This is a genomic window from Burkholderia diffusa, from assembly GCF_902499115.1.
GTDB lineage: Bacteria > Pseudomonadota > Gammaproteobacteria > Burkholderiales > Burkholderiaceae > Burkholderia > Burkholderia diffusa.
The window spans coordinates 54,670-136,460 of sequence record NZ_CABVPN010000023.1; the positions used below are offsets into that span (position 1 = coordinate 54,670).

Genomic DNA, 81,791 nt, shown 5'->3' on the forward strand with positions numbered 1-81,791 from the left:
GGTGGTCGTCGGGATCGCGGTCGCGAACGGCGCGGCCGGCACGTCGCAGGTCATCAGGTTCGCCACCGCCTCGAAGTCGGCCTGCGGGACGTCGTCGTACAGCGCGCGCTTCGCGAGCGCGCGATACGCGGCATCGCCGCTGCGCGGATCGATCCGCAGCGCGCCCGCGACGCGTGGGCTCGCGAGCATCAGCGGGCCCAGCATTTCGCCCTTGTTTTCGGGCGCACGCACGTAGTCGAGGCCCGGCACGCCCGACGCGGGCATGAACGCCGCGAGATAGACGATCTTCGCGATTTTCTCCGGCGCGCGCTCCGCCGCGGCCGTGATCGCGAGGCCGCCCATGCTGTGGCCGACGAGCACGACCTTGCCGTGCCCGAGCGCGTATGCGTCGTCGACCGCCTGCATCACCTGTGTCGCGTAATCGTCGAGCGTGGTATTCGCCACCGGCGACGGCTCGGCGCCGAATGCGTCCTCGTCGAGCGGCCGTTCGAGATACGACGCGGGAAAGCGGGCGTTGACGCCGTGCGCGGGCAGGTCGCGCGCGATCGACAGGTAGCCGCGCGCGGCCAGCGCGGCCGCGACGTGCGCGTAGCACCACGCACCATGCCACGCGCCGTGCACAAGCACGAAAACGGGATGGCCGGATTGCGCGGCAGCGGTTACATTCGTCTCCATGGTGTCCGTGTCTTTTTCGAGAGAGGTGTTCATCTTAGACGAAGCCGCGCGCGTCCAAGCATGAACGCGCGGCCCGACCGTGCGCGTGCGCGTGCCCGGATCGGCTGCCGCGATGCGGCCCTTTTGTCTCGTTCAGGCCACAATTCGTCCTGATCTGATTTGAATTTGCGCCGAAGCGCGCTAATTTGACGCTTTGCTTCCGATTGCGCCCCATGAACGTCGACTACCTCTTCTACCGGCGGCCGGACAAGCCTGGCCCCTATTCGCTCGACGACCTGGGCGAGATCGCGCCGCCGATCGGCCCTGGCGACGTGGTGCGCGCGGGGATCGCGCGCGTGTTCGAGCAGATCGACTGGCAGGAGTCGCCCGACGTGCCGGGCGCGTGGTTCGGCACCGGCGGCCCGTCGTTCCAGTTTACGGCGGACCCCGACGGGCGCGTGACGAGCTTCATGGGCTCGCGCCTCGAACGCCGCTCGATGCTGCAGCTGACCCGTGAAATGGGGCTCATTGCGCTCGATCTGCAGCGCGACATCGTCTACGGCTGACGGGCGGCGCGACGCCGCTCTCGGGCGCGCCCGGCCACGCAGGCCCGAGCCCCCTGACGGCCTGCCGGGCGCGGCGCGTCTCCGCCCTTCGAACTTCAAAGATTGCTATACTTTCGCCCAATTCCGGCATCCGGCCGGTAATTTGTGCCTGTCTGCGTCGATCGTTCGCATATCTCGCACGCATTTGACGCCCTGACCAACCCAGCCGGGCATGGCTTCTTCAATCGCCCCGCGTGGGTGTCTCCGTGGAGCTCGTCTTGGCCGTTTCCAATCTCGTCGTGGACGAACAAGAAACCGACGCCGCTGCCGTCACATCGGGCAGTTCTTTCTATCTGGCGATGCGCATCCTGCCGGCGGTGCAGCGCGACGCGATGTTCCAGGTCTACGCGTTCTGCCGCGCGGTCGACGACATCGCCGACAGCGACTTGCCGCGCGCCGAGCGCAACGCGGGCCTCGATCGCTGGCGCGCGGACATCGACGCGTGCTTCGCCGGCCAGCCGCCGCGCCATCTGGTCGCGCTCGAGCGCGAGATCCGCGCATTCGACCTGAAGCGCGAGGACTTCCACGCGATGATCGACGGGATGGCGATGGACGCCGCCGAGGACATCTGCGCACCGGACGAATCGACGCTCGACCTGTTCTGCGATCGCGTGGCGAGTGCGGCCGGCCGTCTGTCGGTGAGGATTTTCGGGATCCCGGAGGCGGAAGGCATCGAGCTGTCGCACCACCTCGGCCGCGCGCTGCAGCTGACGAACATCCTGCGCGACATCGACGACGACGCGGCGATCAACCGCTGCTACCTGCCGCGCGAGCTGCTCGCGCGCGAAGGCATCGCGATCACCGATCCGGCGACGATCGTGCGCGACCCGGCGCTGCCGCGCGTGTGCGCAACGCTCGTCGAGCGTGCGCTCGAGCATTTCCGCGCGGCGGACGCCGTGATGGATCGCTGCACGCGCGCGCAGGTCAAGGCGCCGCGCATCATGTCAGGCGCGTACCGCTGCATTCTGGAAGCCGCGATCGCGCGTGGCTTCGCCGCCCCGCGCGTGCCGCTGCGCAAGCCGAAGGCGCGCATGCTGATGATCGCCGCGCGCTACGCGCTGTTCTGAGCCAATGCCCAGAACCGTCCACGTGATCGGTGCAGGACTCGCGGGCCTGTCGGCCGCCGTCGAGCTGCAACGCCGCGGGCGGCGCATCGTGCTGCACGACGCGCATGCGCATGCTGGCGGCCGCTGCCGCTCGTGGTTCGACGAGACGCTGAACACGACGCTCGACGGCGGGCTGCACCAGGTCTTCGCGGGGCAGTCCGCGACGCAGCGCTACCTGCGCGCGATCGGCGCGGCCGATCAGCTCACGGGGCCCGCACTGCCTGAATATCCGGTGATCGACGTCGCGTCGCAGCAGCGCTGGACGCTGCGCTTCGGCAACGGGCGCTGGCCGTCGTGGCTGTTCGATGCCGCGTCGCGTGCGCCGGGCACCACGCCGGTCGACTACCTCGCGCTGGCGTCGCTCGCGTTCGCGCGCACCGGGCGCTCACTCGCACAGACGATGCGATGCGACGGCGTGCTGTGGGATCGTTGGCTGCGGCCGTATTTCCTCGGGGTGCTGAACGTCGAACCGCGCCACGCGAGCGCCGAGCTCGCGCGCGCGGCACTGTGCGGCATGTTTGCCGCGGGCGGCCCCGGTTGGCGCCCGCTCGTCGCGCGCCACGGCCTCGGCAGCGCATTCGTCGAACCGGCGCTGCGGATGCTGCAGCACGGCGGCGCGCAGATCCGCCTGAACTCGCGGCTCGATGCGTTCGAATTCGGCGCGCACGGCAACGCGGTCGATGCGGTCGCGATCGGCGGCGAGCGTGTCGATCTCGCGCCGGGCGACGCGGTCGTGCTGGCTGTGCCGCCCGAGGTCGCGCAGCCGCTCGTCCCGGATCTCACCGCGCCCGACACGTTCAGCGCGGTCGTGACCGCGTATTTCGCGGTTGATACACCGGCGGGCAGCCCGCTGCAGACGGCCGTCGTCAACGGCATCGTCGACGCGGTGCGCGCAGGCGATGGTCCGCTCGCGGCGACGATCCGCGACGCGGGCCGTTGGCTCGACATGCCGCGCGATGCGCTCGCGCGGCGCATCTGGGAAGACGTCGCGCGCGTGACCGGCGCGAACCCGGAAACCCTCCCCGCGTGGCAGCTCGTCGTCGAGCCGCGCGCGGGGTTTGCGGCGGTGCCGTCGCAGGAAATGAAACGTCCGGCCGTGCGTACGCGCTGGACCAATCTCGTGCTGGCGGGTGACTGGATTGCCACCGGCTTGCCCGCCACGATCGAGGGCGCGATCCGTTCCGGCCAACTGGCCGCGGACGTGCTCCAGACACAATAAGAGAGGGACCGATGAACGATCTCACCGATATGGCTAACCTGTCCGCCGGCACCGTGCCGGCCGGACTCGACGCGGCTGTCGCCAGCGCGACCGACGCGCTGCTGGCCGCGCAGAACGCGGACGGACACTGGGTCTACGAACTCGAAGCCGATTCGACGATTCCCGCCGAATACATACTGCTCGTCCACTATCTCGGCGAGACGCCGAACCTCGAGCTCGAACAGAAGATCGGCCGCTATCTGCGTCGCATCCAGCAGGCCGACGGCGGCTGGCCGCTGTTCACCGACGGCGCGCCGAACATCAGCGCGAGCGTGAAGGCGTATTTCGCGCTGAAGGTGATTGGCGACGACGAGAACGCCGAGCACATGCAGCGTGCGCGCCGCGCGATCCACGCGATGGGCGGCGCCGAGATGTCGAACGTGTTCACGCGGATCCAGCTCGCGCTGTACGGTGCGATTCCGTGGCGCGCGGTGCCGATGATGCCGGTCGAAATCATGCTGCTGCCGCAATGGTTCCCGTTCCACCTGTCGAAGGTGTCGTACTGGGCACGGACCGTGATCGTGCCGCTGCTGGTGCTGAACGCGAAGCGTCCGATCGCGAAGAACCCGCGCGGCGTGCGCATCGACGAGTTGTTCATCGACCCGCCCGTCAACGCCGGCCTGCTGCCGCGCCAGGGCCACCAGAGCCCTGGCTGGTTCGCGTTCTTCCGCGTGGTCGACCACGCGCTGCGCGCGGTCGACGGCCTGTTCCCGAGCTACACGCGCGAACGCGCGATCCGCCAGGCCGTGTCGTTCGTCGACGAGCGCCTGAACGGCGAGGACGGCCTTGGCGCGATCTATCCGGCGATGGCCAACGCGGTGATGATGTACGACGTGCTCGGCTATGCGGAAGATCATCCGAACCGCGCGATCGCGCGCAAGTCGATCGAGAAGCTGCTCGTCGTGCACGAGGACGAAGCGTATTGCCAGCCGTGCCTGTCGCCGGTGTGGGACACGTCGCTTGTCGCGCATGCGCTGCTCGAAACCGGTGACGCGCGTGCCGAGGAGGCCGTGCTGCGCGGCCTCGACTGGCTGCGCCCGCTGCAGATCCTCGACGTGCGCGGCGACTGGATCTCGCGCCGACCGAACGTGCGGCCGGGCGGCTGGGCGTTCCAGTATGCGAACGCGCACTATCCGGACGTCGACGACACGGCGGTGGTCGTGATGGCGATGGACCGTGCGCAGAAGCTCAAGCAGACGGATACGTATCGCGAATCGATGGCGCGCGCGCGCGAATGGGTCGTCGGCATGCAGAGCAGCGACGGCGGCTGGGGCGCGTTCGAACCGGAAAACACGCAGTACTACCTGAACAACATCCCGTTCTCGGATCACGGCGCGCTGCTCGATCCGCCGACCTCGGACGTATCGGGCCGCTGCCTGTCGATGCTGTCGCAACTTGGCGAGAGTGCGCTGAACAGCGAGCCGGCCCGTCGCGCGCTCGACTACATGCTGAAGGAGCAGGAACCGGACGGCAGCTGGTACGGCCGCTGGGGGATGAACTACGTGTACGGCACGTGGACGGCCCTGTGCTCGCTGAACGCGGCCGGCCTGACGCCGGACGATCCGCGCGTGAAGCGCGGCGCGCAGTGGCTGCTGTCGATCCAGAACAAGGACGGCGGCTGGGGCGAGGACGGTGACAGCTACAAGCTGAATTACCGCGGCTTCGAGCAGGCGCCGAGCACCGCGTCGCAGACGGCCTGGGCGCTGCTCGGCCTGATGGCGGCGGGCGAGGTGAACAACCCGGCCGTTGCACGCGGCGTCGACTACCTGATCGCGCAGCAGAACGAAGAAGGCCTGTGGGACGAGACGCGCTTCACGGCGACCGGCTTCCCGCGCGTGTTCTACCTGCGCTATCACGGGTATCGCAAGTTCTTCCCGCTGTGGGCGCTCGCGCGCTATCGCAACCTGAAGCGCGCCAATGCGACGCGCGTGACGGTCGGGATGTAACGCGTGGCACCGGCGCAGCACAACGGCACGTTGCCCGTCATCGCAGTCACGGGGATGGCATTCGAGGCACGCATCGCGCGCGGTCACGGCGTCGAGGCCGTGTTCGCGGCGCGGGCCGACCGGCTCGAGCGCGCGCTGGCAGAGGCGACCGCGCGCGGTTGCGCGGGCATCGTGAGCTTCGGCACGGCGGGCGGGCTCGCACCCGATCTCGCGCCGGGCGCGCTCGTGATCGCGGACGCGATCGACGGGCCGTTCGGCCGCGTGCAGACCGATCCGGGCTGGAGCGCGCGGCTCGTCGCCGCGCTGCACGACACGCCGGTGTGGGCGCGCGTCACGCGCGGCACGATGGCGGCAGTCGGCGCGCCGGTGGTCAGCGAGCAGGAAAAGGCGTCGCTGCATCGCACGAAGGGCACGCTTGCCGTCGACATGGAATCGCATATCGCCGCGGCCTTCGCGGCGTCGCGCGGCGTGCCGTTCGCGGTGTGCCGCGCGATCGTCGACCCTGCGTGGCGCACGCTGCCGCGCGCGGCGACGGCCGGCCTGCGCGACGACGGCAGCACGGCCATTCTGCCGATCCTGAGCGAGCTGCTGAAGCAGCCGTCGCAGCTTGGCCCGTTGCTGCAGGTCGCGGGCGATGCGCGCGCGGCGCGCACGACGCTGATCCAGGCGCGGCACGCGTTCGAACGTGCGGGCGCGATGCGGATCGTCTGACCGGCGCTCGCCGCGTTCGGCTTCTCCTCTCCCCCTTCCCTTTTTCGTTTTCCGGACACGCAAAAAAAAGAGCGCTGCATGATGCAGCGCTCTTCGGCTTGCGGGCGGATGCCGTGCGCGTTACTGCGCGGCCGGACCGCTCGCGGGCACCGTCGGCATCGCCGGCGCGATCGGCGCGCCGTTGGCGGCCGGCGCGGTCGTCGCCCCGACCGACGCAGCCGCAGGCGCCGCTGCAGGCGCACTCGAAGGCGCGCTCGCAGGCATACTCGCAGGCGTACTCGCAGGCGTACTCGCAGGCGTCGCGCCGTCCGCACCCGGATCGTCATACTTCGGCAACCCCGGCGCAGCCGGCGCGTTGTTCGGTGCGGCACCCTCGCCCGGATCCTCGTAGTTCGGCAACCCCGGCACGGCCGGCGTGGCCGCCGGCACGGCGCCCGATTCACCCGGCTCGGTGTAGGTCGGCAGCGTGCCCGACGACGACTGGCTGCGATACGTCAGCGACTTGCGCTGCTGCAGGTATGCGTCGCGCACGAACGAATACGGATCGAGCGCGGCCTGCTTCAGCAGGTCGGTTGCGCCGAGCAGGTCCGAACGCGCGCTGATGAACTGCGCGATGTACATCGGATTGCGCACGGCCGGCTCGATGTAGTTGAGCAGGTTGAAGCGAACGTCCACCGCGCGGCCGACGCCATCGCGGATCGTGCTCGGCCCGAACACGGGCAGCACGAGGTACGGGCCGGACGGCACGCCCCAGCGCGCCATCGTCAGCCCGAAATCCTGATGATGCTTCGGCAGCCCGGCCGGTGTCGCGATGTCGATCAGGCCGCCGACGCCGAACACCGAGTTCATCGCCACGCGCATCAGATCCTCGGTTGCATCGGTGATGCGGAGCTGCAGCAGGTTGTTCGCGATGTTGCCGAGATCGCCGAGGTTCGAGAAGAAGTTGCTGATCGCGGTGCGCACGGGCGTCGGCGTGACCTTCTGGTACCCCTTCGCGATCGGCTGGGCGATGTTCGTGTCGACGGTGTCGTTGAACTTGTACATCGCCCGGTTCATCGGCTCGAGCGGGTCATTGGGGTTGCGGTTCGGTCCCGTCGCGCAGCCGGACAGCACTGCGGTGGCGGCAACGGTCGCCGCAATGATTCGCACCTTATTCATTGATTCCTTGCGATTGGTTCTTGGCGCGTTTGACGCGCGGTTTGCCCATCAGGACGGGCTGGAACACCACGGCGCCGATCAGCGTGCAGGTCAACGCCAGCGCGAGCAGCTTGCCCATGCTCGACGTGCCCGGATGATGCGACAGCCACAGGCTGCCAAAGGCGGTTGCCGTCGTCGCGGCGCTGAACAGCACCGCGTGCGTGAGGCTCGAATGCAGCAGGCCCGTCTGGCCCCCGCGCCATGCCATCACGAAGTACACCTTGAACGCGACGCCGACGCCGAGCATCAGCGGCAGCGCGATGATGTTCGCGAAGTTCAGCGACATGCCGAGCACGACGCACATCTCGAGCGTGACGAGCCCCGACACGAGCAGCGGCACCAGCGTGCGCAGCACGTCGCCGAAGCGTCGCAGCGTGATCCACAGCAGGATCGTGATCGACAGGATCGACCACAGCGCCGCATGCAGGAACGCGTTGATGATCGTGTCGGCCGAATGCAGGATCGAGATCGGGCCGCCGATCGCGCCCGGCTCGGCGGCCTTCACCGCCTTCGCGAAGCGGCGCAGCATCGTGTCGTCGTTCGGATCGACGCCCGTCGGCACCTTCGGCGAAATCTGCACGAGCGCGTGGCCATCCGGCGCGATCCAGTCGCGCACGAGCTGCGGCGGCAGCGATTCGCGCGTGATGTCCTGCGGTTGCAGCAGCGTCGCGAGCTGATTGAGCGCGATGCGCAGCGTGTCGGAGAACGCGCGTTCGGCGCGGTCGCGCGTCGCGGCATCCGCGGCGGCGAGCTTCGCGAGCGATGCCGACAGATGCTGCGCGGCGGCCGCGCCCGGGCCCGGGTGATCTTCGGCCGCGTAGCTCAGCAGGTCCGACACGCGCTTGAGCGCGGCGACGCGCTGCGCGTCGGTCGCGGGCGGCGCGGCCGGCTGCGTCAGCGCGGGCAGCAGGTCGCTCGCGGCGGCGGCGATCGCCGCACGCTTGGCCGGCTGGTCGGCCGGCACGAAGGTCGACAGCGTCGTCGTGCGGCCCACTTCCGGCAGCGCGTCGAGGCGCTTCGCGGCCGCGTCGGCCTCGGCGAGCGACGGCGCGAGCAGCGTGACGTCGTTGACGGCCGCTTCCGGCGAATCCTTCAGCGCGAGCAATGTCGCCATCGATTCGCTGTTCGGATCCTTCAGATGCAGCGGATTGAAGTCGAAGTGCAGGAACGCGAGCAGCGGCAGCGCGCCGATCACGACCACGAGCGTGCCGATCAGGATCGGCTTGCGATGGCGATCGAGGTAGTCGTCGACCGGCGCGAGCCACGGGAAGCCCGGCGTCTTCGATTCGCCCGGCGGCGCGAACAGGCGCAGCAGCGCCGGCAGCAGCGTGAGCGTGGTGAGCAGCGCGACGAACATCCCGACGCCTGCGATCAGGCCGAGTTCGGACACGCCGCGATAGGCGGTGGGGATGAACGAGAAGAAGCTCGCCGCGACGGCCGCGGTGGCCAGCGCGAGCGGCATGCCCATCGAGTGCGCGGCGCCGATCAGCGCGTGATCGATGCGCGGATCGCGGAAGCGTTCCTCGCGGTACTTCACACCGTACTGGATCGAGAAATCGACGCCGAGGCCGACGAACAGCACCATGAACGCGACCGAGATCATGTTCAGCGAACCGACCATCGCAAGGCCGAGCGCCGCGGTCACGACGAGGCCGACGAACAGCGTGACGAGCACCGAGCCGATCATCCGCTTCGAGCGCAGCGCGAGCCACAGGATCACGAGCACGGCGAGGAGCGTGAGCGCGCCGTTGAGCGCGGCGCCGTCTTCGACCGACGCGAATTCGTCGTCGGCGAGCGGTTGTTCGCCGGTCAGCCGCACGACCGCGCCGTAGCGTTGCTCGAGGCCGAGCGCTTTCGCCGTGTCGCGGATCACCTGGGTCGTCTCGGCACCGGCCTTCAGCGCACCGTAGTTGACGACCGGCTGCACCGTGACGAACGCGCGGGCCGGCTGGCGCGCGGCATCGCTGTCGACCAGCCCGCGCCACGAGAACGCGGCGGGCTTGCCGGCCAGCACGTCGTCGACCGTCGCGGCGCTGCGCGCGAGCAGCTTCGCCATCGCGGGCAGCTTCACCTGGCCGGTCAGGAGCGGCTGGCCGAGCGTGGTGGACAGCGTGGTCGCGAGCCCGGTCAGGCTCGGGTTCTTCGCGAGTTCGTTGACGAGCGGCCGCGCGCTCGCGAGCTGTGTCGTCGTGTCCGACACTTCCTGCGGCGACAGGAACAGCAGCCCGTTGTGCTCGAAGAACGGGCCGCCACCGGGTTCGGCGACCTGGCCGATGCGGCCGGCGTCGGCCTGCTTCTGCAGGGCTTCGGTGAGCGTATGCGCGGCGGCGGTTGCGAATTCGGGTGCCGGGGCCTCGACCACCGCGAGGATCGTGCCGTTGCGTTGCGGGAAGGCCTTGTCGACGGCCTGGCCGAGCGCGGCCCACTGGGGTTCGGCATCGACGAGCTTGCTGATGTCCGTGTTGATCTTGAAGTGCTGCGCGACGTAGACGCCGCTGAAGACGGCGACGACGAGCGACAGCACGACGACCCAGACGGGGCGGCGTACCGACCATGCGACGAGTCGGACAATGAGAGATGTCACCATGTGGCGGCGGGGAGGGGCTGGCAAGGACAAAACAACGAGTATACCGGCGCAACGTGGCGTCGGTCGCGACGTTGGAGCGTAAAGGGGCGGGAAGGATATTTGCTCCGCAGCGCAGGAATCGGCGCGCGGGGCCCGGCGATTTGTATGGGGATGCTTACATAATCGACTGGCGTCGCGCCGCGACGGGGCCTGTGACAAAAGGGGTTGAAAGGTAACAGTCGGTCACCGCGCGGCAGGCCGGCCGCCAGGCCGCTATACTTCGACCCACCGGCCAATGCCACCGATGCAATTCGCCGGCTGTTTTTTCTCATCGAGTGCGATATCCGTATGAAACGTCATCTCTTTGCTTTCGTCGCGGCGGCCGCCGTGTCGGTTTCCGCTTTCGCGCAGAGCGCGCCCGTCGACATCGTCCGTAATGCGGTCGAAGGCACCGTCAACGCGATGAAGGCCGATCCGGGCGCGCGCGGCGGCGACATGGCGAAAGTCACGCAAGTCGTCGAGCAGCGCTTCCTGCCCGCGACGAACTTCGAACGCACGACCCGCATCGCGGTCGGCGATGCCTGGAAGCAGGCGACGCCGCAACAGCAGCAGGAGCTGTACAAGCAGTTCAAGCTGCTGATGACGCGCACCTATGCCGCGTCGCTCGCGCAGCTCGGCGGCCAGGACGCGAAGTTCTCGTTCAAGGCCGGCGGCGCGTCGGGCGCCGATGCGCTGGTGCAGTCGACGGTCACGACGCCGGGCGACAGCCAGTCGGTCGGCTACCGCCTCGGCAAGGTCGGTAGCGACTGGAAAATCTACGACATCGACATGTCGGGCGCGTGGCTGATCCAGGTCTACCAGGGCCAGTTCAAGAGCCAGCTCGCGTCGGGCGGCATCGACGGCCTGATCGCGTATCTGCAGAAGCACAACTCGCGGACGAACTGATCGCCGCCAGTCGGCCGGCTGTTCAGCATGTCGGCATGCATCAAGGGCGCCCTCGGGCGCCCTTTTCGTTGCGGGTTCGCGGTGGCGGCGTCATGTTCGGCACGACGCAACGCCGGTGTCGGGGGGGCTACCGCCGCCGATGCTCGACCGCGAACTTGATCAGCTCCGCCTGCCCCTCGATCTCGAGCTTGCGCTTCAGATTGAGCCGGTGCGTTTCCACCGTGCGCACCGAGAGCCCCGTCTGCTGCGCGATCTGCTTGCTCGACAGCCCCTCGGCCAGCGCATCGAGGATGTCGCGTTCGCGCGGCGTCAGGCGGTCGAGCGGCGACGCGGTCGCGCTCGCCTGGATCATCCGCGCGGCGAGCCCTTCGCTGAAGAACGTCTGCCCCGTGAGCACCGCGCCGATCGCGCGCACGATCTCGCTCGCGGGTGAATCCTTCAGCAGATAGCCGCTCGCGCCGGCGCGCACGGCCTGCGTCACATATTCGACGTTGTCGTGCATCGACAGCATCAGCACGCGAATCCCCGGAAAGCGCTCGTGAAAGACGCCGGCGAGTGTGATGCCGTTCATCCCGTTCATGCCGACGTCCATCAGCGCGAGATCGGGCTCGAGCGACGCGGCGAGCGCGAGCGCCTCGTCCGCGTTGCCGGCTTCGCCGACCACGGACAGGTCGGCCGCCTCGAGCCGCATCCGCAGGCCGTCGCGCACCAGCGGGTGATCGTCGACAAGCAGCAGTCGGGCGGCGGGCCGGGCGATGTCGGGGGCGCTCATGGGCAAAGGTCTCCGGTTACGGGGCGCGTGGTCAGGCGGCGCGCAGCGGCACGCGCGCGGCCACGACGGTGTGGCCGACCTGCGACGTGATCGTCAATGTGCCGCCGAGCGCGTCGAGGCGCTCGCGCATGTTGCGCAGCCCGATGCCGCGGCGCGCGTCGGTCTGCGACCGCTCGGCATCGAAGCCGCAGCCGTTGTCGGCGATGGTCAGCGTGGCGGAATGCGCGCCGACGTCGAGCGTGACGGCCGCGCGCGACGCCTGAGCATGATGCACGATGTTGCTGAGCGCTTCCTGCGCGATCCGGAACAGCGCCGTATTGACCGGCGCGGGCAACGGCCGCGCGCCGCTGTGCGCCACCTGCGTATAGCCGATGTCGATGCCGCTTTCCGCGCCGAGTTCGCGCACGAGCTGCTCGAGCGCGGCCGCGAGGCCGAGATCGTCGAGCATCGCCGGGCGCAGCGCATGCGAGATGCGCCGCACTTCGCGCAGCGTGTCGCCGAGACGTCCGACGCCCGACGCGAGCGCCTGCTCGGCTTCGGGCATGCGCGTCGCACCGCGCTCGAAGCGCGCGAGCGCGGATTCGAGCATCAGCTTCGCGGACACCATCATCTGGCTGATCCCGTCATGCAGTTCGCGCGACAGCCGCTCGCGCTCCTGTTCCTGCGATTCGACGACACGCTGCGCGAGCTGCTTGAGCTTCGCGTCGGCGCTGCGCGACTCGCTGACGTTCAGCACCAGCGCGCAGACGGCGATCGCCGCCGCGCCGGTCAGCGCGATCGCGGTGAGCCAGCTCATCGTCCGCTCGATGTTCGCGGACGCGCGCGCGTCGATGCGTTGCAACGCGTTGTCGACGTCGTCGAGATAGATGCCGGTGCCGACCATCCAGCCCCAGCGTTCGAGCGCGACGACGTAGCCGAGCTTTGGCGCGAGCTTGCCCGTCGACGGCCGCTGCCACGTGTAGCGCACGTAGCCGCCGCCGTGCGACGCGGCGCCGATCAGCTGCTGGATCGTCAGCGCGCCCTGCGGGTCGCGCATCGACCAGTAGTTGTGGCCGACGCGCTCGGGCTCGCGCGGATGCATCAGCGCATTGCCGTGCAGGTCATATACGAAGAAATAGCCGTCGGGGCCGAAATCCATCTTCTGCAGCATCGCGAGCGCCTGGGTGCGCAGCAGCGCGTCGTCGCGCGCATTGCGGCCGCTCGCGTCGTACAGCGGCATGATCGCGCTCGTCGCGAGCTCGACGTAATGCTTCAGCTCGACTTCCTTGCTCGACAGGTAGGCGGTCTGGATCGTCGCATGCTGCGTGCGCGCGAGCGACGTCGCCTGCTGGCGCACGCCGAAGCCGATGCCGGCGATCGCGAGCAGGAATGGCACGATGGCCAGGAGGAAAATCTTTGCCTTGAGTCTCATGGTGGTGTGAAGCGGGCGCGGGCCGGCCGGCACATGTGTCGCGCGGCGGCGAGCCGACATTGTCGGCGATTTCGCCCGGGGTCGGCGGGGCGGCGGCCTGCCGTGGCTCAGGCGCGCCGCGGCGTGCGATCCAGGCTCTCGGCCGTCTGCACGACGACCCGGTTGCGCCCGCGTTCCTTGGCCCGGTACAGCGCGTCGTCGGCGAGCTTCAGCGCGGCCTGGATGCTGTCGTCGCGTTCCGGGTAGCAGGTCGTCACGCCGATGCTCGCGGTCAGGCGGTCGGACGAGCCCGTGGCGTGCCGGATGCCGAGATCGAGGATGCCGGTGCGGATCGCTTCGGCGATCGTCACGGCGCCGGGCGTGTCGACGTCGGGCAGCACGACGACGAATTCCTCGCCGCCGTAGCGGGCCGCATAGTCTGCCGGGCGCCGCAGGCAGCCCGCGATGCAGCGGCCGACCGCGGCGAGCGCGTCGTCGCCGGCCTGGTGGCCTTGCGTGTCGTTGTAGCGCTTGAAGTGATCGACGTCGACGAACAGCAGCGACAGCGCGTGTTGCGAGCGTGCCGCGCGGCGCCATTCGCGCGCGAGCGTGACGTCGAGCATCCGGCGGTTGTCGAGGCCGGTGAGGCCGTCGGTGCGCGCGAGCGCCTGCAGTTCGGTTTCCGCACGGTGCCGCTTGCGCAGCTGCACGTCGAGCAGCAGCGACAAGCTGGCGAAGCCGAGCGCGAGCATGACCATCGCCGAACCGATCGGGATCGCACGGTCGTACCACGCTGCGTAAGTGTCGGCTTCCGAGCGCGCGACCATGATGATCAGCGGCACGTTTTCGAGATGCCGGAACACGTACAGGCGCCGCACGCCGTCGATCGACGCGGTATCGGCGAAGCTGCCCTCGTTCGCGGTCATGAAGTGCCGGAACGTGCTGGCCTTGCTGATGTCGCGGCCGACGATCGCCGGATCGTACGGCTTGCGCGCGACCATCCGGCCGTCGGTGTTGATCAGCGCGACGGAGCCGCGATCGCCGAGCGCCAGGCGCGAGAACAGGTTCTGGAAATATTCGAGCCGGATCGACATCACGGCGACGCCGCCGAATGACCCGTCGGGCCGCGTGATACGCCGGCTGAGCGCGATGCTCAGCGAGCCGCCGCGCAGTCGGGAATGGTACGGATCGCTGATGTACAGGCCGACGTCCGGGTGGTCGCGGTGCACCGTGAAATACGGTTCGTTGGCGAAGTTGGCCTTGCGAGGCACATCGCTCATGCCGTCGACCGCGATGTCACCGTTCGCGTCGAGCACGTAGATGCCGCCGAGATATTTGGCCGTCGTCGCGCGGTCGAACAGCACCTGGCGGCGCAGCGACAGCGGCAGCCTGGCGACTTCGGGATCGTTCGAGCCGTCGACGACCGCCTGTAGCGACAGCGAATAGATCTCGATGTTGCGCTCGATGTCCCACGACGCCATCAGCGCGATGTTCTGCTGGGTGGTGCGCGCGATATCGCGTGCGTCGATACGGCCTTCGTACAGCACGATGGCGCACAGCAGCAACAGGAGCAGCGCGATCAGCAGCCCTGAATAGAAGATCAGGTGCGGCAGCAGGAACCGGCGAAATTGCGCGGCGATGCGGCCCGTCAGACCGGATTCGCTGGGCATTGCGTAGTCGGTTTCTGCCATGGTCCGTGGATCGATGGGCATCTGCGCCAGGCGGCGGGCCGATGCGATTGTTCGTATGATTTGCCGGCGGCGATCCGGTATGCGGTCTCCGATGCGCATGCCGCCCGATCGACCGGAGAACGGGAGCCGATCATCGATGATTGCGGCCAGATAAACCGCAAAAATCACTCCGTTCACCGGAAGATTTGGCCGCGATCCGACGATCCGACGATCCGACGAATCGGGCGGCGCGGATTGATCCGAGTATAACGCGCGTATTCGTATGCGCGGAGAATGTTGCGGACCGTTGATCCGGATCAACTTATCGCCGTGGCCGACACTTGCCAATCGCGCGTGGAGCGTTGCGGCGCAAGGCTTTGCGCCAGGGGCAGGAGCGGCGCGAATTCCACGCTGGCCGGTTTTACTGCTTTAACGGCCGGTGAAGCAGGAACTTGAGGTCATGCGATACGGACCGATTATCCATTTCGGTATCCGCATGAATTCGCAGATGAAAAACGGGCGGCCACGATGGCCGCCCGTTTCGCGAAACCGCATGCGGGAAAGCCCGCATGCCAAGGGTTTACGCGCCGTGCTGCTGCGCCTTGTACGCGAGCCGGAACCGATGCAGCAGCGGCTCGGTATAGCCGCTCGGCTGCGACGTGCCCTGCAGGGCCAGCGCGCACGCGGCCTTGAATGCCGTCGACTGGTCATAGCCGGGCGCCATGGGGCGATAGTTCGGGTCGCCGGCATTCTGCTGATCGACGACGCGCGCCATCCGCTTGAACACGTCGAGCACGAACGCCTCGGTGATCACGCCGTGGCGCAGCCAGTTCGCGATGTGCTGGCTCGAGATGCGCAGCGTCGCGCGGTCTTCCATCAGGCCGACGTCGTGAATGTCCGGTACCTTCGAGCAACCGACGCCCTGTTCGACCCAGCGCACGACGTAGCCGAGGATGCCCTGCGCGTTGTTCTCGACTTCGCTCAGGATCTCGGCCTCGCTCCACTCGGCGCGTTCGACGACCGGCACGGTCAGCAGGCCTTCGAGCAGCGCGTCGCGTTCGCTGGCGTACGGCGTCTTCTCGAGTTCCTGCTGGACAGCCTGCACGTCGACGAGGTGGTAGTGCAGCGCGTGCAGCGTCGCGGCGGTCGGGGACGGCACCCACGCGGTGTTCGCGCCGGCGCGCGGATGCGCGATCTTCTGCTCGAGCATCGCATGCATCAGGTCCGGCATCGCCCACATGCCCTTGCCGATCTGCGCGCGGCCGCGCAGGCCGGCCGACAGGCCCGCGAGCACGTTGTTGCGCTCGTACGACTGGATCCATGCCGACGACTTCATGTCGCCCTTGCGGATCATCGGGCCGGCTTCCATCGCGGTGTGCATCTCGTCGCCGGTGCGATCGAGGAAGCCGGTGTTGATGAACGCGACGCGCGCGGCGGCGGCGGCGATACAGGCGGCGAGGTTCACGCTCGTGCGGCGCTCCTCGTCCATGATGCCCATCTTCAGCGTGTTGCGCGGCAGGCCGTACAGGTCCTCGATGCGCGCGAACAGCGTGTCGGCGAACGCGACTTCGACCGGGCCGTGCATCTTCGGCTTCACGATGTAGATCGAGCCCGTGCGCGAGTTGCGCTTCGCCTTCAGGTCATGCAGCGAGCACAGCACCGTGACGACGCCGTCGAGGATGCCTTCCGGAATCTCGTTGCCGTCGCGGTCGAGCACCGCGCCGTTGGTCATCAGGTGGCCCACGTTGCGCACGAACAGCAGCGAGCGGCCGTGCAGCGTCAGCGTGCCGCCGGCCGGCGTCGTGTATTCGCGATCGGCGTTCAGGCGGCGCGTGAAGGTCTTGCCGCCCTTCGCGACTTCCTCGACCAGCGTGCCCTGCATCAGGCCGAGCCAGTTGCGATACAGCTGGACCTTGTCGTCGGCGTCGACCGCCGCGACCGAATCCTCGCAGTCGATGATCGTGCTGACCGCGGCTTCGAGCACGACGTCCTTCACGTTCGCGAGATCGGCGCGGCCGATGGGGGTCGACGCATCGATCTGGATCTCGAGGTGCAGGCCGTTGTGCTTCAGCAGGATCGCGGACGGTGCGCCTGCCGCGCCTTGATAGCCGACGAACTGCGCCGGCTGCGCGAGATGCACGACACCCTTGCCGGTTTCGACGGCGAGCTGGCCGTCCTCCACGCGATAGCGCAGTGCGTCGCGGTGCGAGCCGCTCGCGAGCGGCGCCGCGTTGTCGAGCACTTCACGCGCGTAGTCGATCACGCGCTGGCCGCGCGTCGGGTTGTAGGCCGTGGTGCGTTCGGCGCCGCCGTCCTCCGGCAGCGCGTCGGTGCCGTACAGCGCGTCGTACAGGCTGCCCCAGCGTGCGTTCGCGGCGTTCAGCGCATAGCGCGCGTTCGACAGCGGCACGACGAGCTGCGGGCCGGCCTGCGTCGCGATCTCGCTGTCGACGTGCGCGGTGGCTGCCGCGACGTTCGACGGGACCGGCACGAGATAGCCGATCTGTTCGAGGAACGCGCGATACGCGGCATGGTCGCGCACCGGGCCGGGGTGCGCGCGATGCCACGCGTCGAGTTCCTGCTGCAGGCGGTCGCGTTCCGCGAGCAGTTCGCGGTTGCGCGGCGCGAGGTCGTGCACCAGGGCCGAGAAACCGCTCCAGAATGCGGTCTTGTCGATACCGGTGCCCGGCAGTGCTTCGTTTTCAATGAACTGGCTCAGCGCTGGCGCGACTTGCAGTCCTGCTTGGTCGATCATCGTGATTCCTCCCGGGGAATGAAAAACGCGCGCGGATCAGGCCGCGACGCTTTGTGTGCCGGCGCGGGCGATCTGCGCATCCTGTTCGGAATTTACGCCAGACACACCGATCGCGCCCGCAATGCGGCCTTCCACCGTCACCGGCACGCCGCCTTCGAGCAACCCCGTCAGCGGCACGCTCAGAAACGCCGTGCGGCCACCGTTGATCATATCCTCATACGCCTTCGTCTCGCGACGGCCGAGCGCCGCCGCGCGCGCCTTGTCCTGCGCGATGCAGGCGCTGGCCGCCGATGCACCGTCGAGGCGTGCGAACGCGAGCAGGTGCCCGCCGTCGTCGACGATGGCGATCGACACGGCCCAGCCGTGACGCTCGGCTTCCGCGCGGGCGGCGGCGAGCATGCGGTCGACGTCGGCGAGTTCGAGTTCGGGCTTCGTTTTCATGGCGTTCCTCCGGAATCAGCGGTCAGTTGACGAGTCGGTTGTCGACGAGCTCTATCCAGTGGCGCACGCGCGTGCGGCCCGCGCCGTTCAGGTGAGTCTGGCAGCCGATGTTGGCCGTGACAATCAGGTCCGGCCGTGCGGCTTCGAGCGCGTCGAGCTTGTTGTCGCGCAGTTTGGTGGCGAGTTCGGGCTGCGTCAGCGCATAGGTGCCGGCGGAGCCGCAGCACAGGTGGCCGTCGGCGACATTCGTCAGATCGAAGCCGAGCCGCGTCAGGATGCTCTCCACCGCGCCGCCGAGCCGCTGCGCATGCTGCAGCGTGCACGGGCAATGAACCGCGACGCGACGCTGCGTCGCATCGGCCAGCGCGTCGAGCGGCTCGGCCGCGATCACTTCCGCGAGGTCGCGCGCGAGCGCGCTGACGCGCCGCGCCTTGTCGGCATAGACGGGGTCGGAGCGCAGCAGGTCGCCGTATTCCTTCACGAACGCGCCGCAGCCGCTCGCCGTCAGCACGATCGCTTCCGCGCCGGCCGCGATCGCGGGCCACCATGCATCGATGTTGCGGCGTGCGCGTGCGAGCCCGGCATCCTGCGCGTTCAGGTGATATTCGGTCGCGCCGCAGCAGCCGGCCTCGCGCGCGGGCGTCACGCTGATGCCGAGCCGGTCGAGCACGCGCGCGGCGGCCGCGTTCGTGTTCGGCGACAGCGAAGGCTGCACGCAGCCTTCCAGCATCAGCACGCGCCGGGCGTGGCGCACGGGCGGGCGCGGCATGGCGGCGGGCACGGTGGCCGGGATCTTGTCCTGCAGCGTGCCGGGCAGCAGCGGGCGCAGCGCGCGGCCGGCCTTCAGCAGCGCGGCGAAGGTCGCCGGCCGCGGCACGACGTGACGCAGGCCGGCGCGCAGCAGGCGCTCGCGCGCCGGACGCCGCGCGCGTTTCTCGGCTTCCGCGCGGCCGATGTCGAGCAGCGTGTGATAGCGCACGCCGGACGGACAGGTCGTTTCGCAGTTGCGGCAGGTCAGGCAGCGGTCGAGATGCTGCTGCGTGCGCTCGCCGCACGGTTCGCCTTCGAGCATTTGCTTGATCAGGTAGATGCGTCCGCGCGGCCCGTCGAGCTCGTTGCCGAGCACCTGGTAGGTCGGGCAGGTCGCATTGCAGAAGCCGCAGTGCACGCACGCGCGCAGGATCGCTTCCGCTTCGTCGGCCCGGTCGAGGGCCTTGCTGGCTTCGCTGAGATTGGTTTGCATCGGCGGTTCGAAGTCGGGTTGGCGTCAGACGTCCGCGTACAGGCGGCCGGGATTGAAAATCGCATGCGGATCGAGCTGCGCCTTCAGCTGGCGATGCACGCGCAGCAGCGCGGGCGGCAACGGCTGGAACGGCTCGGACGTCGTGCCGGCCGTGAAGCAGGTCGCGTGGCCGCCCCACTGCGCGGCGAACCGCTGCACGTCGGCCGGTGCGGCGTCGGTTTTCAGCCAGCGCTGCGCGCCGCCCCAGTCGACGAGCACCGCGTCGGCGAGCGGGTCGAGCGGCGCGGCGGCCGGCACCGACACGCGCCACAGCGGGCGGGGATCGTCGAAGAACGGCAGCGACAGGTCGCGCAGCCGCGCCCAGAACCCGTCGTCGCGATCGTCCATGCGCTCGCCGCCGATCGTGTCGCGCGCGGCCTTCACCGAGCCCTCGCCGCCTTCGAGGCGCACGCGCAGCACGCCGTCCGCGTGGCAGGCGCCCGCGAGCGGCAGCCCCGCGCGCCGCCACCCGGCGACGCGTTGCACGGCTTCGCCCGCAGTGAGCGGCAACGCGAGATCGCCGGTCGCGCGCGGCTTCGGCAGCACCTTCAGCGACACCTCCGTCACGACGCCGAGGCAGCCGAAGCTGCCCGCGAGCAGCCGCGACACGTCGTAGCCCGCGACGTTCTTCATCACCTCGCCGCCGAAACGCAGATGTTTCGCGTGGCCGGTGATCACGCGGCAGCCGAGCACAAAGTCGCGCACCGCGCCGGCCCACGGGCGGCGCGGCCCCGATAGCGCGGCCGCGAACATCCCGCCGACGGTGGCCGCGCCGCCGAACGTCGGCGGCTCGCACGGCAGCATCTGGCCCGCCGCGTCGAGCATCGCGTCGAGTTCGGCGAGCGGCGTGCCCGCGCGCGCGGTGATGACGAGTTCGGTCGGGTCGTACGCGACGATGCCGCGATGCGTGCGCACGTCGAGCGTGCGGCCTTCGACGGCGCGGCCGACGAACGCCTTCGTGCCCGCGCCGCGAATGTGCAGCGGCTGGCGATCGTGGATCGCGGCGTCGACCTGGGCGACGAGCGCCGCGCTGTCGTCGATCGATTCGGGTTCGCGTTCGCGTCGCATCAGAAGCGCTCCAGTTCGGGAAACGGCAGCTTGCCGTGATGGACGTGCATCGCGCCGAACTCCGCGCAGCGATGCAGCGTCGGGATGTTCTTGCCGGGATTGAGCAGGCGCCGCGGATCGAACGCGGCCTTCACCGCGTGGAAGAACGTGATTTCGTCGGCGTTGAACTGCACGCACATCTGGTTGATCTTCTCGCGCCCGACGCCGTGTTCGCCGGTGATGCTGCCGCCCACGGCGACGCACAGCTCCAGGATCTTGCCGCCGAGCGCCTCCGCGCGGTCGAGCTCGCCGGGACGGTTCGCGTCGAACAGGATCAGCGGATGCATGTTGCCGTCGCCCGCATGGAACACGTTCGCGACCGGCAGCGCGTATTCGGCCGAGAGCGCGGCGATCCCTTCGAGCACGCGCGGCAGTTCGCGGCGCGGGATCGTGCCGTCCATGCAGTAGTAGTCGGGCGACATGCGGCCGACCGCCGGGAACGCGTTCTTGCGGCCGGCCCAGAAACGCTGACGCTCCGCTTCGTCGCGCGCGACGCGGATTTCCGACGCGCCGGCCTCACGCAGCAGCGCGGCGACGCGTTCGGCGTCTTCGTCGACATCGGTCGCCGCGCCGTCGAGTTCGCACAGCAGGATCGCCTGCGCGTCGACCGGATAGCCCGCGTGGATGAAGTCTTCGGCCGCACGGATCGCGAGGTTGTCCATCATCTCGAGCCCGCCGGGGATCACGCCCGCGCCGATGATCCGCGCGACCGCCGCACCGGCTTCGGCGACGTCGTCGAAGCTCGCCATCAACACCTTCACGCTCGGCGGCTTCGGCAGCAGCTTGACCGTCACCTCGGTGACGATGCCCAGCATCCCCTCCGAGCCGGTGAACAGCGCGAGCAGGTCGAAGCCGGGGGCGTCGAGCGCGTCGGCGCCGAACGTGAGCGTGTCGCCGTCGATCGTCAGGATCTCGACCTTCAGGATGTTGTGCACCGTCAGCCCGTATTTGAGGCAATGCACGCCGCCCGCGTTTTCGGCGACGTTGCCGCCGATCGAGCACGCGATCTGCGACGACGGATCGGGCGCGTAGTAGAGGCCGTGCGGCGCGGCCGCTTGCGAGATCGCGAGGTTGCGCACGCCGGGCTGCACGCGCGCGATGCCGGCATCGGGGTCGATGTCGAGAATCTTGTTGAACTTCGACATGACGAGCAGGAGGCCCTTTTCGAGCGGCATCGCGCCGCCCGACAGGCCCGTGCCCGCGCCCCGCGCGACCACCGGCACGCTGTGCGCGGCCGCGACGCGCAGCACCGCGCGCACCTGCTCGACCGTGTCGGGCAGCACGACCGCGAGCGGCACCGTGCGGTATGCGGCGAGGCCGTCGCATTCGAACGGCTTGAGCGCCTCGCGCTCGTGCAGCACGTCGAGGCCGGGCGCAGCCGCGTGCAGTGCGGCAACGAGTGTGTCGCGGTCGACGGTCGCCAGCGGGCCGTCGATCCGTTCGTCGTAGGTGAAACTCATCGTGTGTCTCCGTCTCCACCCTCTTCATCATGCAGGCGGCCGCGGCATGCGCGGCGCACCGGATGGACGGCATTCTTGGCGGGCGGAGGGGGTATGTCCAGACGTCGCCAGCGTGGTCATACCAGTTTTTCGAGACGTGCCTGTCGAGGGGCATCGATCGAGGGGAAAAACCCAATTCAAACAAGGGATTGTGAGAAAATCAACGACATTCGCCCAAAGTGGTCATACCAGTATGGAAAAGCAGGATCGACAAGCGCCGGCGCGCAATGTCGCCGACGTCGTTGCCGAGCGGATCGAGCAACTGATCGTCGACGGCGTGCTCAAGGCCGGGCAGGCGCTGCCGTCCGAGCGGCGGCTCACCGAGAAGCTCGGCGTGTCGCGCACGGCCGTGCGCGAAGGGATGAAGCTGCTGCGCGCGCGCGGGATCATCGACACGACGCACGGCAAGGGCTCGTTCGTCGCGAGCCTGACCCCGCAGCGCGAGGTTTCGCCGATGATGCATCTGCTCGGCTCGCAGCCGCGCACGCTGTACGACCTGTTCGAAGTGCGCGGGATGCTCGAGACCGAAGCCGCGCGGCTCGCCGCGCTGCGCGGCACGCCCGCCGACTTCATCCTGATCAAGCGCCGATACGAGGAAATGACCGCGGCCGACGCGCAGGATCTCGACCCGGCCGCGCGCGCGAAGCTCGACCATGCGTTCCATCTCGCGATCTGCGAGGCGTCGCACAATCCGGTGCTCGTCAACACGCTGCAGTCGCTGACGGATCTGCTGCTCAGTTCCGTGTTCGCGTCGGTGAACAATCTCTATCACCGCGAGCCGCTGAAAAAGCAGATCGATCGGCAGCATGCGCGGCTCTACAACGCGGTGACCGGGCGGTTGCCCGACCAGGCGCGCAAGGCCGCAAGCGAGCATATCCGGCAGTGCGTCGATTATCTGCGCGAGATCGAAGCGGAGGAGCAGCGGCTCGTGCGCTCGACGCTGCGCCTCGAAGGATGGACCTGAGCCGCTTGAACCGGCGTGGCCGCTGGCGCCGTGACGTGCATCAGGCATATTGCGCTGGTCGCGCGGTCTCATGGATCAATATGTCACAATGTGACCCATTTGATGCGTGGCCCGACACGACCCGTTTCGCCCTTGCGCGACACGCGCCTTCGCGGTTGACCGTGACGCGCCGCCAATCCTTGAAGGAGGACGCTGCATGTCGATTCCGACGCGTGGCGACGGGCCGGAGGCCCGCGCCGTCCAGATCCTGCATCGCCCCGTCTGCGACCTGCTCGGCTGTGCATGGCCGATCGTGCTCGCGGGCATGGGCGGCGTCGCGCGAGCGGAACTCGCGAGTGCGGTGAGCGCCGCCGGCGGGTTCGGTTTTCTCGGGATGGTGCGCGAGCCGGTCGCGCTGATCCGGCGCGAGGTCGAACGGGTGCGCGCGGCCACCGAGCGGCCATTCGGCGTCAACCTGATTCCCGCGTCGACGCCGACCGAATTGCTCAATGCGCAGATCGATGCGTGTATCGAGTTGCGTGTGCCCGTGGTTGCGTTGTTCTGGGATGTGATGCCGGGCGTCGTGCAGCGTCTGCGCGATGCGGGCGTGCGGGTGGTTCATCAGGTGGGCTCGCTCGACGATGCGCGCGCGGCCGAGGCGGCCGGGGCGCAGGCGCTGATCGCTCAGGGGCGCGAGGCTGGCGGCCACGTGCGTGGTGATCGGCCGTTGGCCGAGTTGTTGCCTGAAGTGATTCGCGCGACGCGGTTGCCGGTGCTCGCGGCGGGCGGGATCGTCGACGGCGCCGACGTGGCCGCCGCGATGGCGCTCGGTGCGCAGGGGGCGGTGATGGGTACGGCGTTCATCGCGACGCACGAATCGTTCGCGCATGCGTATCACCAGCAGCGGATCGTCGATGCGCGTGAAGGCGACACGCTGTTGACCGATATCTTTCACATCAACTGGCCGCGCGGCGCGCGGGTGCGCGTGCTGCCGTCGAGTGTCACGCGTGGCGAGCGCGGTGATCCGTTCAGTGATGCGCGCGTGGTGATCGGCGACGAGGAAGGGCGGCCCATTTATCTGTTCAGCACCGACTCGCCGTTGCGTACGATGACCGGTGATTTCGAGGCGATGGCGTTGTATGCGGGCACGGGGGCCGGGCGAATTCGAGCGATCGAGTCGGCCGGCGAGGTGCTGCACCGGATCGTGTGCGATGCGGCGGCGATCGTCGAGACAAGCGCGGCTTCATCGGCTGTTGAGGTGGATGAGGCGCGTGCGGCGTTGCTCACGGCGCTCGATGAATTGCTGGAGGCGGAGCGGGCGGGGGCGCGCGTTGCATCCGAGACTGCGGCAGCGGTTACTGAGGATGCCGAACTCCACCGGCTGATCGCGCATATTCGGCAGGACGAGGCGCACTGGTGCAGCGTGCTGGTCGACGCGATTCGGACGCTCGGTGCAATGCCGACGCGTGCGACCGGTTCATTCTATGAAAAGGCGATGGCGATCGATGATCTGGCCGAGCGGATGGCGTTTCTGAACCGCGGGCAACGCTGGGTCGTGCGCAAACTGCAGACGCTGCTGCCGACGCTGGCCGATCCGGATATTCATCACGCGCTGTCGTTGATGCTGGTCGCGCACGAGAAGAATATCGGCGCGGTGGATGCGCGGTTGAGGGAGAAGGGGGCGGGGAGCGTGTAGGGGAGGGGCAATGAATCGGCCCGCGTCGCTCTGACGCGCGCCGCTGTGGGCAAGCGATGCTGGCGTCAACGACGTTTTTCCCTCGTTTCAGGCGGGATGACGCTATTCGAGGGTTCTCAGTCAAATGCGCCTTCCGGGATCTCAGTCATTGCTTCGTCATACCGAAGCCGCCGAGCTTCTCTTTTACCTCGGCGGCAATTGCGCATAAAAAAGGTTCATCGCGGAATTTCGGGGAACGCCGGGGAGGAACGTCGGTGTTCGGCCACCAAGGGACTGTCGCGACTGCCGTCCCATGACATTCGAACGGCGACTGGTCTCCGCTAAGCGTCATTAAGGCTCGAAAAGATCTGTCTGACCGGCAGGGTCCGGCTGCCCGCAGAGATTAGGCTGGCTTTCGGCGAGCCGAATTAGCGTTGCTGCGTGCCGGACTGATTCGCAGCCTGGCGCTGCGAGGCCATTTGTTCCGCTTGCAATCGGGCTTCAGCCTTCTGCAGCCGCGCCGGGTACTCTACATCGTCAGGGATGGGGTTGTAGCCGGCGCGTTCAAGGTTGGTGAGTTCGGCACGCACTTGTGCGCGCGTGAGCGGCGCGACAGTCTGGGCGAACGAAGCAACGGAAATGAGGCAAGCAAGGCAAGTGCAGCCGCCACGAAAATCTGTTTCATCACATACCTATTTTTTTGGCGTCGGTTCATCTGAAGTACTGCTAGAAGCGTCAAAGTATATGCGCCAAAATCTAAGTATTTACCCGTATTCTAACAACAGTACATTGCGAAGCGCACAATTCTCGCGCCTGACAGTCCTCAAATGGAGCGCAGGAAGGCAGCAGACACGCCCAGCCGAAGGTCCGAAGAAAGGTTGCGCGACCGCGCGATCTCCTTGGTGAGCTGCATCACCGTGCGGCACGCCAGCGTCAGTTCGCCGTGGGGCGACATGGCCAGCGCAATGAAGCGCGACACGGTCGGCTCAACCACCATTGACGCCTGCAACCGACATTCCTTTTCAAGATTGGCAATCGCGTAAGGTCCGAGCAATGCGTAGATGCCGCCGTCTGCCACGATGTGTCCCTGCAGACTCAACGAGTCGGCTTCTGCCGCGAAATTCAGGCAGACCCGGTGTTCCCCCGCGATTTGTTCGAGCCGATCGCGCCAGCTATTGGGGCGACAGAAAAAGACGAGGGGAATTCCGTCGAGCCTGGAAAAAGCAACCGTGGAGTCTTTGGTCAAAGGATCGCCTTCCGCGCCGACCAGGTAGGTCGCCGCCTCGACCAGATACTCGTCCCCGTTTTTCGGCGTCGGGCTATTTCGGAAAAGGATCGCAAGGTCAACACTTCCGTTTTCCAACCACGTATCCAACACCGCCCCTTGGCCCTCTCGCACCTGCAACTGCACCAAGGGAAAGCGCTCTCGAAGACGATGGTACAAGGTGCTGACCAGCGGATGAGCGGTGGACGGCAAGATTCCGAGTCTGACCACGCCGATTGGCTCACTCGCCGAACTGCGGATGTCGTTGGACAACTGCTCCGTGCTGGCAAGCCACGTCCTGACGCGCGGCGCAATCCGCGCTCCCAAATCGGTCAACACCACGCCGCGCCCTGTGCGTTGAAACAAACGACCGCCGCAGTACTGCTCAAGCTCGACGATCTGACGACTGATATGCGGCTGGCTGGTCCCGTATGCCACGGCCGCCTTGCTCAAGCTGCCGAGTTCCGCCGCGTCGATAAACAGCTTCCAAGCCGCGTAGTCCACTGCCAAGCCTCAATAAGATATGTCAAATAAGTATAGCTGAAATGTGCGATTAGGCAGTTCCCGCATAAATCGGTCATCCCTACACTGCAACGCATGCACCGTTGTTCCAGCTTGATGCGAAACGAGCAGCGGGCTCTCCTCTCGGAAAGAGGAGTGGAAAAGCTCACATTTGGAGACGTTATGAAAGCGATCGATCTGCGCGGTTTGGTCCCGGCACCCGTTACCCCCTTCACCCGCGATGGAGCGGTGGACCACGCAGCAATTCAACGACTGGGTTCCTGGCTCGGCAGCATCGAAGGCGTTAAAGGTCTGACGGTGCTCGGCCACGCTGGCGAAGGCACGTTCATGACGCAGAAAGAACAGGCCCAAGTCATTGAAAGCTTCGTGAAGTCCGTCGATGGCAAGATCCCGGTCATCGCCGGTATCACGCTCGAAGGTACGCAAGTCGCCGTGGACGAAGCGAAGCGCGCTGTCGAGGCGGGCGCGTCGGCCGGTCTGGTGTATCCGTCGCACGGCTGGCTGCGCTTCGGCTACCAGAAGGGTGCACCGCAAGACCGCTACCGTGCGATCTACGAAGGCAGCGGCCTGCCGCTCATCCTGTTCCAGTACCCGGATGCCACCAAGGCGACCTACAACCTCGAAACGCAGCTGGAAATCGCCGCACAACCGGGCGTCTTTGCGATGAAAAACGGCGTGCGCAATATGCGTCGCTGGGACGTTGAGATCCCCATCATCCGCCGCGAGCGCCCGGACCTGCAAATCCTGACCTGCCACGACGAGTATCTGCTCCACACGATGTTCGACGTCGACGGCGCGCTCGTCGGCTACGGCGGACTGGCTCCCGAGCCGCTCATCGAACTGATCAAGGCAGGCAAGGCGAAAGACTATCAGGCCGCGCGCGCGATCCATGATCGCCTGTTGCCGGTGACGCGCAACGTGTACCACCGTGGCTCGCACATGGAAGGCACCGTGGCACTCAAGCACGGTCTCGTGGCGCGCGGCATCCTCGAGCACGCCACGGTGCGTTCGCCGTTGCTGCCGCTCGCAGAAGGCGCGGACGTTGAAATCGCAGACGCGCTTCGTTCGGCAGGCCTCGTTGACTGACGCAGGCGCGGCGCATTCATAGCCGTTATGACGCTAGCGAAGCGCCGCCCCGCTTCGCTATCAGCGCTGAGCACCAACAGCGACCCGCGAGACTCATTTCGCTCGTCGCCATAACAGGATCGGGAAACGACCGCAAAAAGCACCGACTTCGCGAAAAAACACGAAAGGAACGCGAACGGTGCTTCAAAACAAGAAGAAAACCGAAGGCCCATAAAATGCAGCTATTCAGGAGACAGCATGAATACCCCTTCGACCGCCTACGGCGTCGGCCCTGGTCAATCCCTGAGCGAAACGCGTCCCGTGAGCGAGCAACTGCGTGCTGCGAACCTGCTGTTCCGCATCGAAAACGTGCCGTTCTGCAAGTGGCACACCAAAGCACGTATCGTCATGGGCAGCGCGACGCTCTTTGACGCATTCGACGCACTTTCGCTTGCTTTTGTCCTGCCTGTACTGCTGGGGCTTTGGCATCTTTCTCCGGGCCAGATCGGCGTGCTGATCGCCTCCGGCTATCTTGGCCAGGTCGTAGGCGCGTTGGTCTTCGGTTGGCTTGCCGAGCGCTTGGGGCGTGTGCCGAGCGCCACAATCACTGTGGGCGTCATGTCAGCCATGAGCGTGGTATGCGCCTTCGCCGGCAGCTTCCATATGCTGTTTCTGATGCGCTTCCTGCAGGGCATCGGCGTGGGAGGAGAAGTGCCCGTGGCCGCCACGTACATCAACGAGCTGTCTCAAGCGCATGGCCGGGGGCGTTTCTTCATTCTGTACGAACTCATTTTCCCGTTGGGTCTGCTCGCGGCAGCGCAGCTCGGTGCGTTCATTGTCCCCACCTTCGGTTGGGAATATATGTTCCTGATCGGGGGGATTCCTGGCATCGTCGTAGCGATCCTGATCGCACGCCTTCCGGAATCGCCGCGGTGGCTCATATCACGTGGTCGTTTCGATAAAGCTGAACGCATCATCGAGCGGCTAGAGTCAAGCACGACGAAGCGCAACCTTGATACGCAGACGCAGAAGGCCGAGGTCGACGAGCGCGTGGTGGGCCTGCTGAACGGTCTCCAGTCCAGGCAGAAAGGAACTTGGAAAGAACTCTTCTCGCCGTTTTACCGAGGACGCACCATCGTCGTGTGGTTACTTTGGGCGAGTTCCTATTTCGTGGCCAATGGCATCAACAACTGGCTGCCAAGCCTCTACAAGACGGTCTACCATCTGTCGCTGCAAGAGTCGCTTCATATGGCGTCCATCTCGAACGTCCTGAGCACATGCGGGGTGCTTGCTTGCGCGTTGCTGATTGATCGGGTAGGGCGCCGCCGCTGGGCCATGGCCTGCTTCATCGTCAGTGGAATCCTGCTCGCCACTCTGGGCATTCATGGCGCAGGCAGCGCATGGTCCGTGATGTTCCTGGGTTCGTCGGCCTACGCTGTGATGGCGACCACGACTGTACTTCTGTACCTGTACACCCCTGAAATCTATCCGACCCGCATGCGTGCGATCGGTACTGGTCTCGCAACGTCCTGGCTGCGAGCCGCTTCTGCTGCCGCGCCCGCGATCGTCGGCGTCGTATTGACCGGGAAAGGCATCGCTGCGGTATTCATCATGTTTGCCGTGGTCAGTGTTGTGGGCTTCTTCGTCGCCACACGAATGGTGGAGACGACCAATCGCGCGCTCGAAGAGATTTCCCCGTAACCACTTGCATCATGACGGCTCCTTCTCCTGGGATGACTCAGGGGAAGGAGCCCCCTCACTCGTCACACCGTTAGCTTCAGCGACATGCTAGCAAGAAGCGTCATTGCTTCAAAGGCTATCCATCAGTACTACTACGGGATGCCACAAGAAGAAGTCGTTCACAAGAATATGAATGGAGACAACCGAAATGGAAAAGACAAATCGGGTCAAGGTCCGGCTTCGTGCGCGGAAAGTTGTAGGTACGCTTGGGATGACGGCAATTTTCGGTTCAGCTCTGGCATTGACGCCTGACGATGCACACGCAGATAGCGGCTCGCAGGTCCAGCTTTATGGGCTCGTTGGTACCTACGTCGGGAGTGTCAAACGTAGCGACACGCCTCAGTCTGCGGTACTGATGGGGAGCGGAGGACTGACCACTTCGTTCTGGGGCGTCCGCGGCAAGGAAGACCTCGGCGGCGGCCTCAGCGCCATCTTTGCCCTTGAGAGCTTTTTCCAGCCGCAAAACGGCGCGCAGGGCCGCAACGCGACAGACCCGTTCTGGTCGCGCAATGCCTACGTGGGCTTTAACGGGGATTTCGGCCAGGTGACCTTCGGGCGGCAGCGGAACCCGACCTATACAGCAGAATCCCTCGTCAATCCATTCGGATCATCAGTCGTCTTTTCACCGCTCGTCGTCCAGACGTTCGTGGCCAATTATGGCGGCACGATCATCGGCGACACGGTGTGGAATAACACCGCCAAATACACGACCCCAAACTTCAAGGGTTTCGGCGCGACAGTCATCTACGGCCTTGGCGGCGTTGCGGGTTCGCCTGGCATCGGTAACCTCGGGGTTCACTTGACTTATCAAGGGCACGGTCTCACGGCCGTGCTGTCCGGCCAGCGCGTGCGGTATACCGCAGCAGGGCCGCTCGGCGCGCAGTACGCATATCTCGCGGGTGCAGCCTACGACTTCAAGCTCGTGACGCTCTACGGGGCCTGGGCGATGACAAGTGACGTGAGTACGCCGACAGGCAGCCACACGTACGAAGCAGGGTTGTCGATCCCTTTCTCACCGGCCGACTTCCTGCTTGCAGAGTGGGCACGTACGCAACGGTCCGGACCTACTCATGCGACCAACAGCTTTCGCAACACCGCCTCTCTCGGTTACGACCACCTGCTCTCCAAACGGACGGACATTTACGCGATTTACACTTACGACAAGCTGAGCGCCCGTCCCACCGGCAATACGTTTGCGGTCGGCGTTCGTCATACGTTCTAACTCCGAACCCAGTCTGCATTACCCGCAAGATTGGACTCAGCGCACCATTCCACCCGGTCCGTGAGACGTTCGGGAGGAGAGAGCCGCTTTGATGAGCCTGCTCTGGGATGCGGTGTGCTTGGTGCGCACCAACTCTGCCGGCCAATGCCGCTTGTACTCTCGAAAGCGGCCGTTTTCATTACGTGAGCCTGAACGGCAACTCCGGGTCGGCAAGCGACGTCCACGGAAATCCACGAAGAACCATAAAAAAGCCCGCCGAAGCGGGCAATCCTCTCGATGAAGAGGGGGAGATCCGAATCCGCGATCGGCGGTCAGGGCGCGTTCACCCTTTGGTCGCCCCGAACGTCAGCCCCGCGACGAAATGCTTCTGCATCGCGAAGAACATCGCGACCGACGGCAACGCAGCGAGAATCGACCCGGCCGAGACAAGGTTCCACGACGTCGTCCATTGCCCCTTCAGCGCCGCGACCCCCGCCGTGATCGGCGCGGCCTCGTCGCCTTGCGTGAGACACAGCGCCCAGAAGTAATCGTTCCACACGAACGTGAACACGAGAATCGCAAGCGCGGCCAACGCCGGCCGGATCAACGGCAACACGATCCGCCAGAACACCGTCCACTCGCCGGCCCCTTCGATCCGTGCCGCCTCGATCAGCTCGAACGGCAACTGCTTGATGAAATTCCGCAGAAACAGCGTGCAGAACCCCGTCTGAAACGCGACGTGAAAGAGAATCAACGCCTCGACCGTATTGAATACTCCAAGCCTGAGCGACAAATCACGCACGGGAATCATCAACACCTGCACGGGCACGAAATTCCCCGCGACGAACGTCCCGAACAACGCGGTATTCCCGCGAAACCGGTAAGTCGCCAGCGCGAACCCGGCCATCGCGGCAAGCGCGATCGACCCGAGCACCGACGGCACCGTGATCTGCACGCTGTTCCAGAAGTAATGCAGCATCGGCGACGTGGTCAGCGCGTCGCGATAGTTCTCGATCATCGAGAAGTGCCGCGGCCAGCCCCAGTAGTGACCTTCGACCAGTTCCTCGGTCGAGCGCACCGACGTGACGAACACCGCGATCATCGGCAGCAGCCAGATCAGCAGCGCAACGGGCAGCGACAACTTGTACAGCCTGCGCGAGACAGGCTTCCATTGAGCAACGGGAGTCGGAAACATGATGGCCACCGGTCAGGTTATTGCTCGTTGCGCAGCATGCGGCGCAACTGGAACACGATGTAGACGAGCATGATCGCGAACAGCACGACCGCGATCGACGCGGAATAGCCGAGCCGGTAGTACTTGATCGCCTGGTCGTACATGTAATACGCGAGCACGGTCGAGCTCTCGAACGGGCCGCCGCTCGTCATCACCGAGATCAGGTCGAAGCTGCGCAACGCGCCGATCACCGTGACGACGATCGCCATGAACGTGGTCGGCCGCAACTGCGGCAGCACCACGTGCCACAACAGCGCGAAGCCGCGCGCGCCTTCCATCCGCGCGGCTTCGATCTGCTCCGGGTTCACCGACGTGAGGCCGGTGAGGTACAGGATCATGCAGTACGCGGTTTGCGGCCACAGCGCGGCGAACACGATGCCGAACGTCGCATAGCGCGCATCGCCGAGCACCGGGATGCCGTGTCCGGCGATCAGCGCGAGCAGCCCGAAGGTCGGATCGTAGAACCACGAGAAGATCAGGCCGACGACCACGCCGGACAACACGAACGGTGCGAAGAACAGCGACTTCACGAGCCGGATGCCGGCGACCGCCTGGTTCAGGTACAGCGCGAGCGCGAGGCCGAGCGGCGGCGCGAGCATGAACAGCGCGAGCCAGATCACGTTGTTGCGCAGCGCGGTGTAGAACGTCGGCGCGTGCAGCAGCTCGGCGTAGTTCGCGAGACCAACGAACGTGCGCTCGGTCATCCCGTCCCAGTTGCAGAGGCTCAGCCACAGCGTGGACAGGATCGGCCAGACCACATAGACGGCAACCATTGCGCACGCGGGCGCCAGAAAGAACCACGCGGCGCGCCGTTGCCGCCGCGCGGTTGGCGACGGCCGGCGCGCGCGCAGTGCGGCGGGCGACCTGCCGGCCGGCGGCGCGGCAGGCGTTTCGACGGGTCTGGACGTGATCGGACTGGACACGGCAAGCCTCCTGGGCGGACGCGGCGGCACTGTGCCGCCGCAGGGGTCACGCGGTTACTTCTTGTAGATCCGCTTGCGGGTCTGCTCGAGCTGCGCGAGCACGGTATCGAGCTGCGCGGGATTGGCAAGGAACTGCTGCATCCCCTTCATCCCTTCGTCGGCCATTTCCTTCGTCATGTCGCGGTCGTAGAACTGCGCGACGCCGCCCCGCGTGTCGGCGAGGATCCGGAAGCCGATCCGCGAGATCGGATCGGCCGGCTCCGGCGACTTGCTGTTGGCCGACAGCGAGCCGAGCCCTTCCGCGAGCTTCGCGCCCATTTCAGGCGTTTCGACGAACGCGAGGAACGTGTGCGCGTCGGCCTTGTTCTTCGCCTTGGTCGGGATGTGCAGCGATTCGACCGGGCCATCCTCGGCGGTCGGCACCTTCGGGTCGATGATCGGGAAGCGGTAATAGCCCATTTCCTGCTTCACGTTCGGCGGAAAGCCCGCGGCGATGAAGGTGCCCATCAGCATCATCGCGGCCTTGCCCTGGAACAGGAACGGCTGCGCGCCGTCGAGATCGTAGGACAGCGCGTTGTCGATGAAATAACCCGAATCGATCAGCGATTTCCACGTCGTGTAGACCTTCTTCACGCGCGGGTCGGTGTACGGCACGTCGCCGGCCATCAACTGCTGGTGGAACGCATTGCCGTTCAGGCGCAGGTCGAGATAGTCGAACCAGCCGGCGAGGGTCCATGCGTCGCGGCCGCCGACCGCGATCGGCGTGATGCCGGCCGCCTTCAGCTTCTTGCACGCATCGAGAAACTGGTCCCACGTCTTCGGCTCGTCGGCGATGCCGACCTTGCGGAACAGGTCCTTGCGGTAGAACAGCCCCCACGAGTAATAGACGGTCGGCGCCGCGTACTGCTTGCCGTTGTACGACGATGCGTCGCGCGTCGACGCGTACATCGCGCCCCAGCCGTTCTTCGCCCAGTCGCCGCTCAGGTCCTCGAACAGCCCGCGCTTCGCGTAGTACGCCATCCGCTCGCCCGCGTGCCAGTTCACGACGTCGGGTGCGACGGTCGTGAGCCACGCGGGAAGCTGCACCTTGTACGCTTCCTCGTCGACGAAGGTGGGCTTCACCTCGATGTCAGGATGGGCCTTGTGGAACGCCTCGAGCGTCGACTGCCAGACCGCACGCTGGCTGGCGCCCTTGAACGCGATGTTGATCGTCAGCGTGCCGGCATCGGCGGGCGCCGTCGTGCCGAGCGATGCCAGTGCGACAGCGGCGGCCGTGGCGAGCCGGGTGGCGACGCGAAGGGGGCGATGTGTCATACGTGTCTCCTGTTCTGGGTGTCGTTGTGCGTCACCGGCGCATCGTGACGCCGGTGACGGTTGTTACGAACGGCTTCGATACGCGGCCACGTCCTGCGGCCCAACGTGCGCCGTGCCGAGCACGAACGCGGACGGCGGCACCGCGTCGATCGTGTGCGGCGCGTCGCCATAGTTGAAAACGTAGGTCAGGCCGCCGCGCCGGCTCACGCGCACGCCGTCGCCGAGCGGCGTCGGTGTCAGGCCGGCTTCGGCCGCGACATCGGCGAACAGCCGGACGGTGGTCGCATCGTCGAACAGCGCGGCCCAGTAGTGCAGCGTGCCGTGCGACACGCAGGCCGGATGGCCGTCGGCGAAGCGCGCACGCACGACGCTGCGTGCGTCGTCGTGAAGCTCGACGAAGTCACGCCAGTGGCGTGCCTCGCCAGCGAGCGGCGAGCCGTCGCGCAGCGTGCCGTCGATCCGCTCGGTCACGTTCGGCCGCAGCGATTCGACGCGCCATACGCGCATTGGCAGGATCGAGGCGAGCGGGCCGGGCGGCAGCGTCGGCGGAATCTGCAGGTCGATGGTCTTCGAACCGGTGCGCGGGCCGAACACCGCGTGCGCGCCCGACGCGGCGAGCCGCGCCGCGAAGTCGTCCGGCACGATCGGCAGCGGCGGCACGACGACAAGCCGGTAGCCGTCGAGCGGGGCGTGTGCCGACACGATGTCGACATCGAGGCCGAGCGAGCGCAGCGCCGAGTAGTACTCGAATGCGAAACGCGGGTAGTGGAAATCGGCGCCTTGCGGCTGCACTTCGAGCAGCCACTTCGCTTCGTAGTCGAACACGAGCGCGACGGGCGCACGCACGGCCCCGTTCGCATCGGCATCCGCGCCGGCGCCGAGCACCGCGGCGATTTCATGCGCGACCCGTTGCGCCTCGCGGCCGCCTTCGTCGAGCTTGTCGTCGGGCGTGTGCAGGCCCGCGTGCATCTGCTCCTGCGCGAACGGCGCCTGGCGCCAGCGGAAGTACGACACGCAGCCGGCGCCGTGCGCGAACGCCTCCCAGCTCCACAGGCGCACCATGCCCGGCAGCGGCGCGGGGTTCCAATGCGCCCAGTTCACGGGCCCCGGTTGCTGCTCCATCACCCAGAACGGCAGCTTCGACATGCCGCGATAGAGGTCGTGATTGAACGACGCGAAATCCGGGTGGCCGGTGCGCAGCCAGCGCGCCTTCACGTCGGGCGCGAACCATTGCTCCTCGAGCGCGCCGAGCGGGTAGCTGTCCCACGTCGCGACGTCGAGGTCGCGCGCGACTTCGTAGTGGTCGAACTCGGTGAAGAGCTGCATGAAGTTGTGCGCGACGGCGCGGCCCGGCGAATGCGCGCGGATCACGTCGACCTGCATCCGGTGATAGCGTGCGACTTCGTCCGACGCGAAGCGCCGGTAGTCGAGGCGGTGCGACGGATGCGCTTCGGTCACGGTGCCGACCGGCGCGTCGACTTCGTCGAAGTGGCGATACTCCATGCTCCAGAACACGGTGCCCCACGCGCGGTTCAGCGCGTCGATCGTCCCGTAGCGCGCCTTCAGCCATTCGCGGAAGCGCAGGAGCGCGGCCGGCGAGTAGCTGACGACCGTCTGGTGGCAGCCGAGTTCGTTGTCGGTCTGCCAGTAGCGCACGGCCGGATGGCGGCCGTAGCGTTCGGCCACCGCGGTGCAGATCCGGCGCGACGCTTCCAGATAGGTCGGCGACGAGAAGTCGTAATGGCGGCGCGAGCCGAACTTGCGCGGCAGGCCGTCCGCGCCGATCGCGAGGATCTCGGGATGACGGTCGACGAGCCACTTCGGCGGCGTCGCGGTGGGCGTGCACATCACGATCTCGAGCCCGGCCGCGCCGAGCACGTCGACCGCGCGATCGAGCCAGCCCCAGTCGAATTCGCCGGGCGACGGCTCGATGCGGCTCCACGCGAATTCGGCGATCCGCACCTGCGCGATGCCGAGTGCCTTCATCCGGCGGGCGTCGCCGTCCCACATCGATTCCGGCCAGTGTTCCGGGTAGTAACAGACTCCGAGGCGCATGCCCGATCCTTATGCGTAGTGGTGGACGGGAAGTTCGGCGCACGCGGGCACCGCGCGGCCGTCTTCGGTGAAGAGATGGCAGGCCGCGGCCGGCGCATGCGCGTGCACGCGCTCGCCGCTGCGCACGGCCGCGTCGCCGGGCACTTTCGCGATCAGCGGCGTGCCGCCGGGCTGATCGAGGTGCACGTAGGTCTGCTCGCCGAGACGTTCGACGAGCACGACGTCGCGCGCGAGCGTCGTCGCGTCGAGCGCGGCGCCGAGCGTCAGATGTTCGGGGCGGATGCCGAGCGTGACGGCGGCACCGGGCGCGAGCGCGGCGCCGTCGCGCGGCAGCGTGAAGGTTTCGCCGGACGGCACGACGGTGACGGTCGTGCGCCGCGCGTCGCATGCGGCGACGACGGCCGGCAGGAAGTTCATTCGCGGCGAGCCGATGAAGCCGGCGACGAAGCGGCTCACCGGATGGTGATAGAGCTCGAGCGGCGCGCCGACCTGGGCGATGCTGCCGTGCCGCGCGGTGTCCGCGCCGGCATGCAGCAGCACGATCTTGTCGGCGAGCGTCATCGCTTCGGTCTGGTCGTGCGTCACGTACACGACGCTCGCGTGCTCGAACTGCCGGTGCAGTTTCGCGATCTCGACGCGGGTCTGACCGCGCAGCGCCGCGTCGAGGTTCGACAGCGGCTCGTCGAACAGGAACACGCCGGGCTCGCGCACGATTGCACGGCCGATCGCGACGCGCTGCCGCTGCCCGCCCGACAGCGCCTTCGGCTTGCGCTCGAGCAGCGTATCGAGCTGCAGGATCCGCGCGGCGTCGCGCACCTTCCGGTCGATCTCGGTCTTCGGCACGCGCGCGAGCTTCAGCCCGAATGCCATGTTCTCGTAGACCGTCATGTGCGGAAACAGCGCGTAGCTCTGGAACACCATCGCGACGCCGCGTTCGGCGGCCGGCACGTCGTCGACGCGGCGGCCGTCGATCGAGAGCTCGCCGTCGCTCAGGTCCTCGAGGCCCGCGATCATCCGCAGCAGGGTCGACTTGCCGCAGCCAGACGGACCGAGGAACACGCAGAACTCGTGCGCGCCGATCTCCAGATCGACGTCGCGAATGACCGGCGCGTGCTCGCCATAGGCTTTCTGCACGCGCCGCATCGAGATGCTCGCCATTGTCTCCGCTCCATGTTTTAATGCGCTTTCATCGATGCTTAAGCGCTTAATCATCGCGATCAAAAAAAGAGCCGATAGCGATCGCGGCCGAGTCGCGCCCGTTACGGGGGCGGCAAGGTGTGCGGCGATGATGCGCCGCTTCGATGAGCGAAGCAAATACTGGATCAACGTCTCATATAGTGAGCAATGGATGGCGACACTCGATGAAGTGGCCCGCCGCGCCGGCGTGACGGCCGCGACGGTGTCGAACGTGCTGCGCAATCGCGGCCGGGTTGGCGATGAGACCCGCGCGCGGGTGCTCGAAGCGGTGCAGGCGCTCGGCTACCGGCCGCATTTGGCCGCGCGGGCGCTGGCGGAAGGGCGCGCGCCGACGGTCGCGCTGATGGTGTCGAGCATCGCGAACCCGTTTTATCCGGAGTTCGCGCTCGCGGTCGAGCGCGCGGTGCGCCGCAACGGGCAGTTCCTGATCGTCTGCAATACGAATGAAGACCCGCTGCAGGGGCGCGCGTATCTCGACCAGATCGCCGGTACGATCTCCGAAGGCATCCTCGTGACGAACGCGAACCTGCACCTGCCGGATCTCGCCGATGTTGCGCGGCGCGGCGTGCCGGTCGTGCTGTGTCTGTGGGAGCGGCCCGATGCGCCGCCGGAAGGGTTGCCGTGCGTCGCGGTGGATTTCCGCGAGGCGGGGCGGATCGCGACGCGGCATCTGGTCGAACTCGGGCATCGCGAGATCGGCGTGATCGTCGGCGGGTCGGCAAACGGCGTGCAGGCCGCGCGCTACGACGGCTTCGTCGATGTGATGCGCGAAGCCGGGCTGGACGCGTCACGCGTCGGCGCCGGGCACGATTCGATCGAAGGCGGCGTGCACGCGGCGGGGCAGTTGCTGGACGTGCATCCCGGGCTGACCGCGCTGGTCGCGACCAACGATCTCCCCGCGATCGGCGCGCTGCACGCAGCGGCCGATCGCGGCAGGCGCGTGCCCGACGACCTGTCGATCGTCGGCATTACCGATATTCATCTGGCGAGCGATACGCGGCCTACGTTGACGACGGTCGCGATCCCGACTGGCGAGGCGGCGGGGCTCGCGGTCGAGCTGCTCAATGCATTGCGCGAGGCGGGCGGGCAGATCGACGATGCGTCGCGCGTGCGAACGGCGTCGGCCCCGCGGCTGGTGGTGCGCGGTACGACAGGCCGTGTATCGAGTGAGAGCGCGACGCGGTAGATGTCGCGCGGGGCGGCGTGGAGCACTTCGAGGTTCCCGCCGCAACCGGCGCGGCCCGGCGCGCAGCCGCGTGCGGTGTGGAACACGGCAGACGCGGCGCCGGCCTCAACCGCCTTCGACGAGCCGCATCACGATGCTTCTGGCCGATTCGAGGTGCGCGACCGTCATCGAACGGGCGGCGCGCGCATTGCGCGCGCGGCACGCCTGCAGGATCTCCTCGTGCTCGACCTGGAACGACGGCGTATCCGCGAGCAGCGTGGTCTGCAAGCGCTCGTAGCGTTCGACCTGGCTGCGCAGCTCCCCGATCGACTTCAACTGCCGCGCGTTGCCGCAGCACGAATACAGCAACGCGTGGAATTCGCGGTTCAGTTCTCCCTGCCGGCGCGGCACGGTCGCGTCGCCGAGCAGGCGATGAACGAGTTCGGCGCGCGCGAGCGTCTCGTCGTCGAGCCGTTTTACGCTCCGGTAGATCGCATCGCCTTCGAGCAGCGCGCGCAGATCGTAGATTTCCTGCACGTCCGACGGGCTCAGCATGCGCACGACGGCGCCGCGATTCCTGAAGATATCCAGCAATCCTTCGCGTTCCAGACGCTGGATGGCCTCGCGCATCGGAATCCGGCTGATGCCGAACCGGTCGGCCAGGTCGCGTTCGACGAGCCGTTCGCCGGCTTCCAGCTCGCCGTTGACGATCATGTCCCGCAGCGATGCGGCCACCGCGTCCGCCGTGGAGTCGAGTTTGGCTTCCATGCCTGCGTGTTCCTCATTTCATTTTGGAATAATGGTATACCAAATGGAATTCCGGTGCCAAAATGGCGGCCATTGGCGGGCTTCATGAAATGAAATCGGGCCTGGTCCAAACAACCGACATCACTGGAGAGCGAGATGGCGTCTGGCGAACACAAGTATCGAGTTGCAGTGCAGTGGACGGGCAACCGCGGCACCGGCACGTCGGGGTATCGCGAGTATGGCCGCGATCATGTGATCCGCGCCGGTTCGAAGCCCGACATTCCCGGTTCGTCGGATGCAGCCTTCCGCGGCGACGCGTCGCGCTGGAACCCGGAAGACCTGCTGCTGGCGTCGGCATCGGCGTGCCACAAGCTCTGGTATCTGCATCTGTGCGCCGAGGCCGGCATCCGCGTGCTCGCGTATGTCGACAACGCGGAAGGGACGATGCTCGATAGCCCCGAGCAGGGGCGCTTCACCGAAATCGTGCTGCGCCCGCACGTGACCATCCAGGCCGGTGACGATCGCGAGCGGGCGGAACACCTGCATCACGATGCGCACGCGAAGTGCTATATCGCGAATTCGGTCAACTTCCCGATCCGCTGCGAACCGGTGATCGAGTTTGCAGCCGCGTGACGCGTTGGCGATGGAAAGCACGATGAAGCTTTTCTACGACTCAAGCAATGACCGCATGGCGCAGCACTTCGTGCTCGAAGAAGTCAACGCGGGCGGGCCACACACCCCGTCGCCGCGTCACAGCGCGACGCCGTAAACCTCCCGCGCAGCCACCCGAATCGCGTCGGCCATCACCTCGACGGCCGGCGAATGCAGCCGGTCGGTGCGCGTGATGATTCCGAAATCGTCCATCCGGCAGTCCATCTCCAGCGGCAGCACCGTGACGATCCCGTGTCGCGCGTAGTACCGCGCGACATCCTCCGCGAGCACCGCGATCATGTCGCTCTGCTCGATCAATTGCGTGATGAACAGCAGCGCGGCCGTCTCGACGACGTTCGCCGGCGGCGCGAGGCTCGCGCGCTGGAACACGAGCTCGAACCGATGGCGCAGCACGCTGCCGGCCGGCGGCATCACCCACGCGGCGCGCTGCACGTCGGCGAGCGACAGCGGCGCCTGCGCGAGCAGCGGATGGCCGGGCCGCACCACCGCAGCGACCGGCTCGCCGGTCAGCGGCTCGTAGCGCAGGTGCAGCTTGTCGTGTTCGGCGGACAGCCGGCCGAGCACGATGTCGAGCTTGTCCTGCGCGAGGTGTTCGAGCAGCGCGTTGCTCGTGTCGATCGCGACGGACACCCGCACGTTCGCATGCGTCCCCTTCACGGCTGCGACGGCTGGCGGCACGAGCCGCAATCCCGGCGACGTGATCGCGCCCACCGCCACGTGCCCGAGATGGCCGGCCTTCAGCGCGGCCAGTTCCTCGCGCGCCTGGTCGAGGCTGCCGAGCGCCGCGCGCGCGTGGCGGATCAGCGCGTCGCCGTACAGCGTCGGCCGCATCCCGCGCGGCAGCCGCTCGAACAGCACGGCGCCGATCGACTCCTCGAGCTCGCGCAGCAGCTTCGACGCGGCCGGCTGCGTCATGTTCAGCGCGGCCGCCGCGCGGTGAATGCTGCCTTCGTCGGCGAGCGCGACGACCAGCAGCAACTGGCGCGTCTTCAGGCGATTGCGGTTTCCCCACGGGCTGGCTTCGGTCATCGTACGGGTTTATATCGATATCGGAATCGATATCGTAATCGCCTAAAACGTCATTAGCGAGTTATCAAAATTCTGCCTAGACTGCGCCGGTATCCCGTCACCACAGGACTGACGATGTCGGCAACAAAACCCAGGCTGCGCTCCACCCAATGGTTCGGCACGAACGACAAGAACGGCTTCATGTACCGGAGCTGGATGAAGAACCAGGGCATTCCCGATCACGAATTCGACGGCCGGCCGATCATCGGCATCTGCAACACGTGGTCCGAACTGACGCCGTGCAACGCACACTTTCGCAAGCTCGCCGAGCACGTGAAGCGCGGGATCTCGGAAGCCGGTGGCTTCCCGGTCGAGTTCCCGGTGTTCTCGAACGGCGAATCGAACCTGCGGCCGTCCGCGATGCTCACGCGCAATCTTGCCTCGATGGACGTCGAGGAAGCGATCCGCGGCAACCCGATCGACGCAGTCGTGCTGCTCGCCGGCTGCGACAAGACGACACCGGCGCTGCTGATGGGCGCGGCGAGCTGCGACGTGCCGGCGATCGTCGTATCGGGCGGCCCGATGCTGAACGGCAAGCTCGAAGGCAAGAACATCGGCTCGGGCACGGCCGTGTGGCAGCTGCATGAAGCGCTGAAGGCCGGCGAGATCGACCTGCATCACTTCCTGTCGGCCGAAGCCGGCATGTCGCGCTCGGCCGGCACCTGCAACACGATGGGCACCGCGTCGACGATGGCGTGCATGGCCGAGGCGCTCGGCGTCGCGCTGCCGCACAACGCGGCGATTCCGGCCGTCGATTCGCGCCGCTACGTGCTCGCGCACATGTCCGGCATTCGCATCGTCGAGATGGCCCTCGAAGGGCTCGTGCTGTCGAAGGTGCTGACGCGCGCCGCGTTCGAGAACGCGATCCGCGCGAACGCGGCGATCGGCGGCTCGACCAACGCGGTGATCCACCTGAAGGCGATCGCGGGCCGCATCGGCGTGCCGCTGGAACTGGAAGACTGGATGCGCATCGGCCGCGGCACGCCGACGATCGTCGACCTGATGCCGTCGGGACGCTTCCTGATGGAGGAGTTCTATTACGCGGGCGGGCTGCCGGCCGTGCTGCGCCGGCTCGGCGAAGGCGGGCTGCTGCCGCATCCGGACGCGCTGACGGTCAACGGCAAGTCGCTGTGGGACAACGTGCGCGAAGCGCCGAACTACGACGACGAAGTGATCCGCCCGCTCGACCGGCCGCTGATCGCAGACGGCGGAATCTGCATCCTGCGCGGCAATCTCGCGCCGCGCGGTGCGGTGCTGAAGCCGTCGGCGGCGAGCCCCGAGCTGCTGAAGCATCGCGGCCGCGCGGTGGTGTTCGAGAACCTCGAGCACTACAAGGCGACGATCAACGACGAAGCGCTCGACATCGATGCGAGCTCGGTGATGGTGCTGAAGAACTGCGGACCGCGCGGGTATCCGGGGATGGCCGAGGTCGGCAACATGGGGCTGCCGCCGAAGCTGCTGCGCCAGGGCGTGAAGGACATGGTGCGGATCTCGGATGCGCGGATGAGCGGCACCGCGTATGGCACGGTCGTGCTGCACGTGGCGCCGGAAGCGGCTGCCGGCGGGCCGCTCGCCGCCGTGCGCAACGGCGACTGGATCGAGCTAGATTGCGAAGCCGGCACGCTGCACCTGGATATTACGGATGACGAACTGCAGCGCCGCCTGTCGGACGTCGATCCGACCGCGGCACCGGGCGTGGCCGGGCAGCTCGGCAAGGGCGGTTACGCACGGCTGTATATCGATCACGTGCTGCAGGCCGACGAGGGGTGCGACCTCGACTTCCTGGTCGGTACGCGCGGCGCGGACGTGCCGAGCCATTCGCATTGAGCGGCGGGCAGGTGCAAATCGACAAGGGCGGCGGCGGGGCCTGAGGGAAGCAGGGTGATGCGCTGGATGTGGTCGAGCGCTCAGGAAGGCGCAGCGTAAGGGCTAAGGCGCAAACGCAGACCGACCGCGATGCATGGGACGTACGCAAGCGCCAGAGCGCTAACGCAGACCGACAGGAGACAAGATGACGACGCAGTACACGCCCGCGCACATCGCGGCGGAACAGTCCGATTCGCCGGCAGCCGTCGACGAACGGCAACTGACGCGGCTGCTCACGCGCAAGCTGGTGCCGTTCCTCGCGCTGATTTACGTGGTCGCCTACGTCGACCGTACCGTCGTCGGCTTCGCGAAGCTGCACATGAACGCGGCGATCGGCCTCGGCGATGCCGCGTACGGACTCGGTGCCGGCCTGTTCTTCATCGGCTACTTCCTGTGCGAGGTGCCGAGCAACCTCGCGCTCGGACGCTTCGGCGCGCGCGTGTGGTTCGCGCGCATCCTCGCGACGTGGGGCGTGATCACGATGGCGATGGCGCTCGTGCAGGGGCCGACCAGCTTCTACGTGCTGCGCTTTCTGCTTGGTGCTGCCGAAGCCGGCCTCTATCCCGGCATCCTGTACTTCCTCACGCAATGGTTCCCGATGCGCGACCGTGCCCGCGTGATCGGCCTGCTCGTGCTCGCGCAGCCGCTCGCCGGCATCGTGACGGGCCCGCTCGCCGGCTGGCTGCTGTCCACGCACGGGCTGTTCGGCCTGTCGGACTGGCAGACGCTGTTCGTCGTGAGCGGCCTGCCGGCCGTGCTGCTCGCATGGCCCACGCTGCGGCTGCTTCCGGAGTCGCCCGCGCATGCGCGCTGGCTGGACGACGACGAACGCCGCTGGATCGCACGGCAGCTCGCCGCCGACCGCGACACGTATCGCCCCGATTCGCACGGCAATCCGCTCGCCGCATTGCGCGACCGCCGCGTGCTGCTGCTCGCCGCGCTGTTCCTGCCGTTTCCGCTGTGCATCTACGGGCTTTCGCTGTGGCTGCCGACGATCATCCACGCATTCGGCACCGGCGATGCGGCGACCGGGCTGCTGTCCGCGGTGCCGTACCTGTTCGCGGTGGTCGGCCTGCTCGTCGTGCCGCGCCATTCGGATCGCAAGCGCGAGCGCTACTGGCACATCGTCGTCGTGTCGGCCGCCGCCGCGGTGACGATGGCCGCGAGCGCGTGGGTGCGGCAACCGGCGCTGCAGTTCATGTTCATCTGCCTGACCGCGTTCTCGCTCTATTCGATCCAGGCCGTCGTGTGGGCGCTGCCCGGCGAATTCCTGACCGGCACGAGCGCGGCGGTCGGTATCGCGGCGATCAATTCGCTCGCGAATCTCGGCGGCTACTTCGGACCTTACGGGATCGGGCTGATCAAGGCATCGACCGGCAGCCTCGCGGCCGGCCTGTATTTTCTCGCGGCCACGCTGCTGTTCGCGGTGCTGATGACGTTCGTGGTCCGCGCCGCGCTGCGCACGCCCGAGCCGGCCGCGGGCGCGTTCGCCGGCGAATCCTGAACGCATTGTTTTCCGGCTGAACGCCGTTTCGACTGACGCAGGACCGAACCATGACATCGAGCAGCACACCGCGCTATCGCGGCATCTTCCCCGTCGTCCCGACGACGTTTACCGACACCGGCGAGCTCGACCTCGCGAGCCAGAAGCGCGCGGTCGATTTCATGATCGACGCCGGCTCGGACGGCCTGTGCATTCTCGCGAACTTCTCCGAGCAATTCGCGGTCACCGACGACGAGCGCGACGTGCTCACGCGCACGATCCTCGAGCACGTCGCCGGCCGCGTGCCGGTGATCGTCACGACATCGCATTACAGCACGCAGGTCTGCGCGGCGCGCAGCCTGCGCGCACAGCAGCTCGGCGCGGCGATGGTGATGGCGATGCCGCCGTACCACGGCGCGACGTTCCGCGTGCCCGAAGCGCAGATCTTCGATTTCTATGCGCGCGTGTCGGATGCGATCGACATCCCGATCATGATCCAGGACGCGCCCGCGAGCGGCACCGCGCTGTCCGCGCCGTTCCTTGCGCGGATGGCGCGCGAGATCGAGCAGGTCGCGTACTTCAAGATCGAGACGCCCGGTGCGGCGAACAAGCTGCGCGAGCTGATCCGGCTCGGCGGCGACGCGATCGAAGGGCCGTGGGACGGCGAGGAAGCGATCACGCTGCTCGCCGACCTGCATGCGGGCGCGACCGGCGCAATGACGGGCGGCGGGTTTCCGGACGGCATCCGGCCGATCCTCGAAGCGTTCCGCGAAGGGCGACACGACGATGCGTTCGCGCGCTACCAGGCGTGGCTGCCGCTGATCAATCACGAGAACCGCCAGTCCGGGATCCTGACCGCGAAGGCGCTGATGCGCGAAGGCGGAGTGATCGCGTGCGAGCGGCCGCGGCATCCGATGCCGGAACTGCACCCTGACACGCGTGCGGAGCTGATCGCGATCGCACGCCGGCTCGATCCGCTCGTGCTGCGCTGGGCGCGCTGAGCGAATGGCGAAGGAGAAACGCAAATGAGCAAGGTGATTTCGCTGGGCGTGATAGGGATCGGCAAGATCGCGCGCGACCAGCATCTGCCGGCGATCGCCGCCGAGCCGGGCTTCGTGTTGACCGCCTGCGCGAGCCGTCACGCGGAGGTCAACGGGGTACGCAATTATCCGGATCTGACCGCGCTGCTGGCCGCCGAGCGCGAGCTCGACGCCGTGTCGCTGTGCGCGCCGCCACAGGTGCGCTACGCGCAGGCACGCGCCGCGCTCGAAGCCGGCAAGCACGTGATGCTCGAGAAGCCGCCGGGCGCGACGCTCGGCGAAGTGGCTGCGCTGGACGCGCTCGCGCGCGAACGCGGCCTCACGCTGTTCGCGACCTGGCATTCGCGCTGCGCGAGCGCGGTCGAACCGGCGCGGGCATGGCTCGCGACGCGCACGATCCGCGCGGTGCAGGTGCGCTGGAAGGAAGACGTGCGACGCTGGCATCCGGGGCAGCAGTGGATCTGGGAGCCGGGCGGCCTCGGTGTGTTCGATCCAGGCATCAACGCGCTGTCGATCGTCACGCGGATCCTGCCGCGCGAACTCGTGCTGCGCGAAGCGACGCTCTATGTGCCGAGCGACGCGCAGATGCCGATCGCGGCCGAACTCGATTGCGCGGATACGGACGGCGTGCCGGTGCGTGCGGAATTCGACTGGCGCCACGGCCCGGTCGAGCAGTGGGAGATCGCGGTCGACACGTCGGACGGCGTGCTCGCGATCAGCCGCGGCGGCGCGCAGTTGTCGATCGACGGCGCGCCGGTCGAGATCGGGCCGGAGCGCGAGTATCCGGCGCTGTATGCGCATTTCCGCGCGCTGATCGCGCGCGGCGAAAGCGACGTCGACGTACGGCCGTTGCGGCTCGTCGCCGACGCGTTTCTGTTCGGGCGGCGCGTCGGGACCGACGCGTTCGGCCGCTGACACCGTGCCGGCGCACGCCACAGCGAGCGCGACCCGGCGCGATGAGTATTGAAGACCCCAGCCAATAGACAAGGAGACACCGCATGAACCGAACCAACCGAACGATTCGCCGGCACACCCTGCGCGCGCTGCTGGCCGCGCTTTGCATCGCGCCGCTCGGCATGCACGGCGCCGCGCATGCCGACGCGCCGCTGAAGATCGGCTTCCTGGTGAAGATGCCCGAGCAGGCATGGTTCATCAACGAGCAGAACGCGGCGTCCGCACTGGGCCAGAAGGAAAACTTCTCGGTCGTGAAGATCGGCACGCCGGATGGCGAGAAGGTGCTGGCCGCGATCGACAACCTAAACTCGCAAGGCGCGCAGGGTTTCGTGATCTGTGCACCCGACGTGCGCCTCGGGCCGGCGATCGCCGCGCGCGCGAAGCGCTACAACATGAAGTTCGTGACGGTTGACGACCAGCTCGTCGACTCGACCGGCAAGCCGCTCACGAACGTGCCGCACCTGGGGATGTCGGCGACCAAGATCGGCAACCAGGTCGGCCAGGCGATCGCCGACGAGATGAAGCGACGCGGCTGGAAGCCTGAGGAAGTCGGCGCGTTGCGCATCACCAATTACGAGTTGCCGACGGCGAAGCTGCGCACCGACGGTGCGACGCAGGCGTTGCTCGCGAACGGCTTCCGCAAGGAGAACATCTTCGACGCGCCGCAGAAGACGACCGATGACAGCGGTGGCCTGGAGGCGGCCTTCCCGGTGCTCTCACGCCATCCGAACGTGAAGAAATGGGTGGTCTTCGCGCTGAACGAGGAAACCGTGCTCGGCGCGGTGCGCGCGACCGAACAGCTGCACATCCCGGCGGCCGACGTGATCGGCGTCGGCATCAACGGCGCGGGCGAGGCATTCGCCGAATTCCAGAAGAAGGAACCGACCGGCTTCTACGGGACGATCGCGGTCAGCTCGACGAACCACGGCAAGGACAGCACGCAGAACCTCGTCGACTGGATCCGTAACGGCAAGACGCCGCCCGCCGACACGCAGACGAGCGGCAAGCTGATGACGCGCGCGAACTGGAAGGCCGTGCGCGCCGAGCTCGGCATCTGAGCGTGCGGGGCGACGACGCGATGACGATGCAGACGATGACGGCCGTGTCCGACAACGACGACGCGGCCACCTCCGGCGGCGCGCTGCTCGCGCTCGACGGCATCACGGTGACGTTCCCGGGCGTGCGCGCGCTCGATGGCGTGTCGCTGTCGGTGCGCGCGGGCGAAGTGCACGGGCTGATGGGCGAGAACGGCGCGGGCAAGTCGACGCTGCTGAAGGTGCTGTCCGGCGTGAACCAGCCGCAGGCCGGCACGCTGACGCTGAACGGCACGGTGCAGCACTTCGCGTCGACGCGCGCGGCGCTCGAGGCCGGCATCGCGATCATCTACCAGGAGCTGCATCTGGTGCCCGAGCTGACGGTCGCGGAGAACCTGATGCTCGGTCAGTTGCCGAGCCGGCTCGGCGTGGTCGACGAACGTGCGCTTGCCGTGCGCGCGCTCGATGCGCTGGAGCGGCTCGGCGAGCACATCGATCCGGGCATTCCGGTGAAGTATCTGTCGATCGGCCAGCGCCAGATGATCGAGATCGGCAAGGCGCTGATGCGCGACGCGCGCGTGATCGCGTTCGACGAACCGACCAGCTCGCTGTCCGCGCGCGAAACCAAGCAGCTGTTCCGCATCATCCGCGCGCTGCGCGCGGAAGGCCGCGCGATCATCTACGTCACGCACCGGATGGAGGAAGTGTATGAACTGTGCGACCGCGTGACCGTGTTTCGCGACGGCCGCCGCATCGACACGTTCGAATCCGTCGCCGATCTCGATCGCGACCGGCTGATCGGCTGCATGGTCGGCCGTTCGATCGAGGACGTGTACGGCTACCGGCCGCGCACGGCCGGCGACGTGCTGATCGAGGCGAAAGGGCTGGCGGGGCCCGGGTTATCCGAGCCCGTGTCGTTCGCCGCGCGGCGCGGCGAGATCGTCGGCTTCTTCGGGCTCGTCGGCGCGGGCCGTTCGGAGCTGATGAAGCTGCTGTACGGCGCCGCGCGCCCGAGTGCGGGGCACGTCGAGCTGAACGGGCGTCGCGTCGCGTTCGCAAGCCCGCGCGACGCGGTGCGTGCCGGCATCGCGCTGTGCCCGGAAGACCGCAAGCAGGAGGGCATCGTCGCGATCGCGTCGGTGGCCGACAACCTGAACATCAGCGCGCGCCGGCATTTCAGCCCGGCGCGCGTGCTGCTCGACGCACGGCGTGAACGCGAGCTCGCGCAACGCTACATCGAGCGGCTGGCGATCAAGACCCGCGACGGCGAGACGCCGATCGGCGCGCTGTCGGGCGGCAACCAGCAGAAAGTCGTCCTCGCGCGCTGGCTGGCCGAGCGCATCGACGTGTTCCTGATGGACGAGCCGACGCGCGGCATCGATGTCGGCGCGCGCGCGGAAATCTACAACCTGTTCTACGAGCTCGCGGAAGCGGGCCGCACGGTGATCATCGTGTCGAGCGACCTGGCCGAGGTGATCGGCGTGTCGGACCGGATCGTCGTGATGAAGGAAGGACGGATCGCGGGCGAGGTCGCGAAGGCGCAGGCGACGCCCGACGCGCTGATCAAGCTCGCGCTGCCGCGCTAGCGCCCCGCAACGATCAACCGGATGCAAATGAAATGAGCCAGGCAATGCAACCCCAACGCACTTCCCCGTCCCCCGATGCCGCCGCCGTGCCCGCACGCGCGCGCGGCGGCGTGTGGCAGCTGATCAACCGTTCCGGCATCGTGATGGTGTTTTTCGTGCTGTTCGCGACGCTGTCGCTGACCGTGCCGGACTTCTTCACGCCGCGCAACATCCAGGGCCTGCTGCTGTCGGTCACGCTGATCGGCTCGATCGCGGTGACGATGATGTTCGTGCTCGCGCTCGGCGAGGTCGACCTGTCGGTCGCGTCGATCGTCGCGTTCTCGGGCGTCGTCGCGTCGACGCTGATCACCGCGACGCACAGCGTCGTGCTCGGCATCGCGGCCGGCGTGCTCGCGGGCGGTGCGGTCGGGCTCGTCAACGGCGTGCTGATCGCGCGCTGGCGGATCAATTCCCTGATCGTCACGCTCGCGATGATGGAAGTCGTGCGCGGGCTCGCGTTCATCACGTCGAACGGCGACGCGGTGATGATTTCGGAGGAGCGCTTCTTCGAGCTCGGCGGCGGGTCGTTCCTCGGCATCTCGTATCCGATCTGGAGCAACATCGTCGGCTTCGTCGTGTTCGGCTTCCTCTTGCGCAAGACGGTGTTCGGCAAGAACGTGCTGGCCGTCGGCGGCAACGGCGAGGCCGCGCTGCTCGCGGGGCTGCCGGTGATGCGCATCAAGATCGCGGTGTTCGTGCTGCAGGGGCTCGTGACCGGCTTCGCCGGCGTGATGCTTGCGTCGCGGATGAGCCTCGGCGATCCGAAAACGTCCGTCGGCCTCGAGCTCGGCGTGATCTCCGCGTGCGTGCTCGGCGGCGTGTCGCTGACGGGCGGCGTCGCGACGATTTCCGGCGTGCTGGTCGGCGTGCTGATCATGGGTTCCGTGCAGGACGCGATGAGCCTGCTGAACGTGCCGACCTTTTACCAATATCTGATACGCGGCGGAATTCTGTTGCTCGCGGTGCTGTTCGACCAGTATCGTCGCAACCAGCGGCGCGCGATGAAGATCTGACCCTGACGAACGCGCGGCCGCCCGCGAAGGCGACAGACATCGGGAGACGGCATGCAACAGATTCATCCGGGCGCGGCGGCGCTGCTGGTCGACAGCCGCAATACGCTCGGCGAAGGCGCGACGTGGTGCGACGCGACGCACGCGCTGTACTGGACGGACATCGAAGGCGCGCGGCTGTGGCGCTGCCGCGCGGACGGCTCGGACCTCGCGCAGTGGCCGATGCCTGAACGGCTCGCGTGCTTCGCGCTGACGAACGAGCCGAATGTGCTGCTCGTCGGGCTCGCGACGCATCTTGCGTTCTTCGATCTGCGCAGCGGCGAATTCACGCGGATCGTCGACGTCGAACCCGATCTGCCGACGCGCCTGAACGACGGCCGCTGCGATCCGTTCGGCGCGTTCGTGTTCGGGATGAAGGACGAAGGCGGCGACCCGCCGCGCGCGGTCGGCGGCTTCTACCGGCTCAATCCGGACCTCACGCTCGACCGGCTTGCGTTGCCGGCGGCGGCGATCGCGAACAGCATCGCGTTCTCGCCGGACGGCACGAAGATGACCTTCTGCGATTCGATGGTGCGCGAGATTCGCGTCTGCGATTACGGCGCGGGCGGCGACGTGGCCAATGTGCGGCCGTTCGCGCGACTGACCGATGCGGACGGCGACCCGGACGGCTCGACGATGGATCGCGACGGCGGCCTGTGGAACGCGCAGTGGGGCGGCCGGCGGGTGGTGCGCTACGGGCCGGACGGCGTCGAGACGGACCGCGTTACCGTGCCGACAGCGCAGCCGAGCTGCGTGACGCTCGACGCCGAAGGCCGGCTTTATGTGACGAGCGCCCATGTCGGGTTGAGCGATGACGCGCTGGCGAGCGATGCGCACGCCGGCGGCGTATTCGTCGCCCGGACGCGCTACATGGGGCTGCCGACGGCGCGATTCGCGGGGGCGCCGCGCGGCTGACCGCGTATCGGATCCCGTTCATGGGATGCGTCTGACGCGGCGAGCCAGGCGATCAGGCGCGCGGTCTGCCGCGCATGCGCGAGCGCACGGTGGCAGTCCGGCTTGCCGGAGCACGCCGTTCGCGCCCCGACGTGCTGGTAAGATGGCCCGCAATTCCATCCCGCCCGCACCATGAGTTCCGCACCGACCAAGCCCGCGAACCCGAAAAACGCCGCGAAGAACGCCGCCCGTGCGACGGGCGACAAGCCGAAGGCCCGCGTGCCGCAGCGCCTGACCTACGTGGTCGGCAGTCTCGAACGGCTGCTGCGCCGCCACATGACCGACGCGCTCGCGCCGCTCGGCATCACGCTCGCGCAATACACGGCGCTGTCGGTGCTCGAGGCGCGCGGTGCGTCGTCGAACGCGCAGCTGGCGGAGCGCTCGTTCATCACGCCGCAATCGGCGAACGAGGTCATGAGCGTGATGGCCGCCCGCGGTTTCGTCACGCGCGAAGCCGACCCGTCGCATGGCCGCATCATCCTGCTGACGCTGACCGACGAAGGCGCGGCGATGCTGCGCGAATGCGAAGCCGTGCTGCGTCCGCTCGAGACGCGAATGCTCGGCGACGTCTCCATCGACGACGCCACGCACGTGCAGCGCGCGCTCGAACTGTTCGTACGCAACCTGCGCGGCTGACCCTTTCCCCGAACTTCCACGACACGGGCCCGTGCGGCCCGTGTTCGCTTTCCCGCCTGCTCGCCGGTCGCCTGACCGTTCCCCGATTCCATCGTTGCCGCCACTTTCCGCTCCGGGTTTACACCGGCGCTCGTGCCGCTTGCAATATCAGGTAGCCTGATATTAAATGAAGCCGTCCGCAGCAGGAATGCTGCGCACCGAATCGCACAGGAACGAACGACAGGAACCGACATGAGCAAGTACGACAACCGCTGGCAGACCGTTGAAGTGAAGGTGGAGGCCGGCATCGCGTGGGTCACGCTGAACCGCCCCGAGAAGCGCAACGCAATGAGCCCGACGCTGAACCGGGAGATGCTGGAAGTCCTCGACGCGGTCGAATTCGACGACGAGGCAAAGGTGCTGGTGCTGACCGGCGCGGGCGCCGCGTGGACGGCCGGCATGGATCTGAAGGAATATTTCCGCGAGATCGACGGCGGCTCCGACGCGCTGCAGGAAAAGGTGCGGCGCGACGCGTCGGAGTGGCAGTGGCGCCGCCTGCGGATGTACAACAAGCCGACCATCGCGATGGTGAACGGCTGGTGCTTCGGCGGCGGATTCTCGCCGCTCGTCGCGTGCGACCTTGCGATCGCGGCGGACGAAGCGGTGTTCGGCCTGTCGGAAATCAACTGGGGCATCCCGCCGGGCAACCTCGTCAGCAAGGCGATGGCGGACACGGTCGGGCATCGCCGCGCGCTGCACTACATCATGACCGGCGACACGTTCACCGGTGCGGAGGCCGCCGAAATGGGCCTCGTGAACAGCAGCGTGCCGCTGGCCGGCCTGCGCGACGCGACGATCGCGCTCGCCGCGCGGCTGATGGACAAGAACCCGGTCGTGCTGCGCGCGGCGAAGCACGGCTTCAAGCGTTCGCGCGAACTCACGTGGGAGCAGTGCGAGGATTACCTGTATGCGAAGCTCGACCAGGCGCAGCTGCGCGATCCGGAGCGCGGCCGCGAGCAGGGGCTGAAGCAGTTCCTCGACGACAAGACGATCAAGCCGGGCCTGCAGGCATACAAGCGCTGATACAAGCGCCGACGCAATCGACAGAGACAGGCAAGGCAGGAGACGACATGACCGACAGACGGATGCTGATCGCCGGCGAGTGGTGTACCGCCCGCGACGGCCGAACCTTCGACCGATTCAACCCCGCGACGGGCGCGCTCGCGTCGCGCGCGCCGGCGTCCGGCGTGGCCGACGCCGACGCGGCGATCGATGCCGCGCACCGCGCGTTCCCCGCATGGGCGGCGCTCGCGCCGACCGAGCGGCGCCGCCGGCTGCTGAAGGCGGCCGACCTGATGGACGCGCGCATCGACGCGTTCATCGCGACCGGCGTGGCCGAAACCGGCGCGACACCCGGCTGGCTCGGCTTCAACGTGACGCTCGCGGCGAACATGCTGCGCGAGGCCGCGTCGATGACGACGCAGATCGACGGCGACGTGATTCCGTCCGACGTGCCCGGCAATCTCGCGCTCGCGATGCGCGTGCCGTGCGGCGTCGTGCTCGGCATCGCGCCGTGGAACGCGCCGGTGATCCTCGGCACACGCGCGCTGGCGATGCCGCTCGCGTGCGGCAATACGGTCGTGCTGAAGGCGTCCGAAGCGTGCCCGGGCGTGCACGCGCTGATCGGCGCGGTGCTGGATGACGCCGGGCTCGGCGCGGGTGTGGTCAACGTGATCACGCACGCGGCGGCCGACGCACCCGAACTCGTCGAGCGGCTGATCGCGCATCCGCACGTGAAGCGGATCAACTTCACCGGGTCCACGCACGTCGGGCGCATCATCGCGCGCCATGCGGCCGCGCACCTGAAACCCGTGCTGCTGGAACTCGGCGGCAAGGCGCCGGTGCTCGTGCTCGACGATGCCGATCTCGATGCGGCCGTCGACGCGATCGCGTTCGGCGCGTTCTTCAACCAGGGGCAGATCTGCATGTCGACCGAGCGCGTGATCGCCGCGCGGCCGGTCGCCGATGCGCTCGTCGAACGGCTGACCGACAAGGCGCGCACGCTGGTCGCCGGCGATCCGCTGGCGGGCCATGCGCTCGGCGCGATGGTCGATGCGGCCGCGGCCGCGCGTGCCGCGTCGCTCGTCGAGGATGCGCGTGCGCACGGCGCGCGCCTGCCGCTCGGCTGCCGGATCGAGGGTGCGACGATGCAGCCCGCGATCGTCGACGGCGTCACGCGCGACATGCGGCTTTATCGCGAGGAATCGTTCGCGCCGGTGGTGGCGATCCTGCGCGCGGACAGCGACGACGAAGCGGTCGCGCTCGCGAACGACAGCGAGTTCGGGCTGTCGGCGAGCGTGTTCAGCCGCGACATCGCACGCGCGATGACGGTCGCGCGCCGGATCGAATCGGGGATCTGCCACGTCAACGGGCCGACCGTGCACGACGAGGCGCAGATGCCGTTCGGCGGCACGAAGGCGAGCGGCTACGGCCGCTTCGGCAGCCGCGCGTCGATCGCCGAATTCACCGAGCTGCGCTGGATCACCGTGCAGACCACACCGCGTCACTACCCGATATGAGCGAGCCGACGATGAATGTTGCGACGCCCGCGAGCGGGCCGGCGAACGACACGGGCGGCGTGCGCTATCGCGCGGCGGCCGTCGCGGTCGGCTCGGCCGAGATTCGTCGCGCGGAAAACGGCACGTGGTACCTGCGCTCGCGCGAACCGCTCGGCGACTATCCGACGCGCCTGACCGACTGCCTCGTGCGCGGCGCGCACGCGCATCCCGACCGCGTGCTCGCCGCGCGGCGCGGCGCCGACGGCCGCTGGATCGAGATCACTTACGCGCAGATGCTCGAACGCGCCCGCGCGCTCGGCCAGGGCCTCGTCGATCTCGGGCTGTCGGTCGAGCGGCCGCTCGCGGTGCTGTCCGGCAACGATCTCGAGCATCTGCAGCTGATGTTCGCGGCGATGCTGGCCGGCGTGCCCTATGCGCCGATCTCGCCCGCGTATTCGCTGGTGTCGACCGACTACGGCAAGCTGCGTCACACGCTCGGCGTGCTGCGGCCGGGCGCGGTGTTCGTCGCCGAACGCGCGCCGTTTGCGCGTGCCCTCGACGCGACGCTGCCGGCCGATGCGGCGCTGATCGTCGCGAACGATGCGGATGCGGAAACCGACGCGGCGGGCAGCGTCGTGCCGCTGTCGCGCCTGCTCGCGACCGTCCCGCGTACGATCGACGCGATCCATGAAGCAATCGGCCCCGATCATCTCGCGAAGATCCTGTTCACGTCGGGTTCGACGAAGCTGCCGAAGGCGGTGCCGACCACGCACCGGATGCTGTGCAGCAACCAGCAGATGCTGCGCCAGACGATGCCCGAGCTGACGCGCGAACCGCCGGTGCTGGTCGACTGGCTGCCGTGGAATCACACGTTCGGCGGCAGTCACAACCTCGGCATCGCGCTGTACAACGGCGGCACGCTGTACATCGACGACGGCCGCCCGATGCCGGGCCGCTTCGACGAAACCGTGCGCAACCTGCGCGAGATCGCGCCGACGATCTACTTCAACGTGCCGAAGGGCTGGGAAGAGCTGACGGCCGCGCTCGAGCGCGATGCCGTGCTGCGCGACACGTTTTTCTCGCGCGTGAAGCTGTATTTCTTCGGCGGCGCGGGGCTGTCGCAGGCCGCGTGGGACCGGCTCGACCGCGTGACCGACGCGCATTGCGGCGAGCGCATCCGGATCATGGCCGGCCTCGGGATGACGGAGGCGTCGCCGTCGTGCCTGTTCACGACCGGGCCGCTGATGCGCGCCGGCTATATCGGCCTGCCCGCGCCCGGCTGCGACGCGAAGCTCGTGCCGTGCGGCGGCAAGCTCGAACTGCGCTTCAAGGGGCCGAACGTGATGCGCGGCTACTGGCATGCCGACGTCGATCCGCGCGACGTGTTCGACGACGAGGGGTATTACCGCAGCGGCGACGCGGGCGTCTTTGCCGATCCGGCGCGGCCTGAACTCGGGCTGCTGTTCGACGGCCGGCTGACCGAGGATTTCAAGCTGAGCAGCGGCACGTTCGTCAGCGTCGGGCCGTTGCGGGCGAACGCGGTGTCGAGCGGCGCGCCGTACGTGCAGGACGTGGTCGTCACCGGGATCAATCGCGACGACATCGGGCTGCTGGTGTTTCCGCGCATCGACGCGTGCCGTGCGCTGGCGGGGCTCGCAGCCGATGCATCGGTTTCCGACGTGCTGCGCGCGCCGGCCGTGCGCGCGGCGTTCGCAGCATGGCTCACCGGGCTGAACCGGCATGCAAGCGGCGGTTCGACGTTCGTCGCGCGCATCCGGCTGATCGACACGCCGCCGTCGCTCGATCTCGGTGAAGTGACCGACAAGGGTTCGCTGAACCAGGCGGCCGTGCAGAAGCATCGCGCGGCGACGATCGACGCGCTGTACGACCCGGCGCGACGCGATCCCGACGTGATCTACGCGTAAGCAGAAGCAAACCGAAGCAAGCAGGAACAACGACCTGCCGGCCACGATACCGGCAGGCATTCTTGCGGCCAGTGAATCAGGCTGCCTGATAAGGTCGGCCGGTACGGGCCGACCGACTACAAGACATGGGACTGGAGACACGATGAACACTTACGTTGCCGAAAAACCCACGGTCGCGACCACGCTCGCGCTGTGTTTCGCGATCGCACTCCTCGAAGGGCTCGACCTGCAGTCGGTCGGCGTCGCCGCGCCCCGCATGGCGCGCGAATTCGGGCTTTCCGTGTCGGAGATGGGCATCGCGTTCAGCGCGGGCACCTTCGGGCTGCTGCCGGGCGCGATGCTCGGCGGGTGGCTCGCCGACCGGATCGGACGCAAGCGCGTGCTGATCGCGTCGACCGTGCTGTTCGGACTGCTGTCGATCGCCACCGCGCAGGTATCGACCTTCGCGATGCTCGTCGTCGTGCGCGTGCTGACCGGCATCGGCCTTGGCGGCGCGATGCCGAACCTGATCGCGTTGTCGTCCGAGGCGGTCGAGCCGCGCTCGCGCAGCAGCGCGGTGGCGACGATGTACTGCGGCATCCCGTTCGGCGGCGTGATCGCGTCGCTGATCGGCGTGCTGCTCGCCGGCGATACCGAATGGCGGCACATCTTCTACGTCGGCGGCGTGGGGCCGCTGCTGCTCGTGCCGCTGCTGGCGTTGTTCCTGCCGGAATCGCGCGCGTATCTCGACGTCGCCGGCACGCCGGCCGCGCGCACCAGCGTCGCGCGCACGCTGTTCGGCGACGGCCGCACGACATCGACGGTCGCGCTGTGGGTCAGCTACTTCTGCACGCTGATCGTCCTCTACTTCCTGTTGAACTGGCTGCCTTCGCTGATGGCCTCGCGCGGGCTCGATCGCGCGCACGTCGGCCTCGTGCAGATCGCGTTCAACGTCGGCGCGGGGCTCGGCGCGCTCGGCATCGGCGCGGCGCTCGACCGGATGCGCGCGTCGCGCGTGGTTGGCGGCATGTATGTCGGGATCGTGCTGTCGCTCACCGCGCTCGCGGCCGCGCCCGGTTTCGCGTCGCTCGCGGCGGCCGCGTTCGCGGCGGGGATGTTCGTGGTCGGCGGGCAGTCGGTGCTGTATGCGCTCGCGGCGATCTATTACCCGACCGCGATGCGCGGCACCGGCGTCGGCGCGGCGGTGGCAGTCGGCCGGCTCGGTTCCGTCGTCGGGCCGCTCGCGGCCGCGACGCTGCTGGCCGCCGGCCGCAGCGCGCCCGTCGTGATCGGCGCGAGCATCCCCGTCACGCTCGTCGCGGCCGTCGCCGCGCTGGCGCTGATTCGCCGCCCGCAAGCGAGCGACTGACGTTTCGTTTTTATCCATGCGCGCCGTCAGAGCGCGCAATTCATCAAGGTCTGGAGACGCAACGAAATGAAGACGAAGACAAGGAACGGCCTGCTGGCCGCCGGCGCGTGCTGCGCGCTGGCCGCGCCGGTTGCGCACGCGCAGTCGAGCGTGACGCTGTACGGGATCATCGACACCGGCGTCGAGTTCGTGTCGCACGCAAACGCCGCCGGCGACCACGTCGTGCGCATGCCGGGCGTGACGGGCGAGCTGCCGTCGCGCTGGGGCCTGCGCGGCACCGAGGATCTCGGCGGCGGCTACCAGGCGGTATTCACGCTCGAAAGCGGCTTCAACGTGCGCGGCGGCGATCTCGGGCAGGGCGGCAGGCTGTTCGGGCGGCAGGCGTTCGTCGGGCTGAAGAGCGGCTTCGGCACGCTCGCGTTCGGCCGCCAGTACACGATGACCTATCTCGCGCTGCAGGGCGCGGACATCATCGGCCCCGACATCTACGGGCTCGGCTCGTTCGACGCATACGTGCCGAACGGCCGCGCCGACAACGCGGTGACCTACGTCGGCACGTATCGCGGCGTGACGCTCGGCGCCGCGTATTCGTTCGGCCGCGACGGCGCCGGCACCGGCAACTCGCCGGGGCAGGGCACGTGCGCGGGGCAGGTGCCGGGCGATGCCGTCCAGTGCCGCAACTGGTCGGTGATGCTCAAGTACGACAGCGCGTATTTCGGTGCGGCGGCGTCGTACGAGGAGCAGCGCGGCGGCACCGGCGCGGCCGCGAATTTCTTCGACGGCGTCGCGCCCGTCCCCTTCACCAGCAGCGGCGGCAAGGACGCGCGCACGCACGTGAGCGCGTATGCGCAGGCGGCCGGCGCGAAGATCGGCGCGGGCTGGATCGGGCGGCGCGTGTCGACCGGTTCGCCGGCCGCGCCCGGCGCGCATTCGGACCTGTTCTTCGTCGGTGCGTCGTATGCGATCAAGCCCGACTTCGTCGTCGATGGCGAGGGTTACCGGATCGTCAACAGCGCGCACGACACGCGCGCGACGATGGCCACGCTGCGTGCGACCTATCTGCTGACCAAGCGCACGGCTGTCTACGCGCAATCGTCGTATCTGTGGAACAGCGCGCATGCACGCTACGCGGTCAGCGGCGGCGGGCCCGGCACGACGCCCGGCGCGGGGATGGGGCAGCTCGGCGCGATGGTCGGCGTGCGGCACATGTTCTGATCCGGCAGCCTGACGAACGGGAGCTATCTTGAACAGAAAATCTGCATTCCTTTGCATTGCACCGCTGTCGGCGGCGGCCATGCTCGCCGGGTGCGGCGGCGACGATTCGGTCAGCGCCACGCCGACGCACCTGAGCGCCGCGACGCCGGCCGCGATGACGCAGACCTGCGACGCGCTTGCCGCGAAGCTGTCGTATGCGAACACGTCGTTCACGTCGGTGACGACCGCGGCCGCCGGTGCGCTGACGGTGGCCGGCAAGCCGATCGCCGAGCACTGCGTGATCGACGGGAAGATGAATGAGCGCGTGAGCGCGGTCGACGGCAAGACCTATGCGATCGGCTTCGAAATGCGCTTGCCGAAAGCGTGGAACGGCCGCTTCTTCTACCAGGCGAACGGCGGGCTCGACGGCAACGTCGTGACCGCGACCGGCGAGATCGGCGGCGGCGGACCGCTGACCGACGCCCTGAACATGGGCTTCGCGGTGATCAGCTCGGATTCCGGGCACAGCGCCGCGCAGAACCCGCTGTTCGGACTCGACCCGCAGGCGCGCATCGACTACGGCTACGGCGCGGTCGACGCGCTCACGCCGATGGCGAAGCAGGTGATCCGGCTTGCATACGGCAAGGCGCCCGACCGCAGCTATTTCGGCGGCTGCTCGAACGGCGGCCGTCATGCGATGGTCACGGCGGTGCGCAACCCGGCCGACTACGACGGCATCATCGCGGGCGACCCGGGCTTCCATCTGCCGAAGGCGGCGATCGGCGAGATGTACGGCGCGCAGCAGTTCGCGAAGATCGCGTCGGCGACCGGCTCGAACGGGCTGCCGGACATCCGTAGCGGCTTCAACGATGCGGAGCGGCAGTTCGTCGGCGCGAAGATCCTCGAGAAATGCGATGCGCTCGACGGCGCTGCCGACGGGATGGTGCAGGACGTCGCCGCATGCCAGGCGCATTTCAGCGTCGAGACGGACATCCCGACCTGCGCGAACGGAACGCGTACCGGCACCTGCCTGACGATCGCGCAGAAGAGCGCGCTCGAGAACGTGTTCGCGGGCGCGCGCAACAGCGCGGGCACGGCGCTCTATGCGAGCTTTCCGTACGATCCGGGCATTGCCGGCGGCGGCTGGGCCGCGTGGAAGCAGTCGAATTCGATCACGCTCGACCCGGCCGCGATGGCGTTCACGTTCATGACGCCGCCGAAAACCGCCGCGACGCTCGCGAACCTCGCCGGCTTCGCGCTCGGCTTCGACATGGACAACGACGCGCCGGCGATCTTCGCGACGAACGGCCCATACACGCAATCCGCGTGGTCGTTCATGACGCCGCCCGACGAGACCAACCTGTCCGCGCTGAAGTCGCGCGGCGCGAAGCTGCTGGTCTATCACGGCACCGGCGACCCGGTCTTCTCGTACAACGACACGAGCGACTGGTACGGGCGGCTCGCGCAGGTGAACGGCGGCGACGCGTCGGACTTCGCGCGCTTCTATCCCGTGCCGGGCATGAACCACTGCTCCGGCGGGCCGGCAGCCGACCAGTTCGACATGCTGACGCCGCTCGTCGCGTGGGTCGAGCAGGGGCAGGCGCCCAAGGCGATCGTCGCCGCGGCGCGCGACACGACGAACGCGGTGCCGAATGCGGACGTGCCGACGTCGTGGGGAACGGGGCGCACGCGTCCGCTGTGTCCGTATCCGCAGGTCGCGCGCTACAACGGGTCGGGCGACGTGAACTCGGCGGCGAGCTTCAGTTGTCGCTGACGTAGCGGGCGTGTGAATGTACCGCTGCGCGGGTGCATCGGTGCATTCACCGTCGTTTTGCAGGGGACGTGGCGATCGTGCGGGCCTGAACGGAAGCGGCGATGCGCCGCGCGCGACGATGGCGTTTGCCGCCGGACGCCGCATCCGGGGATACTATGGCGCTTTTCCATCGGCGCGACGCGTCCTGATCGACGTTGCCCGCCAGGTATCCTTCCTCTGATTCGACCATGCAAACCGTTGCGGTACTCGACTTCGAAACAACCGGGCTTTCCCCGAACATGGGAGACAGGGCGACCGAGATCGCCGTGATTCTGCTGCGCGACGGCGAGATCGTCGACCGCTACCAGAGCCTGATGAACGCGGGGCGCCGCATTCCGTCCGACGTCGTCGCGCTCACCGGAATCACGAACGAGATGATTGCGTCGGCGCCGCCGGTGTCGAAGGTCATGAAGGAAGCCGCCGCATTCGTCGGAAGCCACCCCGTCGTCGCGCACAACGCCGGCTTCGACAAGCGATTCTGGCAGGCCGAACTGGGCATGCTCGGCATGGCGGCCGAGCATGCGTTCGCGTGCACGATGCTCGTCGCGCGGCGCATCTACCCGCATGCGCAAAGTCACCGGCTGTCGAGCCTCGCCGACATGCTGCGGCTGCCGAAGGCAGGCCGTGCGCACCGCGCGATGGTCGACGCGGAGATCGCGAGCCATCTGTGGTGCCGGATGCAGCGCGACATCGGCGAGACTTACGGGCTGCGACAAGTCGATCACGGGCTCATGTCGCGATTGCAGGCGACGAGCAAGGCCAAGGTCGCGACGTTTTTCGGATCATTGGCCGCCGACCGGCGCTGACGTCGATCGTCACTCGCCGATCTCCACCGGCACCTCGAGCCCGACCTTCACGCGGCTCATGCTCACCAGCGTCTTGAACCGCTTCACGTTGTTGTTCGCGAAGAACAGCTCGCGCGTGAGCGCGTGGTGCTGATGGCCGGTCGGTGCGTGCTATTTCGCGGAAGTGGCGCGGCGCGCGTTAAAGGCGGTGTAACGGCCGTCAGGCCGCCGGAACAGGGCGGCTGTCACGAAGCGGTTACGCTTCGGCCGCCCGCTTGCCCGGCGCGTCGGACGTGCTCGTGCGATCGAGGATCGCCAGCACTTCGCGCGCGGTGTTCTCCGAATGGCTGCGCAGCACCTGCGGCAGCTGCGTGTGGTCGGGATCGGCGAGCGCGGCCATGATGGCTTCGTGCTCGTGCAGCGATTCGGCCCAGCGCAGCGTGTCCGCGTTCGCGGCGCCGCGTGCGCGGTGCACCTTCGACATCAGCGACGCATAAATGCCCGACATCACCGGGTTGCCCGCCGCGTCGACGATCATCTGATGAATCTGCTGGTTCAGCCGGAAATATTCGACACGCTTGCCGGCCTCGTGGCACTCCACCATCCGCCGGTGCTTCGCCTGCAACGCGGTGAGCGTCGACGCGGCGATGCGCTTGCGCAGCAACTCTCCCGCCATCGCCTCGAGCCCGTGCAGCAGCTCGAACGTCGACACGAGATCGTCGACGTCGATCGGTGCGACGCGATAGCCGATGTACTGGCGATGCGTGACGGCGCCTTCCGCGACGAGGACCTTCAGCGCTTCGCGCAGCGGCGTCTTCGACACGTCGAACGCGAGGCTCAGTTCCTTTTCGTCGATCCGAGCGCCGGGCGGCAATTCGCCTTCGTCGATCATCACGCGCAGGCGCGCGGCGATCTCCGCGGCCATGCCGCGGGTGCGCAGAAGCAGGGGATTGCGGGGTGTCTGGCTCATGATGGGGCAAGCTTATCACGATATCGGGGCTTACCCTGCACCATCTTAGTTATACAACAAATTCAATGAAACCAAGTGTTTATGCTAACGGTAATTATAAATTTCTAATCCTATACTCGGCTCCACGTTGCGCGACGTCCTGACCATCCTCGTTCACTCCTGGAGTCCGTCCATGTCTTCAACCTCCGGTGTCGCCGCCATGACGGTCGGCAAATCCGCCGTCCGCTGGAAGATATTCGTCGTCATGCTGAGCCTCATCGCGATCAACTACGTCGATCGCGCGTCGCTGTCCGTCGCCATGCCTTACATCTCGCAAGAGTTCAACATCGGGCCGGCGATGGAGGGTCTGATCCTCAGTTCGTTCTTCTGGACCTATGCGGTGATGCAGATCCCGGGCGGGATGCTGGCCGACCGGTTCAAGCCGCGCATCGTGATCGCGACGGCAACCGTGTTCTGGGGCTTCTTCCAGGCGATCGCCGCGCTGTGCACGAACGCGCCGTCGCTGTTGCTCACGCGCCTCGGCCTCGGCGCGTCCGAAGCGCCGATCTATCCGGCCGGCGGCAAGCTCAACGCGATCTGGATGACGCAGACCGAGCGCGGTCGCGGCGCCACGCTGCTCGACGGCGGCGCGCCGCTCGGCGCGGCCCTGGGCGCGGTGCTGATCGCCGGGCTGATCGCGCTGCTCGGCTCGTGGCGGCTCGCGTTTGCGGTCGCCGGTGTCGGCACCGTGCTGGCCGGTTTCCTCGCGTGGTACTACATCCGCAATACGCCGCGCGAGCATCCGGGCGTCAACGATCTCGAAGCCGACTACATCGAGGCGTCGCACGCGAGTGATCTCGCGGCCGAGCCGGCCAATGCGTCGGGCCGCTCGCGCGACTTCTTCAAGTACCGCTCGGTGTGGTGCATGTTCTTCGGCTGGATGTGCTTCAACAGCGTGTTCTACGGGCTGCTCACGTGGATGCCGAACTACCTGCACAAGGTGCACGGCTTCGACATCAAGCAGATGGGCGGCTCGACCTTCATCATCTTTTTCTGCGGCTTCGTCGGCGAGCTGCTCGGCGGCTGGATCGCCGACAAGTGGAAGGCCGCGGGCGGCCGTCCGAACGTCGTGATGCGCACGCTGTTCGGCATCGCGGCCGTGATCGCGACCGTGTCGATCTTTTCGGTCGCCTACGTGAAGAGCCCGGTCGTGTGCGTCGCGCTGCTGTCGTCGACCCTGTTCTTCCTGCGTTGGTGCGGGCTGTACTGGTGCATTCCGTCGTCGCTCGGCACGCGCAACAAGATCGGCTTCCTCGGCGGCTTCATGAACCTCGGCGGCAACATCGGCGGCATCACCGTGCCGATCGTCGTCGGCACGATCGTGCAGTTCACCGGTTCCTATTTCCTTGCGCTGATGGTGTTCGCGGCGGCCGGCGTCGGCCTGCTCGTGTGCTCCAGCGCGATCGACTACGAAAACAAGCTCCCGGTCTGACCAACCGCTTTCACTGCATCGACTGCATTCACTGGTAGAGAGAAACCCATCATGAAGAAACGTACCCTGCTCGGCATGCTCACCCCGTCGTCCAACACGTCGCTCGAGCCGCTGACGAGCGCGATGGTCGCCGGCCTGCCGGGCGTGTCCGCGCACTTCGCGCGCTTCCCCGTCACCGAGATCTCGCTGACGGGCCAGGCGCTCGGCCAGTTCGACGACGACAATATCATCCAGGCCGCGAGGCTGCTCGCCGACGCGAAGGTCGACGTGATCGCGTGGAACGGCACGTCGTCCGGCTGGCTCGGCTTCGAGGCCGACGAGCGGCTGTGCCAGCGCATCACCGAGGCGACGGGGATTCCCGCCACGACCTCCGTGCTCGCGCTCAACGAGATCCTGAAGAAGACCCACGCGCACGAGTTCGGCCTCGTTACGCCGTACCTCGACGACGTGCAGACGAAGATCGTCGACAACTACCGCCGCTCGGGGCTGAACTGCATCGCCGAGCGCCACCTGAATCTCAAGGTCAATTTCTCGTTCTCCGAAGTGACCGGCGACCAGATCAGCGGGATGGTGCGCGAAGTCGCGAAGGCCGGCCCGCGCGCGATCTCGATCTTCTGCACGAACCTGAACGCCGCGCACCTGGTGCCGGCGCTCGAGGAAGAGACGGGCATTCCGATCTACGACACGATCTCGACCGTCGTGTGGAAGTCGCTGCAGCTCGCCGACTACGACACGCGGCAGGTGAAGGGCTGGGGGCGTCTCTTCAGCGACGTGATCTGAGGCGCGCGCCATGTCGAACGATCTCGATTTCGTGATCCGTCACGCGGACGTCGTGACGGCGGCGGACCGGTTCTCGTGCGACATCGGCATCCGCGCGGGGCGCGTGGCCATGCTCGGCCACGGGCTCCCGCGCGCGCCGCGCGAGCTCGACGCGACCGGGATGCTGGTGATGCCGGGCGGCGTCGATGCGCATTGCCATCTCGACCAGCCGATGCCCGACGGGCTGAAGATGGCCGACGACTTCCTGTCCGGCACGCGCTCCGCGCTGTGCGGCGGCACGACCACCGTGGTGCCGTTCGCCGCGCAGGCGAAGGGGCAGTCGCTGCAGGCGGCCGTCGACGACTATCACCGGCGCGCGCAAGGGCGCGCGCTGATCGACTACGGCTTTCACCTGATCGTCGCCGATCCGACGCCGCACGTGCTGGCCGAGGAACTGCCGCGGCTGATCGCGAACGGCTACACGTCGTTCAAGGTGTACATGACCTACGACGACCTGAAGCTGAACGACCGGCAGATGCTCGACGTGTTGTCGGTCGCGCGCGAGCACGGCGCGCTCGTGATGGTGCATGCGGAGAACTCGGACTGCATCGGCTGGCTGACCGAGCGGCTGCTCGGCGACGGCCACGTCGCGCCGCATTTCCACGCGCATGCGCGGCCGGCGGTGGTCGAGCGCGAGGCGACGCATCGCGCGATCGCGTTCGCGGAACTCGTCGATGTGCCCATCCTGATCGTGCATGTGTCGGGTGCCGAGGCGATCGAGCAGATCCGCTGGGGGCAATCGCGCGGGTTGCCGATCCTGGCCGAAACCTGCCCGCAGTACCTGTACCTGACGGCAGCCGATCTCGGCCATGGCGGTCACGACGGGTACGAAGGCGCGAAGTGCGTGTGCAGCCCGCCGCCGCGCGATCCGGCGAACCAGCAGGCCGTGTGGAAGGCGTTGAAGCAGGGCGTGTTCTCGGTATTCTCGTCCGATCACGCGCCGTTCAACTACGACGATCCGTGCGGCAAGCATCCGGGTGGGCATGCCGTGGCGTTCGACCATATCCCGAACGGAATTCCGGGGCTCGAGACGCGCTTGCCGCTGCTGTTCGACGGCGTGCGCAAGGGTCACTTGTCGCTGCACCAGTTCGTCGAGCTGACGTCGCTGCGGCCCGCGAAGCTGTACGGGCTGTATCCGCGCAAGGGGACGATCGCGGTCGGCGCCGATGCGGATATCGTCGTGTGGGACCCGGACAAGCGCGTGCGGATCGCGAATGCGTCGCTGCATCATGCTGTCGACTACACGCCTTATGAAGGGATCGAGGTGACGGGCTGGCCGCGTCATTGCCTGTCGCGCGGCGAACTGCTCGTCGAGGATGGCCGGCTGCTCGCCGCAGAGCCGGGGCGCGGGCAGTTCCTGCCGGCCGGCAAACCGTGTCTCGACTGACTTCACGGCAATTTGATGTGCAGCTCCGCCGGCAACGGCGGTTGCGCATTTCCACAGGAGCAAGCATGAGCGTTTCCCACGCAATGCGCGGCATCGCGGCCGCCGCGATCGTCGCCGGGTCGTGCGGCGGCCCGGCGCTGGCCGCGGGCGGCGGGCCGCAGGACCTGCCGAGCGTCGTGCCCGAAGCGGTCGGCGTCGATTCCGCGCCGCTCGTGCGGATGTCCGAATGGCTGCGCCGCGACCGGATGGACGTGCGCAGCCTCGTCGTCGTGAAGGACGGCAAGATCGTGTTCGAGCGCTACGGCGACGGCCTCACGCGCGACAACAACTACGAGCTGTATTCGGTGACGAAGACGATCACCGCGCTGCTCGCCGGCATCCTCGACGGCGAGGGCAAGCTCGACCCGTCGACCAAGGTCGCGCCGCTGATCGCGGCCGCGCGGCCCGATCTCGCGAGCGAACTCGCGGACAAGCAGGACATCGAGCTGCGGCATCTGATGTCGATGTCGAGCGGCTTGCGCTACACGACGCGCGAAGGCACCGATCCGCTGTATTACGACGCGCCCGACCGGTTGCGCGTCGCGGTGACGAGCCGGGCCGCGCAGCCGCCCGGCACGCATTTCGACTACATCGACGTGAACCCGGTGCTGGTCGGCACGGCCGTGTCGATCGCCGCGCGGGAGCGCGAGGACGACTTCGCGCGCAAGCGGCTGTTCGAGCCGCTCGGCTTCGCGCATTACCGCTGGAGCGGCGCCGACGGCACCGGCGCGGTGGCGGGCGGCTGGGGCCTGCGGCTGCGCGCCGTCGACATGGCGAAGATCGGCATGCTGCTGCTCGACAACGGCCGCTGGAACGGCAAGCAGATCGTGCCGGCCGGCTGGGTCCGGCAGATGACCACGCCGTCGCCGGCCGCGGCCGACTACGGCTATTACTGCTGGATCAGCCACGTCGTCGAACACGGCACGCCGGAATTCGGTGCGATGGGCTTCAAGGGGCAGTTCATCACGGTGCTGCCCGCGCAGCGTGCGGTCATCGTGATGACGAGCCTGCTGCCGACCGACGGCGGCTTGCGCGACGCGACCTATCTGAACCTGTATCGGCGGATGGTCGGCGACTACATCCTGCCGGCGCTTGCGCCCGCGCAGCCGCCGGTCGAGCGCGCGGAAACCACGCAGGCGCTGCGCGACGAACTCGCGCGCAGCCGTCGCACGAAAGGCGTGCCCGGGACCGCCGCCGCGTTCAACGATGCGCCGGAGATTTGATGAGGATTGCAAATTTCATTGACCGTTTGTCCATGTGGCGTCGCGATGGGCGGCGCCCGGCGGCGCCTTTCATGCGACGGCTGCTCGCGCGGGTTGCGGCGCTGCTGATCGGCGGCGGCGCGCTGGCGTCGGCGCCGGTGCCATCCGTGGCGCACGCGGCCGATGCGCTGCCGCCGCTGCATGAAACCGGCATCGCGGCGGCTGCGCCGGAAGACGTCGGCGTGGATTCGCGCAAGCTCGTCGAGCTGTCGCGCTGGATCCGCGAGCAGAAGCTCGACGTGTACAGCCTGCTCGTCGTGAAGGACGGCAAGCTGATCTTCGAGCGCTACGGTGCGAACGCGTCGCGCGATTCGACCTACGAGCTGTATTCGGTGACGAAGGCCGTGACGTCGCTCGTCGCGGGCATCCTGGTCGATCGCGGTGCCGTGCATCTCGACGAGCCGGTGGCCGCGCGGCTCGCCGCGTGGCGCCCCGATCTCGGCGACGCGCTCGCGGACAAGCGCGGCATCGAGCTGAAGCACGTGCTGTCGATGTCGAGCGGCCTGCATTACGACTTCAGCCCGAAGGACGATCCGATCTACTACACCGCGCCGGACCGGCTGAAGCTCGCCGCGTCGGCCGCGCCGAAGGTGGCGCCCGGCGCCGCGTTCGAGTACACCGACGTGAATCCGATCCTCGCATCGGCGATGTTGAGCGCGTCGGCCGGCGAGCCCGTCGAGCGCTATGCGCAGGCGCACCTGTTCGGCCCGCTCGACATGAAGCGCGCAGCATGGGAGCGCGCGGACCGCACGGGGCTCGTATCGGCCGGCTGGGGGCTGCGGCTGCGCGCGGTCGACATGGCGAAGATCGGCATGCTCGTGCTCGACGGCGGGCGCTGGCAGGGGCGCCAGGTCGTGCCGCAGGCGTGGATCGCGCAGATGACGTCGCCGCGCGTGTCGCCGCATTTCGGCTACTACTGGTGGATCAACAACATCGTCGAGCGCGAGCCCGAATTCGACGCGATGGGCTTCAAGGGGCAATTCATCACGGTGCTGCCGAAGCGCAACACGGTGATCGTGATGACCGGCGTGCTGCCGGTGGACGGCGGCCTGCGCGACGCGGAGAACGTGAAGCTGTTCCGGCGGATGGTGAGCGGCTACATCCTGCCGGCGCTCGATGGCGCCGCCGCGTCGGGGCAGCGGGTCGGCGGCGGCGATCCGCGTGCGGCGCTGCGCGACGAGCTTGCAGCGAGCGCGCGCACCGCAGGCGTGCCCGGCACGCAGGTCGATCCGACGGATTTGCCGAAGTAGCGCCGGGCGCGCGTTCGGCTTGCCGCTGCGGGCGAGCCGAGCGGCCGCCGCATCACGTCACGCCAGTTCGCCCAGGCATGCGTCGAACCGCGCGACGAGCGTATCGACGTCGTCGGTCGTCGTCTGCGGGCACACGAGCATCATGTTGTGGAACGGCGTGATGAGCACGCCGCGGTTCAGCAGGTACAGATGCACGATGTGCTCGAGCTCGCTGTCGAGCTGCTCGCCCGCGATCGTGCCGTTGCGCGGCGGCACGGGCGTGAACTGGAACTCGGTGCGCGCGCCGATGCGCGTCACGCACCATGGCAGCCCGTGTTTCGCGATCGCCCGTTCGAGCCCGGTCGCGAGCCGCGCGGCCAGTTCGAACATGTGCGCATACGCGGCATCGGTCGCGACTTCGGCGAGCGTCGCGCGCATCGCGTGCATGGCCAGCATGTTCGCGGTGAGCGTCGTGCCGATCCCGGAATGGCCGGGCGGCGCGTTCAGCTTCGCCTCTTTCGCGCGCTCCGCGAATTCGGCGCTGAACCCGTAGACCGCGCACGGCACGCCGCCCGCGATCGGCTTGCCGACCACCAGCGCGTCCGGTTCGAGACCGTGCGCGGCCGCGTAGCCGCCGGGGCCGCTGCTGATCGTGTGCGTTTCGTCGATCACGAGCAGCGTGCCGTAGCGGCGCGTCAGTGCGCGTGCGGCTTCCCAGAAGCCCGGATCGGGCAGCACCATCCCGATGTTCGTCATCGCCGGCTCGGCGAGCACGCACGCGACGTCGCCGTTCTTCAGCGCCGCCTCGAGCGCGTCGAGATCGTTGAACTCGACGACGCGCGTGTTCGCGAGCAGATCGTAGGACTGCCCGAGCAGGCTGTCGCGCTGCACCGGGCGGCCGTCCACGAGGTCGACGAACACGTCGTCGACCGTGCCGTGATAGCAGCCGTTGAACACGACGATCGTGTTGCGGCCGGTGGCCGCGCGCGCCCAGCGCAGCACGAAGCGGTTCGCGTCGCTCGCGCTCAACGCGAATTGCCAGACGGGTAGCTTGAAGCGGCGCGCGAGTTCTCGCGAGACCCACGCGGCGTCCTCGCTCGGCAGCATCGTCGTGTAGCCGCGCGTCGCCTGTTCGGCAAGTGCACGCGCGACCGGCTCGGGCGCATGGCCGAACATCGCGCCGGTGTCGCCAAGACAGAAGTCCGCGTAGCGATGACCGTCGACGTCGGTGAACGTCGCGCCGCGCGCTTCCTTCACGACCAGCGAGAACGGCGTCGACCAGTCCTGCATCCAGTGCAACGGCACGCCGAACAGCAAATGCTCGGACGCTTCCGCGGACAACGCGCGGGAGATCGGCATGGCTTCGGTGAATGCACGGCGCTCGCGATCGAACAGCGCGCGGGCGCGGATGAGGTCGACTCCGTGGCGGGTCTGCAATTGAGGCTCCTGTGACGGGTTTGCATGGACGGGTGATGCCTTCGAGAGCTTGTCATATTCCATGCGCGCGGTCGATTCGGGCCTGACCGCGTACCCATCAGACGTCGAGTTTCTGCGCATAAAGATACGACGACATATGTCTTTTCTCTGTCACTGAGAAGTGAGTGTGCGCACACATTCTGGCGAAGGCAGCTTTGAAATGAGGTAAGCGACAGATGCATCCTCGATTTCGATCACGGCGAGGCTTTGCCTTGTGGTGCGACGACGTATGAATGGAGGGCCGCCGCCTGGCGTGTTGATACCCCAACCATTGAAGGAATGCCCACGGCCGCAAACCGCTGCCGTTCGCCTTCGTCCGTCCGATCGCCTTCGCCGCAGCAGAGGTGTCGCGCCGCGATTTCATCGGCTGGACCGGCGCACTCGCAGGCGGTGCTGTGCTCGGCGGACTGTTCGCGGCCACACGAGCATTTGCTGCCGGCACCGTGCCCAACGCGGCGGTTGACCTGACGAACGTGACGATCGCCGGGCAGGCTGTCAACACGGCGATCATCGACAAGCGATGACGTAACGGCGTGGAGAGGCATTCGCGTGCGACCGGCCAAGGGCGCGCGAACGCGACGCGTCATGCCAGCGTTTTGACCATGTGGTGTTCGTCGTAGAAGCGGCCGTCGACGAACAGCGAACGCGGTTCCGTGCCGAACCGGACGAACCCCCGCGACGCGTACACCCGTTCCGCGGCGCCGTTGATTTCATTCACGCACAGGACCAGTTGCATGCACTGCCACGCTTGCGCTGCGTGCGCGGTCGCGTTGTCGAGCAGCGATTGCGCGATGCCGCGCCCGCGATACGCGGGGTCGACGAACACGCCCCAGATCGTCGCCTTGTGCGCGACCTTGGCACGCGCATCGCGGCGCACGCCCGTGATGCCGACGAGCGTTGCGTCGTCGAACGCGCCGAACACGGCGCGCTCGTGGGTTGGGGTGATGCGCGTCGCGAATTCATCGACCGGGACGCGTGCTTCTTCGTCGCGGGTCGGCAGGAACGAGGTCGGCGACGTGTCGACCGCGCGGAGGCGGACGGACTGGAACTGCGCCGCGTCGGCGGCGTCGAGCAGGCGGATCGTGATCATCGGTCGGGATTGTCGTTGGTGTGCCGGGATATCGGAATCTGCGGCGCGATGCGCGGCAGGGTGTCGACAATGCTAAGCGGAAACGCACGCACTCGTTTGCCCGATCGGCACGCGTGATGAAGGGCGCCGATGCGCGAAGGGCGCTGGAGATGACGCGTGGAGAATGAATGAGCGTTCGCGATGCCTGCGGGCAATCGCGCACTCGGCGTCGAAGGGATGCGAGCGGAAACGAACCGGATGCGGACATGTCGGCCGCAGCGTTCGATGCGAGCCCGACCGCGGCCGGTGCGCGACGTGAGGCGCGTGACGGCGCAGTGCCGTACGCGACAAGCGTGCCGCGCTGATGGAAGGAGCGGGGATGAAGCAATGCGCGCCCGTGCGTTGCGCCGAAGCGGCGCACGGCGTCGGACGCGTGAAATGCGGACGCGACGTGAGGTGTCCGCGATGCACCCGATCAGCTCAGGTGCACGCGACCCAGATCAATAACGCGACAGCTGATTGCCGTTGATCTGGACGCGATCGCCCGGGCGCAGGTTGCCTGGCGACTGCACGTCGAACGAGCGCGTCGAGCCGTCGCTGACCTGCACGTCGATCCGGTAGCTGCTCGGCGGTTGGGCCGCGCCCATCTGCTGGCCGATCTGGTTGCCGGCGACGGCGCCGCCGAGCGCGCCGATCACGGTGGCAGCATCGCGGCCGTGGCCGCGGCCGAACTGGTTGCCCACCAGGCCGCCGACCAGCGCACCGACGACGGTGCCGGCGACGCCCGACGTGCCGATCGAGCCGCTGACCGGCTGGATGTTCGTGACGGTGCCGTATTGCGTGCCGTAGCCGTTGCCGTATTGGCCGGCGTAAGGCTGCGGGTTGCCGTATTGGTCGTACTGCGGGGCCTGGCTCGGATATGCCGGCTGCTGCGACTGCACGTAGCCGGGTTGCGAATACGCGGGCTGCGCGTAACCGGGCGTCGCGTACTGTTGCTGCGGATAGCCCGGTTGCGCGCCGTAGTAGCCCGGCGCGACACAGGCGGTCAGCGGAAGCGCCGCCACGGCGACGAGCGAGGCGAACAGAACGGTCTTCGTGGAAGGCATGCGCATCATGATGTTTCCTGCATCGGCAACGTGTTCGCCGACGAATTCCCGGACGGGTGGCGAACTCGGCGTGAGTATAAGGAAAGGGCGGATGCGCGTCCGGTGCGGCCGGGTAACAACGTGTAAAGTCTGTTGCCGCGCAAATCGCGGCCGGGCGAGGCGGCGCGCTACGCCCGGCCGCGACCGTGCCGAGGCACGCTTGTCGGCAATGCGGGCACCGTCCCGGCGATCGCACCCGATCGCCGCGCCAGGCGCGACGGGGCGGCCCGTCCGTATATCGCGAAATCGAATGCGCGGCATCGCGACATTTAATTGGCCACTGGCCATCGCGTCCGATATCGTGACCGCATTCCCTGCCAACGGCCGGGCCGTGCCGGCCGCGGTCCTTTCGGCCATCCGAGCCGGCGTCGCGCAGCGACCGCCCCACACGTTCCGAGTCATGACCGATCGCTTCTTCACCAACGCCGTCGATGCCGGCGGCCAGCCCGTCAACCTCGCCGTCCATGACGGCCGCTTCGTCGCGATCGGGGCCGATTGCACCGCCGCGCCCGGCGCGGAAACGATCGACCTCGGCGGGCGCGTCGTGCTGCCCGGCTTCGTCGACGGCCACATCCATCTCGACAAGAGCTTCGTCGGCGACCGCTGGGTGCCGCACGAACCGGTCGGCTCGCTGCGCGAGCGGCTCGCGGTCGAGAAGCGCCAGCTCGCGGCCGCTCCGCCGATCGTCGAGCGCGCGAATGCGCTGATCGCGCAGGCCGCCGCGTTCGGCACGATCGCGATGCGCAGCCACGTCGACGTCGACGCGACGACCGGCCTGTCGAACCTGCAGGCCGTGATGGCCGCGCGCGAACAATGGCGCGGGGTCGTCGACATCGAACTGGTTGCGTTCCCGCAGGCCGGCGTGGTGACGTGCCCGGGCACCGCCGCGATCCTCGATGCGGCCGTGCGCGAGGGCGCCGACGTGGTCGGCGGGATCGACCCGACGACGCTCGACGGCGACGCGGACGGCCAACTCGACATCGTGTTCGGCATCGCCGAGAAGCGCGGCGCGAAGATCGACATCCACCTGCACGAACCGGGCGAGACCGGCATCGCGCAACTGTTGCGGATCGCGGCGCGCACGCGCGCGGCGGGCCTCGGTGGCCGCGTGAACGTGAGCCACGCGTATGCGCTCGGCCAGGTCGATCATGGCGAGGTCGAGCGTGCGGCCGCGGCACTCGCCGGCGCCGGCGTGTCGATCCTGACCAATGCGCCGGGCGACTGCGCATTCCCGCCGGTGCGGCAGCTGCGCGATGCGGGCGTGCACGTGTTCGCCGGCAACGACAACATTCGCGATGCGTGGTGGCCGTACGGCAACGGCGACATGCTGCAGCGCGCGATGATGGTCGGCTACCGCTCGGGTTTCTACACCGACGACGCGCTCGCCATCGCGCTCGACATGGCGACGCATGCCGGCGCGCGCGCGATCGGCAAGGCCGACTACGGCATCGCGGTTGGCTGCGAAGCGAGCTTCGTCGCGGTGCGCGCGCCGAATGCGGCGGCCGCCGTCGCCGGCGTGCCGGCCGAACGCTGGGTGTTCCGCCGCGGCGAAAGCGATACCGGTGCGCCGTTCGCGCCGGCACAACGTTTCACGCGATAACGACCTGACCGCCGTCGCGGTGCGTGCATCGTGAAGGCCCTGCACTGACCGACCACACAGGAACCGACATGACGAACCTGCTGATCCGCAACGTCCGCATGCATGCAGACGAAGCGCTCGACATCCTGATCGAAGGCGAGCGCATCGCGCGCGTCGGCCCGTCACTCGACGCACCCGCCGGCTGCGCGATCGAGGACGGTGCGCGCGCGCGCGCGCTGCCCGGCCTCGTCGAAGGCCACACGCACCTCGACAAGACCCACTGGGGAATGCCGTGGTATCGCAACGCGGTGGGGCCGCGCCTGGTCGACCGCATCGAGAACGAACGCAACTACCGCGCGACGAGCGGCCACGATGCAGGCGCCGCGTCGCTCGCGCTGTCGCGCGCGTTCCTCGCGGCCGGCACGACGCGCATCCGGACGCACGTGGATGTCGACACCGAGGCCGGGCTGCGGCATCTGCACGGCGTGCTCGCGACGCGCGAGACGCTGCGCGGCCAGGTGGAGATCCAGATCGTCGCATTTCCGCAGTCGGGCGTGCTGAAGCGGCCGGGCACCGATGCGCTGTTGTCCGAAGCCCTCGCCGCCGGTGCCGATCTGCTCGGCGGCCTCGATCCGTGCGCGATCGAAGGCGATCCGGTCGAGGCGGTGGACGTGCTGTTCGGGATCGCCGAGCGTCACGGTCGCGGGCTCGACCTGCACCTGCACGAGCGCGGGTCGATGGGCGCGTACTCGCTCGACCTCATCCTGCAGCGCACTGCCGCGCTTGGCATGCAGGGCAAGGTCACGATCAGTCACGGGTTCTGTCTCGGCGATATCACCGAACGCGAGCGCGACGCGCTGCTCGCGCGGATGGCCGAACTCGGCGTCGCGATCGTCACGACCGCGCCGGCCGCGGTGCCGGTGCCGCCGGTCGCCGCGTGCCGTGCGGCCGGCGTGACCGTGATCGGCGGCAACGACGGCGTGCGCGATACGTGGACGCCGTACGGGTCGCCCGACATGCTCGAACGCGCGATGCTGATCGGCATGCGCAACGATTTCCGCCGTGACGACGCACTCGAAGTCGCGCTCGATTGCGTGACGCACGGCGCGGCACGCGGTTGCGGCTTCGCCGACTACGGTCTGGAGGTGGGCAAGCGTGCGGACGTCGTGCTCGTCGATGCGCTGACGTTCGCCGAGGCCGTCGTCGCGCGGCCGACGCGGCGGCTTGTCGTGTCGTCGGGGAAGATCGTCGCGCGCAACGGCGCCCCGGTATGATCCGGTTTTCAGCCGGATTTCCCGGGAGACGACGATGCGACGCACGACAGCGGCACGGGCCGCACGATGGATGACGGCGGCTCTGGTCGCCGCGAGCGCCGCGCATGCGGTGGCGGCCGGCCCGACCGACGCGCAGCAGGAAGCCAACCGGCGGACGGTGCTCGCCTTCTACGAAAAAGGCCTGAACGAGAAAGATGCGGACGCCGCGCTCGCGTACGTCGGCGATCGTTACGTGCAGCACAACCCGAACGCGGCCGACGGCCGCGACGGCTTTCGCCAATTCATTGCATTCCTGCGTGACAAATATCCGCAGTCGCACAGCGAGATCAAGCGCTCGTTCGTCGACGGCGACTACGTGATCCTGCACGTGCATGCGGTGCGCGAACCCGGCACACGCGGCAGCGCGATCATGGACATCTTCAAGCTCGAGAACGGCAAGATCGTCGAGCACTGGGACGTGAACCAGCCGGTGCCGGAGCAGGCGGCGAACGGGAACACGATGTTCTGACGCGCGTGCCTTCCCCGGTCACGCGGTTGCTCGGCTGATGCCGACCGGCATCGCCGCGCTCATTCCTCCTCCTGCTCCAGCATCGCCGCGAGCGCCTTCGTCAGTTCGCTGACCATCGGATCGGCCGTCGGCCGATGCAGGATCGCGATGTCCATGTTCTCGATCGGCGCGAAGCCGCCGCGTTGCTCGGTCAGCACCACGTGCTCGTCGGTCACCACGCGCGCGGGCAGCACGCTGATGCCGAGCCCGTCCGCGACGGCCGCCTGGATGCCGCTCAGGCTCGACGTCGTGAAGCTGATCCGCCAGCGGCGGCCGCGTTCCTCGATCGCCTTGATCATGTCGTCGCGATAGAGCCCGCGCGGCGGGAACACGACGATCGGCACCGGATCGAGCTCGATCGTCGGATGTTGTGCGCTGTCGATCCAGCGCAGCTTCTCCGGCCAGCGCACCACCGCCTCGCGACTGTCGCGCCGTTGCTTGATCAGCACCAGATCGAGCTCGCCGCGATCGTAGGCCGCGCAGATATCGCGGCTCAACCCGCACATCACCTCAAGCTTCACCTGCGGATGATCGCGCTTGAAGGCGGCGAGCGCATGGGTCGTGCGGCCCGCCGCGAAATCGTCGGGCACGCCGAGCCGGATCGTCAGCGCGACGGTCGCGCCCGACAGCGCTTCCAGCATCTCGTCGTTCAGCGCGATCATGCGCCGGGCGTAGCTGAGCACCGTCACGCCGGCGTCAGTCGGCCGCACGTCGCGCGTGCCGCGGTCGAGCAGGCGATGCCCGGCGATCTCCTCCAGCCGCCGCACCTTCTGGCTGACCGTCGACTGCGTTGAATGCAGGCGCGCGGACGCGGTCGTGAAGCTGCCGCAGTCGGCGACCATCACGAGCGCGCGCAACAGGTCGAGGTCGAACAAAGGTCTATTCATTTCTGCACTTTTCTGGCGTCGAGCATTTCATTTACAAATACATGCGACGACTTTTAACATGGCCCGAGCCCGTGGGCAATCGCGGTTTCGCCGGACCCGGCGCCGGAGGCGCTGCCGCGCGGCGCGGCCGATCGCGGTGCACGGCAATCATGTGGAGGCGGCGCACGCGGACATGAACGCCGATCACATGAATCGGTTCGACCGTAACATCAACGCGGTATAGGTCAGAACCCGGTCCGGGTAAATCGCGAGGGGTGATTCCCGATCGTCCCGGCTTGTGGATATTCAATCAAATGCACTCTCCGCCGACTGTGCGCATTACCGGGTAAACGCGTGAACGCTCGCGAATTTCCGGTAAATTCTTATATTTTGCATGTTACATCGCTCTTTCAGCGCGAATTCTCCATGCAATTCCAGCCCGTGGGCTCCACGTTCATTCGCTCGGCTTGCGCTCGAATATCGTGCAGTCTAGACTGCATCGCAGTTTCATCGAAGTCCCAGTCTTTCGCGCACCGTGCCGGGCCTGCCGGCACGACGCTCCCCAACGGACGCCCGGCGCTCGCCCGCCGCGTCGAGACCACAAGGACACACCATGAACCGCACTGCAAAGCTCGTCGTTTCCGCGCTGGCGTTCGCGCCGCTCGTCGCGTTCGCGCAGGACACGGCGACGATCCGCTGGGGCATCGATCCCACCTACCCGCCGTTCGAGGCGAAGCAGCCCGACGGCTCGCTCGCCGGTTTCGACATCGACCTGCGCAACGCGATCTGCGAGCAGTTGCGCGCGAAATGCGTGTGGGTCGAGCAGGGCTTCGACGGGATGATTCCGGCGCTGCGCGCGCGCAAGTTCGACGTGATCATGTCCGCGATGACGGCCACCGACGAGCGACTCAAGCAAATCGACTTCTCGAACAAGCTGTACGCGTCGCCGGGTGCGCTCGTCGCGCCGGCCGGTTCGAAGCTGCTGCCGACCGCCGCGTCGCTCGCCGGCAAGCGCATCGGGATCGACCAGGGCACGACGCAGGAGGCGTACGCGAAGGCCGAATGGGCGACCAAGGGCGTGACGATCGTGTCGTACCAGAACCAGGACCAGGTGTATCAGGATCTGGTGAACGGCCGCCTCGACGCGACCTTCCAGGACAAGACGCAGGCCGGCTACTCGTTCCTGAAGACGCCGCGCGGCAAGGGCTACGCGTTCGCGGGCCCCGACGTGACCGACGTGCGCATCACCGGCTACGGCGTCGCGATGGGCGTGCGCAAGGGCGACGCCGAGATGAAGAAGCGGCTGAACGACGCGATCGTCGCGATCCGCGCGAACGGCACGTACCAGAAGATCGCCGCGAAATACTTCGACTTCGACATCTACGGCGCGAAGCAGTGAGCGTCGCACCGTGAATCCGTGATTCATTCCATCGACAGGCAAACCATGACGAGTATCCAGGAGCGCGTCGCGCAAGCCGTGACGCCCGAGCTGATCGCCGCCTTCCGTGAGGAAGGCGCGGTCTGCATCAAGGGCATCTTCTCGCCCGACGAAGTGGCCGCGCTGCGTGCCGGCATCGACGCGAACCTCGCGCAGCCCAGCGCGCGCGCGAAGGTCGCGAGCCGGCCCGACGACCCGGGCTGGTTCTTCGAGGACTTCTGCAACTGGCAGCACAACGACGCGTACCGCGACTTCATCGTACGCTCGCCCGCACCGTCGGTGGCCGCCGCGCTGATGGGCACGCAGACGGTGCGGCTGCATCACGACCACCTGCTCGTGAAGGAGCCCGGCACGCGGCAGCGCACGCCGTGGCACCAGGACCAGCCGTACTACAACATCGAAGGCGACGACAACGTCAGCATGTGGATTCCGGTCGATCCGGTGCCGCTCGAATCGACGCTGGAATTCGTCGCGGGTTCGCACCAGGGGCCGTGGCTGATGCCGCGCACGTTCATGGACAAGGAGGCGAAGTGGTTCCCGGAAGGCAGCCTCGCCGACCTGCCCGACATCGAAGCCGACCGCGCGGCGTTCCCGATCCGCCACTGGGCGCTCGAGCCCGGCGACATGGTGTGCTTCCGGATGCTCACGCTGCATGCATCGGGCGGCACGCAGAACCGCCGGCGCGCGTTCTCGATCCGCTTCGTCGGCGACGACATCCGTCACGCGCCGCGCCGCTGGAAGACGTCGCCCGATTTCCCGGGGCTCGCGGACGAACTGCCGGACGGCGCGCCGCTCGAGCATGCGCTGTTTCCGGTCGTGTGGTCGCGTGGCGCGGGGCAGGTCGGGGCGATCTGAGCGTGAGCGACGCAGAGCGACGCCATCGGGTGAGATCACGCGTGCGGCGTCCGTTTTGCGATGAAGCGGCCGCCGCGCGTGGTCGTTTTCGAGTGTCGGGGAAGGTTCAGGTCTGGTGCCGCCCGGCGCCCGGCTTGAAGCGCGAGCCGAGCCGGTAGCGGTTGCCCGGATGCAGGAAGTGCACGAACGTGACTGGCAGTCCGTTCGTCCAGGTGCGGCGCGTGAGCGTGAGGCACGGCTCGTCGGCGCGCATGTCGAGCAGCCGCGCCTGTTCGCCGGTCGGCAGCGACGCGTCGACCACGTGTTCGATCTCCAGTTCGTAGTGCGACACGTTGTTGAACAGGTATTCGGACGGCGGCTCGGCCTGGAAATCCTGGTCGATGAATTCTGGCGCGGCGGCCGGGTTCACGTAGCGATCCTCGAGCTGGATCGGGCGGCCGTTTTCCTCGTGCACGCACACCACGTGAAAGACCGGCGTGTTGACCGCGAGCCCGAACGCGGCCGCGACGTCGAATGATGCAGGCTCGCGCGACTGGCTGAGCACGCGGCAGCGGTACTCGTGGCCGCGCGCGCGGATCTCGTCGCGGATATGCGCGATCATCAGCAAGTTCGACTGCGGCTTCACCTCGGCGACGAAGGTGCCGACGCCCGCGATGCGCTTCAGCACGCCTTCCTCGGTCAGCTCGCGCAGCGCGCGGTTGACCGTCATGCGCGCGACGCCGAACTGCGCGGCAAGATCGAGTTCGGACGGAATGCGGTCCCCCGGGCGCCAGTCGCCCGCATCGACATGCTGGCGGACGAGCGTCTTGATCTGCTGGAACGGTGCGGTGGTCTTCGTGACCATCGGGGGATCCTCGGGGAAAGGCAACCGCGAAATTCTATCCCGGATCAGGTCGCGGACAGTTCGCGAACGTCGGCCGTCGGCGCCGAACCGAACGCGTCGCTCAATGCATGGCCGATCAATTGCCGCGCGGCCGCTTCGGGCGTCGACAGCGCGCCGCTCGACTTCAACTGGTCGAATTTCTCGCGCATCGGGAAGTTCGCTTCGCTGGTGGAGCGGATCGTCGCCTGCATGCCCGTATCGACGACGCCCGGCGCGACGCTGCAGATCCGCAGCGCGCGGTTCGCGTCGAGCGCGACGGCGCGCGCGTGATGATCGAGCGCCGCCTTGGTCGCGCAGTAGACGCTCCAGCCCGCATACGCGTTGCGCGCGGCGCCGCTCGACACGTGCAGGATCCGGCATTCGGTCGGCGCCGCTGCCGCCTGCACGAGCGCGGCCGACAGCATCAGCGGCGCCGCGACGTTCACGCCGACCGCGCGCGCGACGAGCGTCGGATCCTGCGCGTCGAGCGGGCCGATCGGATCGACGATGCCCGCGTTGTTGAAGAGCAGCACGATCGACGCGCCGTCGACGAAGCGGCGCAGCGTGTCGCCGGCGAGCCACGTCGCGATGGCCGACGTGTCCGACAGGTCGAGCTCGATTTCGGCGAAACGGCCGCCGGCCTGCGCGGCGAGCGACGGATGACGGCTGCGCGACACACCGAGCACGGCGATGCCTTCCTGCAGCAATTGTTCGGTGAGCGACGCTCCGAGGCCGCGCGTGTGTCCGGTGACGATGGCGCGCACGGGCGGCGCTGAGATGGATGCAGTCATGGCGGTGAACGAGTGAACGGATGAACCGTGTTGACGCGTGGCGCACATGCGTGGCGGCACGGCGTGCGGGACGGGCGATGCGCGGTGCTGGCGTGGCGCGCGAAGTCGGCCGCGTGCGGCACCGCATCCCCAGGTGAACGCGTATCGTACCGCCGGCCCGCGCGACGCGCAAACGCGGGGCGACGCCGCGCGCAGGCGCGGTGCGTGAATTCGCGACGTCGAACGCATGCGCCGCCGCGCACCGCCGCGTGGCCGATACGTTGGACGAAAGCGGGCTGCGGCAAGTCCGCACGCCATGGCCGCGAGTGGCGCCGGGCGCCACGTCGCGAGCTATCATATGGCTCGCTCGTTCGCGACGCCGGACGGGGCGCGACCGTTTCCCTTCACTTGCTGCACGCTGCGACGCATCCATGAACACCACGCCGGACATGCCCACGCCACGCGCCCTGCGCGAACTTACGCCTCTCGAGGCCCGCATTCTCGGGGTGCTCGTCGAGAAGCAGCACACCGTGCCCGACACCTATCCGCTCTCGCTGAATGCGCTGACCTCGGGCTGCAACCAGAAAACCGCGCGCTCGCCGGTGATGAACGTCAGCGAGGACGAAGTCACGAGCGCGCTCGACGGGCTCAAGCATCTGAGCCTCGTGATGGAAGGGAGCAGCAGCCGCGTGCCGCGTTTCGAGCACAACATGAACCGTGTGCTCGGGATTCCGAGCCAGGCGATCGCGCTGCTGACGATCCTGCTGCTGCGCGGCCCGCAGACGGCCGCCGAACTGCGCCTGAACAGCGCACGCCTGCATGGCTTCGCGGACATCTCGTCGGTCGAGGCGTTCCTCGACGAACTGGCGGCGCGTGCGCAGCCGCTCGTCATCCGGCTGCCGCGCGCGCCCGGTGCGCGCGAGAATCGCTGGATGCACCTGATGTGCGGCGAGGTGAACATCGCCGAATTCGCCGGTTCGGATGCGGGCGCCGGCGCGGACTCCGTTCCGCCGTCCGAGTTCGAGGCGCTGAAGGCCGAACAGAAGCGGCTTGCGGATGAGGTGGCGCGGCTGAACGCGCTCGTTCAGCGCATGGCGACCGAACTCGGGATCGACGTCGACACCCCAGGCGACGCCGGCTGACCGCCCGAGCCAACTCGACACCGGCGCGGCCGAGGGCGCGCCGGGTGACGAACGCGCCTCCCGGCATCGCTCGAATCCGCGCTACCAGCGGCACCCCGTCTTCTCGGACGCATCGACGTCCTGCGCCCACGCGAAGTCGGTCTTCTTGCCGGTGCGCGCATTGGTGTACGTCATCGAATAGACGATCGCACCCTGGCTCATCATTTCGTATTCACCGTTGATCTTGCCGTCGACCATTTCCCACCACGTCGTCGTGAACTGGTACGGGCGGCCTTCCGCGAGTTCTTCCTGATCCACGTGCTTGAACAGCAGCGGAATCGCCGCCTTCGATTTCGCGTAGCGGACGACACCACCTTGCCACTTCGCCACGTCGTCGTAATACGTGCGTGACCCTGAACCAAGAAATAGTTCGGTTCAAAAGTAGAGAAATTCGGCATGATGTGTCCAAGCAGACACGAAGGCCATGCCATGAAGACGAGCAAGTTTACGGAAGAGCAGATCGCATTTGCACTGAAGCAAGCCGAGCTGGGTACGAAGGTCGAAGAGATCTGTCGCAAGCTCGGAATCACCGAGACGACTTTCTACATATATGGACTGCTCCCAATAGCAAACGGAAGTTGACGGACACGGAAGTCGATTGCGTACATATATCCGGCGTC

General features: G+C 67.6%; 69 protein-coding genes and 2 pseudogenes (1 of these 71 running past the window's edge). 42 read left to right on the plus strand and 29 right to left on the minus strand.

Annotation, left to right across the window (positions count from 1 at the left end; genetic code table 11):
- Positions 1 to 675 carry the 5' portion of an alpha/beta fold hydrolase gene (locus BTE28158_RS22750; RefSeq protein WP_151048218.1) on the minus strand. It extends 210 nt beyond the left edge of the window, so the window shows 675 of its 885 coding nt (coding positions 1–675); the start codon lies at positions 673 to 675; the stop codon falls past the left edge of the window.
- Positions 676 to 887: 212 nt separating this feature from the next.
- Here BTE28158_RS22750 and BTE28158_RS22755 point away from each other — a divergent pair, with 212 nt between their 5' ends.
- The 5 genes from BTE28158_RS22755 to BTE28158_RS22775 all read left to right on the plus strand — a co-directional run bounded on the left by BTE28158_RS22755 (position 888) and on the right by BTE28158_RS22775 (position 6,280).
- A complete protein-coding gene (locus BTE28158_RS22755; protein WP_059604635.1) occupies positions 888 to 1,220 on the plus strand; it encodes a hypothetical protein in 333 nt (110 codons plus the stop codon).
- A 257-nt stretch (positions 1,221 to 1,477) separates the two neighbouring features.
- A complete protein-coding gene (hpnD, locus tag BTE28158_RS22760) occupies positions 1,478 to 2,326 on the plus strand; it encodes a presqualene diphosphate synthase HpnD (protein WP_151048219.1) in 849 nt (282 codons plus the stop codon).
- Positions 2,327 to 2,330: 4 nt separating this feature from the next.
- Positions 2,331 to 3,584: a hydroxysqualene dehydroxylase HpnE gene (hpnE, locus tag BTE28158_RS22765; protein ID WP_151048220.1), complete on the plus strand. Its 1,254-nt coding sequence runs from the start codon at positions 2,331 to 2,333 to the stop codon at positions 3,582 to 3,584.
- 11 nt (positions 3,585 to 3,595) lie between these two features.
- On the plus strand, positions 3,596 to 5,569 hold the full coding sequence (gene shc / locus BTE28158_RS22770; protein WP_059604640.1) for a squalene--hopene cyclase: 1,974 nt from the start codon (positions 3,596 to 3,598) through the stop codon (positions 5,567 to 5,569).
- 54 nt (positions 5,570 to 5,623) lie between these two features.
- Positions 5,624 to 6,280: a phosphorylase gene (locus BTE28158_RS22775; RefSeq protein WP_239007429.1), complete on the plus strand. Its 657-nt coding sequence runs from the start codon at positions 5,624 to 5,626 to the stop codon at positions 6,278 to 6,280.
- A 120-nt stretch (positions 6,281 to 6,400) separates the two neighbouring features.
- Here BTE28158_RS22775 and BTE28158_RS22780 read toward each other — a convergent pair whose 3' ends face one another.
- Both BTE28158_RS22780 and hpnN read right to left on the minus strand, forming a co-directional pair.
- Complete coding sequence (locus BTE28158_RS22780; RefSeq protein WP_174920093.1) at positions 6,401 to 7,438, minus strand: MlaA family lipoprotein; 1,038 nt, start codon at positions 7,436 to 7,438, stop codon at positions 6,401 to 6,403.
- The gene (gene hpnN, locus BTE28158_RS22785; protein WP_174920095.1) at positions 7,431 to 10,064 is read right to left on the minus strand and encodes a hopanoid transporter HpnN; all 2,634 of its coding nucleotides are present in this window, start codon (positions 10,062 to 10,064) and stop codon (positions 7,431 to 7,433) included. Before hpnN ends, BTE28158_RS22780 begins: the two co-directional genes overlap by 8 nt.
- A gap of 327 nt (positions 10,065 to 10,391) precedes the next feature.
- On the opposite strand from hpnN, the gene BTE28158_RS22790 reads away from it, so the two are divergent.
- On the plus strand, positions 10,392 to 10,988 hold the full coding sequence (locus BTE28158_RS22790; protein WP_059467381.1) for an MlaC/ttg2D family ABC transporter substrate-binding protein: 597 nt from the start codon (positions 10,392 to 10,394) through the stop codon (positions 10,986 to 10,988).
- A gap of 127 nt (positions 10,989 to 11,115) precedes the next feature.
- Here BTE28158_RS22790 and BTE28158_RS22795 read toward each other — a convergent pair whose 3' ends face one another.
- From BTE28158_RS22795 to glcD, 8 genes are all read right to left on the minus strand, one after another.
- A complete protein-coding gene (locus tag BTE28158_RS22795) occupies positions 11,116 to 11,760 on the minus strand; it encodes a response regulator (RefSeq protein WP_059604649.1) in 645 nt (214 codons plus the stop codon).
- Positions 11,761 to 11,791: 31 nt separating this feature from the next.
- Entirely contained in the window at positions 11,792 to 13,171 is a 1,380-nt protein-coding gene (locus tag BTE28158_RS22800) for a cache domain-containing protein (protein ID WP_151051582.1), read from the minus strand.
- A 107-nt stretch (positions 13,172 to 13,278) separates the two neighbouring features.
- Positions 13,279 to 14,841 (minus strand): sensor domain-containing diguanylate cyclase, encoded by a 1,563-nt coding sequence (locus BTE28158_RS22805; RefSeq protein WP_151051584.1) that lies wholly within the window; start codon positions 14,839 to 14,841, stop codon positions 13,279 to 13,281.
- 559 nt (positions 14,842 to 15,400) lie between these two features.
- Positions 15,401 to 17,575, minus strand: coding sequence for a malate synthase G (locus BTE28158_RS22810; protein ID WP_151051586.1), 2,175 nt, complete (start codon positions 17,573 to 17,575; stop codon positions 15,401 to 15,403).
- A gap of 36 nt (positions 17,576 to 17,611) precedes the next feature.
- A complete protein-coding gene (locus BTE28158_RS22815) occupies positions 17,612 to 18,016 on the minus strand; it encodes a GlcG/HbpS family heme-binding protein (protein ID WP_151051588.1) in 405 nt (134 codons plus the stop codon).
- Positions 18,017 to 18,038: 22 nt separating this feature from the next.
- Positions 18,039 to 19,259, minus strand: a complete 1,221-nt coding sequence (gene glcF / locus BTE28158_RS22820; RefSeq protein WP_124629533.1) for a glycolate oxidase subunit GlcF — start codon at positions 19,257 to 19,259, stop codon at positions 18,039 to 18,041.
- Between the two features lie 24 nt (positions 19,260 to 19,283).
- Positions 19,284 to 20,366 (minus strand): glycolate oxidase subunit GlcE, encoded by a 1,083-nt coding sequence (gene glcE, locus BTE28158_RS22825; protein ID WP_174920097.1) that lies wholly within the window; start codon positions 20,364 to 20,366, stop codon positions 19,284 to 19,286.
- Positions 20,366 to 21,865, minus strand: a complete 1,500-nt coding sequence (glcD, locus tag BTE28158_RS22830) for a glycolate oxidase subunit GlcD (RefSeq protein WP_151049226.1) — start codon at positions 21,863 to 21,865, stop codon at positions 20,366 to 20,368. Before glcD ends, glcE begins: the two co-directional genes overlap by 1 nt.
- 232 nt (positions 21,866 to 22,097) lie before the next feature.
- Here glcD and glcC point away from each other — a divergent pair, with 232 nt between their 5' ends.
- A complete protein-coding gene (glcC, locus tag BTE28158_RS22835) occupies positions 22,098 to 22,868 on the plus strand; it encodes a transcriptional regulator GlcC (RefSeq protein ID WP_059604673.1) in 771 nt (256 codons plus the stop codon).
- Positions 22,869 to 23,064: 196 nt separating this feature from the next.
- Positions 23,065 to 24,543, plus strand: coding sequence for a nitronate monooxygenase (locus BTE28158_RS22840; RefSeq protein WP_151049225.1), 1,479 nt, complete (start codon positions 23,065 to 23,067; stop codon positions 24,541 to 24,543).
- Positions 24,544 to 24,950: 407 nt separating this feature from the next.
- Here BTE28158_RS22840 and BTE28158_RS22845 read toward each other — a convergent pair whose 3' ends face one another.
- Together BTE28158_RS22845 and BTE28158_RS22850 are read right to left on the minus strand one after the other, a co-directional pair.
- Positions 24,951 to 25,112: a hypothetical protein gene (locus tag BTE28158_RS22845; RefSeq protein WP_244108024.1), complete on the minus strand. Its 162-nt coding sequence runs from the start codon at positions 25,110 to 25,112 to the stop codon at positions 24,951 to 24,953.
- A 233-nt stretch (positions 25,113 to 25,345) separates the two neighbouring features.
- Positions 25,346 to 26,290, minus strand: a complete 945-nt coding sequence (locus BTE28158_RS22850) for a LysR family transcriptional regulator (protein WP_151049223.1) — start codon at positions 26,288 to 26,290, stop codon at positions 25,346 to 25,348.
- A gap of 180 nt (positions 26,291 to 26,470) precedes the next feature.
- Here BTE28158_RS22850 and BTE28158_RS22855 point away from each other — a divergent pair, with 180 nt between their 5' ends.
- The 3 genes from BTE28158_RS22855 to BTE28158_RS22865 all read left to right on the plus strand — a co-directional run bounded on the left by BTE28158_RS22855 (position 26,471) and on the right by BTE28158_RS22865 (position 30,335).
- Positions 26,471 to 27,394 carry a dihydrodipicolinate synthase family protein gene (locus BTE28158_RS22855; RefSeq protein WP_151049221.1) on the plus strand — a complete coding sequence of 308 codons (924 nt, stop codon included), beginning with the start codon at positions 26,471 to 26,473 and terminating at the stop codon, positions 27,392 to 27,394.
- A gap of 237 nt (positions 27,395 to 27,631) precedes the next feature.
- Complete coding sequence (locus BTE28158_RS22860) at positions 27,632 to 29,074, plus strand: MFS transporter (protein ID WP_151049219.1); 1,443 nt, start codon at positions 27,632 to 27,634, stop codon at positions 29,072 to 29,074.
- A 187-nt stretch (positions 29,075 to 29,261) separates the two neighbouring features.
- On the plus strand, positions 29,262 to 30,335 hold the full coding sequence (locus BTE28158_RS22865) for a porin (protein ID WP_151049217.1): 1,074 nt from the start codon (positions 29,262 to 29,264) through the stop codon (positions 30,333 to 30,335).
- A gap of 322 nt (positions 30,336 to 30,657) precedes the next feature.
- Here the strand turns inward: BTE28158_RS22865 and BTE28158_RS22870 are convergent, their stop codons facing one another.
- The 5 genes from BTE28158_RS22870 to BTE28158_RS22890 all read right to left on the minus strand — a co-directional run bounded on the left by BTE28158_RS22870 (position 30,658) and on the right by BTE28158_RS22890 (position 36,998).
- Positions 30,658 to 31,509 carry a carbohydrate ABC transporter permease gene (locus BTE28158_RS22870; RefSeq protein ID WP_059604691.1) on the minus strand — a complete coding sequence of 284 codons (852 nt, stop codon included), beginning with the start codon at positions 31,507 to 31,509 and terminating at the stop codon, positions 30,658 to 30,660.
- A gap of 17 nt (positions 31,510 to 31,526) precedes the next feature.
- Complete coding sequence (locus BTE28158_RS22875; protein ID WP_151049215.1) at positions 31,527 to 32,471, minus strand: carbohydrate ABC transporter permease; 945 nt, start codon at positions 32,469 to 32,471, stop codon at positions 31,527 to 31,529.
- Between the two features lie 54 nt (positions 32,472 to 32,525).
- Positions 32,526 to 33,785 carry an ABC transporter substrate-binding protein gene (locus tag BTE28158_RS22880; RefSeq protein ID WP_059604697.1) on the minus strand — a complete coding sequence of 420 codons (1,260 nt, stop codon included), beginning with the start codon at positions 33,783 to 33,785 and terminating at the stop codon, positions 32,526 to 32,528.
- 63 nt (positions 33,786 to 33,848) lie between these two features.
- Complete coding sequence (locus BTE28158_RS22885; protein WP_151049213.1) at positions 33,849 to 35,840, minus strand: beta-galactosidase; 1,992 nt, start codon at positions 35,838 to 35,840, stop codon at positions 33,849 to 33,851.
- A 9-nt stretch (positions 35,841 to 35,849) separates the two neighbouring features.
- Positions 35,850 to 36,998, minus strand: a complete 1,149-nt coding sequence (locus BTE28158_RS22890; RefSeq protein ID WP_151049211.1) for an ABC transporter ATP-binding protein — start codon at positions 36,996 to 36,998, stop codon at positions 35,850 to 35,852.
- Between the two features lie 190 nt (positions 36,999 to 37,188).
- On the opposite strand from BTE28158_RS22890, the gene BTE28158_RS22895 reads away from it, so the two are divergent.
- Complete coding sequence (locus BTE28158_RS22895) at positions 37,189 to 38,223, plus strand: LacI family DNA-binding transcriptional regulator (RefSeq protein ID WP_151049209.1); 1,035 nt, start codon at positions 37,189 to 37,191, stop codon at positions 38,221 to 38,223.
- Between the two features lie 105 nt (positions 38,224 to 38,328).
- On the opposite strand, the gene BTE28158_RS22900 is transcribed toward BTE28158_RS22895, so the two are convergent.
- Complete coding sequence (locus tag BTE28158_RS22900; protein ID WP_151049206.1) at positions 38,329 to 38,970, minus strand: GntR family transcriptional regulator; 642 nt, start codon at positions 38,968 to 38,970, stop codon at positions 38,329 to 38,331.
- 135 nt (positions 38,971 to 39,105) lie between these two features.
- On the opposite strand from BTE28158_RS22900, the gene BTE28158_RS22905 reads away from it, so the two are divergent.
- Entirely contained in the window at positions 39,106 to 39,582 is a 477-nt protein-coding gene (locus tag BTE28158_RS22905; RefSeq protein ID WP_124901771.1) for an OsmC family protein, read from the plus strand.
- A gap of 117 nt (positions 39,583 to 39,699) precedes the next feature.
- Here BTE28158_RS22905 and BTE28158_RS22910 read toward each other — a convergent pair whose 3' ends face one another.
- On the minus strand, positions 39,700 to 40,650 hold the full coding sequence (locus tag BTE28158_RS22910; RefSeq protein WP_059604715.1) for a LysR family transcriptional regulator: 951 nt from the start codon (positions 40,648 to 40,650) through the stop codon (positions 39,700 to 39,702).
- 114 nt (positions 40,651 to 40,764) lie between these two features.
- Here BTE28158_RS22910 and BTE28158_RS22915 point away from each other — a divergent pair, with 114 nt between their 5' ends.
- The 16 genes from BTE28158_RS22915 to BTE28158_RS22990 all read left to right on the plus strand — a co-directional run bounded on the left by BTE28158_RS22915 (position 40,765) and on the right by BTE28158_RS22990 (position 60,953).
- Entirely contained in the window at positions 40,765 to 42,516 is a 1,752-nt protein-coding gene (locus BTE28158_RS22915; protein WP_059604718.1) for an IlvD/Edd family dehydratase, read from the plus strand.
- Positions 42,517 to 42,700: 184 nt separating this feature from the next.
- A complete protein-coding gene (locus BTE28158_RS22920; RefSeq protein ID WP_151049204.1) occupies positions 42,701 to 44,059 on the plus strand; it encodes an MFS transporter in 1,359 nt (452 codons plus the stop codon).
- A 50-nt stretch (positions 44,060 to 44,109) separates the two neighbouring features.
- A complete protein-coding gene (locus BTE28158_RS22925) occupies positions 44,110 to 45,039 on the plus strand; it encodes a dihydrodipicolinate synthase family protein (protein ID WP_059604723.1) in 930 nt (309 codons plus the stop codon).
- Positions 45,040 to 45,063: 24 nt separating this feature from the next.
- Positions 45,064 to 45,993 carry a Gfo/Idh/MocA family protein gene (locus BTE28158_RS22930; RefSeq protein WP_059604726.1) on the plus strand — a complete coding sequence of 310 codons (930 nt, stop codon included), beginning with the start codon at positions 45,064 to 45,066 and terminating at the stop codon, positions 45,991 to 45,993.
- Between the two features lie 83 nt (positions 45,994 to 46,076).
- Entirely contained in the window at positions 46,077 to 47,090 is a 1,014-nt protein-coding gene (locus BTE28158_RS22935) for an arabinose ABC transporter substrate-binding protein (RefSeq protein ID WP_059604729.1), read from the plus strand.
- A 20-nt stretch (positions 47,091 to 47,110) separates the two neighbouring features.
- Positions 47,111 to 48,652: an L-arabinose ABC transporter ATP-binding protein AraG gene (gene araG, locus BTE28158_RS22940; RefSeq protein WP_151049230.1), complete on the plus strand. Its 1,542-nt coding sequence runs from the start codon at positions 47,111 to 47,113 to the stop codon at positions 48,650 to 48,652.
- Positions 48,653 to 48,684: 32 nt separating this feature from the next.
- The gene (araH, locus tag BTE28158_RS22945; protein WP_059604732.1) at positions 48,685 to 49,704 is read left to right on the plus strand and encodes an L-arabinose ABC transporter permease AraH; all 1,020 of its coding nucleotides are present in this window, start codon (positions 48,685 to 48,687) and stop codon (positions 49,702 to 49,704) included.
- A 51-nt stretch (positions 49,705 to 49,755) separates the two neighbouring features.
- Positions 49,756 to 50,655: an SMP-30/gluconolactonase/LRE family protein gene (locus BTE28158_RS22950; protein ID WP_151049202.1), complete on the plus strand. Its 900-nt coding sequence runs from the start codon at positions 49,756 to 49,758 to the stop codon at positions 50,653 to 50,655.
- Positions 50,656 to 50,826: 171 nt separating this feature from the next.
- Complete coding sequence (locus BTE28158_RS22955) at positions 50,827 to 51,330, plus strand: MarR family winged helix-turn-helix transcriptional regulator (protein WP_151049199.1); 504 nt, start codon at positions 50,827 to 50,829, stop codon at positions 51,328 to 51,330.
- Between the two features lie 231 nt (positions 51,331 to 51,561).
- Positions 51,562 to 52,392 carry a p-hydroxycinnamoyl CoA hydratase/lyase gene (locus BTE28158_RS22960; RefSeq protein WP_050013424.1) on the plus strand — a complete coding sequence of 277 codons (831 nt, stop codon included), beginning with the start codon at positions 51,562 to 51,564 and terminating at the stop codon, positions 52,390 to 52,392.
- 47 nt (positions 52,393 to 52,439) lie between these two features.
- Positions 52,440 to 53,888 carry an aldehyde dehydrogenase gene (locus tag BTE28158_RS22965; protein ID WP_174920099.1) on the plus strand — a complete coding sequence of 483 codons (1,449 nt, stop codon included), beginning with the start codon at positions 52,440 to 52,442 and terminating at the stop codon, positions 53,886 to 53,888.
- Positions 53,885 to 55,792, plus strand: a complete 1,908-nt coding sequence (locus BTE28158_RS22970) for a feruloyl-CoA synthase (protein ID WP_151052421.1) — start codon at positions 53,885 to 53,887, stop codon at positions 55,790 to 55,792. Before BTE28158_RS22965 ends, BTE28158_RS22970 begins: the two co-directional genes overlap by 4 nt.
- Before the next feature lie 142 nt (positions 55,793 to 55,934).
- Positions 55,935 to 57,140, plus strand: coding sequence for a 3-(3-hydroxy-phenyl)propionate transporter MhpT (gene mhpT / locus BTE28158_RS22975; RefSeq protein WP_174920101.1), 1,206 nt, complete (start codon positions 55,935 to 55,937; stop codon positions 57,138 to 57,140).
- Between the two features lie 66 nt (positions 57,141 to 57,206).
- On the plus strand, positions 57,207 to 58,355 hold the full coding sequence (locus tag BTE28158_RS22980) for a porin (protein ID WP_059604750.1): 1,149 nt from the start codon (positions 57,207 to 57,209) through the stop codon (positions 58,353 to 58,355).
- Between the two features lie 28 nt (positions 58,356 to 58,383).
- Positions 58,384 to 60,108 carry a tannase/feruloyl esterase family alpha/beta hydrolase gene (locus BTE28158_RS22985; RefSeq protein ID WP_151049864.1) on the plus strand — a complete coding sequence of 575 codons (1,725 nt, stop codon included), beginning with the start codon at positions 58,384 to 58,386 and terminating at the stop codon, positions 60,106 to 60,108.
- 227 nt (positions 60,109 to 60,335) lie between these two features.
- Positions 60,336 to 60,953, plus strand: coding sequence for a 3'-5' exonuclease (locus BTE28158_RS22990; protein ID WP_059604755.1), 618 nt, complete (start codon positions 60,336 to 60,338; stop codon positions 60,951 to 60,953).
- A 9-nt stretch (positions 60,954 to 60,962) separates the two neighbouring features.
- On the opposite strand, the pseudogene BTE28158_RS32570 reads toward BTE28158_RS22990, so the two are convergent.
- Together BTE28158_RS32570 and BTE28158_RS22995 are read right to left on the minus strand one after the other, a co-directional pair.
- Positions 60,963 to 61,085: pseudogene (locus BTE28158_RS32570) on the minus strand (AsnC family transcriptional regulator); the annotation flags it as partial.
- A gap of 103 nt (positions 61,086 to 61,188) precedes the next feature.
- Positions 61,189 to 61,902, minus strand: coding sequence for a GntR family transcriptional regulator (locus BTE28158_RS22995; protein WP_151049866.1), 714 nt, complete (start codon positions 61,900 to 61,902; stop codon positions 61,189 to 61,191).
- Positions 61,903 to 62,074: 172 nt separating this feature from the next.
- On the opposite strand from BTE28158_RS22995, the gene BTE28158_RS23000 reads away from it, so the two are divergent.
- The 5 genes from BTE28158_RS23000 (at position 62,075) to BTE28158_RS23020 (ending at position 68,130) form a co-directional block, all read left to right on the plus strand.
- Positions 62,075 to 63,373: an MFS transporter gene (locus tag BTE28158_RS23000; protein WP_124624587.1), complete on the plus strand. Its 1,299-nt coding sequence runs from the start codon at positions 62,075 to 62,077 to the stop codon at positions 63,371 to 63,373.
- 51 nt (positions 63,374 to 63,424) lie between these two features.
- Positions 63,425 to 64,153, plus strand: coding sequence for a maleate cis-trans isomerase family protein (locus tag BTE28158_RS23005; RefSeq protein ID WP_151049868.1), 729 nt, complete (start codon positions 63,425 to 63,427; stop codon positions 64,151 to 64,153).
- A 10-nt stretch (positions 64,154 to 64,163) separates the two neighbouring features.
- Positions 64,164 to 65,579: a dihydropyrimidinase gene (gene hydA, locus BTE28158_RS23010; RefSeq protein WP_151049870.1), complete on the plus strand. Its 1,416-nt coding sequence runs from the start codon at positions 64,164 to 64,166 to the stop codon at positions 65,577 to 65,579.
- Positions 65,580 to 65,644: 65 nt separating this feature from the next.
- Positions 65,645 to 66,841: a serine hydrolase domain-containing protein gene (locus BTE28158_RS23015; protein ID WP_151049872.1), complete on the plus strand. Its 1,197-nt coding sequence runs from the start codon at positions 65,645 to 65,647 to the stop codon at positions 66,839 to 66,841.
- Positions 66,842 to 66,912: 71 nt separating this feature from the next.
- The gene (locus tag BTE28158_RS23020) at positions 66,913 to 68,130 is read left to right on the plus strand and encodes a serine hydrolase domain-containing protein (RefSeq protein WP_239007427.1); all 1,218 of its coding nucleotides are present in this window, start codon (positions 66,913 to 66,915) and stop codon (positions 68,128 to 68,130) included.
- Between the two features lie 57 nt (positions 68,131 to 68,187).
- Here the strand turns inward: BTE28158_RS23020 and BTE28158_RS23025 are convergent, their stop codons facing one another.
- Positions 68,188 to 69,546 carry an aspartate aminotransferase family protein gene (locus tag BTE28158_RS23025; RefSeq protein WP_151049876.1) on the minus strand — a complete coding sequence of 453 codons (1,359 nt, stop codon included), beginning with the start codon at positions 69,544 to 69,546 and terminating at the stop codon, positions 68,188 to 68,190.
- Between the two features lie 383 nt (positions 69,547 to 69,929).
- Here BTE28158_RS23025 and BTE28158_RS23030 point away from each other — a divergent pair, with 383 nt between their 5' ends.
- On the plus strand, positions 69,930 to 70,109 hold the full coding sequence (locus BTE28158_RS23030) for a twin-arginine translocation signal domain-containing protein (protein WP_279608086.1): 180 nt from the start codon (positions 69,930 to 69,932) through the stop codon (positions 70,107 to 70,109).
- A 59-nt stretch (positions 70,110 to 70,168) separates the two neighbouring features.
- Here the strand turns inward: BTE28158_RS23030 and BTE28158_RS23035 are convergent, their stop codons facing one another.
- Both BTE28158_RS23035 and BTE28158_RS23040 read right to left on the minus strand, forming a co-directional pair.
- Complete coding sequence (locus tag BTE28158_RS23035; RefSeq protein ID WP_059604778.1) at positions 70,169 to 70,675, minus strand: GNAT family N-acetyltransferase; 507 nt, start codon at positions 70,673 to 70,675, stop codon at positions 70,169 to 70,171.
- A 479-nt stretch (positions 70,676 to 71,154) separates the two neighbouring features.
- Complete coding sequence (locus BTE28158_RS23040; RefSeq protein ID WP_059604781.1) at positions 71,155 to 71,769, minus strand: outer membrane lipoprotein; 615 nt, start codon at positions 71,767 to 71,769, stop codon at positions 71,155 to 71,157.
- 430 nt (positions 71,770 to 72,199) lie between these two features.
- Here BTE28158_RS23040 and BTE28158_RS23045 point away from each other — a divergent pair, with 430 nt between their 5' ends.
- The 3 genes from BTE28158_RS23045 to BTE28158_RS23055 all read left to right on the plus strand — a co-directional run bounded on the left by BTE28158_RS23045 (position 72,200) and on the right by BTE28158_RS23055 (position 75,160).
- The gene (locus tag BTE28158_RS23045; protein ID WP_151049878.1) at positions 72,200 to 73,399 is read left to right on the plus strand and encodes an amidohydrolase family protein; all 1,200 of its coding nucleotides are present in this window, start codon (positions 72,200 to 72,202) and stop codon (positions 73,397 to 73,399) included.
- A gap of 68 nt (positions 73,400 to 73,467) precedes the next feature.
- On the plus strand, positions 73,468 to 74,652 hold the full coding sequence (locus BTE28158_RS23050; protein WP_151049880.1) for an amidohydrolase family protein: 1,185 nt from the start codon (positions 73,468 to 73,470) through the stop codon (positions 74,650 to 74,652).
- A 34-nt stretch (positions 74,653 to 74,686) separates the two neighbouring features.
- A complete protein-coding gene (locus tag BTE28158_RS23055) occupies positions 74,687 to 75,160 on the plus strand; it encodes a nuclear transport factor 2 family protein (RefSeq protein WP_151049881.1) in 474 nt (157 codons plus the stop codon).
- A 59-nt stretch (positions 75,161 to 75,219) separates the two neighbouring features.
- Here BTE28158_RS23055 and BTE28158_RS23060 read toward each other — a convergent pair whose 3' ends face one another.
- A complete protein-coding gene (locus tag BTE28158_RS23060) occupies positions 75,220 to 76,086 on the minus strand; it encodes a LysR family transcriptional regulator (RefSeq protein WP_151049883.1) in 867 nt (288 codons plus the stop codon).
- Positions 76,087 to 76,678: 592 nt separating this feature from the next.
- Here BTE28158_RS23060 and BTE28158_RS23065 point away from each other — a divergent pair.
- Both BTE28158_RS23065 and BTE28158_RS23070 read left to right on the plus strand, forming a co-directional pair.
- Positions 76,679 to 77,464: an ABC transporter substrate-binding protein gene (locus BTE28158_RS23065; RefSeq protein ID WP_124901752.1), complete on the plus strand. Its 786-nt coding sequence runs from the start codon at positions 76,679 to 76,681 to the stop codon at positions 77,462 to 77,464.
- Positions 77,465 to 77,509: 45 nt separating this feature from the next.
- On the plus strand, positions 77,510 to 78,358 hold the full coding sequence (locus BTE28158_RS23070; RefSeq protein ID WP_059604797.1) for a phytanoyl-CoA dioxygenase family protein: 849 nt from the start codon (positions 77,510 to 77,512) through the stop codon (positions 78,356 to 78,358).
- Between the two features lie 106 nt (positions 78,359 to 78,464).
- Here BTE28158_RS23070 and hutC read toward each other — a convergent pair whose 3' ends face one another.
- The gene (gene hutC, locus BTE28158_RS23075) at positions 78,465 to 79,202 is read right to left on the minus strand and encodes a histidine utilization transcriptional repressor HutC (RefSeq protein ID WP_059604799.1); all 738 of its coding nucleotides are present in this window, start codon (positions 79,200 to 79,202) and stop codon (positions 78,465 to 78,467) included.
- 44 nt (positions 79,203 to 79,246) lie between these two features.
- The gene (locus BTE28158_RS23080; protein ID WP_151049885.1) at positions 79,247 to 80,011 is read right to left on the minus strand and encodes an SDR family oxidoreductase; all 765 of its coding nucleotides are present in this window, start codon (positions 80,009 to 80,011) and stop codon (positions 79,247 to 79,249) included.
- Between the two features lie 410 nt (positions 80,012 to 80,421).
- Here BTE28158_RS23080 and BTE28158_RS23085 point away from each other — a divergent pair, with 410 nt between their 5' ends.
- Entirely contained in the window at positions 80,422 to 81,132 is a 711-nt protein-coding gene (locus BTE28158_RS23085; protein WP_151049887.1) for a YceH family protein, read from the plus strand.
- An 81-nt stretch (positions 81,133 to 81,213) separates the two neighbouring features.
- Here the strand turns inward: BTE28158_RS23085 and BTE28158_RS23090 are convergent, their stop codons facing one another.
- Positions 81,214 to 81,501 (minus strand): hypothetical protein, encoded by a 288-nt coding sequence (locus BTE28158_RS23090; RefSeq protein ID WP_239007428.1) that lies wholly within the window; start codon positions 81,499 to 81,501, stop codon positions 81,214 to 81,216.
- A 99-nt stretch (positions 81,502 to 81,600) separates the two neighbouring features.
- On the opposite strand from BTE28158_RS23090, the pseudogene BTE28158_RS23095 reads away from it, so the two are divergent.
- A pseudogene (locus tag BTE28158_RS23095) lies at positions 81,601 to 81,717 on the plus strand (transposase); the annotation flags it as partial.
- Positions 81,718 to 81,791 lie beyond the last annotated feature (74 nt).

What these genes read in the sequence shown, in the direction of transcription:
- BTE28158_RS22965 (WP_174920099.1), top strand. Translation starts at nt 52,440, where the DNA reads ATGACCGACAGACGGATGCTGATCGCCGGCGAGTGGTGTACCGCCCGC.
- BTE28158_RS22780 (WP_174920093.1), bottom strand. Translation starts at nt 7,438, where the DNA reads ATGAATAAGGTGCGAATCATTGCGGCGACCGTTGCCGCCACCGCAGTG.
- BTE28158_RS22775 (WP_239007429.1), top strand. Translation starts at nt 5,624, where the DNA reads ATGGCATTCGAGGCACGCATCGCGCGCGGTCACGGCGTCGAGGCCGTG.
- glcE (WP_174920097.1), bottom strand. Translation starts at nt 20,366, where the DNA reads ATGCGACGCGAACGCGAACCCGAATCGATCGACGACAGCGCGGCGCTC.
- BTE28158_RS23055 (WP_151049881.1), top strand. Translation starts at nt 74,687, where the DNA reads ATGCGACGCACGACAGCGGCACGGGCCGCACGATGGATGACGGCGGCT.
- BTE28158_RS23035 (WP_059604778.1), bottom strand. Translation starts at nt 70,675, where the DNA reads ATGATCACGATCCGCCTGCTCGACGCCGCCGACGCGGCGCAGTTCCAG.
- BTE28158_RS22950 (WP_151049202.1), top strand. Translation starts at nt 49,756, where the DNA reads ATGCAACAGATTCATCCGGGCGCGGCGGCGCTGCTGGTCGACAGCCGC.
- BTE28158_RS23020 (WP_239007427.1), top strand. Translation starts at nt 66,913, where the DNA reads ATGCGACGGCTGCTCGCGCGGGTTGCGGCGCTGCTGATCGGCGGCGGC.
- BTE28158_RS22895 (WP_151049209.1), top strand. Translation starts at nt 37,189, where the DNA reads ATGGCGACACTCGATGAAGTGGCCCGCCGCGCCGGCGTGACGGCCGCG.
- BTE28158_RS23060 (WP_151049883.1), bottom strand. Translation starts at nt 76,086, where the DNA reads ATGAATAGACCTTTGTTCGACCTCGACCTGTTGCGCGCGCTCGTGATG.
- BTE28158_RS22890 (WP_151049211.1), bottom strand. Translation starts at nt 36,998, where the DNA reads ATGGCGAGCATCTCGATGCGGCGCGTGCAGAAAGCCTATGGCGAGCAC.
- mhpT (WP_174920101.1), top strand. Translation starts at nt 55,935, where the DNA reads ATGAACACTTACGTTGCCGAAAAACCCACGGTCGCGACCACGCTCGCG.
- BTE28158_RS23070 (WP_059604797.1), top strand. Translation starts at nt 77,510, where the DNA reads ATGACGAGTATCCAGGAGCGCGTCGCGCAAGCCGTGACGCCCGAGCTG.
- BTE28158_RS23080 (WP_151049885.1), bottom strand. Translation starts at nt 80,011, where the DNA reads ATGACTGCATCCATCTCAGCGCCGCCCGTGCGCGCCATCGTCACCGGA.
- shc (WP_059604640.1), top strand. Translation starts at nt 3,596, where the DNA reads ATGAACGATCTCACCGATATGGCTAACCTGTCCGCCGGCACCGTGCCG.
- BTE28158_RS22880 (WP_059604697.1), bottom strand. Translation starts at nt 33,785, where the DNA reads ATGACACATCGCCCCCTTCGCGTCGCCACCCGGCTCGCCACGGCCGCC.
- BTE28158_RS22970 (WP_151052421.1), top strand. Translation starts at nt 53,885, where the DNA reads ATGAGCGAGCCGACGATGAATGTTGCGACGCCCGCGAGCGGGCCGGCG.
- BTE28158_RS22870 (WP_059604691.1), bottom strand. Translation starts at nt 31,509, where the DNA reads ATGTTTCCGACTCCCGTTGCTCAATGGAAGCCTGTCTCGCGCAGGCTG.
- araH (WP_059604732.1), top strand. Translation starts at nt 48,685, where the DNA reads ATGAGCCAGGCAATGCAACCCCAACGCACTTCCCCGTCCCCCGATGCC.
- BTE28158_RS22980 (WP_059604750.1), top strand. Translation starts at nt 57,207, where the DNA reads ATGAAGACGAAGACAAGGAACGGCCTGCTGGCCGCCGGCGCGTGCTGC.
- BTE28158_RS22855 (WP_151049221.1), top strand. Translation starts at nt 26,471, where the DNA reads ATGAAAGCGATCGATCTGCGCGGTTTGGTCCCGGCACCCGTTACCCCC.
- araG (WP_151049230.1), top strand. Translation starts at nt 47,111, where the DNA reads ATGACGATGCAGACGATGACGGCCGTGTCCGACAACGACGACGCGGCC.
- BTE28158_RS22805 (WP_151051584.1), bottom strand. Translation starts at nt 14,841, where the DNA reads ATGGCAGAAACCGACTACGCAATGCCCAGCGAATCCGGTCTGACGGGC.
- BTE28158_RS22990 (WP_059604755.1), top strand. Translation starts at nt 60,336, where the DNA reads ATGCAAACCGTTGCGGTACTCGACTTCGAAACAACCGGGCTTTCCCCG.
- BTE28158_RS22930 (WP_059604726.1), top strand. Translation starts at nt 45,064, where the DNA reads ATGAGCAAGGTGATTTCGCTGGGCGTGATAGGGATCGGCAAGATCGCG.
- glcD (WP_151049226.1), bottom strand. Translation starts at nt 21,865, where the DNA reads ATGAGTTTCACCTACGACGAACGGATCGACGGCCCGCTGGCGACCGTC.
- BTE28158_RS22800 (WP_151051582.1), bottom strand. Translation starts at nt 13,171, where the DNA reads ATGAGACTCAAGGCAAAGATTTTCCTCCTGGCCATCGTGCCATTCCTG.
- BTE28158_RS23005 (WP_151049868.1), top strand. Translation starts at nt 63,425, where the DNA reads ATGAAGAAACGTACCCTGCTCGGCATGCTCACCCCGTCGTCCAACACG.
- BTE28158_RS22885 (WP_151049213.1), bottom strand. Translation starts at nt 35,840, where the DNA reads ATGCGCCTCGGAGTCTGTTACTACCCGGAACACTGGCCGGAATCGATG.
- BTE28158_RS22795 (WP_059604649.1), bottom strand. Translation starts at nt 11,760, where the DNA reads ATGAGCGCCCCCGACATCGCCCGGCCCGCCGCCCGACTGCTGCTTGTC.
- BTE28158_RS22955 (WP_151049199.1), top strand. Translation starts at nt 50,827, where the DNA reads ATGAGTTCCGCACCGACCAAGCCCGCGAACCCGAAAAACGCCGCGAAG.
- hpnN (WP_174920095.1), bottom strand. Translation starts at nt 10,064, where the DNA reads ATGGTGACATCTCTCATTGTCCGACTCGTCGCATGGTCGGTACGCCGC.
- hydA (WP_151049870.1), top strand. Translation starts at nt 64,164, where the DNA reads ATGTCGAACGATCTCGATTTCGTGATCCGTCACGCGGACGTCGTGACG.
- BTE28158_RS22810 (WP_151051586.1), bottom strand. Translation starts at nt 17,575, where the DNA reads ATGATCGACCAAGCAGGACTGCAAGTCGCGCCAGCGCTGAGCCAGTTC.
- BTE28158_RS22935 (WP_059604729.1), top strand. Translation starts at nt 46,077, where the DNA reads ATGAACCGAACCAACCGAACGATTCGCCGGCACACCCTGCGCGCGCTG.
- BTE28158_RS22905 (WP_124901771.1), top strand. Translation starts at nt 39,106, where the DNA reads ATGGCGTCTGGCGAACACAAGTATCGAGTTGCAGTGCAGTGGACGGGC.
- BTE28158_RS22840 (WP_151049225.1), top strand. Translation starts at nt 23,065, where the DNA reads ATGTCGATTCCGACGCGTGGCGACGGGCCGGAGGCCCGCGCCGTCCAG.
- BTE28158_RS23015 (WP_151049872.1), top strand. Translation starts at nt 65,645, where the DNA reads ATGAGCGTTTCCCACGCAATGCGCGGCATCGCGGCCGCCGCGATCGTC.
- BTE28158_RS22910 (WP_059604715.1), bottom strand. Translation starts at nt 40,650, where the DNA reads ATGACCGAAGCCAGCCCGTGGGGAAACCGCAATCGCCTGAAGACGCGC.
- BTE28158_RS22995 (WP_151049866.1), bottom strand. Translation starts at nt 61,902, where the DNA reads ATGAGCCAGACACCCCGCAATCCCCTGCTTCTGCGCACCCGCGGCATG.
- BTE28158_RS22860 (WP_151049219.1), top strand. Translation starts at nt 27,632, where the DNA reads ATGAATACCCCTTCGACCGCCTACGGCGTCGGCCCTGGTCAATCCCTG.
- BTE28158_RS22815 (WP_151051588.1), bottom strand. Translation starts at nt 18,016, where the DNA reads ATGAAAACGAAGCCCGAACTCGAACTCGCCGACGTCGACCGCATGCTC.
- BTE28158_RS22865 (WP_151049217.1), top strand. Translation starts at nt 29,262, where the DNA reads ATGGAAAAGACAAATCGGGTCAAGGTCCGGCTTCGTGCGCGGAAAGTT.
- BTE28158_RS22920 (WP_151049204.1), top strand. Translation starts at nt 42,701, where the DNA reads ATGACGACGCAGTACACGCCCGCGCACATCGCGGCGGAACAGTCCGAT.
- BTE28158_RS22960 (WP_050013424.1), top strand. Translation starts at nt 51,562, where the DNA reads ATGAGCAAGTACGACAACCGCTGGCAGACCGTTGAAGTGAAGGTGGAG.
- BTE28158_RS23085 (WP_151049887.1), top strand. Translation starts at nt 80,422, where the DNA reads ATGAACACCACGCCGGACATGCCCACGCCACGCGCCCTGCGCGAACTT.
- glcF (WP_124629533.1), bottom strand. Translation starts at nt 19,259, where the DNA reads ATGCAAACCAATCTCAGCGAAGCCAGCAAGGCCCTCGACCGGGCCGAC.
- BTE28158_RS22790 (WP_059467381.1), top strand. Translation starts at nt 10,392, where the DNA reads ATGAAACGTCATCTCTTTGCTTTCGTCGCGGCGGCCGCCGTGTCGGTT.
- BTE28158_RS22925 (WP_059604723.1), top strand. Translation starts at nt 44,110, where the DNA reads ATGACATCGAGCAGCACACCGCGCTATCGCGGCATCTTCCCCGTCGTC.
- hutC (WP_059604799.1), bottom strand. Translation starts at nt 79,202, where the DNA reads ATGGTCACGAAGACCACCGCACCGTTCCAGCAGATCAAGACGCTCGTC.
- BTE28158_RS23045 (WP_151049878.1), top strand. Translation starts at nt 72,200, where the DNA reads ATGACCGATCGCTTCTTCACCAACGCCGTCGATGCCGGCGGCCAGCCC.
- hpnE (WP_151048220.1), top strand. Translation starts at nt 2,331, where the DNA reads ATGCCCAGAACCGTCCACGTGATCGGTGCAGGACTCGCGGGCCTGTCG.
- BTE28158_RS23065 (WP_124901752.1), top strand. Translation starts at nt 76,679, where the DNA reads ATGAACCGCACTGCAAAGCTCGTCGTTTCCGCGCTGGCGTTCGCGCCG.
- BTE28158_RS22915 (WP_059604718.1), top strand. Translation starts at nt 40,765, where the DNA reads ATGTCGGCAACAAAACCCAGGCTGCGCTCCACCCAATGGTTCGGCACG.
- BTE28158_RS23040 (WP_059604781.1), bottom strand. Translation starts at nt 71,769, where the DNA reads ATGATGCGCATGCCTTCCACGAAGACCGTTCTGTTCGCCTCGCTCGTC.
- glcC (WP_059604673.1), top strand. Translation starts at nt 22,098, where the DNA reads ATGGAAAAGCAGGATCGACAAGCGCCGGCGCGCAATGTCGCCGACGTC.
- BTE28158_RS22755 (WP_059604635.1), top strand. Translation starts at nt 888, where the DNA reads ATGAACGTCGACTACCTCTTCTACCGGCGGCCGGACAAGCCTGGCCCC.
- BTE28158_RS23050 (WP_151049880.1), top strand. Translation starts at nt 73,468, where the DNA reads ATGACGAACCTGCTGATCCGCAACGTCCGCATGCATGCAGACGAAGCG.
- BTE28158_RS23000 (WP_124624587.1), top strand. Translation starts at nt 62,075, where the DNA reads ATGTCTTCAACCTCCGGTGTCGCCGCCATGACGGTCGGCAAATCCGCC.
- BTE28158_RS22900 (WP_151049206.1), bottom strand. Translation starts at nt 38,970, where the DNA reads ATGGAAGCCAAACTCGACTCCACGGCGGACGCGGTGGCCGCATCGCTG.